At 72.9% G+C, this 93523-nt stretch carries 68 protein-coding genes and 2 pseudogenes (1 of these 70 running past the window's edge); 43 read left to right on the forward strand and 27 right to left on the reverse strand.

Features of this window, described 5'->3' with window-relative positions; translation table 11 throughout:
* A protein-coding gene (locus LUZ64_RS32005; protein WP_095580970.1) for a ferredoxin crosses the window boundary here: on the forward strand, nt 1-16 show its 3' end. The gene continues 512 nt to the left of window position 1, outside the view; 16 of the gene's 528 nt are visible here — the last part of the coding sequence; its start codon lies off the left edge, out of view; it ends in the stop codon at nt 14-16.
* Nucleotides 17-343: 327 nt separating this feature from the next.
* Here the strand turns inward: LUZ64_RS32005 and LUZ64_RS32010 are convergent, their stop codons facing one another.
* Nucleotides 344-1984, reverse strand: coding sequence for an RICIN domain-containing protein (locus LUZ64_RS32010; RefSeq protein ID WP_095580971.1), 1641 nt, complete (start codon nt 1982-1984; stop codon nt 344-346).
* A 414-nt stretch (nt 1985-2398) separates the two neighbouring features.
* On the opposite strand from LUZ64_RS32010, the gene LUZ64_RS32015 reads away from it, so the two are divergent.
* Both LUZ64_RS32015 and LUZ64_RS32020 read left to right on the forward strand, forming a co-directional pair.
* Complete coding sequence (locus LUZ64_RS32015) at nt 2399-4054, forward strand: amidase (protein ID WP_232389695.1); 1656 nt, start codon at nt 2399-2401, stop codon at nt 4052-4054.
* On the forward strand, nt 4051-5658 hold the full coding sequence (locus LUZ64_RS32020; protein ID WP_211304992.1) for a DHA2 family efflux MFS transporter permease subunit: 1608 nt from the start codon (nt 4051-4053) through the stop codon (nt 5656-5658). Before LUZ64_RS32015 ends, LUZ64_RS32020 begins: the two co-directional genes overlap by 4 nt.
* Before the next feature lie 196 nt (nt 5659-5854).
* On the opposite strand, the gene LUZ64_RS32025 is transcribed toward LUZ64_RS32020, so the two are convergent.
* Nucleotides 5855-6277, reverse strand: coding sequence for a helix-turn-helix domain-containing protein (locus tag LUZ64_RS32025; RefSeq protein WP_095580974.1), 423 nt, complete (start codon nt 6275-6277; stop codon nt 5855-5857).
* A 198-nt stretch (nt 6278-6475) separates the two neighbouring features.
* On the opposite strand from LUZ64_RS32025, the gene LUZ64_RS32030 reads away from it, so the two are divergent.
* Nucleotides 6476-7723: a hypothetical protein gene (locus LUZ64_RS32030; protein ID WP_143593088.1), complete on the forward strand. Its 1248-nt coding sequence runs from the start codon at nt 6476-6478 to the stop codon at nt 7721-7723.
* Nucleotides 7724-7832: 109 nt separating this feature from the next.
* Here LUZ64_RS32030 and LUZ64_RS32035 read toward each other — a convergent pair whose 3' ends face one another.
* Nucleotides 7833-8501, reverse strand: coding sequence for a TMEM175 family protein (locus tag LUZ64_RS32035; protein WP_095580976.1), 669 nt, complete (start codon nt 8499-8501; stop codon nt 7833-7835).
* 385 nt (nt 8502-8886) lie between these two features.
* Between LUZ64_RS32035 and penM the strand changes: the two genes are divergently transcribed.
* The 10 genes from penM to fdxA all read left to right on the forward strand — a co-directional run bounded on the left by penM (nt 8887) and on the right by fdxA (nt 20576).
* A complete protein-coding gene (gene penM / locus LUZ64_RS32040) occupies nt 8887-10083 on the forward strand; it encodes a pentalenolactone synthase (RefSeq protein ID WP_095580977.1) in 1197 nt (398 codons plus the stop codon).
* A gap of 310 nt (nt 10084-10393) precedes the next feature.
* Nucleotides 10394-11245, forward strand: a complete 852-nt coding sequence (ptlH, locus tag LUZ64_RS32045) for a 1-deoxypentalenic acid 11-beta-hydroxylase (protein WP_095580978.1) — start codon at nt 10394-10396, stop codon at nt 11243-11245.
* Nucleotides 11246-11304: 59 nt separating this feature from the next.
* On the forward strand, nt 11305-12759 hold the full coding sequence (locus tag LUZ64_RS32050; protein ID WP_095580979.1) for an MFS transporter: 1455 nt from the start codon (nt 11305-11307) through the stop codon (nt 12757-12759).
* Nucleotides 12760-12904: 145 nt separating this feature from the next.
* Complete coding sequence (ptlF, locus tag LUZ64_RS32055; RefSeq protein ID WP_308251399.1) at nt 12905-13681, forward strand: 1-deoxy-11-beta-hydroxypentalenate dehydrogenase; 777 nt, start codon at nt 12905-12907, stop codon at nt 13679-13681.
* Nucleotides 13678-15492, forward strand: coding sequence for a neopentalenolactone/pentalenolactone D synthase (ptlE, locus tag LUZ64_RS32060; RefSeq protein ID WP_170116677.1), 1815 nt, complete (start codon nt 13678-13680; stop codon nt 15490-15492). Before ptlF ends, ptlE begins: the two co-directional genes overlap by 4 nt.
* Before the next feature lie 31 nt (nt 15493-15523).
* Nucleotides 15524-16423 (forward strand): neopentalenolactone/pentalenolactone F synthase, encoded by a 900-nt coding sequence (gene ptlD, locus LUZ64_RS32065; protein WP_095579477.1) that lies wholly within the window; start codon nt 15524-15526, stop codon nt 16421-16423.
* Nucleotides 16420-17439 (forward strand): polyprenyl synthetase family protein, encoded by a 1020-nt coding sequence (locus tag LUZ64_RS32070; RefSeq protein WP_095579476.1) that lies wholly within the window; start codon nt 16420-16422, stop codon nt 17437-17439. Before ptlD ends, LUZ64_RS32070 begins: the two co-directional genes overlap by 4 nt.
* Before the next feature lie 163 nt (nt 17440-17602).
* Nucleotides 17603-18616: a pentalenene synthase gene (gene ptlA, locus LUZ64_RS32075; RefSeq protein WP_095585212.1), complete on the forward strand. Its 1014-nt coding sequence runs from the start codon at nt 17603-17605 to the stop codon at nt 18614-18616.
* A 153-nt stretch (nt 18617-18769) separates the two neighbouring features.
* On the forward strand, nt 18770-20164 hold the full coding sequence (gene ptlI / locus LUZ64_RS32080) for a pentalenene oxygenase (protein WP_095585213.1): 1395 nt from the start codon (nt 18770-18772) through the stop codon (nt 20162-20164).
* 91 nt (nt 20165-20255) lie between these two features.
* Nucleotides 20256-20576, forward strand: coding sequence for a ferredoxin (fdxA, locus tag LUZ64_RS32085; protein ID WP_095585214.1), 321 nt, complete (start codon nt 20256-20258; stop codon nt 20574-20576).
* A 31-nt stretch (nt 20577-20607) separates the two neighbouring features.
* On the opposite strand, the gene LUZ64_RS32090 is transcribed toward fdxA, so the two are convergent.
* Nucleotides 20608-21543 (reverse strand): helix-turn-helix domain-containing protein, encoded by a 936-nt coding sequence (locus tag LUZ64_RS32090; protein WP_095585215.1) that lies wholly within the window; start codon nt 21541-21543, stop codon nt 20608-20610.
* A gap of 245 nt (nt 21544-21788) precedes the next feature.
* Here LUZ64_RS32090 and LUZ64_RS32095 point away from each other — a divergent pair, with 245 nt between their 5' ends.
* Nucleotides 21789-22460: a molybdopterin-dependent oxidoreductase gene (locus LUZ64_RS32095; RefSeq protein WP_095585216.1), complete on the forward strand. Its 672-nt coding sequence runs from the start codon at nt 21789-21791 to the stop codon at nt 22458-22460.
* A 34-nt stretch (nt 22461-22494) separates the two neighbouring features.
* Here LUZ64_RS32095 and LUZ64_RS32100 read toward each other — a convergent pair whose 3' ends face one another.
* A complete protein-coding gene (locus LUZ64_RS32100) occupies nt 22495-23499 on the reverse strand; it encodes a zinc-binding dehydrogenase (protein ID WP_095585230.1) in 1005 nt (334 codons plus the stop codon).
* Here LUZ64_RS32100 and LUZ64_RS32105 point away from each other — a divergent pair.
* The 12 genes from LUZ64_RS32105 to LUZ64_RS32160 all read left to right on the forward strand — a co-directional run bounded on the left by LUZ64_RS32105 (nt 23413) and on the right by LUZ64_RS32160 (nt 44334).
* Nucleotides 23413-24000: a TetR/AcrR family transcriptional regulator gene (locus LUZ64_RS32105; RefSeq protein WP_095585231.1), complete on the forward strand. Its 588-nt coding sequence runs from the start codon at nt 23413-23415 to the stop codon at nt 23998-24000. The two genes, LUZ64_RS32100 and LUZ64_RS32105, sit on opposite strands and share 87 nt — an antisense overlap.
* A gap of 317 nt (nt 24001-24317) precedes the next feature.
* A complete protein-coding gene (locus LUZ64_RS32110) occupies nt 24318-25553 on the forward strand; it encodes a ComEC/Rec2 family competence protein (RefSeq protein ID WP_095585217.1) in 1236 nt (411 codons plus the stop codon).
* An 18-nt stretch (nt 25554-25571) separates the two neighbouring features.
* Nucleotides 25572-30992, forward strand: coding sequence for a YncE family protein (locus tag LUZ64_RS32115; RefSeq protein WP_095585218.1), 5421 nt, complete (start codon nt 25572-25574; stop codon nt 30990-30992).
* The gene (locus tag LUZ64_RS32120; protein WP_095585219.1) at nt 30989-33418 is read left to right on the forward strand and encodes a hypothetical protein; all 2430 of its coding nucleotides are present in this window, start codon (nt 30989-30991) and stop codon (nt 33416-33418) included. Before LUZ64_RS32115 ends, LUZ64_RS32120 begins: the two co-directional genes overlap by 4 nt.
* Nucleotides 33411-37073, forward strand: coding sequence for a hypothetical protein (locus LUZ64_RS32125; protein ID WP_095585220.1), 3663 nt, complete (start codon nt 33411-33413; stop codon nt 37071-37073). Before LUZ64_RS32120 ends, LUZ64_RS32125 begins: the two co-directional genes overlap by 8 nt.
* Before the next feature lie 41 nt (nt 37074-37114).
* On the forward strand, nt 37115-38050 hold the full coding sequence (locus LUZ64_RS32130; protein WP_095585221.1) for a hypothetical protein: 936 nt from the start codon (nt 37115-37117) through the stop codon (nt 38048-38050).
* A complete protein-coding gene (locus LUZ64_RS32135; protein ID WP_170116970.1) occupies nt 38047-39177 on the forward strand; it encodes a hypothetical protein in 1131 nt (376 codons plus the stop codon). The genes LUZ64_RS32130 and LUZ64_RS32135 overlap by 4 nt, the downstream gene beginning before the upstream one ends.
* 148 nt (nt 39178-39325) lie before the next feature.
* Nucleotides 39326-39631 carry a cupin domain-containing protein gene (locus LUZ64_RS32140; protein WP_095585222.1) on the forward strand — a complete coding sequence of 102 codons (306 nt, stop codon included), beginning with the start codon at nt 39326-39328 and terminating at the stop codon, nt 39629-39631.
* A gap of 189 nt (nt 39632-39820) precedes the next feature.
* Nucleotides 39821-41389 (forward strand): FAD-dependent oxidoreductase, encoded by a 1569-nt coding sequence (locus tag LUZ64_RS32145; RefSeq protein WP_095585223.1) that lies wholly within the window; start codon nt 39821-39823, stop codon nt 41387-41389.
* Between the two features lie 123 nt (nt 41390-41512).
* The gene (locus LUZ64_RS32150) at nt 41513-42574 is read left to right on the forward strand and encodes a hypothetical protein (RefSeq protein ID WP_095585224.1); all 1062 of its coding nucleotides are present in this window, start codon (nt 41513-41515) and stop codon (nt 42572-42574) included.
* Between the two features lie 332 nt (nt 42575-42906).
* Nucleotides 42907-43602, forward strand: coding sequence for a transglycosylase SLT domain-containing protein (locus tag LUZ64_RS32155; RefSeq protein ID WP_095585225.1), 696 nt, complete (start codon nt 42907-42909; stop codon nt 43600-43602).
* 186 nt (nt 43603-43788) lie between these two features.
* Nucleotides 43789-44334 carry a DUF4232 domain-containing protein gene (locus LUZ64_RS32160; protein WP_095585226.1) on the forward strand — a complete coding sequence of 182 codons (546 nt, stop codon included), beginning with the start codon at nt 43789-43791 and terminating at the stop codon, nt 44332-44334.
* 21 nt (nt 44335-44355) lie between these two features.
* Here the strand turns inward: LUZ64_RS32160 and LUZ64_RS32165 are convergent, their stop codons facing one another.
* From LUZ64_RS32165 to LUZ64_RS37625, 5 genes and pseudogenes are all read right to left on the reverse strand, one after another.
* Complete coding sequence (locus tag LUZ64_RS32165; RefSeq protein ID WP_143593477.1) at nt 44356-46140, reverse strand: protein-arginine deiminase family protein; 1785 nt, start codon at nt 46138-46140, stop codon at nt 44356-44358.
* Nucleotides 46141-46330: 190 nt separating this feature from the next.
* Nucleotides 46331-46873: a GNAT family N-acetyltransferase gene (locus tag LUZ64_RS32170; RefSeq protein ID WP_095585228.1), complete on the reverse strand. Its 543-nt coding sequence runs from the start codon at nt 46871-46873 to the stop codon at nt 46331-46333.
* Nucleotides 46874-47186: 313 nt separating this feature from the next.
* Entirely contained in the window at nt 47187-49544 is a 2358-nt protein-coding gene (locus tag LUZ64_RS32175; protein ID WP_232389693.1) for a collagenase, read from the reverse strand.
* A 191-nt stretch (nt 49545-49735) separates the two neighbouring features.
* A pseudogene (locus LUZ64_RS32180) lies at nt 49736-49996 on the reverse strand (oligopeptide/dipeptide ABC transporter ATP-binding protein); the annotation flags it as partial.
* A pseudogene (locus tag LUZ64_RS37625) lies at nt 49986-50090 on the reverse strand (ABC transporter ATP-binding protein); the annotation flags it as partial. The pseudogenes LUZ64_RS37625 and LUZ64_RS32180, both read right to left, overlap by 11 nt.
* A 284-nt stretch (nt 50091-50374) precedes the next feature.
* On the opposite strand from LUZ64_RS37625, the gene LUZ64_RS32185 reads away from it, so the two are divergent.
* From LUZ64_RS32185 to LUZ64_RS32220, 8 genes are all read left to right on the forward strand, one after another.
* Nucleotides 50375-51745, forward strand: a complete 1371-nt coding sequence (locus tag LUZ64_RS32185) for an aminopeptidase P family protein (RefSeq protein WP_232389692.1) — start codon at nt 50375-50377, stop codon at nt 51743-51745.
* 74 nt (nt 51746-51819) lie between these two features.
* A complete protein-coding gene (locus LUZ64_RS32190) occupies nt 51820-52965 on the forward strand; it encodes an NAD(P)/FAD-dependent oxidoreductase (protein WP_095585229.1) in 1146 nt (381 codons plus the stop codon).
* Nucleotides 52966-53034: 69 nt separating this feature from the next.
* Nucleotides 53035-53349 carry a (2Fe-2S)-binding protein gene (locus LUZ64_RS32195; RefSeq protein ID WP_095583784.1) on the forward strand — a complete coding sequence of 105 codons (315 nt, stop codon included), beginning with the start codon at nt 53035-53037 and terminating at the stop codon, nt 53347-53349.
* Nucleotides 53330-55051 carry an FAD/NAD(P)-dependent oxidoreductase gene (locus tag LUZ64_RS32200; protein ID WP_143593397.1) on the forward strand — a complete coding sequence of 574 codons (1722 nt, stop codon included), beginning with the start codon at nt 53330-53332 and terminating at the stop codon, nt 55049-55051. Before LUZ64_RS32195 ends, LUZ64_RS32200 begins: the two co-directional genes overlap by 20 nt.
* Nucleotides 55052-55111: 60 nt before the next feature.
* The gene (locus tag LUZ64_RS32205) at nt 55112-56020 is read left to right on the forward strand and encodes a dihydrodipicolinate synthase family protein (protein ID WP_095583783.1); all 909 of its coding nucleotides are present in this window, start codon (nt 55112-55114) and stop codon (nt 56018-56020) included.
* Nucleotides 56021-56080: 60 nt separating this feature from the next.
* Nucleotides 56081-57085 carry a proline racemase family protein gene (locus LUZ64_RS32210; RefSeq protein ID WP_095583782.1) on the forward strand — a complete coding sequence of 335 codons (1005 nt, stop codon included), beginning with the start codon at nt 56081-56083 and terminating at the stop codon, nt 57083-57085.
* Nucleotides 57082-58452, forward strand: a complete 1371-nt coding sequence (locus LUZ64_RS32215) for an aldehyde dehydrogenase family protein (protein WP_095583781.1) — start codon at nt 57082-57084, stop codon at nt 58450-58452. Before LUZ64_RS32210 ends, LUZ64_RS32215 begins: the two co-directional genes overlap by 4 nt.
* A gap of 131 nt (nt 58453-58583) precedes the next feature.
* Nucleotides 58584-59270: a GntR family transcriptional regulator gene (locus LUZ64_RS32220; RefSeq protein WP_095583780.1), complete on the forward strand. Its 687-nt coding sequence runs from the start codon at nt 58584-58586 to the stop codon at nt 59268-59270.
* 13 nt (nt 59271-59283) lie between these two features.
* Here LUZ64_RS32220 and LUZ64_RS32225 read toward each other — a convergent pair whose 3' ends face one another.
* Both LUZ64_RS32225 and LUZ64_RS37630 read right to left on the reverse strand, forming a co-directional pair.
* Nucleotides 59284-59832: a hypothetical protein gene (locus tag LUZ64_RS32225; protein ID WP_095583779.1), complete on the reverse strand. Its 549-nt coding sequence runs from the start codon at nt 59830-59832 to the stop codon at nt 59284-59286.
* Nucleotides 59833-59917: 85 nt separating this feature from the next.
* A complete protein-coding gene (locus tag LUZ64_RS37630; RefSeq protein ID WP_095583786.1) occupies nt 59918-60856 on the reverse strand; it encodes a GDSL-type esterase/lipase family protein in 939 nt (312 codons plus the stop codon).
* A gap of 215 nt (nt 60857-61071) precedes the next feature.
* Between LUZ64_RS37630 and LUZ64_RS32235 the strand changes: the two genes are divergently transcribed.
* The 3 genes from LUZ64_RS32235 (at nt 61072) to LUZ64_RS32245 (ending at nt 63887) form a co-directional block, all read left to right on the forward strand.
* Nucleotides 61072-61521, forward strand: coding sequence for a hypothetical protein (locus tag LUZ64_RS32235; protein ID WP_232389691.1), 450 nt, complete (start codon nt 61072-61074; stop codon nt 61519-61521).
* Between the two features lie 10 nt (nt 61522-61531).
* Complete coding sequence (locus tag LUZ64_RS32240; protein WP_095583777.1) at nt 61532-63325, forward strand: alpha/beta hydrolase; 1794 nt, start codon at nt 61532-61534, stop codon at nt 63323-63325.
* 91 nt (nt 63326-63416) lie between these two features.
* On the forward strand, nt 63417-63887 hold the full coding sequence (locus LUZ64_RS32245; RefSeq protein WP_232389690.1) for a hypothetical protein: 471 nt from the start codon (nt 63417-63419) through the stop codon (nt 63885-63887).
* Between the two features lie 31 nt (nt 63888-63918).
* Here the strand turns inward: LUZ64_RS32245 and LUZ64_RS37635 are convergent, their stop codons facing one another.
* The 11 genes from LUZ64_RS37635 to LUZ64_RS32305 form a co-directional block, all read right to left on the reverse strand.
* Nucleotides 63919-65115: a M48 family metalloprotease gene (locus tag LUZ64_RS37635; RefSeq protein ID WP_170116892.1), complete on the reverse strand. Its 1197-nt coding sequence runs from the start codon at nt 65113-65115 to the stop codon at nt 63919-63921.
* A 492-nt stretch (nt 65116-65607) separates the two neighbouring features.
* A complete protein-coding gene (locus LUZ64_RS32255) occupies nt 65608-66225 on the reverse strand; it encodes a Pycsar system effector family protein (RefSeq protein WP_232398998.1) in 618 nt (205 codons plus the stop codon).
* Nucleotides 66222-67499 carry a PE-PGRS family protein gene (locus LUZ64_RS32260; protein ID WP_095583774.1) on the reverse strand — a complete coding sequence of 426 codons (1278 nt, stop codon included), beginning with the start codon at nt 67497-67499 and terminating at the stop codon, nt 66222-66224. The genes LUZ64_RS32255 and LUZ64_RS32260 overlap by 4 nt, the downstream gene beginning before the upstream one ends.
* Nucleotides 67500-67632: 133 nt before the next feature.
* Entirely contained in the window at nt 67633-70044 is a 2412-nt protein-coding gene (locus LUZ64_RS32265; protein ID WP_095583773.1) for a hypothetical protein, read from the reverse strand.
* On the reverse strand, nt 70041-70988 hold the full coding sequence (locus LUZ64_RS32270) for a hypothetical protein (RefSeq protein ID WP_232389686.1): 948 nt from the start codon (nt 70986-70988) through the stop codon (nt 70041-70043). The genes LUZ64_RS32265 and LUZ64_RS32270 overlap by 4 nt, the downstream gene beginning before the upstream one ends.
* Nucleotides 70989-71160: 172 nt before the next feature.
* Nucleotides 71161-71844 (reverse strand): Crp/Fnr family transcriptional regulator, encoded by a 684-nt coding sequence (locus LUZ64_RS32275; RefSeq protein ID WP_095583772.1) that lies wholly within the window; start codon nt 71842-71844, stop codon nt 71161-71163.
* Nucleotides 71845-72191: 347 nt separating this feature from the next.
* Nucleotides 72192-79550, reverse strand: coding sequence for a laminin G domain-containing protein (locus tag LUZ64_RS32280; protein WP_095583771.1), 7359 nt, complete (start codon nt 79548-79550; stop codon nt 72192-72194).
* Between the two features lie 272 nt (nt 79551-79822).
* On the reverse strand, nt 79823-83140 hold the full coding sequence (locus LUZ64_RS37335; RefSeq protein WP_143593396.1) for an AfsR/SARP family transcriptional regulator: 3318 nt from the start codon (nt 83138-83140) through the stop codon (nt 79823-79825).
* 131 nt (nt 83141-83271) lie between these two features.
* Nucleotides 83272-83766: a hypothetical protein gene (locus LUZ64_RS32295; RefSeq protein ID WP_143593395.1), complete on the reverse strand. Its 495-nt coding sequence runs from the start codon at nt 83764-83766 to the stop codon at nt 83272-83274.
* Nucleotides 83763-84275, reverse strand: a complete 513-nt coding sequence (locus LUZ64_RS32300; protein ID WP_095583768.1) for a hypothetical protein — start codon at nt 84273-84275, stop codon at nt 83763-83765. The genes LUZ64_RS32295 and LUZ64_RS32300 overlap by 4 nt, the downstream gene beginning before the upstream one ends.
* Nucleotides 84276-84340: 65 nt before the next feature.
* Nucleotides 84341-84772: a hypothetical protein gene (locus LUZ64_RS32305; protein WP_143593394.1), complete on the reverse strand. Its 432-nt coding sequence runs from the start codon at nt 84770-84772 to the stop codon at nt 84341-84343.
* Between the two features lie 230 nt (nt 84773-85002).
* Here LUZ64_RS32305 and LUZ64_RS32310 point away from each other — a divergent pair, with 230 nt between their 5' ends.
* The 5 genes from LUZ64_RS32310 to LUZ64_RS32330 all read left to right on the forward strand — a co-directional run bounded on the left by LUZ64_RS32310 (nt 85003) and on the right by LUZ64_RS32330 (nt 89492).
* Entirely contained in the window at nt 85003-86640 is a 1638-nt protein-coding gene (locus LUZ64_RS32310) for an aldehyde dehydrogenase family protein (protein ID WP_232389685.1), read from the forward strand.
* Between the two features lie 145 nt (nt 86641-86785).
* Complete coding sequence (locus LUZ64_RS32315; RefSeq protein WP_232389684.1) at nt 86786-88111, forward strand: aspartate aminotransferase family protein; 1326 nt, start codon at nt 86786-86788, stop codon at nt 88109-88111.
* A gap of 1 nt (nt 88112) precedes the next feature.
* The gene (locus tag LUZ64_RS32320) at nt 88113-88658 is read left to right on the forward strand and encodes an SRPBCC family protein (RefSeq protein ID WP_095581547.1); all 546 of its coding nucleotides are present in this window, start codon (nt 88113-88115) and stop codon (nt 88656-88658) included.
* 3 nt (nt 88659-88661) lie between these two features.
* Nucleotides 88662-89189 carry a hypothetical protein gene (locus tag LUZ64_RS32325; RefSeq protein ID WP_232389683.1) on the forward strand — a complete coding sequence of 176 codons (528 nt, stop codon included), beginning with the start codon at nt 88662-88664 and terminating at the stop codon, nt 89187-89189.
* Nucleotides 89190-89237: 48 nt separating this feature from the next.
* Complete coding sequence (locus LUZ64_RS32330) at nt 89238-89492, forward strand: acyl carrier protein (protein ID WP_308251398.1); 255 nt, start codon at nt 89238-89240, stop codon at nt 89490-89492.
* 49 nt (nt 89493-89541) lie between these two features.
* On the opposite strand, the gene LUZ64_RS32335 is transcribed toward LUZ64_RS32330, so the two are convergent.
* The 4 genes from LUZ64_RS32335 to LUZ64_RS32350 all read right to left on the reverse strand — a co-directional run.
* On the reverse strand, nt 89542-89928 hold the full coding sequence (locus LUZ64_RS32335; RefSeq protein WP_095581546.1) for a peptidoglycan-binding domain-containing protein: 387 nt from the start codon (nt 89926-89928) through the stop codon (nt 89542-89544).
* Nucleotides 89929-90010: 82 nt separating this feature from the next.
* Nucleotides 90011-90484: a hypothetical protein gene (locus LUZ64_RS32340; RefSeq protein ID WP_095581545.1), complete on the reverse strand. Its 474-nt coding sequence runs from the start codon at nt 90482-90484 to the stop codon at nt 90011-90013.
* A gap of 1 nt (nt 90485) precedes the next feature.
* On the reverse strand, nt 90486-90992 hold the full coding sequence (locus tag LUZ64_RS32345) for a hypothetical protein (protein WP_095581544.1): 507 nt from the start codon (nt 90990-90992) through the stop codon (nt 90486-90488).
* Nucleotides 90993-91232: 240 nt separating this feature from the next.
* A partial coding sequence (locus LUZ64_RS32350; RefSeq protein ID WP_095581543.1) for an ATP-binding protein occupies nt 91233-93523 on the reverse strand: 2291 nt, incomplete at its 5' end.

Consider the following 93523-nt stretch of genomic DNA (forward strand, 5'->3'; position numbering starts at 1 on the left):
ACTGCCGCAGCTCTGACCGTGCCTTAGGGGAACATGGAGCCGCCCTTGTCTACGCCAGCGGGTGAGCAGTTCCAGGTCGGGGGTCGGCGGCGTCCGCTCGCCGTACGGTAGCGGACTGGGCGACGGCGAACGTGCGTGTGGCTGCCTGCCCCGCGCACGGTGCGGTTGCTGGGCAGTGGGCGGAGGGCCTCGCCTGATAATGACACGGGGGCTGGAAAGCGCGCGCTCTCCCAGCCCCCGTCACGCGTACGGGCCGGACGGGTCCGGCTCTACGACAGCGTGCGCCGGGGTGTTGCGACGACCGCTGGAACTCAAGATGAAGGGCGAGGGCCCGGCTGTCAGGTCAGAAGCTGCATACGACCATGCCCGCGCCCGCTCCGCCGATCATGCCGATGATGGCGCCCGGGACCGCCCCGACTCCGCCTCCCAACGCTCCGGCGGCGAGACCGGTGATCGCGGTGCCGACGGTCCATTGGGCCACGCACTTGTCCCAGGCGCCGGCCTTCTTCAGCTTGTCCTCGTACGCCTTCTTCTCCGCGTCCGAGCAGGTGTGGCCCTGAGCCCTGGCGCAGGCGTCACCGAGGTCGTCCTTCGCCTGCGTCCGCAGCGTCTTCGCCGTGGCGAGGGAAGCGCGCTGAGGCGTCTTGCCAGGGAACGTACCCGGGCCCACGGTGATCGCGGAGGGGGTCTCGGTTCCTTCGATCGTCGCGCCCGGTGCCCCCTCGATGGTCTGCGTAAGGGTGTTCCCGTCGACGGCCAGCTTGTAGGCGTGCTTGACGCCCTGGGTGTCGGTCACGGTGCCCGGCTGCATCCGCATGACCGGGTTGCCCGCGGCATCGGCGATCTCGGCACCGTTCTCGGTGGTCTTGAGGTGTGTTCCGGCCGGAAGGTCGAGCTTCGCGCTGGCGGTGGTGGCGAAGGTCTGCACGGCGGGTTTCTGTGCCGGGGTGGTGTTGCTGCCGGGTGCGTCCGTGCTGGTGCGGGCGACGTACATCGTGGAGCCGGCCGCTGAGTTGACGACGGGGACGGTCACGGTCGCGTCGGTGGTCCAGGGCTGGTTGTCGGTGTTGAAGGTCCAGGTGCCGGTGACCTTCTTGCCGACGGCGGCGAAGTCGACCCATCCGTAGTTCTTGGCGGGAACGGTGACGACGACGCCGTTGATGGTGGTCGAGTCCGAGGTGTAGGTGACGCCCGCCGTCAGCTGGGCGGAGATCATGGCCTGGACGGGGACGGAGACGCCGACCGAGGTGCCGACGGAGGAGGAATAGGACTGCGACCACCCGGAGTGGTACGCGATGGTGAAGATCTGGCCGGCCTTGGCGGCGGTGTCGTTGTACCAGACCGAGGACGCCATCACGCGGGGCAGGGCCTCGGGCTGTCCTTCGGACTTCTGGGTCCAGGTGCAGGTGGAGGTCTTCTTCGCGCACAGGTCGGCGTAGTAGTCGAGGGCGAGGCTCTTGGCTTCGGCGGCCTTCGACGCGGGGACGGTCCATTCCTGGCTCGCACTGCCGTTGCAGGCGTTGGGCTGGGCGAGGATGCCCCACAGGTGGAGGCCGCCCCGGTTGTCCATGCAGTACTCGGCGCCGGTGGAGTCGTCGCGGCGGACGATGCCGAAGGAGTGGGGCTTGCCGTCCACGGGGCGGAAGTGCCACTGCTCGCCGTCCTTGCCGCAGGACTGCTGCACGGCGGGCTGGGAAGCGTAGACGCACTTCCCCGAGGAGGTGCTCGCGATGTTGAACGTACCGGGGGCGCCGAGCTTGATCAGCCGCCACTCCTTGTAGTTGGTGCCGTCGGGGGTGACGGATATCTGGTTCCCGTCACGGTTGCCGGTCGCGTTGAGGGTGCCGTCGGTGTTGGTGAAGGTGTAGGCGTCCGTCGCGGCGGCCGCGGGCGTCGCGGTCGCCGCGAGGACGGGGAGGAGAAGGGTCAGGGCGGCGGCCGGCGCGGTGAAGAGTCTCGCGGCTCTCTTGATGGTTCTCTTCATGATCACTTTCCGTGGTGAGTCTGCGTCCGTGTCGTTTCCGTGGTGCTCCTGTCGCGTTCGGTGAGCGTAGGGTGACAGAAGTTGAAATGGCGGATTCCTGACAGAATTCGCATCGGTGATCTAGGACACCTCGACTTGCGTAGTGGTGGAAGTCAGCAGGACGCAGAGGCGCCTTATGGGCAGTTCGGGACCAGGCCAAGGACCGGACAAGCGCATGGAGGTCGCGGCCGAGGAGGTTGCGTTCAACCCGGGTTGAGTTGGGAGGGTCACGTCTCACCGGCCGTCCGCGAGAAGGGACGGCGGATGTGGAGGCGAAGCGTGAGTGAAGTGTTGACCATCCCCTTGTCCCCGGTCCCGGCTCCGGCCCCCGTCCTGACCCTGACCGAAGCCGCACAGGCTTTGCGGGAAGGGAGCGTGACCAGCGTCGGGTTGACGGAGGCCGCCGTCGTCGCGGCCGAGCGCGCCGACGGGGCGCTCGGGGTGTACCTGACGCGGTTCGTCGAGCAGGCGCGGGAGGCGGCCCGCCGTGCCGACGAGGAGTTGGCGCGTGGCATCGACCGCGGGCCGCTGCACGGGATCCCGGTCGGGGTCAAGGACACCATCGCGGTGGCGGACGGACCGACCACCGCGCAGAGCCTGGTCCACGACCGGGGCTGGTGGGCCGGGCGGGACGCCCCGGTGGTGGCCCGGCTGCGGGCTGCCGGGGCGGTGATCACCGGTAAGACGACCGCGATGGAGTTCGGCTGCGGGCTGCCGGAAGAGGACAAGCCCTTCCCGTTGCCGCGCAATCCGTGGCGGACCGAGTCCTGGGCCGGGGGCTCCAGTTCGGGCTCGGCCAGCGGCGTCGTGGCGGGGATGTTCCTGGCCGGGCTCGGCAGCGACACCGGGGGCAGCATTCGGATGCCCGCCGCGTTCTGCGGCGTCAGCGGGCTGATGCCGACATACGGGCGGGTGCCCGTGGCCGGGTGCGTGCCGCTGGCCTACAGCCTCGACCGCGTCGGCCCGCTCGCCCGGAGCGCCGCGGACTGCGCGGCGGTGCTAGGCGTCATCGCCGGAGAACACGACGGTGTCGGCGCTACGTCTTGCCAGGCCTTCTTCCACGCTTCCTTCCACGCCTCCTGCTACGACACCGGGTGCGGCGAGGGCCTGGACGGACTGCGGATCGGCGTCGTACGGGAACACCACTTCCCCGCGGACGGCGATCCGTCGCTGCCCGGCGCGTTCGACGAGGCCGTGTCGGTGCTCGCCGGACTCGGCGCCGTCCCGGTGGAGATCCGGCTGCCCTACTGGCAGGAGATGATCACCACGACCTTCGTGACCGCGGCCGGCGAAGGTCTCGCCCACCACCGCACCGCCCTGTCCCGGCACTGGGACGACTACGGCGTGGCCGCGCGCGGCCTGCTTGCCACGGGCGCGCTGATATCGGGCGCCGACTACGTCCAGGCGCAGCGGGTGCGCACGGTGGCGCAGCGGGCCGTGGACGCGCTGTTCGCGGATGTCGACGTGATCGTGTGCCCGACCGCGTCGGTCGGGGCGCCGCCGTTCACCGCCCTGGCCGACGAGGCGGGGCACCAGGACCACGCGGGCGTGTTCGGGAAGATCTACACCCCGTACTGGAATCCGTTGGCCAACCCCGTCCTCGCGGTGCCGATGGGCCGCACGGCGGCGGGCCTTCCCCTGTCCATGCAGATCGCGGGCCCGGTGGCGGGCGAGGCGGCGATCCTGCGGGTCGGGGACGCCTTCCAGCGGCACACCGACTGGCACCGCCGCATCCCCGATCTGTCCGTGACCGTGACCGCGGCACCGCATGCACGCGCCGCCATGGGACGCGGGGAGCACCACCGGGGTGAAGGAATCGCCACGCAGCCCGATGCGGCTGTCACGGTGCGGAGCCTGCTGGCCGCCGCCGGACTGCCCGCAGGCGAGCGGGAGATCACCGGATTTGAGGCGGCATACCTCGCCCAGCGCCCTGCCGTCGACGGCCTGTTCGACGTCCCGGAGGCGGGCGACGTCCGGCCCGTGCTGCGTCCGGACGCCACCGTCCGGCCGGACGGCGAGGAGCTCGTATGAGTGCGCGACCTGAGGTGGAGCCCGCCATGGAAACTCACATGGAAACCGGCATGGGAGCAGGCATGGGAGCGGGAACGGAAGCAGGAACGGGCCGGTCCGCGGAGCGGCGTGAGCAGCTGACCCGCCGTGCCGGCAGTACCCGCCGCGACCGCCGTACCCGCCCCGCCCGCGGAGGCGAACGGCTGGTGACGGGCCTGGCCTGTGCCGGGGCGTTCGTCGTCGTCCTGGACGCCACCATCGTGTCGGTGACGCTGCCGGCCATCCGGGCCGCCCTCGGCTTCTCGCCGGCAGCCCTGCCCTGGGTGGTCAACGCCTACACCCTTGCCTTCGCGGGCTTCCTGCTGCTCGGCGGCCGGTGCGCGGACGTGTTCGGCCACCGGGCGACGCTGCTGACCGGGGCGGCGCTGTTCACCGCCGGGACGGCCGCTTGCGGCTTCGCGGTGACAGCGGATGTGCTGCTGGCCGCGCGTGTGGTGCAGGGACTCGGTGGGGCGCTCCTGATGCCGGTGACGCTGTCGCTGCTGACCACGACGTTCACCGAACCGGACCGGCGCGCACGGGTGCTGAGCACGTGGAGCGCGGTGGGAGCGGTCGGTGCCGCGTCCGGGCCGGTGGTCGGCGGCGTCCTCACCCAGTGGGCGGGGTGGCGCTGGGTGTTCTTCGTGACCGTCCCCATCGGGGTGCTGTGCCTGGTCGGCGCCGCGCGCGGGCTGCCGCGGTACGACCGCGCCGGCCGGCCGTCCCTCGACGTCGTGGGGGCCGCGCTGGCCACGGCCGGGCTGACGGGCGTGGTGTACGCCGTGATGCGTGCCGCCGTCGCGGGATGGACGAGCCCGCAGGTCATGGGCCCGCTGGCCGGCGGGGTCGTGCTGCTGGGGATTCTCGTGCCGCATCAGGCGCGGTGGGCCCGGCAGCCGCTGCTGGCGCTCGACCTCTTCCGGCTTCGCGCGGTGAGCAGCGGCAACGTGGTGATGCTGCTTCTCGGTCTGGGCTTCTTCGCCAGCCCCATCCTGTTGTCGCTGTACCTTCAGGACGTGCACAGCTGGTCGCCGCTGCGCGCCGGGCTCGGCTACCTGCCGGTCGGGGCGGCGATGTTCGCCGGCGCCCGGGCGGCCGGGGCGTTGACGCTACGCTTCGGGCCGCGCCGGACGTCCGTGGCGTGCTGCCTCCTGGGCGCGGCCGGCTTCACGGGGGTGGCGGCGTCGCTGGGCGCGGACAGTTCCTACCCGCTGACGGTGGTGCTCTCCGGCGTGGTGTTCGGGTTCGGAACGGCCGCCGCGTTCACCCCGATCACGGTGGCGGCGACCGGCGGCGTCCCGTCGGCGCGCGGCGGTCTGGCCGCCGGGGTGCTGAACACCGTCCGGCAGACCAGTGGGGCGGTCGGGCTCGCCGTGACCAGCACGGTCTCGGCCGCGGCGGCGGACGCGTGGGCCGACGCGCATCCCGGGCGTGGTGGCGCGCACGGGGCGTCCGCGCTGGCGCACGGTTATGGCGTCGCCTTCCTTGTCTGTGCCGGGTGCGTGGCCGCCGCCGCGCTCGTGGCGGCCCTGGCCATGCCCGGTCCGGTACCTGACTCTCCCGGTACCGCGGCCCGCTCCGGCTGATCACCGGCGCCGCGGGACCGTGCTTGGACGTGGCCGGCGCCGCAGGCCCACGCTCCGTCGTGGCGTGGCGGGCACCACCGGGCCGTGCTTCCGGGCCGTGCTTCCGGGCCATGCCTCGCACCTCGGCCTGAGCCGAGGGCCCGCGCCTCGCCGTGACCGGCACCGCGGACGGGACGACACCTCACCAGGTGAGCGGTCAGGGGGACCCGGGGACGGTCGCCCGGAAGTCCGGGCACTTCTCCAGGTCGTCGCCGTGTGCGCAGGTGAGGAGGTGGCCGAGGTAGGCGCGTGCGGCGTTGAGGCGGGCGATGTGCGCGTCGAGGGCGGTGATACGGCCGTGGACGGTCTCCTGCCAGTCGGCGCCGCCGCCGGTGCCGGAGGCGTCACGGTTCAGGAGGCCGGCGATCTCCTCGATGGACATCAGGCCGGTCTCGCGCCACAACTTGATCAGCGCCACGCGGTAGATCTGCTCGGCGTCGAAGTACCGCCGCCCGGAACGCCGGTGCGGATCCACCAGGCCGCGCCGCTCCCAGTAGTGCAACGTCGAGAGCGGCAGTTCGAACCGGTCCGCGACGTCCCGTATCGGTGTCAGCCCCCGCACCCGCGTCAGGTCGTCCATGCCCCCATGATCTCGCAACCCTGGTGGTGCTTCCCCGGACGGCCCACACCCGGCCGACGGCCGTCCTGCCGCTGACACCCCTGACACCTCCGAAACCCCCGATCCCGCTGATTCGGCAGGACCTGGACAGACCGCCCCGATGGCCACTTGTGTCCCAGCCGTACCGAATGACGGACTCCGCCCCTACGGTGTCCGATCATGAAGATCTCGCGAAGAACGGTCATACGCGGCATGGCGGCGATACCCCTGACCGCAGCCACCGGTGGTCTGCTCATGCCCTCCACGGCACAGGCGGCGGCGTCCGAAGGATTCTTCCTGGCGATGCGGCTCAGCCCCTCGCAGGACCACCGCCACTGGGGCACCGCAGCCGACACCCTGCGCCGCCGCTTGCCCGACGCGGACCTGGTCAAGGACGTGCTGCGTCAGGCGACACGCACCGGTGGCTCCGTGGGCAACTGGCGTGACGGGCCCGGAACGGGTGTGGAGCCGACCGGCTTCGACTACGGCTTCTCCTGGGATCCGGACACCAAGGACCCGCACGGCCAGCTGGACGGCAAGACCGCTCAGTGGTACCCCCAGGGGATCAGTACCAGCGTCGACGGCTACGGCGGCACCGTGGACGGCAGGAAGGTCGTCGCCGTCAGCTGGTACGGCTACGAGAACTACGAGAAGCGTGGCGCCCGGATCAGCTTCATCGACGTGACGGGTGACCCGAAGAAGCCGCGTTACGAGCACGTGCTGCTGGTGGAGCCCATCCAGAAGGAAGGCTCGGACAGCGCCACCTTCCAGCCGGTGATCATGCACGCGGGCGGCGTGGCCTGGGTCGGGAACTTCCTCTACGTCGCCAACCTGCCGGGTCGGCTCGCTCCCTTCAAACAGGGCGGGTTGAGCGCCTTCGACCTCACCCGGATGGTCAAGGTGGAGGGCGCGGACAAGGAAAAGGCCTTCGGCTACGACTACATCCTCCCGCTGCACCACGTGTACGAGAACAAGGGCAGCGGCAAGCTGCGGCATTCACAGCTGTCGCTGGACCGCACCCGCCCCGACGAAGCCCACTCCCTCGTCGTCAGCGAATTCCTGGACAGCGGCGAGAGCGGCAGGGTCGTGCGCTGGGGCCTGGCGCCGACCGGCTATCTGGTCGACGGGCTGTCGGAGGAGGACTGGCTGTCCAAGCCCTACGTCCAAGGCGCGGTCGCCGTGGGCAAGGACGCCTATTACGCCGCCAACGACCGTGGCACGCAAGGCCCCCCGGCCGGCGAAGAGGTCGGGACGCTTGCCCCGAAGGCAGGGCAACTGTGGCTGCACAAGGGCCGCCGCGGCGACCCGAAACCCCACGGCACACTCGCCATCGGACCCGAAGACCTCAGCTACGACGCCGACCGTCTCTGGAGCCTGGCGGAGCACCCCGACCTGCGACGCGTCTACCGGATCCGACTCCGCCGCTGATCGCACTGCCGCGGAGCCCCGCGCACGCACCGCTCGTTCGCGGTTCCGAACGCGTGGCGGCCCGCCGGCCGACCCGGTCCACCCGTTCCGGCCGCTCCCGGACAGACGTTCAGGTCCGCGGCACGTCCCCGTCGTACGGGTCCGGGTGGCTCGCGGGCGCGGTACGCAGGCGGGAAATCAGCGCTCCGCCGTACGTGGCGGCCAGCGGGGCGGCGAACCACAGGACGAAGGCGTACGGGAACAGCCAGGCGACGCCGGCACTGAGGACGAACCAGAGCCCGACTCCCCAGGATTCACCGGCGTGCCGGTGGGTTTCCGCGGGGTCGCCGGTGACCAGGCCGGTGCTGCCGGAGACATCCTTGAGGGCGGCCTCGCAGAAGACCATGGCCGCCATCGTGCCGGCGAACAGGGTCTGCGCCAGCGGATTGCCGATCGATGCGCCGATGACCGCTGTCGGGAACGGAAGGAACGCGACCAGCAGCAGAAACGGCGCGTGCCAGCCCGTGAAGGCCTTCGACAGCCCGCCGATCCGGTCCATCAGCCTGTGGTGACGGCGCCACACCGACCAGAGAAGGACGAACGCCAGCGCGAACGCCAGGTAAGAGCCCCGATGCTCCGCCAGGAAGCTTCCCAGCGCACGAGCCGATGCCAGCTCCTTCTCCTCCGGCCGCTCCAGTTCGACAGCCAGTAGCGTCATCGCGATCGCGAAGATCGCGTCCGTGAAGAAGGCCAGCCTCTCGGGCGAGAACCCTGGCTCCGGCCGAGCAGGCCCGCTCATTCGAACTCCCGGACATCAAGTCGGTGGATGTGGCCATAGGGAGCGCTGGTCGCAAAGAGGGAAGAGGGGGACCGTCAAGGTCGACCCTGGTGTGCGAGGGGCCGACGACTGTGTGTGGGGGGGGAGCGGCCCTCCAGATCTCTCTGGAGCGGTGACCTACTCGTGCGGTGCGTTGGCATCCGAGGCTGCGCGGTCCGGCGGACAATCCAGCCCATTCTTTCCGACGATCCTGGGGGACAACAACCCCGCCCTGGTGGCGACTGCTCATCCGCCGGCTGGTGAATCACCCGGAGAGAAGGCCCTAGGGTGCTGAGACCGGCGTCGGGGCGCGCCGCTTCTGCGGTGACTTATTGACGTATACACCTACGCAGATGATCATGACTGCATGAAGGAGCTGCCGAAGTTACCGTTCGACAACCCAGCCGTGCTCGGCATCGCGCCCCGGATGCGCGCGCTGCAGCAGGAGGGGCCGGTCGCCAGGGTGCGGACCGCCGGTGAGGACGCCTGGCTGGTCACCCGCTATGACGAGGTGAGGGCGCTGCTCGCCGACCGTCGACTCGGTCTCAGCAACCCTTATCCGGAGCGGTCGGTCAAGAGCGCGGCCAGGAGCACCATGATGGCGCTGATGGCCGGGGACGACTACGCCACCGAGGCCACCGACCATCCGCTGATGCGCGAGCTCCTCGTGCCCCGGTTCTCCACGCGCCGGATGCGTCTGATGAAGACCCGGATCGAGCGCCACGTCGACGAACTGCTCGACGAGATGGCCGCCGGTCCCGCACCGGCCGACCTGCACCGCGCGCTGTCGTTCCCGCTGCCGACCATGGTGGTCTGTGATCTCCTCGGCGTGCCGTGGGGCGACCGGGAACGGTTCGGGCAGTGGGCGAGAGGCACCTTCGACCAGAGTGACGGCCGGCACTCGGCGAACACCTTCCAGCAGGTCGTCGACTACATGACGGAGCTGGTGGCGCGCAAGCGGATCGAGCCCGGCGACGACATCCTGTCCGAGCTCATCGCCGAGAAGAACGGCACGCTGTCCGACGCGTACATCGCCCAATTGGGTTGCGCCGTCCTGCTGTTCGGCTACGAGACCACCATCGTGCGCATCGACCTGGGTACCCTTCTCCTGCTGCGCAACCCGGACCAGCGGGCCCTGCTCGCCGAGAAGCCCGAACTCGCACCGGCCGCGGTCGAGGAGATCCTGCGCCTGGCCGTCGGCGGCAAGGGATCCAACGCGCTGATACCCCGCTACGCGCACAGCGACATCACCGTCGGCGACACGGTGATCAGGACCGGGGACGCCGTGCTGCTGGCCATCGGCGCGGGCAACATCGACGGCCGGGCGTTCCCCGACGCCGACCTCTTCGACCTGACCCGGGACAAGCCCAAGTCACACCTGGCGTTCGGGCACGGCACCCGGCACTGCATCGGCCGCGTACTGGCCCGGATCGAGCTGACCGCCGTGTTCGAGCGGCTGTTCCGCAGACTGCCCGACCTGCGGCTCGCGGTATCCGAGGAGTCGCTGCGCTGGCAGGAGCACCGGATCACCGGTGGGTTCGACGAAATCCCCGTCACCTTCTGACCCGTCCCCCCAAGCAAGCGCATCGCACGAGTGAGAACCACAGCCGTGTCACGCGCCGCGCGAACGGGTCGAAGCACACGAACGACGAATCCGATCGTGACGGTCTTCCCCGCACGTCGAGCACTCCACCTGCAGATCACGAACAGGCGCCGCGAAACGCCGCCCTTCGTCGGCGTTTCGAAGGCTCCCGGCCGTCCCCGGCGGTCGTCCCTCGTCACCTCCGCCCCGCCCCGACGCCACCGAAGCCGTCGGCCCGCCCGGAAGCCCGACGCTCCTTCCCCCTGCACAGACGCCACGAGGACAAGGAACCATGACGGAAACTTTCAGCGACTACGTCGACTGCACGCCCCTTCTCGACGACCGCGAGGCCCTCGACCGGTTCTACGACGAGCACGGCTACCTCTATCTGCGCGGCGCCCTGGACCGTGAACTCGTGCGGACCGCCGCCGAGCAGATGCTCGAGGGCCTGATCGCCCTCGGCCACGCCGCCCCCGGCACCACACTCGACACCCTCGCCATCGACTCCTACGAGGCGGTCGACGAGGTGGCGATGCACGACTACGTCAAGTACGACGAACTATGGAACCACCCCTCGACCCTCAAGGTCTGGGAGAAGGCCCTCGGCGAGCCCGTCTTCGTCTTCAAGTCGACGACGATCCGCTACTACCCCTCCGCCCCGGGCACCGCCGCGCCGAGCTTCCTGACCCCGCTGCACCAGGACGGCTTCTACATCGGCCCGAACAAGGACTTCCGCACCGCCTGGATACCGCTCCTCGCGACGACCCCCGGCATAGGCGGCGTCGCCCTCGCCGACGGCAGCCACAAGAAGGGCGCGCGCGAGCACGTCCTCACCGAGGACTTCCGCCGCTTCGGCCACCCCGTGCGCGGTATCCCGGCGGAGGAGTTCGACACGGACGAGCCGCTGCTGTTCTCGCCCATGGAACCGGGCGACGTGCTCCTCTTCCACGCCTTCATGTGCCACAAGTCGATCCCGAACGTCTCGGTGGACCCGGCCGGCATGCGGATGTCGATGGACACCCGTATCCAGCCCGCCTCCTCGCACCGCGGGTTCAACGCCATGACCCCCTGGCCGGAGTCCGCGAAGGACGCCTCCAAGGGAATCATGTCGAAGATCACCGGTACCCCCACCACCACCGAGTGACGTCGTCCCCCCCGCACCCGCCTCGAACGCCCCCCAACGAACGCCTAGGTAGGCAGCGCATGACGCAACGCAAGGGCCTCCCCCCGCTGAACGGGCCCCACGCGACACCGGAGCCCTCGACCGGTGCGGAACCGGCCGCGGCGGGGCTCAGCGGCCTCGCCCTGGTGGTGGTGCTCACCGGATACGCCCTGTCCATCGTGGACGCCTCCATCGTCAATGTGGCGCTGGCCTCGATCAGTGACGACCTGCACGGCGGCCCCGCCGCGCTGGAGCTGGTGGTGTCCGGCTACGGCCTCACCTACGCCCTCGGCCTGGTGCTGGGCGGACGGCTGGGCGACGCCTTCGGCAGACGGCGCCTGTACGCCTACGGGCTCGCGGCGTTCACCGTCACCTCGGCGCTGTGCGGACTCGCCCCGACCATCGAGTTCCTCGTCGTGGCCCGGCTGCTGCAGGGCGCCGCCGCCGCCATGCTCGTACCGCAGGTACTGGCGACGATCCAGGCGGCCACCGAGGGCCCGGCGCGCGCCCGCGCGATCGGCATGTACGGCGCGACCGCGGGCCTCGGCATGGTCACCGGGCAGATCCTGGGCGGGCTGCTGGTCTCGCTGGACGTCGCGGGGATCGGCTGGCGTTCGGTCTTCGCGATCAATGTGCCGATCGGAGTGGCCGCGCTGCTGGCCGTCCGGCGCGTCCCCGCGACCAGGGCCGACACGAAGCCGGGCTTCGACCCGCTGGGCACCCTGTTGTTCGGTGTCACCATGGTCTGTGTCCTGGCCGTGGTCGTGGCGGGCCCCGAGCTGGGCTGGCCGCTGTGGCTGTGGTCGTTGCTCGTGGTCGCCGCGGCGGGGGCCCTGGCGCTGGTGCGGGTCGAACGCGGTCTGGAGGCACGGGGCGGCTCACCTCTGCTGTCCCCGTCGGTGCTGTCCCATCCGGGGATGCGCAGAGGGCTGGCGGCGATGGTGCCGTTCTCGGCCGGCTTCGGCGCCTTCCTGTTCGTCTACGCGCTGATCGCGCAGGGTCACTTCGGCTTCGGCGGGCTCGCCTCCGGCGCGGGGCTGGCGCCGTTCGCCGTGGTGTTCTTCGTGGTGGCGCGGTTCACCCCGAAGATCGCGGCGGCCCTGGGCCGCCGGATCGTCACCCTGGGCGCCCTCGTCCAGGGCGCGGGCCTGCTCCTGCTGGCGCTGGTGATCGGGCTGGGCTGGCCGCACCCCTCCCTGGTGCTCGTGCTCCTCGGGATCGGCGTCTTCGGCGCGGGCGCGGCGCTGATCGGCCCGACGCTGTTCCGGATGATCCTCGCCGACGTGCCTTCCGCGCAGGCCGGCATGGGCAGCGGTGTGCTGGTGACCAGTCAGCAGATGGCGACCGCGCTGGGCGCGACCGTCGGCGGAACCTTCTACCTCTCCCTGGCCGGTTCGCTGTCGACGGCGACGGCGGCCGTGCTCCTCCTCGCCCTGCTGGGGTGCTTCTCGCTGATCGTTCTCGTGATCAGCCTGAAGCTCCCCGACCCCCGCTGAGCCCCGCTGACCCCCGCGCCCCTCGGACGGCGCGATCCGATCCAGACCTTCCCGTCGGCAACGGCGCGCCGTCCTCCGGCGTACCCGCGCGCAGAAGCGGAGAAGCGGAGAAAGCCAAGTGCACTTACAGACAAGGACAGCCGTGGTGACCGGCGCGGCCGGCGGCATCGGCCTCGCCCTCAGCGCCCGCTTCGCGCGGGCCGGCGCCGCCGTGGTCATGGCGGATATCGAAGGCGACGCACTGCGCCGCCGGGCCGCCGAACTCACCGCGCAGGGCGCCCGGGTCACCGCCGTGACCGCCGACCTGACCGACCCGGACGCCGTCGAACGGCTCGCGGACACGGCGTTCGACCTGCTCGGCGACGTCGACGTGGTGTGCAACAACGCCGGGGTCCTCGGCCCCGTGGGACAGCCCCTGTGGGAGGTGCCGCTGGAGCGGATGCGGCAGGTCTTCGAGGTGAACCACTGGGCGCACGTCCTGGTGGCCCGGGCCTTCGTCCCCCGGCTGCTGGAGCGCGGCCGGCCCGCCCACCTGATCCACACCGCCTCGATGTCCGCCTTCGTCGTCGGCGCCGGCAGCGCCGCCTACGCCGCCTCCAAGCACGCCGACCTCGCGGTCGCCCGCAGTCTCCGCGCCGACCTGCGGGGCACCGGGATCAAGGTGTCGGTGCTGTGTCCCGGCCGGGTCGACACCCCCATGGTCCACGGCCTGACGGCCCCGCCCGGCGCCGGCGGCGACACCTCGGTGAGCGCCGAGGAAGTCGCCGGACTCGTCTGGGAAGCCCTCGGCTCCGACCGCTTCTACCTCTTCAGCAACCCCGACGCCCCGCTGCGGCTGCGCGATCAGTTCGACGACGTACGGCGTCATGTCTCCGTCCCGCCCCCCGGCCTTCCGCCCCTTACCCCCGAGGAGGCGCTGTGACCCGCGCCGAAAGCGACGACCGTAGCGCTCAGGCACCGACCATCGATCTGGACGCGGTGAGGGAGAAGTACCGGCAGGAACGCGACAAGCGCACCGCCGGTCGCACCTACCAGTCCGCGCGCGGTGACTTCGGTCGCTACGCGAAGGACCCCTACACCGAGTGGCAGGAGCGCGAGCCGCTCACCGACGAGGTGGACGTCGCCGTCGTCGGCGCCGGCATCGGCGGCCTGCTGACCGGCGCCCGGCTGCGCGAGGAGACCGGCCTGGAGCGCATCCGGCTGATCGACGAGGCCGGCGACGTCGGCGGCACCTGGTACTGGAACCGCTTCCCCGGCGTCCGGTGCGACGTCGAGAGCTACATCTACATGCCGCTGCTCGAAGAGACCGGCACGATACCCACCGAGAAGTACTCCACCGGGCCCGAGATCTTCGCCCACCTCCAGCGGATCGCCCGTAAGTACGACCTCTACCGCGACGCCCTCTTCCAGACCGCCGTCACCGAGCTGCGCTGGGACGAGGCCGCCGGGAAGTGGCTGGTGAGCACCGACCGCGGCGATCTCATCCGGGCCCGCTACGTGGCCATGTCGATCGGTCTCATGCACCGCCCCAAACTCCCCGGGCTGCCCGGCCTGGAGACGTTCGCCGGGCACTCCTTCCACACCAGCCGCTGGGACTTCGACTACACCGGCGGCGACAGCACCGGCGGCCTGACCAAGCTCAAGGACAAGACGGTCGGCGTCATCGGCACCGGCTCGACGACCATCCAGCTCGCCCCGCACCTCGCCGAGTGGGCCGAGCGGCTCGTCCTCTTCCAGCGCACCCCCGCCACGGTCGACGTCCGCGGCAACCGGCCCACGCAGGCCGACTGGGCGGACAGCCTCGAACCGGGCTGGCAGCAGCGCCGGATGGAGAACTTCCACGCGCTGACCTCCGGCATCCCGCAGGACGAGGACCTGGTCCAGGACCGCTGGACCCAGACCACGGCGCAACTGGCCGCCGCGATCCTGCCCACCGGCGACACCGGGGGCGACCCGAAGGAGCGGGCCCTCGCGGCCGAGCGGGCGGACTTCCTCAAGATGGAGGAGCTGCGCGCCCGCATCGACAGCGTCGTCACCGACCCCGCGACCGCCGCCGCCCTCAAGCCGTACTACCGCGTGTACTGCAAGCGGCCCTGCTTCCACGACGGCTACCTCCAGACCTTCAACCGGCCCAACGTGACCCTGGTCGACACCCAGGGACAGGGCGTGGAGCGGCTCACCCCGGCCGGGGTCGTCGCGAACGGCCGGGAGTACCCGGTCGACTGCCTGGTCTTCGCCACCGGCTACGAGCACGAGTTCGCCGTCCCGTACACCGACCGCGCCGGTTACGACATCGTCGGCCGCGGCGGCGTGAAGCTGTCGGAGAAGTGGGCGGACGGCGCGCACACCCTGCACGGGCTCCAGGTCAACGGCTTCCCCAACTGCTTCATCCTGTCCAAGGTCCAGGCCGGCCGGCACGTCAACATCGCCTACATGCTGGGCGAGCAGACCAGACACCTCGCGCACATCGTCAAATCCGTCGAGGAACGCGGCCACCGGGTCGTGGAGGCCTCCGAGACCGGCGAGAAGGAATGGGTCGAGGAGATCCTCCGGCTCGCCACCAACGCCCTCGACTTCCTCGAGAACTGCACGCCCGGCCTCTACAACAACGAGGGCGACCCCAGCGGGCTGCCCCTGCTCAACTCCAGCTACGGCGGCGGCTCGGTGGAATTCGTGAACATCCTCAGGCGCTGGCGCGAGGCGGGCGACCTCGCCGGCCTCGAACTGCGCTGACCACCCCCCTCTGCGAAAGGCGGCAACGCCCATGGACGTAACGCCGATACCCGGCGCCGCTCTCGGCGCCGTCGTGCACGGCGCCCATGTCACCGGCGACATGGACCGGACACGGTTCGAGGCGATCCGGGCAGCGCTCGACGCGCACCTCGTCCTCGTCCTCCGCGGCCACGAGACCCCCTCCCACGAGGAGTTCCTCGCCTTCGGCCGCCGCTTCGGACACATCCCGAAGACCGGTCTGACCAGCGGCGCCCACCCCGACCACAACGAGATCCTGATCGTCTCCAACCTGGTGGAGGACGGCCGCAAGATCGGCGTCGGCGACGCCGGGTGGATGGGCTGGCACACCGACTACTCCTTCCGGCCCCGCGTCTCCCAGGTCGGCTTCCTGGAGGCCGTGGAAGTGCCGTCCTCCGGCGGCGGCGAGACCCTCTTCACCGACATGTACGCCCTGTACGAGTCACTGCCGCCCGAGGAGCGCCGGCGCCTGCACTCCTACCGGGTCCGCCACGCCCTGCGCACCGGCTACGAGGAGACCATCGAGGAGGAGCTCCAGGGCGAGGTGTCCCTCGGCGAGAACACCGCGCGGATCCAGCCCGAGGACGGCACCTCCACCATCCACCCGCTGATCGCCCGCAACCCGCGCACCGGCCGCCGATCGGTGTACGTCAGCACCCTGAACACCAAGCGGATCGTCGACCTCACCCCCGACGAGAGCCGCGAGCTGCTCGACGAACTGCTGGCGCACGCGGGCGACCCCCGGTACACCTACGCCCACACCTGGCGGCCCGGGGACATCGTCATATGGGACCAGCTGGGCACCATCCACGCCAAGCAGGCCTTCGACCCGGCCGAACGGCGCGTCATGCGCCAGGTCGTCAGCATCTTCGACGACCCGACCGCCCCCTGGCGCGCGGAGGCCACCGCATGAGCACCGCCCCCGCCTACCTCGGCCACAGCCGGGTCACCATCGCCCCCGCGCTGCGCGCGGCCGTCGACCGGCTCGACGACCGCTCACGTCACCAGGCGGCCTACCACCTCGGCTGGATCACCGCAGACGGCACGCCCACCAGCGCCGACGCCGGCAAGGCCGTACGCCCGGCGCTCGCACTGCTGTCGGCCGAGGCGGTCGGCGCACCGCCCGGGATCGCGGTGCCCGGTGCCGTCGCCGTGGAACTCGTGCACAACTTCTCCCTGGTGCACGACGATCTGATGGACGGCGACGAGGAGCGCCGCCACCGGCGCACGGTGTGGAAGCTGTGGGGCCCCGACAGCGCCGTCCTGACCGGTGACGCGATGCTGGCCCTCGCCCAGGAGGTGCTGCTGGACACCGGGCTGCCGACCGCGGCGCCCGCCGCCCGGCTGCTGGCGCGCGCCACCCGGCACCTGATCCGCGGCCAGGTCCAGGACCTGTCCTTCGAACAGCGCCCGCACGTCACGGTCGAGGAATGCGTCGACATGGCCGCCGGCAAGACCGGCGCGCTGCTGTCGGCGAGCGCCGCGATCGGCGCCGTCCTCGCCGGGGCACCGGAGGCGACGGTGGACGCGCTGGCGCTCTACGGCGACCAGGTGGGCCTCGCCTTCCAGCTCGTCGACGACGTCCTCGGCATCTGGGGCGACCCCGCCGTCACCGGCAAGCCGGTCCACTCCGATCTGCGCTCCCGCAAGAAGTCCCTGCCGGTCAGCCACGCGCTGAACCAGGACGGCCCGCTCGGCGGCGAGCTCGCCACCTGGCTCGCCACCCCCGGCGAACACGACGAGGACGAGGAGGAACTGCGGCGCGTCGCCGGGCTGCTCGAGGGCGCCGGCGCCCGGGACTGGGCGCTCGCCGAGGCCGCCCGGCGGATGGAACTGGCCGAGGACGCGCTGCGCGGCGTCGAGCTGGACACCGGCGCGCGGGACGAACTCCTCGCGCTCGGACGGTTCGTCGTCGACCGCGAGGTCTGAGACCGGGGCCCCCGGCCCCGTACCCCTACGCCCCTCGCTACCCATGCGCCCCGGTCCCCGTACGCCCTTCCCCGACTCCTGACCCCCCGACCGGCCCGGCACCCCCGCCAGGGCACCACCATGCCCGCTGCCCCCCCCGCAACCTACTCCCAAGGATTCCCTCATGCCTCAGGACGTCGACTTCCACATACCCCTGCCCGCCCGGCAGAGCCCGGATCACCTCCGCGCCGACGCCGAGCAGCTCGCATGGCCGCGCTCGCTCGGGCTGATCAAGTCCGAGGCGGCGGCCGAGCGCCACCTGCGCGGCGGCTACGCCGACCTGGCCTCCCGCTTCTACCCCCACGCCACCGGCGCCGACCTGGACCTGGGCGTCGACCTGATGTCATGGTTCTTCCTCTTCGACGACCTCTTCGACGGGCCGCGCGGCGAGGACCCCGAGGAGACCAGACAGCTCACCGAAGCGGTCGCGGCGGCGCTGGACGGCCCCCTCCCCGACACCGCGCCGCCCATCGCCCACGGCTTCGCCGACATCTGGCGGCGCAGCAGCGAAGGCATGACACCCGGCTGGTGCGCGCGCAGCGCCCGGCACTGGCGCGGCTACTTCGACGGCTACGTCGACGAGGCGGAGAGCCGCTTCCGGAACACGCCGTACAACTCCGCCGCCCAGTACCTGGCCGTCCGCCGGCGGACCATCGGGGTGCAGCCGACCGTCGACCTCGCCGAGCGCGCGGGCCGCTTCGAGGTGCCGCACCGGGTCTTCGACAGCACCGTGGTCTCCGCGCTGCTCCAGATCGCCGCCGACGTCAATCTCCTGCTCAACGACATCGCCTCGCTGGAGAAGGAAGAGGCCCGAGGCGAGCAGAACAACATGGTCATGATCCTGCGCCGGGAGCACGGCTGGTCCAAGGACCGCAGTGTCGCCCACATCCAGAGCGAGGTGCGCGTCCGCCTGGAGCAGTACCTCCTGCTGGAGTCCTGCCTGCCGCGGGTCGGCGACATCTACGGGCTCGACGAGGCCGAGCGCGCGGCCCTGGAGCGCTACCGCGACGACGCGGTGCGCACCGTGATCCGCGGCTCCTACGACTGGCACCGCTCCTCGGGCCGCTACGACGCCGAGTACGCGCTCGCCGCCGGTGCCCAGGGCTACCTGGAGGAACTCGGCAGCACCGCCCGCTAGCGGCACACCCACCGGTACCGCCCATCAGTACCGCTCACCAGCACCCCAGCACCCCCGCACCCCGCGCCCGGCCGTCGCGGCGGCACACCCGCCGACCGGCCGGAACCGGAACAGCTGTCAACAGATCGTCGAAGACGGGAAGCCGAGACCCACATGACCGAGCAGACCACCTTCTCCGCGGGAGCGGCGCCCGGGGCGCTCCCCGTCGTGGGACACGCCCTCCAGATGATGCGTCACCCCGTGAACTTCATGACCTCGCTGTCGGCCCACGGCGACCTGGTCGAGATCAAGATCGGCCCCACCACGGCCTACGTCCCGACCCACCCCGAACTGCTCCGGCACGTCCTGACCAACGACCGCGTCTTCGACAAGGGCGGCGTCTTCTACGACCGCGCCCGGGACATCGCCGGCAACGGCCTGGTCACCTGCCCGTTCTCCGACCACCGCCGCCAGCGCCGACTGATGCAGTCGGCGTTCACCCGCGGCCAGCTCAAGCGGTACGCCGAGGCCATGCGGGCCGAGATCGAGGACACGGCGTCGCGCTGGCAGGACGGCATGGTCGTCGACGCCTTCCAGGAGATGTACGGCATGGCCCTGCGCACGGTCGGCCGCACCCTGTACTCCACCCCCGTCAGCCCCGAGCTGGCGGCCAAGGTGGAACGCTCCTTCGACGTCGTGCTCAACGGCCTGTTCCGGCAGATGTTCCTGCCGGCCACGATCCGCCGGATGCCCCTGCCGTCCCAGCGCCGCTACAAGAGCAACCTGGACTTCCTGCACGAGACCACCCAGCAGCTCATCGACGACTACCGCAGCTCCGACACCGAGCGCGACGACCTGCTCGCCGCCCTGATCGCCTCCCGCGACGACGACGGCGGCCGGCTCGGTGACAAGGAGATCCACGACCAGGTCATCACCGTCATGGCGGCCGGCACCGAGACCGTCGCCGGCACCCTCACCTGGGTCTTCTACCTCCTCTCGCAGCACCCGGAGATCGAGGCCGCGCTCTACGACGAGATCGACACCGTCCTCGGCGGCCGCGCCCCGGAGTGGGACGACCTGCCGAAGCTCTCCCTGGCCGACCGGATCATCTCCGAGACGCTGCGACTGCACCCGCCGGCCTGGCTGTTCACCCGCCTCACCACCGCCCCGACCGAACTCGCGGGACGCCGGCTGCCCGCCGGCTCCACCGTCGTCTTCAGCCCCGCCGCGGTCGCCCAGTACGAGGACGCCTTCGACAACCCCGCGAAGTTCGACCCCGACCGCTGGCTCCCGGACCGCGTCGCGCCGGCCGCCCGCCACGCCTTCGTGCCGTTCGGCACCGGCGCCCGCAAGTGCATCGGCGACCTCTACGCGCGCACCGAGGCCACCCTGGGGCTCGCCACCATCCTCGGCCGCTGGCGGGTCGGCTGCGAGCCCGGCATGGACATCCGCCCGGTCCCGCTGGCCACCGTCTACCACCCGCGACGGCTGCGCCTGAGGCTGGACGCGCGCACCCCGCGCCGGACGGCCTCCGCCGTCCCCGCACCGGCCGGGGGCGACGCGACGTGAGCGAAGGGAACCTCGGTCGCTCCCCGCACCTCACCGGCACACCCACCGTCGGCGCCGTCGCCGGTCACGACACCAGCAGAAGGGAACACCCATGACCTACGTCATCGCCCAGCCCTGTGTGGACGTCAAGGACAAGGCATGCATCGAGGAATGCCCCGTCGACTGCATCTATGAGGGGCAGCGGTCCCTGTACATCCACCCGGACGAATGCGTCGACTGCGGCGCCTGCGAACCGGTCTGCCCCGTCGAGGCGATCTTCTACGAGGACGACGTGCCCGGGGAGTGGACGGACTACCAGAAGGCGAACGCCGAGTTCTTCGACGCCCTCGGCTCGCCCGGCGGCGCCAGTGGCCACGGCCCGGTCGAGCGCGACCACCCACTCGTCGCCGGACAGCCGGTCCGCACGGCATGAGCCGGCTCGGAGGGGGACCGCCGGGCGGGGATCACCGTCCGGGCGCCGGCGGGCGCCCGTTCACCGCGCCCGGGCTCGCGGGGCCGTGCTCGGCGATGACCCCCTCCACGAGCCAGCAGTGCGTCCTTCCCAGACTCGGCCCGGGGGCGCTGGTGAGGGTGTCCAGACGCTGCCAGTAGCGGCGGAACAAGGGAACGGTCGTCTGCATGTCCGTGGCCATGAACGCGCGGAAGCCGGAGGTGTCCTTGGTGTCGTGGGCACGGGCACAGGCGCGGCATAAGGCGTCCATGGCCTCGCACCCGTGCGGTGCCCGCCCGGCGGCGACGGCGGGCGCGGCACCGTCCGAGGCGTCGAGGAGCGCCGCGTACAGCGATGCCTTGTCCCGCACGTGGGACGCTGCCCAGTAGTCCAGGAACGCGGGTTCCGCCACGAGGAAATGGAGCTCGGCGTAGGCCAGTACGGCATCGGGTGTGGGATCGCGCGGCGGCTCGGGAACGGCCTGCGCGGTGATGGCGTCGGCCAGACGCGCCGGCAGCCCCGGGGGCAGGACGCGCTCCCACGCCCGGGCGAGGTCCGTGGTGGCCTGGGGCCGGCACCGGACCTGGGCCAGCACGCGCAGCCGGCGCAGCCGCTCCGGGCCGGAGCACTCCTCCAGCGCCTGCAACGCCGCCTCACGCCACCGCAGTTCGGCCAACCGCGCCCGGGTGCCCGCCAGCTGCTCGGCCACCAGGTCGCCGAGGCGTTGCCCTCCGGTCGCGACACCGGTGATGGCCGCGATCGGCACATCCAGCGCACGCAACTGCCGCACCAGCCGTAACTGTTCCAGCGCCTGTGGCGGGTAGCGGCGATGGCCTCCCTCGCTGCGCGGGGCCGTCGGCAGCAGTCCGATGTCGGTGTAGTAGCGGATGGCCTTCACCGACAGGCCCGCGCGCGCGGCGAGTTCCCCGATCGACAAAGTGACGTCCATCTCATCCCCCTTGAATCTCCCGTGCGGTGGAGGTCCTAGCGTATGGAGCACCGGCCCGACGGCACGAGGCACGGGCCGGACGCCCGGCTCCGGTGAAGGACGGGGGAGTCCACCGGAGCCGGGCAGGACGGGTCGTACCGGCGTGGTCGGCCGTGCCGGCGTGGTCGGCACGGCCGGCAGGGCCGAAGCTCAGCACCCGATCACCGATCTCCCCTCGGACCGAGCCGCACCCATGGAGGACCGGCATGACGCTTCCCCCGGGTCAACGTGCCGTCGACGGATTCCCGCGCTTCGGCAAGCATCTCCATCACCCGCCCCCGCCCGCCCCCGCCGACCCGGTGATCGAGATCGGCGGAGCCCTGACCGAGGCCCTCACCCTGTCCGCGACCGACCTCGCGGAGCTGCCACGACGAGAGATCCGAGCCGACTTCCACTGTGTCGCCGGATGGTCGGCGACCGGCCTGCTGTGGGAGGGAGCCCCGTTCCGGACCCTCTACCGCACGCGGGTCGAACCGCTCCTGGAACCGGGCGCGCCGATCAGCCATGTCGTCTTCGAAGGTCTCGACGGCTACCGGTCGATCGCGTTACTCGAGGACGCCTTGGCCGACGACGTGCTCATCGCCGACCACCTCGACGGGCGGCCGCTCGACAGCGACCACGGCGCTCCCTTACGGCTGGTCAGCCCCGGCCAGTACGGCTTCGTCAGTACGAAGCACCTCTGCCGCGTCGAGTTCCACACCACCGAACCCCCGGATCCCGACCGGTGGTCGCCCATCGCGTCGCACCGCAGGGCGAGGGTCTGGCACGAGGAACGTCACCGCCGTCTTCCCGGCCGTGCGGTGCGGCCGGTCTACCGGGCGCTGATCGGGCCGATCCGCGCGCTGAGCGCACGGGGGAGCCGCGTACGGCCGAGGTGAGGGAGCGCCGGCCGGTGTTCGGGGTCTCAGGGGCTCAGGGCTTGATCACAATGCGGACCGGGTTGCCTTCCTTGCTCTCCAGACGCCGGATGCCTTCGGCGATGTCCTCCAGCGGCAGTACGGCGCTGACGGAACGGGAGACGTCGAGACGCCCGAGGGACACCAGGCGGACGAGTTCCTGGAGGTGGCTCTTCCGGTAGCCCAGATGCCCGATCGTGGTGTGCCGCGACACCGCGTACGCCGCCTCCGGCCCCAGGTCCAGCGGGTCGGGCGAGACCCCGACCAGCACCAGCCGGCCCCGGTGGCCCAGCGCGGCGTGGGCCTGGGTCATCGTGCCGCTCCGGGCCACGATGTCGAAGGCGACGTCCAGCCCGGCGTCCTCGGTCAGTTCGGCGATCCGGTCCGGCACGTCCTCGGCGGTGGGGTCCAGGGCGTGGTCGGCGCCGAGCTCCAGCGCCCGCTCGCGGGCGGCGGGCAGCGGGTCGAGCGCGATGATCGGTGCGGCCCCGACCAGCCGGGCGGCCTGCACCAGGTGGGTTCCCACGCCGCCCAGTCCCCATACGCCCACGGACTCGGCGGGACGTACCCGGCCGGACTCGACGACCGCGGCGTACGGGGTGGAGACGGCGTCGGCCAGCACGGCCGCCTCTTCCAGCGGCATGTCCTCCGGGACGCGGCACAGCGCGGCGACCGGCACGACCACGTACTCGGCCCAGGCCCCGTCGTAGTCGAAGGCCATCACCCGCTGGTCCAGGCAGTCGTCCAGCCCACCACCGGCGACGCACGCCCGGCACGTGCCGCACGCCTTCCCGGCGGCCAGTACCACTCGGTCGCCGACGTGCCATCCCGGGGTCGGCGAGCCGAGCCCGTCGATCTCGCCCGCGGCCTCGTGCCCGGGAGTGATCACCGGCACCCGGGACGGGGCCAGGCCGTGCAGCAGGCTCGGATCCGCATGTCCTCCGCCCGACCCCGCCGCCTCGCTCCCGAAGAGCGCCGGCGGCAGCTGGTGAAGACCGGGCTGGAGCTGCTGGCCGAGCACCCCCTGGACGCCCTGTCCACCGACGAGGTCGCCCGCCGTGCCGGCATCTCCCGGGGCCTGCTCTTCCACTACTTCGCGTCCAAGCGCGACTACCACCAGGCGGTGGTGCGCGCGGCCTGCACCGAGCTGCTCGACCGGACCGCCCCGCCGCCCGGAGCCGGTGCGCGGGCCTCGCTGCATGCGATGACCAGCGGTTTCGTGGATTACGTACGGGAGCACCGGCAGCTGTACCTGACCCTGGTGCGCGGCGCCTCGGCCGGCGACCCGGCCGTCCAGGAGGTCGTCGACGAGACCCGGCAGGAGCTGGCCGAGCGCGTCCTGGCGTTCCATCGCCACACCGGCCACCCCGCCCCGCCCCGGCTGGCCCTCACCGCCCGGGCCTGGACCGCCTTCGCCGAAGAGGCCGTCGTCAGCTGGCCCACCGACGAACCGGGCGCGCGCGAGGAACTCCTGGACTACCTGGAGTCCCACCTGCTGAAACTCATCGGGCCGGCGGACTGACCGCGTCGGCCGACGGTCGGGGCCGACGGCCCGTCGATCTTCGGACAGGTTTTTCGTTTCCCGCACCCGTGTGCGACTCGGCGTGCACTGTCATGACCATGAGTAGCCGCGGTGTGGTTGTTGTGTGACCGCGTGGTGACCGGGCGTCCGGCGCCCGGTCGTCCCGTCGTTGCCGGGCCGCAGGGCATGGCCGGAAAACGGCGTGGGCGTCCGGGAGGCGTCTCCCGCCGAGTGATCATTCTGCGTCGGCCTGACTCCGGGGGGTGAGGGGGAGGCCGGGAGGTCTCGTATTCCCCCGTGGCGCGGAGAGGTTGTTCATGCCGGTCGAAGTCGTCTTCTTCAACGTCGGTCAAGGCGATTGCACGTTTCTTTGGTTCTACGACAAGCCGGGTGACACGGTCGGGACGCACGCGGTGCTGATCGACTGCGGTTCGAGCCAGCAGGTCGCTCCGCTGAATCCCTTCCAGGGGAAGACCGGAATGGTCGACCGGCTGGACAGCCGAATCGGCGACTACATGGCACGCCTGCGGAACCCTGATGTGCTGGACTGCCTGATCATCACGCACCCCGACAAGGACCACTTCAATCTTCTTCGACATGTCCTGCAGGACCAGCAGAGTCCACCTCGCCTGAAATACCAGATACGTGCGATCAGGTACGGACTGACCGTCGATGACTACAAGGAGGGAAACCAGAGCTTTGTGCACGACCTGATCGAGCTCTGGACGACCTTTGTCGATCGACGCGGAAGGCGTGGTGTGGTGACGAAACCGGACTTCGTCACCATGCCCGTGGATCCGGAGGCGTTGGTGACCGGGACCCGTGGTGCGGAGCTGCTCATGGTCGGGGCCGCGGTCGGTGTGGATCCGAGGAGCAGGAGGAAGTACCCGAAGAACCCGGGGAAGGGAAAGCAGACCCCGGAGGAAAAGGATGAGGAGAAGCGTACAGAAGGCGAGAAGGAGAAAATCGCCAACGAGTCGAGCCTGGTGACCCTGCTCCAGGGAGACCCTGAAGGGAACGGCGACCGGCAGCGGGTGCTGCTGATGGCCGATGCGGTGAAGCTCAACGAGGACTACCTGGGCCTGGGCTTCGCGGGAGGGCGGCTCAAGCGTCAGAGCAAGTTGTGGCTCAAACTCGGCCACCATGGGAGCCGGACCTCCAACACCGATGAATGGCTCAACTACACCACCCCCGACGGGCTGTTCGTCAGTACCGGAGTCCTGGTGTTCTCGGGAGGGTCCGGGACGTTCACGGACAGCAACGTCAATGGTCGGCTGCTCAAGACGTGGAAGAAGGTGCTGAAGAACAACAACATACCTCCCGTGAATGTGAGTTCCGGTCAGCAGTGGGGATACGTCGTTCACGACGACTCCAATAGGAGGGGTGAATTCATATACGCGCCGACGACCGACGGGCTGTTCAGCTCCATGGCAATGCCTCCGGTCCGGGGCGGAACGAAGGCCAGGGGCGATGCCGCCAACTGGCGCGGCGTCGACTGGCATCTGAGGCTGGACGACCCCCGACCCGGCTCCTACGAGATCTGGTACGAGTAGGCAGGAAGAGGCCCAGCCATGCCCTTGAACGTTTCCGACCTGATCGCCGCCCTGGAACAGGCCCGCAAGGACGCCCGTCTGCGCGTCGACGCGCAGACGCTCGGCCTCGCCCCGGCCGGTGACCTGTTCGCCGCCTTCCTGCCGGGCGCCGTCCTCGACATCCGCGACGTGACGGCCGTCGACAGCGACCACCTCCGTGTCAGCGGCACGGTCACGCTCCTGAACCGGCCGCCGTCCGCCGCCGACGTCCAGTTCCTCGCCGACGACAACGACGAGACCGTGGCCGGTATCCGCGTCGACGTCGTGCTCGCGCCGGACGGTCCGGGACTTCCCGACGAGCTGAAGGCGATCCCTGCCGCGCTGGAGCGGATCGGGCTCGGCCCGGTGCACCTCGTCTTCGGCGTCGAACCCGGCATCGGGGACGACGATCCGACGGCCGAGACCGGCTGCGGTGTCGAGCTGCTGTTCCCGGACGCGAAGGCGTCCCCCCGGCCGTACGTCTGGGGCTACCCGCCTCAGAACGAGTTCCAGAGCTGGCAGCTCGCGGGCGTGTTCCCCGGCGTACCGCTGTCCGGTCTCGACGCCCTGCTGCCCTGGGCCGGGCTGCCCGGCGGCAGCTTCGACCTGCTGCCCGCCGAGGCGACCGGTGGTGCCTCCCTCGAACTGACCCACGTCTCCGTCAACTTCGACCCCAGAGGGCCGCGGTGGCTCGCCGCCGGCATCGGGCTCGAACTGCGCACTTCCTGGGAGCCGCTGCCCGGCCTGCTCAAGCTCGACAAGCTGGCCGTCGACTTCGCCGTGGTGAACCCGCACACCACCCGTCCCGCCGTGACGGCGGTGCTCAGCGGCATCGTCACGCTCGCCGAGGAAGTGTCCCTGGGCGTCGGAGTGAGCTTCCCCGACCGCTCCCTGTCCGGCACCCTGCTCACCCCGCTGCCGCTGGGCCGCCTGCTCACCGACCGTTTCCCCGGCGTACCCGTACCCGCCGAACTGACCGTCAGCCGCCTGGAGCTGGGCGCCGACCTCGCCCGGAACGCTTCCTGGGGTTACGGCGTCGAACTGGAGATCCAGGACGTCTGGAAGGCCGGCGACGACTTCGCCCTCTCCGACGTGACGCTGGTCCTCAGGCATCAGGACGACGCGACGGCCGCCGAGGCGACCGCCACCTGGAAACTGGGCGACGCCACTCTGGACGTGTACGGATCGTGGGCCACCGGCGCCGGGTGGAAGTTCTCCGCCGAGGCGTCCCACCTCGAACCCGCCGACGTGTTCGCCCCCTTCGGGATCGCGCCGCCCCCGGTGCTCAAGGACGTCGTCATCGAGCACCTCGGTGTCGACTACGACAGCGCGTCGAAGCACTTCGCCCTCCAGGCGCACGCCAGGTTCCCGCTCGGCACCGCCGAGGCGGACCTCGACCTGAGCGTGGCGCTGACGAAGCGGGACGGTACGACCGGCTACGACCAGGAGTACGCCGCCACCCTTTCCGTCACGATCCCCCAGAGGCAGGGGGACCCCCGCGTCCTGACGTTCGCGGTCAAGGACGCGCAGCTCGCCGAGTTCACCGCCTCCTGCCAGGACACGCAGGGCGTCTCGCTCGGCGACGTCGCCGCGGCGCTCGGGGTGAACGGCGACGAGTCCGTCACCGCGCTGCTGGACAAGCTGGGCACGGTCACCGCGCTGACGGTCGCGTACTCGGGCCCGCGCAAGTCCGTCGTGTTCGCCGCGAAGGAGAAGAACGGCGGCTCGCTGCTGTTCGTCACGGACAAGCAGGCGACCGGCGACCGTGTCTGGGCCGTCCGCGCCGGACTGGGCCTGCACGCCCGGCTTTCGGGGATCCCGCTGCTGCACGGCCAGATCCCCGACGGCGAGGACGTGGGGGTGGACGGCCTCGGCGTGCTGATCGCCTCCCACGACCTGCCGGCCGCCCGGGTGGCCGGCCTCAACCACGCGGTGGCCGCCGCCGACGCGTCCCTGCCCGCGCTGCCCGGTGACGGCCTCGCCAAGGGCCTCGCCTTCGTCGTCGATCTGCGGCTGCCCGGCCGGACCACGGCGACGTCGGTCGTCGTCCGCGGCGGCGGGAGCGGCGGCAGCAGCCGCAAGCGTCCCGAGCTCGCGAAGCAGGTGCCGGAGGCGCCCGAAACCCACTCGGTCACCTCTGCCCCGATCACCTCGACCCCGGCCGCCCCGGCCCCCGCCGTCCCGGCCTCCGCCCCCATGGTCGCCTGGATCGGCGTGCAGCGCGCCGTCGGCCCGCTGCGTCTGCGCCGCGTGGGTGTCGGCTTCGCCGACGGCACCGTATGGATGCTGTTCGACGCCTCGCTCGGCATGGCCGGGCTCGACATCGGCGTCGAGGGCCTCGGTCTGGGCATCCCGCTCGCCGACCCGGGCAACCCGCGCTTCCGCCTGGACGGCATGAGCGTCGGCTACTCGCGGCCCCCGCTCGCCATCAAGGGCGCACTGGTCGACCGGACCGACGACCCCGCGTACGACACCCTGGTCGAGGGCGCGCTCGCGGTCTCCGCCGAGCAGTTCGGGCTGACGGCCCTGGGCGCGTACGCCCGGCCGCACGCGAGCCCCGACGGGCCGTCGATGTTCCTGTTCGGCAAGGTGAGCGGGCAGTTCGGCGGGCCGCCGCCCGTCGAGGTCACCGAGATCATGGCCGGCTTCGGCTTCCACACCGACCTCCGCCTGCCCGACGGCGACAAGGTGCTGGACTTCCCGTTCCTCCAGGACCTGACCGCCACCGACCCCCTGGACGTGCTCCAGAAGCTGATGGGCGGCGGCAAGGACGCGTGGGTGCGGCCGGCCGCCGGGCAGCTGTGGTTCGCCGCCGGACTCGGCTTCCGCGTCTTCGAGTTCCTCGACGGGCAGGCGCTGCTCGTGCTGGAGGTCGGAGAGGACTTCGCCGTCGCCGTGCTCGGCACCGCGGAGGCGCGCTTCCCCAAGGCAGGCCCGCAGACGTACGCCCGCGTGCGGATGGGCCTGTCGGCCAAGTACCGGGCCAGTGAGCAGGTCCTGAAGGTCACCGCACAGCTCGCGCCCGGCTCGTACCTCCTCGACGAGGCGTGCGTGCTCACCGGCGGCTTCGCCCTGTACACATGGTTCGACGAGGCGCACGCGGGTGACTTCGTGCTGACGCTGGGCGGCTACCACCCCCGGTTCCGGGTACCGGCCCACTATCCGCGGGTGCCGAAGCTCGGCTTCTCCTGGCCGGTCACCTCCGAGCTGACGATCAGCGGCGGCTCGTACTTCGCCCTCACCCCCGGCGCGATCATGGCCGGTGGTGGCCTCGACGTGAACTACCGTTCGGGCGACCTGCACGCGTGGCTGACCGCGCAGGCCGACATGCTCATCGAATGGGCACCGTTCCACTTCGAGGCGGACATCGACGTCAGCATCGGCGTCAGCTTCGTCCTCGACCTGTGGCTGGTCCGCGAGACGATCCGGGTCGAGGTCGGCGCCTCGCTGCGGCTGTGGGGCCCGCCCACGGCCGGCGAGGTCACCGTCCACCTCTGGTTCATCTCGTTCACCATCGCCTTCGGCGAGGGCAGCGCCCACGCCGACGACCCGGCCCCCTGGTCGGACGTCGTCAAACAACTGCCGGCCCGGGAGAACGCCGTCCGGCTCGCCCCCATGGACGGGCTGCTGCCGGTGCGGTCCCAGGCCGAGCCCGCGCTGTGGGTCGTCGCGCCCGGCGCGTTCTCCTTCGCCGTCCGCACGGCCGTGCCCGTCAGCACACTGGCCTTCGGCGGCTCCCAGAAGGAGCTCACCGGTCACGAGGTCGACATCCGCCCCCGCCATGACGCGGGCACGGGCCTCACCTCCGTCCTCACGGTCACCCTGACCAAGGGCACGGACGTACAGGACCTCGGCGCCTGGTACACCGGCACGTCGGCCGAGAACCGGGCGAGTCTGCCCGGCGCGCTGTGGAGCGCGTACGACGGCAAGAAGCTCCACGCCGACAGCACACAGCGGGTGCCCGACCAGCTCATGGGTGTCGACCTGCGGATCCCCGCCCCCGCCGAACAGGGCGCCGGGGACCTGGTGGTCCAGGCCGGTGTGATCGCCCACGACGAACGGAAGCCCGACGGCGCACTGCCGCTGCGGCAGCCCGTCACGGCCGCGCCGGTCTCCCTGGAGCTGATCGCGGAAACGGAAACGGAAGCGGACACCGGGACAAAGTCCGCGACCCCCGGCACACCGCCGGTAGTGGAAACGGTCCAGGACGCCGCCCCCGCCCTCGCCGCCGTCACCTCCGCCTCCGCCGGCACGACCGTCGGCCAGTCCCGCGACCGGCTGTTCGCCGCCATGGCGTACCTCGACGTCAGCCCCGGCACCAACGACCCGCTCAAGGCCGACGACGCACTGGTGGCCGGCGACATCGACGCGAAGCCCGCGGACACCGTGCCCGGCACCCCGACCGCCAGCGAGCGGCTGTACGTGCTGGGCGCCGGCCGGACCGTCACGCCCGTCGACGCCCAGAGCCTCACCGCGTACCCGGCCCTCGCCCTGGGCCTCGACGCGCCCACCCTGCTGGCCGCGAGCCCCGACGGCACCCGGCTGTGCGCGGTCAACGACGACCAGGGCATCGACGTGCGCGACATCTCCGCGAACCCGCCGGGCGAAGCGCGCTCGCTGTTCTCCGACACGCTCTGGGGGTACAAGAAGACTCGCGGCGCGTCCGTCTCCCCCGACAGCAAGTGGGCGTACGTCACCGCCGCCGAGTCCCGGCAGATGCTGATCCTCGATCTGACGACCGCGCCGCCCGGCAAGCGGGACTACGCCGCGGAGGCGACCCCCGGCGACGCCGTGCCCGCCGCCGAGAAGCAGTGGAACGCGGGCCCCCAGCTGGTGTACCTCGCCAAGACCGACCAGGACGCCGTCGCACGGGTCGACGTCACCCCCGGCAAGTGGCCCGCCGAACTGGCCCCCGCCCTGGACGCCGGGCCGTCACCGACCCGGCTGGCCGTCGACCCGCGGGGCCGCTGGGTGTACGCGCTCAACGCGGGACGGTCCACCGTCACGGTCACCGGCACCGACCCCGCCACGGGCGTCGTCGCGACCCTGCGCACCGGCACCGACCCCAGCGCCCTCGTCGCCTCCCCGGACGGAAAGCGGCTCTACGTCGCCAACGCCACCTCCGGCACCGTCTCGGTCTTCGACACCACCGGCGCCCTGCCGTGCGAGACGGGCGAACCCGTATGGACCGGCCCGGACATCGTCGGACTCGCCGTCTCGTCCACCAGTGACCGGCTGTACGTCATCCGGTCGCGGACACGGGCCGTCCGGATCGTCGACACCACCGTCACACCGCCGGCCGTGCTGCCCAAGGCCGTCGAGCTCACCGACGACCCCGTGGCGCTCGCGGTCACCGCACCCGCCCCCGTCACCGCACCGGCCCCCGTCACCACAGGAACCAAGGAAGGCGGTGCGGCATGAACAGGCCCGACAACGCACCCGGGAACACCCCTGAACCGGACCCCTCGATGAACACGCAGTTCCTCGACGCTCTCGTACCCCGTCTCACCGCCGGCCGGTACACCCTCACCGCGCACCAGTCCCTCACCAAGGGCGGCGACCACGTCGACGAGGGGTACCTGCCGACCCCCGACGCCCCCGTCACCCAGCACATCGAGGTCCGCGCACCGCGCTTCACCGTCGAACCCGAGTGGATCCACGGCGCGTACCCGCCGCCCGGCGCCACCGGCACGTACGACGACGTCCTGCCGCACCTCACCCTGGAGCGGCCCACCCTGCCCTGGGAGCGGCAGGAAGGGAAGGACGGCAAGGGAGGGGTCCTGCCCTGGCTGGCCCTCCTCGTCTTCGGCGAGGGCGAACTGCCCGGCGACCCGCACTGCCTCGGCCACACCGACCAGCGCACCGTCGCCGAACTGTCCGACCCCGCCGCCCGCAGCGCCGACGACCCGGCCGACGTCGTCCTGCCCGCCCTCGACCAGGGGACGGACCCGATCGGCGACGACGAGAAGAAGCAGGTGTGCCGCACCGTCCTGGTGCCCGCCGCCGTCTTCCACGCCGTCGTGCCCGCCGAGGACGAACTGCCGCTGCTCACCCACGTCCGCCGGGTCGACAAGCGGCACCAGGGCGTCACCCTCACCGAGGACCGGATCGAGGCCGGTGACTACGCGGTCGCCGTCGCCAACCGGCTGCCCGGCGCGGCCGGCGGCCGGTACGTAGCCCACCTGGTGTCCCTGGAGGGCTGGCGGTCGCGGCTGCCCGACGGGACCGAGGCGGCCGAGACCTACACCGGGCCGGCGGAGCGGCTGCGCCTGGTGTCCCTATGGTCGTGGGCGTTCGAGTCGCTCGCCGACCACGCGCCCGGATTCGCCGCCCTCACCGAGCACTTCGTCGACACCCAGGGCGCCCAGGGCACCGATCTGCTGCTGCGCGTCCCCGTGGGCGACCGCCCGCTGTCCGGCGCCGAGCAGCGGGAGGTCGCCGACCGGCTTCGCGCCGGCTATCTGCCGCTGTCCTGCCGCACCGAGTCCGGCCGGGCCACCTTCGGCTGGTACCGGGGGCCCCTCGTCGCCGCGCCCGTCCCGGCGCGGACCGACCGCGAGCGGCGCCGCTGCGCCGCCGAGGCCCTGATCCACCTGGAGGAGTACGGCGTCTTCGACGTCAGCCTCGCCACCGCCTTCACCGCCGGCCGGGGCGTCGCCTTCGCCGACCACCAATTCGCCGCGACACTGCTTCGCCTGCGCGGCAAGGTACGCGAGCTCGCCGAGCGGGCACTGAACGAGCCCGCGCACCCGGTCGCCCCGGTCGCACTGGGCGTCCCGGACGACGGGACGGCCACCGGGGCGCGGGCACGCCTCGCCCACCTCGTCACCAACGGCCTCGGCGAGCAGCTCCACGAGATCCACCGTCGGCCCGTCCGGCCCGCGCCCGGCACCTCCCGTACCGTCGCCGCGACCGAGACCGTGTCGGCGCCCGTCACCCCCGTACCGGCCGCCACCCGGCTGCCCGGGACCGCCGGTATCACCGCGCGGCAACTACGCACGGACACCCCCCTGCGCGAGCGCCTGAGCGCCGCACTCGACACCCTCGCCGGCGCCGATCAGGACGAGGACCTCACCGCCGTCCAGGAATGGCTGACCCGGCTGCGGAGCCTGGAAGGCGTCCCGTTCGCCCACCTCGTCCCCGACGCCCGGATGCTCCCGGCGGAGAGCCTGCGCTTCTTCCACGTCGACGACGACTGGACGGCCACCCTCCTGGAGGGCGCGCTCAGCGTCGGGCTCGCCCACTCCTTCGACCTCGCCGCCGACGACCTGCTGTTCGGCCCGCGGGGCAGGGCCCCGCTGCCCGGTCCCCAGGGGCCCGTCACCGGGCTGCTGCTGCGCTCCCAACTGGTCAGCGGCTGGCCCGCCCTGGAGATCCGCCCGTACGCCGCCCCACGGACGACCGGCGGCGAGAGCGCGCTGCCCGTGCTGCGCAGGGCCGCACTCGCCGAGGACGTGCTGCTCGTCGTCGTCGACGGCGTCCCCGGGCGCGTCGAGATCGCCGAACCGCAGCAAGGCGTCCACTTCGGCATCGACGAGCCGGACGACGGCGGGGGAGACGACCCCGTCGACGACGGCGTCATCCGCCTGCGGTCCCTGACCGGACGGATCGGAGAAGAACTCCCGGGCAAGCTGTTCCCGGCCACCCCCGGACTGCGCCCCTATCTCCGCGCACCGGGGGACAACGGACCCGACCGGGTCCTGCGGACCGCGAAGCTCGCGAACGGCCTCCAGGGCGCGCTCGGGCTGGAAAAGCCCCTGACGCCCGGCCAGTTCGCCCTTCAGATGATCAACGCGGCGCAGCGCCGCACCTTCACCACCACGACAGGAGACCACGCCAATGGCTGACCGCGACGAGACCCTCGTCGTCCCGGTGGACGTGGACGCCCTGGTGGTCAACGAGAAACTCCGCGGGCTCGACGGCCGGGGCTTCCGCCGCTGGCAGCCCGACTTCAACCTGCTGCGCCACAACCGCACGCCCGAGCCGGACCCGTTCACCAACGACGACGCGTGGAACACCACGCCCACCGACGGGGACGACCGGCACCGCGAGCGCGACGGCGTCTACGTGCGCTGGGAGCTGCCGGAGGGACTGCGCCGGGGCAGCGCCGGGCAGGACGGCGGGCGCACCGGTTTCCCGCTCGTACCCAACCGGTGGCTGGTCGTCCGCAACGTCGACGGCCATCCGGAGCTGTTGACCGGCTGGGTGGTGGAGAGCGACTTCCTCGACGCGGACAAGGGCACCTCGCCGTTCATCCACCCCGTCAGGAAGGGGGCGGGCGACCCGTCGGCCGGCCCGCACCGGGCGACGGTCATCCCGACCCGCATCGGCCGGGCCGTCGGCATCGGCCGGGACGCCACGGTCTGGCAGGAGCCCGCACCCGGCGGCCCCGCCCACGACGACCTGTTCCTCACCGCCGTCGGCCCCGGCCTGATGACCTTCCACGCCTACCAGCCGTACCACGAGAACGTCTTCTCGCTCCACGACCCGCTGGACGGCGTCGCCGCCACGGCCACCCTCGACTACCAGGTCGTGGGCTGGTACTCGGACCCCGTCCAGGAGGAGCTGAACCGGAGGCTGGGCGCCGCGGGCACCACCGTCGAGCAGGTGCTGGCCGGTCTGGGCTGGGAGGTGAAGGGCCCGCCCCAGGGCTGGCGGCCCGGCCGGACCGTCTACTGCGGCCGGGCCGTCGGCGTGGCCTGGAACCGCGACGAACTGCCCACGGACTGGGACCGCCCCGACAAGAACACGGTCAAGGACCGGATCGCGGTCGGCAGCAGCGCGGACGAGGCCCACGCCGCCCTGATCGGCGCGGGCCGCGCGGCCCTGCCCGACACCTCCGGCAACGCCCTCGGCCACACCGACCCCGTCCTGCTGCACGCCCTCGGCCGCGGCCTGCTGGACACCCTCGACGGCCCCGACGGTCCCGTCGCCACCGCACAGGCCCTGCACAAGGGCTGGTTCCAGCAGCTGCCCGGCGGCTACGTCTGGCGGCTCGCCGACCCGTCCGACAAGGGCAACCCCGCGGGCGACGCGGCGTCGGTCACCTGGTCCGGCGCGGGCACCGAGCAGGAGGAGTGCCTGGCCCGGCTCAACCGGGACCAGGACGCGTACGACAGGGCCGTACGGGACCTCGCCTCCCTGCAGAAGCGGCTGTACGCGCTGTGGTGGATGCACGGCCTGCCCCTGATCCCCCGGCAGTACGAGCGCGAGCGGTTCCGCGCCGAGATCGACCCGGACAACCCGGCCGGCCTCGCGGCCGAGGTGGCCGGGCGCCGGAAGGCCCTCAAGGGCCTCCAGGACCGCATCCCGCACGGCGCCGACCAGCACGAGCTGGACCTGTCCGTCGACGCCTACCGGGACCGGTACCCGGCGCTCGCCGGGTACGAGCTCCGCCGTGAGGCGCTGCCCCCGTTCCACCACGTGAACGACCCGACGGTGGTGCTCACCGGGTCCAAGGGCCACACGCCGCACGCCGCGCCGTCCGGCACGGACCTCCTCCTCTGCCGGACGGCCGAGCAGATCGTCGGGGGCGTCGCGCCCGGCGGCGCCCTCCCCGCCCCCTTCGACACCCTGAAGGCCGCCGGTCTGCCGGCGGTCGTCCCCGCCCTGCTGGGCGAGTTCACCTATCTGCTCGACCCGGCCCACACGGCGTCCCTCCCGGAGGGCCTCGCCCCGCAGCCCTGGCGGCAGCCGTGGAAGCCGCTGCTGTTCCAGTGGCGGGTCACGCACTGGAACGTCCCCTACCGCGACCGCGGGACCGAGAAGGACAACTGGGAGTTCGACGGCAGCCACTACCGCTGGCGCGACGGCGCCGCCGACGCCCCGCGGTACGTGACCGGGCGGCGCTTCCTCGTACCGCTGCCCCCGCACACCATGAGCGGCGGACTGGAACGGCACGCCGCCGAGCACACCGGCGCGACGCGTGAGGCGTTCGCCGCGGCCGCCGAGCAGGTCAAGGACCTCGACCTGCTCTCCCAGAGCCTCGACGGCCTCACCGACGCGTTCGCCTGCACGGATCCCACACCCAACCTCAGCCCGCCCGGCCGCATCGGCGAGCTCGTCGGCGACGTCCGCGGCCGGCTGCCCGACGCCGGCCCGCTGCCCGTCCCCTTCCAGGGCTGGCAGCCGTCGGGCTTCACCCAGATCCGGGCGGGCCAGTTCGCGCTGAGCGCCCTCAGCGTCGTCGACGAGTTCGGGCAGACCCTCGACGTCCTGCTCGAAGGCGACGCCGGATACCTCGTCCCGCGGGTGGGCGACAGCCTGCGCCCCAACGGGCGGTACGCGGGGACGGACCTGACCGAGCGCTTCGTCCAGCTGCCGCCGCGCCTGCTCCAGCCCGCCCGGCTGCGGTTCGACTTCGTCGGCGAGTCGGCGCCCGACGAACCGGTGGACCTGCGCGCGGGCACCAACCCCGTGTGCGCGTGGATCATCCCCAACTACGTCGACCGCTCCCTGCTCTGCTACGACCCCACCGGCGCCCCGCTGGGCGAACTGCGCCTCGACCTCCAGGAGGACGCGTCGACGGGCGCGCTCTCGACCGTGGTCGGCTGGGGCCCGCTGCCGGACTCGCAGGTCCACACGATCGACGACCTGAGCGCGGAGCGGCCGCACCTGCACGCGTTCGCGAAGGAGCTCGCGGCGAAGGGCCCCGACGCCTTCGCGGAACTGATGTCCACCGTCGACCGCTGCCTGGCGGGCATCGACCCGGGCGACCCGTACGGCGACGAGGTCCTCGGCGCGCTGCTCGGCCGCCCGCTCGCCCTGGTCCGGGCCCGGCTCGGCTTCGAGCTCGACGGCCCGCCCGTCAGCGACCCGGGCTGGCGGTACGCGCTGGACTGGCGGACCCCGGCCGAATGGGACGCCGGCAAACCGGTGCCCGAGGAGATGGACCACCTCACCTACCGCTGGCCGGTCCGGCTCGGCAACGCCGGGCAGCGGGGCGACGGCCTGGTCGGCTACTTCTCCGAGGACGACTACACCGCCTTCCACGCGGTGGCCGGACCGGGGACGGACCACCCGACCGGCTACGTCACCGAGATCTCCGCCGGAAACTGGCCGGCCCTGAAGGCCGATTCCCACGACCGCACGCACCTGACCCTGCTGCTCGACCCCCGGGCCGCCGTCCACGCCACGACGGACGTCCTGCCGGTCACCGACCTGCGGCTGCCGTCCCGCTTCACACGCACGGCGATGGCGGCGATGAAGGTCGCGCTGCGGCTGAGCCCGGTGCTCACCACGGCCCGTAAGGTCCCGGTCAAGAACGAACAGGGCGCCACCACCTTCGTCAACTCCCTCGCCCTGCCCCACCCCACCTCCCCGCAGGGCACCTGGGACTGGTCCGAACTGGTCGTCCCCGACGCGCCGACGGGCCCCGAGCCCGCGCCCCGCTGGACCGGTCAGTCAGTCGTCCAGAACGACCAGACCGCTCGGCTGGACGAGGACGGCCCCGTCGTCCGCACCGGCTTCCTGCGCCTGACCGACGGCCTCGACGGCTCGTGACCCGACAGCACACCGACCCACCCGCGAAAGGAGCCGCGTTCGTGAACGAGCCGGCCAACGACCCCTGTCTGCTCGACTACGCCGTCATCAGCGACCCGTACCCGCTGTACGCGGCCACCGCCGACAGCCCGGCCTCGACCCTGCACCTCGTGGTCTCCAACGGCGGCGGCGACACCGTCTTCTGCCGGGAGATCATCTTCTCGCTGCCGGAGGGCGACCTGGCCCAGAGCCTGGTGGCGACCGGCGGGGGAGACGGCGACGGCAGCGCCGCCGGCTGGACCGTCGAAGAGCTCCAGAAGGGCGCGAGCACCGTCCTGCCGTCCGGCGAGTACGCGAGCTTCCGGGTCAAGCCCCCGGCGGACGGGACGAAGGTGGAGGGCTCCGGCCTCACCATCACGCTGCGGAACCTGCACATCGGCACCCAGCCGGGCACGGCCCGCATCGAGATCCGGGAGACCGCCACGAAGGACACGGCCCAATGGCCGGACAGCCCGCGCTACCGGACCCTGGAGATCACCAAGTTCCCGCGTCCGGAGCTTCCGTCCGTCGGCAACTTCCGGGTCGAGCCGTGCGAGGTCGAGCTCGGCAAGGACAGGGACAGCGACAAGGTCCGCCTGGTATGGGACGGCCCGACGGACATCGATTACACCGTGGTCTACGGCGCCGGCGCGACGAAGGCGGACGGCCAGGCGGACGTGGTCCGGGGCCGCGAATGGTGGGGCACGGTCACCCGCGACACCACCTTCCACCTGACGTACACGGCGGCCGGGTCCACCCACTACCTGACGGCGGGTGTCACGGTCGCCAACCCGCACTTCACCGGACTGACGGTGGACGGCAGCGCGACCGTCACCCAGGACCTGACCGTGGGCCGCGACGCCGACGTCACCGGAACCGTCGAAGCGACCGAGGACATCGCGACACACGGGAAGTTCCTCGACGCCAAGGGCACTCCGCTGCGGGGAGATCTGGCGTGACGGGCAAACTCACCGTCAAGGGCCGGATCACGGCCGGCGGCGACGTGGGCGGCGACGGCGGCCGTCTGACCCTCCTCAACCCGTCCGGCAAGCAGGAGTTCGGCGACGAGGGGGAGCACCCGTTCACCGTCCCGGCCGCGGTCACCCTGCTGGACCTGCATGTGCGGGGCGGCGCGGGGCGGGGCGGCGACGGCGTGGACGGTGGCAGGGGCGCCGACATCCAGGCCCTCGTGTACGTGGAGCCCAACGAAGAGCTGACCGTTCGGATTTCCCATGACGGGGCGGCCGGAGCGTCGGCGCAGGTCCTCCGCGGAGGCACCGTGGTCGTGGGCGCGGGCGGCGGCGGGGACGCCGGTGGGCCCGGCGGCCATGGCGGCGGCGGATCCAACGGCCGGGCCGGCGGCTCCTCCAGCAAGCAGGGAGGGGTGCACGGTTCGGGCAGCGCCGGAGGCGGCGGAGGAGCGGGCGGTGCGGGCGGGAACGCGGGCCTTGTCACGGCCGACGGCGGGACGGTGCCGGGCGAGGTGGGCAAGCAGGGTTCTTCCGGCGCGTCCGGGAGCAGCGGAGGCGTGGGGGGAAACGGTGAGGACGCCCCTTACCTCTTCGACACCCACAAAGGCGGCACCGGTGGCGGTGGCGGCGGCGGTGGGACGGCCGACGCCCCCGGTGGCGGAGGCTACGCGGGCAGCGGCGCCCCCGACGGGAACGGCGGTGGCTCCGGTAGCGGGCGTACGGGCGGCAGCGGGGGACAGGCCCCGGGAGGTGGTGACCCCCACGGCGGTCAGGGCGGTGCGGGAGGCGACGGCGGTGAGGGAGGCTCCGGCGGCCGGGGCGGCGCCGACGGCAGCGCCCCGGGCGCCGCGGCCTCGGGCAGCGCCGGGGCCGCCGGCCAGGGCGGCGGTGGCGGCGGGAGCGGCGGCACCGGCCACGGTGGCGCGGGCTACAACGCCGGCGGCGGTGCCGGTGGTGGCGGCGGTGGTGGCGCAGGCGGCACCGGTGGGCAAGGCGGACGGGGCGGCGACAGCCACCTCGACGCCTCCCGGGCCACACTGAAGGTCCCCAGCACCTACAGCACGGACGCCGCGCACGTCACCATCGCCTGGGGCAACCACAAATTCCCCGCTTGACCCGGCTCGGCGACGGCAGGCGCGCCGAGAGGTTTTACCGAACGGTCGACCAGCCGTCTTTCCCGCTCAGGTACCTTCCGGACATCCACTGATCGCGATGTGCGGATCTCTCCGGCGTAACCGGAGAGATCCGCTCGGGAGGTATGTCATGAGCGTGGTCGATCTGGTCCGGGCGGCGACGGTACTGCCGGACGCCTGGAGTTCCCGGCCGCTGGGAAAGGTGGGGACGGCGTGCGTCAAGGTGCTGCGCATGGACGCGCTGCCCGTGGAGGAGGAGACGCACGGCACCGCCGAGGTGCTGCTCGTGCTCGACGGCAGGCTCGAACTGACCGTGAAGGGTGTCGAGGTGTCGGTCGGGCCGGGCGAGATGTACCTGGTGGAGGCGGGTGCCCGGCACGCGGTCCGGCCGGGCGGCCACGGCACCCTGGTGATCGTGGAAGTGCCCGAGGGGTGAGGTGGTGAGGGCCGCCGGATCGGGGGGCACGGTATTGGTACGCGGTCGGCCGGTACGGCGAATGGACGCGGCGTCCGCACCCTCGTCGGGGCCCGTGACCTGCGGTCGCAAGTGCTGTCGCTGACCCGTTCGACGCCCCCGTGCCGGTCCGCGCGTTAGCCGTGGCGGGTGCCAGGAACATGGAAGTGCATGCCCACACCCCCTGCTACGACGCACGAGTCCTACTGGATGGATTCCACCCCCGCCACGGCGTACGCGGCGCTGGGCCCCGTGGAGACCGAAGCGGAGGTCGCCGTCGTCGGAGGCGGCATCGCCGGTCTGTGCACGGCCTGGGAGCTGGCCCGGGCGGGTGCGGACGTGGTCGTCCTGGAAGCCGACCGGATCGCGGCCGGCGTCACCGGGTACACGACGGCGAAGGTGTCCGCGCTGCAAGGGCTGGTCTACAGCGGGATCCGGTCCGCGCACGGCCCGGAGGCGGCCGCCCTGTACGCGCGTGCGCAGCTGGACGCCGTCGAGCACACGGCCGCGCTCTGCGCCCGTGCGGGCGCGGACGCCGAGCTGGAGCGGGCGGACGCCTTCACGTACGCCGAGACGCCGGAGGGCGCGGAGGCGGTACGGGAGGAGGCCCGGGCGGCGGGGGAGGCCGGGCTCGACGTCGGTACCGTCGGCGACCCGGCGGACCTGCCTTTCCCCGTCGCGGCCGCGGTGCGCCTTCCCGGGCAGCTGCAGTTCCACCCGCGGAAGTTCCTGCTGGCCCTGGCGGAGGGGTTCACGGCCGGGGGCGGGCGTATCCATGAACGCACCCGTGTCACCGCCCTGCGCGAAGGCGCCCACTGCCACCTCACCACGGAGGGTGGCGGCACGGTCCGGGCGCGCGACGTCGTCGTCGCCACGCACTACCCGGTCTTCGACCGGTCGCTGCTGTTCGCCCGGCTCACACCGCGGCGCGAGCTGGTGGTCGCCGCAGCCGTGCCCGCCGGCCCGGCGCCCCGGGGCATGTACCTCACGCCGGAGGGCGGCACGCGCTCGGTGCGCACCGCCCCGTACGGGGACGGGCGCCGCCTCGTGATCGTCACCGGCGAGAAGTTTACCCCCGGGGCGGCCGACGTGGAAGCGCGGTTCGCCCGCCTGCGGCGCTGGGCGGAGGAACGCGTCCCCGGCTTCGGCGACTCCACGGTCCACTACCGGTGGGCCGCCCAGGACAACGACTCCGACGACCACGTCCCCTACATCGGCCCGGCCCATCCCGGCACCCGGCACGTCCACGTGGCCACCGGCTTCGGCGGCTGGGGCATGACCAACGGCGTACTGGCCGGCCGGCTGCTCGCCGCCCGTATCACCGGCGGCCCGCGCCCCGACTGGACGCAGCTGTTCGACCCCCGCAGACTGCCGCCCCTGCGCCGGACGGGCGCGCTGCTGAAGGACCAGATGGAGGTGGCCAAGCACTTCGTCGGCGACCGCCTGCACACCACCCACGTCGACTCCGTCACCGACATCGCACCCGGCCGGGGCGCGGTCGTACGCGTCGACGGCCGCCGGTGCGCCGTCTACCGCGAGCCTTCGGGAGAGGCCCGCGCCGTCTCCGCCAGGTGCACGCACCTGGGCTGCCTCGTCCACTTCAACGACGCCGAACGCACCTGGGACTGCCCCTGCCACGGCTCGCGCTTCGCCACCGACGGCTCGGTCCTGCACGGCCCCGCCGTCCACCCCCTCGAACCGCGCGACCTGCCGGGCCCGGACCGTACCGACGAGGCGTGACACCCGCGCCCAGCGGTGACGGGACCTTCCGGGAGGCCGCCCACTTCCGTGGGAAGCCGTGGCCTCGTCCTCGGGCGGACCACGGGCCGTGCCGTCCCCCGGTGGTCCGCATACCGTGGCCCCATGGGTGAGGAGAGTGACGGCTCCGGCGCGTCCCGGGGCTCTGTTCGCGGGCGGTGCTGGTCGGCGTTCCGGCGGTCGCCCTTCTTTCCCGCCACCGTGCTCGTGCTCATCGTGGCCGCGGCCGCCGGGCTCTTCGCGGGCTCCTACACCTATGCCATGGCCAATCCGACCCCGCACAACATCCCCACCGCCGTCACCGGGGTCCCCGCGTCCGAGGTCAAGCGGGCCGAATTCGTGCAGGGCATGGAGCGGGCGCTGGGGGCCGAGCTCCGGCTCCGGCACTTCGCGACCTACCAGGAGGCCCGGAACGCGGTCGACGACCAGCGGGTCTACGCCATCCTCCAGAGCCGGCACCACGCGGCCGGACTGGACGTCTCCGGGGCCTCCGGGGCCACCGTCGCCCAACTGCTGGCCGAGACCGCGCCGCGGGTCGGCGAGGAGATCGGCGTCCCCGTGGCCGTCCGGGACGTGAATCCTCTCCAGAAAGGCGATCCGCGCGGTCTCGCGCTTTTCTACATCACCCTGGCGGCCGTCATCCTCGGATTCGTCGGCGCCATTCAGATGAGCGTCCACGCGGGCGCGCTCAATCCGGCCGAGCGCATCGCGTTCACCGCCGCCTATTCCGTGCTCGGCGGCTTCACCATCGCCGCGGTCGTGGACTGGGGCCTGGGCGCGGTGCGGCTGCCTTTCGCGGAATCCTGGCTGATTCTGGCGCTGACCCTGTTCACCTCGGGCATGGTTTTCACGATGTTCAACGCCCTCTTCGGGCGGTGGGCCATGCTGCCCACCTGGGGCCTCATGGTCCTGCTGGGCAACCCGTCCTCGGGCGGTGCCGTCTCCTGGCCGCTGCTGCCCTCGCTCCTCGGCGAGATCGGCCGCTGGCTGCCCCCGGGCGCCTCCGTGAACGCTCAGCACACGGCCGTCTACTTCCAGCAGCACCAGCACTTCTTCCCGTTCGCCGTGCTGATCGCCTGGGCCGCGCTGTCCTGCGCGGTCTTCTGGACCCGGCGGCACCGCCACCCCGGCGGACGCGAAACGGCGGCCGCGGCGGCCGCGGGCTGATTCCCTCCCCTTCCGCCGCTCTTCGCGCTGACGCTGTGCTTGCGGATCCTTGCTTTGTGTTGTTTCGGGGGTGTCCCCGTGTGAGGCGCCCCATGCGGCGTGCGTCACTTACGAAGGTGATTAGTGGACAAGGTCGCCGCATTCCGGGGGCGGGCGGGTTTCCGGGTGCCGCTCGATGAATGTCCTTAGTAGGTCACAGTGATTGCCAGGCCTTTTGCCGGCCGCTAACAATTACGGGGTCGCTGGGCGCCGTCGACCGAGAAACGGCGCTTTGCTTTTGCGCCGCTTCAGGGCCGGGCGACATCCCCGCGATCGGAAGGTTCAGCTCACTCATGCGCTCCACCATCTCCGCTTATACCCGTCTGCCCAAGATCCACAAGTTCTCCGTCGCCGGCATCGCCGCGACCGGTGCCGCCGTCGTCGCGGTGGCCGTCGCCCCCCAGGCCTTCGCCGCCGACACGCACACCGCTCCGGCGCCGACGGCCGCCGTGCAGCCCGTGGCCGTCGGTGCCGACACCGTCGACGAGGCGCAGCTGGCCGAGCTGGCGAAGCGCGTCGACGACGCCGCCGAGGCCGGTCAGGCCGCCGCCGCGAAGGCGAAGGCGGACGGCGAGCGGGCCGAGCAGCAGGCCGCCAACCGCTCCACCGAGCGCAAGGCCATCGAGGCCCGGCCCGCCGCCCCCGCCGCCCCGGCGAAGAAGACCTACGCCGACAACCTGGACGGCTGGATCAAGGAGGCCGTGGACATCCTGCAGGCCAAGGGCATCCCGGCCTCGTACGACGGCATCAAGCGCAATGTCATGCGTGAGTCGACCGGTAACCCGCGTGCGATCAACAACTGGGACGTCAACGCCGTCAACGGCATCCCCTCGAAGGGCCTGCTCCAGGTGATCGACCCGACCTTCAAGGCGTACCACGTCGAGGGCACCTCCTGGGACATCTACGACCCGGTCGCCAACATCACCGCCGCGTGCAACTACGCCGCCGACAAGTACGGCTCGATGGACAACGTCAACTCCGCGTACTGACCGGCCCGGCTCGCCCGGCAGCGCCGGCCGACCGCACTCCGCCGAGGGCGGTGGCACCCCTGCGAGGGGCGCCACCGCCCTCGGCGCGTACCCGGGGTAACCGGGGCCCCGGTGAGCCGGGAGGAATGGACGGGCCAAGATGAGGTAGCCGGAAAGACGAAGACGTTCGAACACTGGAGGGACGCGATGTTACGGAGCACCCTGCGCAGGACCGCCGCCACCACCCTGGCGACGGCGGCGACGGTGGCGGCGGTCACCGTCGGCGGCGCGGCCACGGCCTCGGCCGCCCCGGCCGCCGCGCAGACCCCGACCTGCCACGTATCAGGCCTGCGGGCCTCGCTGTCCGACAAGGGCGGCCACCAGAACGGCATGTCCCACGAGGGCACCGTGCTGGCCCTGACCAACACCTCCGGCCGTACCTGCGCGCTGCGCGGCTACCCCGGCCTCCAGCTCGAGGACACCCGTCACCAGGCGGTCGACACGGACACCTCCTGGGGGAGCACCTACTTCGTCCCCGACCCCGGCAAGCGCACGCTCGTCCTGAAGCCCGGCGGTTCCGCCGAGGCGGCCCTGGCGTGGGCGCACGCCGACGCCCCGCGGCTGGTGCAGGCCGGCTACCTGCGCATCACGCCCCCGGCGTCCCGTGACCACCTGACGATCCCGTTCGAGAAGACGGTGACCAACGGCCACCTCTCCGTCACCGCGTTCGCGTACCGCATCGACGTGTCCTGACGCCGGCCGCCACGAGCCCCTCTACGTGATCTCGCGGAGGGCGTTCGTGGCGCAGTGCACTTCGCCGCCGCCGAGGTGTGCCCAGGAGAAGTTCTCCACCCAGCGCACCCGCACCCCGCCGGTGGCCAGGGCGCGCTCGGTCTCGGCGCGGAAGAGGTCGCGGCCGGCGACCCGCGGTCCGTGCGGGGCGGGGGCGGCGAAGTCGCGGGCGGTCAGGGACAGTCCGTTGGCGAGCGCGGGGGAGAGCGCGATGTGGCGCCGAGGCCGGCCCTCGCCCGCTTCGACCCGGTAGTAGAGGACCGGCAGGCGGACGATCTCCCGCGGCTTCAGCCCGGTCTCCCGCAGCAGGACCGCGAGTTGCCCGTCGATGTGCCGGGCCGCGTCCTCGTTGTCGCCGGCCCGCCGCTCATGGCGCAGCAACTCGTCGACGGTCGGCTTGTGCTCCGCGACCGTGTCCGCGAAGAGGCGCTGCCCGCCCTCGCCCGCGGCCCGGGCCTGTTCGAGCAGGGCCAGGGCCCCTCGGGGGTCGGAGACGGCCAGCGTCCAGCCGCGCGCGTTGTCCGCCCGTACGACGTGGACGGTCTCGTCGACGTGGCCGACCAGCAGCCAGGAGGTGTCCAGCACCACCGAGGGCTGCTGTCCCTGGGCGTCCAGCATGCGGACGAACGACGGGTCGGGGCGGCGGTCGGCACTGCTGCCGTAGAGGACCCGGCCCCGCGGGTGCCCGGCGTACGGCGGCAGGGACTCGAAGTTGCCCGTGAAGTTCAGCAGTTCGTCGACGTTCTTCTCGCGCCGGGACGTGGGCGTGTACTGCTGGACCACCCCCACACCGGGACCGCGGAGGTCCTGGTAGAGGAGCCGTCCCGCGCGGCGGAGGCTCGCGGAGCGGCCGTCGGCGGACGTCCAGTGGTTGGGGGAGCGCAGCAGGACGCGCATCGTGTGCCGGCCGTGGGGCGTCTCCCTGGTGACGTAGCCCGGCTCGGCGATGTCCTGGCGCCAGATGTCCTTCCACCACCGCGCGGTGCCGGGCTGGAAGCGCAGGTCACTGTCGGGAAGGCCGGAGCTCCTCGCCGCTTCGCGCAGGGAGTCCGCGAACTCCCGCCACTGGCCGGGAGGCCGGGTCGCGGTGGGGACCTCGACGGGCTGCCCCTCGCCCGGCCCCGGCGCGGCGGCGAAGACGTGCCGCGCGCGCTGGAGGTCGTGTTGCAGCAGGACCGGCGCCACGTGCAGGGCCGCCCGGGCCGCCCGGGTGACTCCGTCCCGTGTGACGGTCAGGGTCACGTCGATCCGGCCGTCCCACCGCTCGCGGTCACGCACGATGTCGCGGGCTTCTACGGCCAGCCGGGCCCCGCGCCGCAGCTCCCGGGCGGTCAACCGCCCGTCGGCGCCCAGCGACACGTACCGCCCGTCGCGCACCACGAAGACGCGCGCGTAGGGGCGCTGGGCGGCGGGCAGCGAGACCTGGCCCTCGGCACGGTCGCCCGCGGCCAGGGGCAGCACGCTCAGCGGGGTGAGGTCCTCGGCGTCGGCGGCCCCGTTGACCACCTCGTCCGCGGCGTCGTGGCACGCGGCGAGCCGTTCGTCGACGGCCACGTCGAGCCGGTCCAGGTCGCCGGGGCGCAGGGCGCAGCGCCGGGCGTCGTCGTCGACGTTCGGCAGTACGGTCGTGCCCTCGGGCGCGCGCAGTTCGAGCCCGGCGACCGTGGCGGAGGCCCGGGCGCCGGCGGGGGAGATCAGCGTGGCTACGACGGCCGCGCAGGCCAGCGCGCCGGCCATGGACGCCCGCCTGGTCAGTGGACTGGTCATGCCCCCACTGTCGCGCGGCCGGGCGGCACGTCACATCGGCCACCCGGCGGATGCCGGGCTGCATCGTTGTGTCCAGTCCGGGGGCGGGCCTCTCCCCTCACGGGTGGAGTCCCGATCGCGCCACCCGAGGGGCGGTCCCGGCCTTCGGGTCAGCCTTCCTGGTTCACGGCCCCCATGCCCGGCCCCCGGGTCAGGGCCTGTAGATGCAAGCCGCCAGCCGGGTGTGCGACTTCCAGCCCAGCGTCTCGTACAGGGCCCGTCCCTCGTCCGTCGCCGCCAGGACGCCGAGGGACGCGCCCTCGGCCACGGCGTGGTCGGCCAGCGCGCGCATCACGAAGGCGCCGAGGCCGCGGCGGCGGTGGGCCTCCTCGGTCACCACCTTGTCGAAGACCGCTTCCTGACCGAGCAGCGCCATCTGCCCCTGGGCGGCGACCTCGCCCCCGGCGTCGCGCACCCGGACGTACGTGACGCCGTCGTCCGTCTCCAGCGAGGCGGTGTACCCGTCGGGTGCGACGGGTCCGGTGGCGGTCAGGTCGACGGCCATGAGATGACCGGCCTCCGCCTCGTCGACCACCCAGCCACGCGGCAGCCACGGCCTGATGTCCTCGGGCTCCACGGGCGCCTTGAGCCAGGTGTGCGCGACGTCCACCGTGGCCGCGGCCGCGCGCACCGCCGGCTCGTCGGCCTCGAAGAGCACATGGCGCCCCATGTGTGTGGGCTGTCCCACCTCCATGTAGGTGCCCCAGGGGTGTTCGGTGGGCGGCGGTGTGTGCCGTGACAGTGCCCATCCCGCAGCCCATACCTTGACAAGTTCCGCTACCACGACGCCTCCTGATGTAACCGTCACTCAGCAGGAGCGCACATTACGCGCTGCCGCGTGTCACGGCACTCCATTTTTCGGTGACGGGAGCGCCCGGGCCTCGTCATCTCCCCTTGCGCGAGCCGAAGTCGGCGGGTCCCCGGGCCGGGCGGGCGTCGCGTGCGGCCCCCGCCCCGGCGCCGTAGGATCCCACGAGTCCAAGGGGGCATGCGGATGCCGGTCGGAATCAGCCCCTCAGCGGCCCTTCGCACGTGAAGTCCGCCGTTCCCGCGGGGCGGTCCGACCAGAGGTCGACCTTGCCGAAGGAGCAGTTCATGTCGGCGAAGTTGTTGGTGCCCTTCTTCGTGCGGTCGAGGATGAAGTAGTCGACCGTCCCGGACATGTCCTTGAAGACCAGGTCGGGGCTGCCCGGGTCGCTCAGGTTGGCGGTGATGCGGCCGGCGCAGGTGAAGCGGGGGCGCTCCGGGGCCTCGTCCGAGCGGCATTCGGGCGTGATGCCGGTGGTGGCGTCGAAGGAGGCGCGGACCGTGGCGGGGTGGCCCGCGTCCAGGCCGTCGACGGGCGTGAACGAGGTGTCCGGCACGTAGAGGTCCTTGACCTTGGCGATCTGCTGGTCGAGGAAGGTGTCGTACGCGCGCTGCAGGCCGCTGTCCCGGCCGAGCCGGTCGCGCCAGGCGTCGAAGCCGGCGACGTCGTTCGCGCGGAGGTGACCGTACATCTCCTTGAGCAGCGCGGGGCGCTCGGTCCACAGGTACTCGAAGAACGTGCCCGCGTAGGAGTAGAAGCGGAAGCCGTCCCGGTCGTACTCCGCGTGCAGCAGCTCGTAGACGCTCATGCGCGGTTTGGTGCCGCCCGCCGTGTCGTTGATGACGCTCTGGACCAGGGACTTGCGGACCTTGACGCCCTCGCCCCGGGTGGCGCCGTCGAAGAACTCGGCCGTGCCCTCGTCCATGGCGGTGGTGCGGTCGCCCTGGTACCACGGGCCCTCGCCGAAGGATCCGGGGACGGCCCAGCGGCCGTTGAGGTAGTGCGTGTACTCGTGCCGGAAGAGCTCCTCCAGCGTGAGCGTGGAGTCCTGGGGGACGCGCCGCTCGTAGGTGTAGAAGGTGGCGCCGTTCTCGATGTAGACGCCGCCGTTGTTCGTGCCCATGCCGGTCAGCAGCGGGTGGTAGACCTCGTAGTCGGCGCGGGAGGCGTACAGCACGATGTTGAGCGTGGTGTTGGTGTCGCCCGCCAGCGGCTGCTCGGTGCCCAGGACCCGGTGGAACTGCGCCTTTACCTGCTTGCTCGCGTAGTAGAGGCGGTCGACGGTGGCGCGGGGCAGGGCGGTGCGGACCTTGATGGCGCCCTTGTCGTACGTGTAGGTGGACGGGAAGACGCGGCGCTCGATGTCGGCCTTGCACACCCCGTACCGCTCGCAGGCGTCGAACTCGATCAGCCAGGTGACGACCTTGGCCCAGGGCTCGCTGCCCTCCCCGAAGTTGCCGGTCGTGGTGGCCAGCAGCCCGCCGAGATCGGCGGTGATCTGCCCCTTGAGCGCGTCGATCTGACCCATCCGCCCGTACTCCCCGACGGCGTCGCGCACCACCCAGGCGTTGGACGTGCCCTTGAGGTGGGTGTAGTCGGCGAAGGCCTTGAAGGCCGCGCGGTAGGAGGCGTCGGCCGTGACGGCGGTGTGGAAGGCGGTGTCGTGGTTGCCCGGGTAGACGCCCAGGTAGTTGAGGGAGAGCGCGGCGAGCGCGGCGCCGGCCCAGGAGGTGTCCTTGGCGGTGTCGGGGTGCGCGGCGTCCATGGTGGCCAGGACGCGCTTGACGAGCGGCAGCTGGTGCTGGCGCAGCCCCGGGGCACTGGCCGCGTAGAGCGCCTCGCGCAGGGTCTCGGCGTTGGTGCGCGTCACGTCGAAGGTGCGCGAGGCGGTGCCGAAGGCGGACACCGCGCGGCGCATCGCCTCGACGGTCGGCGCGTCGGTGAGGTCGATCTCGCCGCGGGAGAAGTCGTGGTAGGCGACGGCGTGGAGGTAGGTGAACATCTCCAGCAGGTGACTGCCGTTCTTGCCGTCGTGCGCCGCGGCCAGGCTCTCGATCCGGCGGGAGACCGCTTGGACGTGCGGCCTCGACATGACCGGGACCAGCCGCTGGTCCCAGGTCCAGATGAGCGTGCGCAGGCAGCCGTCGGCGGTGACGGCCCGGTCGGCGAGGAAGTCGGCGAACTGCTCGGGGGAGAGGCGCGTGATGCCGTCGAGCGTGCACGGCACGGCGGTGCCGCCGAGGGTGGCGCGGGGCGGTACGGCCGTGGGCTTCGGCTCGGCGGTGAGAGCGCCGGGGACGCGGCCGTGCGTGAGGCCGCCGGGGGCGGTGGGGGAGGCGGCGGTCGGCTTGGGCGCGTTCGCCAGCCGGGTGACCTCGTCGAAGGGGTTGGGCGTGGGGGTGTCCTGCCGCACGCCCGCCGTCGGCGCGGAGGCTGACGACCGAGGCGCGGGGGACGGGGAGTCCGCGTGGCCGGGCTGGACGGCGGTGGCGCAGAGCGCCGTCGCTATGGCGGCGGTGAGCAGGGATGCGCGCAGGGATCTGGAACGGGACGACACCGATGACTCCTGTGTGGGAGGTGTGGGTTGCCGTGCGCACGTGAAGTGAGGGCGTGCGCACGGCAACAGTGGAGGAAGTGGCGCAGAGGGTTGTTCAACTGCCGTTCGGCAGAAGGAACGTGGGGGTCTGCTGCTGCGTCATGTCATGTGTAACGTAGTAATGTGAAATGGTACTGACAACCCCTCAGGCATCACGGGTTCTGCGGAACCGCGAAGTGGCAGGCCACCTCACGTGCCTCGCCCGGCAAGGTGATCCGCTCGCGCGTCCGCTCGGCGGCCGGGTCCGGCAGCGGCACCGCCGAGAGCAGGGCCCGCGTGTACGGATGGGCCGGGGCCGCGTACACCCGCTCCTTGTCGCCGACTTCGACGATCCGCCCCGGATACATCACGGCCACACGGTCACACACCCGCTTCACCACCGACAGGTCGTGGGCGATGAAGAGGTAGGCGAGCGTCGTCGCCGTCGTCGAGGCGGGGGAGCGAGTCGAGCGGCCCGCGGGTGTAAGGGTGACCCGGGTCGGCGAAGAGCCCATCGACAGGGGCCTGTTAGGCCGCCCGCCACGTGGCGAAGGAGAACCGCGATCACGAATGCTTCGAGTGCACCCGGTGCGGTTACGGTGATCACGCCGACCGGGTAGGCGCGCTCAATCTGCACTCAGGGCCGGGCCGGCCCGCTGCGCAGCGTCCTAGTCGCTGGCGTAGGAAACCTGTCACTCCGTGAACAGTCGAACAGCTGGACGCTGAAATGTGACCCGTAACATAATAATGTGAAATTGCACTGACAAGGTGTCAATCGGTCCGTTACCCACCTGTGTCCGAGGGGGAGTCCCGTGCACGAACCCGCGGTCGCCGCGATCCGTACGGTCAGTCATGACCTGCCGGTCTCGGCCGAGTTCGAGGCGTTCATGGCGAACGGCTGGGCGGCGACACCACTGCCCGCCGACATCCGGCTGCCCGTGGCCGGCCTCGCCGCGGCGCGCCGCGCGAAGCTGTCGGCGCGCTTTCCCGGCGAGCGGCTGATCGTGCCCGCGGGCGAGTTCAAGGTCCGCTCCAACGACTGCGACCACCGCTTCCGCCCGCACAGCGCCTACGCCTGGCTGACCGGACTGACCGGTGAGGACCAGGCCGGTCACGTGCTGGTCCTGGAGCCCGACGGCCCGCACCGGCACGAGGCGGTGCTGTACGTACGGCCGCGGTCACCGCGCGCCGGCGAGGAGTTCTACCGCGACCGGCGCTACGGCGAGTTCTGGGTCGGCCGTCGCCCCGACCTCGCCGAGGCCGAGCGCATGACCGGCATCCGCTGCGCGCGCCGGGGGGAGTACGACCGGCTGCCGCCGGGCCGCGACGCGTCCGGCGACCGCGAACTCGCCGCGGCCCTCAGCGAACTGCGCCTGGTCAAGGACGCCTGGGAGGTCGAGCAGCTGCGGCTGGCCGTGGACCACACCACCGCCGGCTTCGAGGACGTCGTGCGGGCCCTGCCCCGCGCCCTCGCCCACCCGCGCGGCGAGCGGTGGATCGAGGGCGTCTTCGGCCTGCGCGCCCGCACCGAGGGCAACGGCCCCGGCTACGAGACCATCGCGGCCTCCGGCGCGCACGCGTGCGTCCTGCACTGGATACGCAACGACGGCCGCCTCGACCCCCGCGAACTCCTCCTCTTGGACGCGGGCGTGGAGACGGACACCCTCTACACCGCGGACATCACCCGCACCCTGCCGCTCTCCGGGCGCTTCTCGCCCGTCCAGCGACAGGTCTACGAACTGGTCCTCGCTGCCCAGGACGCGGGCATGGCCGCCCTCAAGCCGGGGGCGAGCTTCCGCGACTTCCACCGGGCCGGCATGCGGGTCATCGCCGAAGGGCTCGCCGAGTGGGGCGTGCTCAAGAGCGCCGAAGGCGACTTCCACCGCCGGTACACGCTGTGCAGCAGCGGCCACATGCTCGGCCTGGACGTCCACGACTGCGCCCAGGCGCGGGCGGACGCCTACCTCGACGGCGTTTTGGAGGAGGGGCAGGTCCTCACCGTCGAGCCCGGCCTCTACCTCCAGCCCGACGACGAGACGCTCCCGGCCGAACTGCGCGGCATCGGCGTGCGGATCGAGGACGACCTGGTGATCACCGCCGGCGGGGCCCGGCTCATGTCGCACGCGCTGCCCCGCACGCCCGACGCCGTCGAGGCGTGGATGGGTGAACTTCTCGAAGGATAGGGAAAGCGTCAACCACGAGGTACGGACGGGCTCTTGGCAGCGACAGTGCAATGTGAAATATTACTGACGTGCTCATGAGCAACTCCTCCTCGGACGTCATCGTCGTCGGAGCGGGTGTCGTCGGCGCCGCCTGCGCCTACTACGCGGCCCGCGCCGGCCTCGCCGTCACCGTGGTCGACCGCGGCCCCGTCGCGGGCGGGACCACGGGCGCCGGCGAGGGAAACCTCCTGGTCTCCGACAAGGAACCCGGCCCCGAGCTCGAACTGGCCCTGCTCTCCACGAGGTTGTGGAGCGATCTGGCGGACGAGCTCCCGGCCCGGATCGAGTACGAGGCCAAGGGCGGCCTCGTCGTCGCCTCCGACGCCTCCGGCCTGGCCGCGCTGCGGAAGCTCGCCGCCGCCCAGGCCGGGGCAGGCGTCACGGCCGAGGAGGTCCCGGCCGACCGGCTGCGCGATCTGGAGCCGCACCTGGCCCCCGGCCTCGGAGGCGGCTTCCGCTATCCGCAGGACGCCCAGGTCCAGCCCGCCCTCGCCGCCGCCCACCTGCTGCGGGCCTCCGGGGCGAGGGTGCGCACCGGAGAGGAGGTCACCGCCGTCCTCACGGGGGCGAACGGCCGGGTGCGGGGCGTCCGTACGGCGGCCGGCGAGCTGCGCGCCCCGTTCGTCGTCAACGCCGCCGGCACCTGGGGCGGCGAAGTGGCCCGGCTCGCCGGCGGACACCTGCCCGTACTGCCCCGGCGGGGCTTCGTCCTCGTCACCGAACCGCTGCCACGCGTGGTGCGGCACAAGGTCTACGCGGCCGACTACGTCGCCGACGTCGCCAGCGGCTCGGCCGCGTTGCAGACCTCCGCCGTGGTCGAGGGCACCCCGGCGGGCCCGGTCCTGATCGGCGCCAGCCGCGAACGGGTCGGCTTCGACCGCGCCCTGTCCGCGGAGGTGCTCCGGCGCCTCGCCGCCCAGGCCACGGCCCTGTTCCCGGTGCTGGCCGGAGTGCGGGTCCTGCGCACGTACGCCGGATTCCGTCCGTACCTGCCCGACCACCTGCCCGCCATCGGCCCCGACCCCCGCGTCCCCGGGCTGCTGCACGCCTGCGGTCACGAGGGCGCGGGGATCGGGCTCGCCCCCGCCACCGGCCTCGCCGTCGCCCGGCAGATGACGGGAGGTCAACCCCCGCTCGACCTCGGCCCCTTCAGCCCCGGCCGCTTCGCACCGGCCGATTGAACCCCCGCCGCCCGACCCCCGTTCCGTGCCCGCCCGCCGGCCCGCACCGTCCCGAGAGGAGGCCCGCACATGGCCCGTACCCCCGCCGACCTGGTCAGGGCGGACCCCGACCCGCCCTTCGAGATCACCTTCGACGGCCGTACGGTCACCGCCCTGCCCGGCCAGTCCGTCGCCGCCGCCCTGTGGGCGGCGGGCATCCTCGCCTGGCGCACCACCCGGCACGGCGGCCGCCCGCGCGGCGCCTTCTGCGGCATCGGGCAGTGCTACGACTGCCTCGCCACCGTCAACGGCGAGCCCAACCGCCGGGCCTGCCTGGTGCCCGCGCGGCCCGGGGACGCGATCACCACCCAGGAGGGACACGGCCGTGCCGGGCTCGCCGTCTGAACCGTACGACCTCGCCGTGATCGGCGCGGGCCCCGCCGGCCTCGCCGGGGCCGCCACCGCCGCCCGGCTCGGCCTGTCCGTCGCCGTCCTGGACGCCGCCGCGCAGGCGGGCGGCCAGTACTTCCGCCACCCCGCCCCGGGCCTGGGCGCCGCCCGCCCGGAGGCCCTCCACCACGACTGGGCCGCCTTCACCGAGCTGCGCCGGCGCTTCGAGGCGAGCGGGGCCGCGCACCTGGCCGGACACCACGTGTGGGCCGTCATGCGGCGGGACGAAGGGCTGTGGAGCGTGCACGCGCTCGTGGGCGAGGACGGCGGCGAGGGCGCCGGTCACGGGGGTGGCACGGCCTTCGGCAGGGGAGGCGGCCTCGCCGATGGAGGCCGGGGCGGCGCGGGTGCCGATGGCGCGACCGCCCCCGGAGCGGGCGGTGGTGGGATGCCGCGCGGGGGCGGCCGGGGAGCCGGTGGCGCTCGTGGCCACGACGGCGCGGGCGCCGGCGTCGGTCCGGTCACCCGTGATGGCCGGGGAGCCGGTGCCCGCGCCGACGCCGTCAGCGGTCGCGAAGGCCCCGCCTCGGCAGGTGCCGGCGACGAGCGCACCGTACGCCTGCACGCCCGCGCCGTCCTCTTCGCCACCGGAGCCTCCGAGCGTCACCTGCCCTTCCCCGGCTGGACCCTGCCCGGCGTCGTCGGCGCAGGCGGCGCCCAGGCCATGCTGAAGTCCGGGCTCGTCCTGCCCGGACGGCGGATCGTCGTCGCGGGCAGCGGGCCGCTCCTCCTCGCCGTCGCCTCCACGCTCGCCGCCGCCGGCGCCCGGGTCCCCGCCGTGGCGGAGGCCGCCGGCTACGTCGGCTACGCCCGCAGCCCGCGCACCCTCGCGGCCAACCCCCACAAGCTCCTCGAAGCCGCCGTCCACGGCACGGCACTCCTGCGCCACCGCGTCCCGCTGCACACCCGCAGCGCGGTCACCGAGGCGCACGGCACCGACCGCGTCGAGGCCGTCACCGTCTCCCGGCTCGACCGTGACTGGCGCCCCGTGCCCGGCACGGGCCGCCGCATCGCCTGCGACGCCCTGGCCGTGGGCCACGGGCTCGCGCCGCAGACCGAGCTGGCCACCGGACTCGGCTGCGCGACCCGCCGTGTGCCCGACGGCACGCACGCCCTCGTCCTGGACGGCCTCCAGGAGACCTCGGTGCCCGGCCTGTGGGCCGCCGGAGAGGCAGGCGGGACCGGCGGCTGGGAACTCGCCCGCGTCGAGGGCGAGCTGGCGGGCATCGCGGTGGCCGCCCGGCTGCGGGCGCTCCCCGCGCTCACCCGCGGCAGACGCGTACGGGACCTGGCCCGGCGCCGCGACCGCACGCGCGCCTTCGCCGACGCCATGGCCACCACCCACGCCCCCGGCCACGGCTGGACCGCGTGGCTCGACGACGACACCGACGTCTGCCGCTGCGAGGAGGTGACCGCCGGGAGCGTCCGCGAGGCCGTCACCGGCCTCGGCGCCCGGGACGCCCGGACCGTCAAGCTCCTCACCCGGGCCGGCATGGGCTGGTGCCAGGGCCGGATGTGCGGCGCGGCCGTGGCCTGCCTCGCGGCGTCCGGTACGGCGCGGGGGACCGTACCGCCGTCCGCCGAGCGCAGGCCGCTCGCCGTGCCCGTACCGCTGGGCTCCCTCGCCGCCGGCCCCGAGGAACCCGGGGACGCCTGAACCACCGCACCGTCCACGATCGCGTACGTCCTGCACAGAGCCATAGAAGGGTTGACCGGTATGACCACCTCCTCCTGGACCCCCGACCGCCCCTGGCGCGGCATCATGGTCGCCACCGCGCTCCCGCTGCGCGCGGACCTCTCCGTCGACCACGACGCCTACGCCGCGCACGTCCGGTGGCTCCTGGACAACGGCTGCGACGGAGTCGTCCCCAACGGCTCCCTGGGCGAGTACCAGACCCTCACCGCCGAGGAACGCTCCCGCGTGGTGCGCACCGCCGTCGAAGCGGCGGGCGACGGGGCACGCGTGATGCCCGGTGTCGCCGCCTACGGCGGCACCGAGGCACGACGCTGGGCCGAGGAGGCCGCCGAGGCCGGCTGCGGCTCCGTGCTGCTGCTGCCGCCCAACGCCTACCGCGCCGACGAACCGGCCGTACGCGCCCATTACGCCGAGGTCGCCCGGGCCGGCCTGCCCGTCGTCGCCTACAACAACCCCGTCGACACCAAGGTCGACCTCACCCCCGCCCTGCTGGCCCGGCTGCACGCCGAAGGCGGTGTCGTGGCCGTCAAGGAGTACAGCGGGGACGTCCGGCGCGCCTACGAGACAGCCGAACTCGCCCCCGAGCTGGACCTGCTGATCGGCGCCGACGACGTCCTGCTCGAACTCGCCGTCGCCGGGGCGGTCGGCTGGATCGCCGGCTACCCCAACGCCTTCCCCGCCACGTGCGCCCGGCTCTACCGCGCCGCCGTCGCCGGTGACCTGGAGACGGCCCTGCCCCTCTACCGCTCGCTGCACCCGCTCCTGCGCTGGGACTCGAAGACCGAGTTCGTACAGGCCATCAAGCTCTCCATGGACATCACCGGACACCACGGCGGCCCCACCCGCCCGCCGCGCCTCCCGCTCACGGGCGAGACCGAGGCCGCGGTGCGCGCCGCCACGGAGAAGGCCGTCGCCGACGGACACCACTGACCTCCGCCCTCACTTTTCCCTCTACCGCATCCTTCCCGCTGTCCGAAGGAAAGGACAACCGTGCGCACCCGTCATGTCTTCCATGCCGTCGACTCGCACACCGAGGGCATGCCCACACGCGTCATCACCGGCGGCGTCGGCGTGATCCCCGGCGCCACCATGGCCGAGCGCCGGCTCCACTTCATCGAGCACATGGACCACCTGCGGACGCTCCTGATGTACGAGCCGCGCGGCCACGCCTCGATGAGCGGCGCGATCCTCCAGCCCCCCACCAGGCCCGACGCCGACTACGGCGTCCTCTACATCGAGGTCTCCGGGGTGCTGCCCATGTGCGGGCACGGCACCATCGGGGTCGCCACCGTGCTCGTCGAGACCGGCATGGTGCCGGTCATCGAACCCGTGACCACGGTGCGCCTCGACACCCCGTCCGGGCTGATCACCGTCGACGTCCGGGTCGAGGACGGGGCGGCCAGGTCCGCCACGCTCACCAACGTGCCCTCCTTCTGCGTCGGCCTCGACCGCAAGGCCGACGTCCCCGGCCACGGGACGGTCACCTACGACCTCGCTTTCGGCGGCAACTTCTACGCCTTCGTCGAACTCGACGCCCTGGGGCTTCCTTTCGACCGGGCCCGCAAGGACGACCTGCTCGCCGCCGGACTCGCCGTCATGGAGGCGGTCAACGCCTCGCCGGACCGGCCCGTCCACCCCGAACACCCCGGGATCAGCGGGCTCAAGCACGTCTACCTCGTCGCGCCCGGTTCGGACGCCCGTCACTCGCGGCACGCCATGGCCATCCACCCCGGCTGGTTCGACCGTTCCCCCTGCGGTACGGGCACCTCCGCCCGGATGGCGCAGCTGCACGCACGGGGCGCGCTCCCGCTCGGCCGCGACTTCGTCAACGAGTCCTTCATCGGCACCCGGCTCACCGGCCGCCTGGTGGGGGAGACGGAGGTCGGCGGAGTGCCGGCCGTCGTGCCCGCCATCACCGGCCGCGCCTGGATCACCGGCACCGCCCAGTACTTCCTCGACCCGGACGACCCCTTCCCCGGAGGTTTCCTCCTGTGACCGCCGCCCCGAACCTCGTCGCCTCGCGCAACCCGGCCGACCCGTCCGACACCGTCTGCGACGTGCCCGCCCACGGTGCCTCCGGCGCCGCCGAGGCCGTCGAGCGGGCCCGTGCCGCCCAGCCCGGCTGGCTCCTGGCCGGTGCCGCCGCCCGCTCCTCCGCGCTGTCCGCCGTCGCCGCGGCGATCGAGGCCGCGGCCGCCGAACTCGCCGCCCTCGCCGTGCGCGAGGCGGGCAAGCCGCTCGCCGAGGCACAGGCCGAGGTGACCCGCACGGCCGCGATCTGGCGGTACTACGCCCAGGCGCCCTACGAGCCCACCGGCGCCGTCCACGAGACGGCCGGCGGCCCCGGCCTGCTGCTGACCCGGCGCCGCCCGCACGGCGTCGCCGGACTCGTCACCCCCTGGAACTTCCCCTTCGCCATCCCCTCCTGGAAGGCCGCGCCCGCGCTCGCCGCCGGTAACACGGTCGTACTCAAGCCCGCGCCCGAGGCCACCGCCTGCGCGCTGCGCCTGGCCGAGCTCGTCCAGGGGGCGGTGCCCGACGCCGTGTTCACGGTCGTGCCCGGCGGCGCGGCGGAGGGACACGCCGTCGTCGCGACCGCCGACGTCGTCTCCTTCACCGGCTCCACCGCCGTCGGCGAGGCGGTCACCCGTGCCGCCACCGCCCGGGGCGTCCCGGTCCAGGCCGAGACGGGCGGGCTCAACGCGGCGATCGTCCTGCCCGACGCCGACATCGGCCGGGCCGCCGCCCACATCGCCGCGGCGATCGCCGGATACGCCGGGCAGAAGTGCACGGCGACCAGCCGGGTGATCGCCGTCGGCGCGGCCCTCGACCCCCTGCGCGAGGCCCTCGCCGAAGCCCTGCGCGCCCTGCCCGTGGGCGACCCGGCGGACCCGGCCACCGTGTGCGGCCCCCTCATCTCGGGCCCGGCGCGGGACCGGTTCGACGCGTCGCTGTCCGGTGCCCCCGTCCTCGCCACCGGCACCGCACCGGACGGGCCCGGCTGGTACGCGGCCCCCACCGTGGTCGAAAAAGCGCCGGCCGGGCACCGGCTGCTCACCGAGGAGGTCTTCGCCCCCGTCGCCGCCCTGCTGCCCGCGGACGACCTGGCGCACGCCGTACGGATCGGCAACTCCGTTCCGTACGGCCTGGTCACCTCGGTTCACACCGGCGGGATCGAAGCGGTGCTGAACGGTCTCGACGGCCTCGACACGGGAATGATCCGCGTCAACGCCCCTTCCACGGGCGTCGACTTCCACCTTCCGTTCGGCGGCACCAAGGCCTCCGGGCACGGCCCGCGCGAGCAGGGGCGGGCGGCGCTGGACTTCTACACGTCCAGCCGGACCTACACCCTCGCTCCCTGAGAAAGATGTGACATTGTACGCTCGTTGGTCCGTCCAGGTACGGACCAGCCGGGAGCGCGGCTGCGCACGTACCGCGGACGCGGCTGCCGGACCTCGGCCGCCGCACCGGCGACGAAGGGACACGGGACACCATGGGCCACCTCAAGCAGCGCACCCTCATCACCGCCACCGAGCGGCTGCGCGACCAGGTCGCCCACGCCCTGCGGGCCGCCCTCATCTCCGGCGAACTCCGTCCCGGCGAGGTCTACTCCGCACCGCAGCTCGCGGAGGACTTCGGCATCTCCGCGACCCCCGTGCGCGAGGCCATGCTCGACCTCGCCCGCGAGGGCCTGGTCGAGCCGGTCCGCAACAAGGGCTTCCGGGTCACCGAGGTCAACGAGCGCGACCTGGACCAGTACACCGAGATCCGCACGCTCATCGAGGTCCCCACCACGGGCCGCGTCACGCGCACCGCGGCCCGCGAGGACCTCGAAGCGCTCCGCCCGGTCGCCGAGGAGATCGTGCGCGCCGCCCGCGACCACGACCTCATCGGCTACCTGGAGGCCGACCGGCGGTTCCACCTCACCCTGCTCGCCCTCTCCGGCAACGAACGCCTCGTCGAGACCGTCGGCGACCTGCGCAAGCGCTCACGTCTGTACGGGCTGACCGCGCTCGACCGGCGCGGCGAACTCATCCCCTCCGCCGAGGAACACCTCGAGATCCTGGACCGGATGCTCGCCGGTGACGCCGAGGGCGCCGAGGAGTGCATGGCGCGGCACCTCGGGCACGTGCGCTCCCTGTGGGCCAAGGGCAGCGACAAGGACCCGGTGCCGTCCTGACCTCGCCGCTGCTTCAGGAGGGGTACTTGCGCGCGGTGACGTAGCTGAACGGCTCGCAGACGCCGGCGCTGTGGTGGCCGGCGGCCGCGAGGGCCAGAGCCAGCCGCTCGCGTGCTTTGAGGCCCAGGCCCGCCGTGGCGTGCAGCGCGCCGAGCGCGAACTCGTCCCCGCACCCGACGGCCGCGTACCCGTCGGCGGACTCGCCTATCTGGTAGTCCTCGTAGACGACGAACAGGCGGTCGTATATCCCGACGAGGAACGTCCCGGCCTTCTCCTGCTCGGAGTCCTTGCGCGACCAGCCGCCGTCCTTGAGGCAGCCGCGCAGCTTGTCGACGAAGACGGTGGTCATGAACCGGTCCAGGTCGCCCTTGGGCTTGGGCGCCTTGAACGCGTGGTGCAGCAGCTGACCCATGCGGAAGCTGGTGGTGAAACCCATGGCGTAAGGGCCGTTGCGGAAGAGCTTCGGATCCCGGCGGACGGTGAGTCTCAGACCGGCGACCCCCGCCGAGTCCCCGCCCAGATGCACCCGCCCGTTGTGCACGAGCCCGACGATCACGGTCATGGCCTCCCCTTCCGCTGCGCCGTCCCCTCGATACTGCGCGCGAGGAGACGGGCGGAAACCGGGCGGGGCCCCTCGGGGCAGGGGTTCAGCGGGCTACGGCGTCCAGGTGCCGGTAGAGCACCTCGTGGCCCTCGGCCTCGGGGTGCAGACCGTCGACGAGCAGATCGGCCCGCTCGCGGAGCGGCTCCCACATGTCGAGGTGGTCGACGTGGTGAGCGTCGCACCAGGTCCGTACGGACTCGCGCACGGCCAGTGCCCGCTCCTCCGTGAAACGCAGACCCCAGCAGTCGCGGGTGCGCGTCTCGTCGAGCCACATCGGGCCCATGACGACGAGCCGCGCGTTGTGGCTCAGCGCCGTGGCCGCGAGGGAGTCGAGACTGTCCGTGACGCGCGGAAGCTCGTCGGAGAGCGCCCCGGGGCCGGAGAGCGGCTGGGCGGAGTCGTTGACGCCCGCGGCGACGAGGAGGGTGTCCGGCAGGCGCGGAGCCAGCAGCGCGGGCGTCTGCTCACTGACCTCGGCCAGGGTGGCGCCGGGGATGGCCAGGTTGAAGACCCGGTGGTCGGCCTCGTTCGCGCCGATGTGCGAGGCGGCCAGCCGGGCCGCCCAGCCGCCCCGCGGATCACAGCGCCCGTAGGCGATGCTGTCGCCCACGATCACGATGCGCGCCGCCGGGCGCAGCGGCTTCGCGTCCAGGTAGGCCCAGGCGCTCTCCCCGGAGGAGAGCAGCACCCGCCGGCGCGCGTAGTCGTCGACCTCATAGGCGTCGGCCGCGGCGAGGTCCTGGTCGGTGAGGTGCAGGACGGCGCCCTTGACCTCGGCGCCGATCCTGCGCTCCAGGGTCAGATGGACGTCGAGACCGCTGGCGGCGATCACGGCCGGGTCGGTGATCGGCTGGGGCCGGGTGGCGTAACCGGCCAGCGAGGCGGGGGTACTGGGCACGGGCCGGCCGAAGAGGGCGGTCTGGACCTGCTCGTCCAGCAGCGTGCCGAAGGAGAAGAGGGTGTGGGGGCGTGAGTCGGACACGGGGAGGGGCACGGCCTTTCGGGAGGGTGTTCGGATCTTGATCGCTCCACCCTATTCGGCCGACTCGGTGCGCCGGCGGGGGTGTGCGCGGGCGGGACTTCGGAGGAGGGGCGGGTATCGAACATGAGTACCTGTACTCATGTTCGCGCATGGATTGCCGGGTAGCGTTCCCGCTGCACGGAGTACAGAGCACGAAGGAAGCAGGGCAAGGAAGAATGGCTTCCTTTGAGACCGAGTGGGCGCAGCTCAAGCAGGGGGACTCGGTCGGCGACGGGATGCGTCTCGCGGGTGCCGGCGGTGCGGCCGGGTGGGGCAAGGGTGCCGCGGGCGGGGTGAAGTCCAGCAAGAACGCGTGGAACACCGCCGCGGACGGTGTCGGGCGGCTCGGCGGGAACGTCAAGCAGGCGCTGACGGCTCTGGAACAGGGCCAGAAGGGCACGGGCGCCCAGGGGGTGCTGAGCGCGGCGGCCCAGCGGGAGGTCTACCGGTCCTGGAAGCAGTATCTGGACGCGATGACCGGCAGGTGCGCCGCGCTCACGGAGCGCCTGGAGAAGGCGGGCAATCACCAGTACAAGGGTGAGCAGCAGATCACGGAAGCCTTCGATCAGATGAAGAAGCAGTACGAGGACACCCAGGCCGTCGGCGGCCGGAACGCGGGCCGGTGATCCGGACCTCATGGATTACGCGGCGCTCAAGGCGTTCAAGAAGTCGCAGTACACCGACGCGGCGGACTCCTACCGCACCACCGGCGACATGGCCGATCAGGCGAAGGCGGGCATAGAGAACCAGATCACCGCCTCGATGCGGAAGACCCTGAGAGGTGAGGCCGCCGACGCGGCACTCTTCCAGCTCAGGGAGCTGGCGAAGAACTTCCACTACGTTCAGGTCGAATGCGGCCTGGTCAGCACCGCACTGAACGCTTTCGCGTCGGATGTCGAGGCGGCGAGGACGAAGCTCGACCGGGCGGTGGAGGACGCGGAGTCCAGGAAGTTCACGGTGGGCGCCGACGGTTCGGTCAGCTACCCGGAAGGTGGCGAGAAGACCGACGGCAAGACGCCGAAGGGCGGCACGGCCAACGGCACCACGGACGCGACCGCCCGCGCCATCAACCGCCAGGCCGCGAACTTCGACCCCAACCCGAACTTCGCCCCCGCCCAGGAATGCGCCGACCGCATAGCCGAGGCCCTCAAGGAAGCCACCGTGGCCGACGAGAAGTGGGCACCGAAGCTGCGCTCCCTACGAGCCGACGACGACCTGACCGTCTCCAGCAGCGACTGGGTGGACGCCCAGGAAGACATGGGCCGCGTCCGCGACGGCGCGAAGTCCTACCTGGACCACATCAAGGCCCCGCCCAAGGGCGGCGACCCGGAAGCCAACGCGGACTGGTGGAAGAAGCTCTCGGAACGGGAGAAGTCCGCCTACCTTGCGGTGCACCCGGCCAGTGTCGGCGCGCTGAACGGCCTGCCCGCGGCGGTGCGTGACGAGGCCAACCGTACGGTGCTGGACGAGAAGAAGGCCGAGTACCGGCAGCGGCTGAAGGCGATACCGGAGGAACCCGAAAGGTTCACGGTCTTCCGCGACAGCGTGAAGCCCAACGCCGACTGGGTGAAGTGGAACAGCAAGTACGGGGACGAGCGCGAGCAGCTGCGCGAGGCGTTGAAGGGGATGGACGCCATCCAGGACCGTCTCGACAGTACCGGCGGCAAGACGAACGTCCCCGAGGCGTACCTGCTGGCCTTCCACCCCGAGAAGGACGGCCGGGTCGTCCTCGCGAACGGCAATCCCGACACCGCCGACCACACGGCCGTCTACGTGCCGGGCACGAAGACACACCTGGGCAGCATCGAGGGCGACCTCAACCGTGGGGTGAAGCTGTGGCGGGCCAGCGACTCCCTTGCCGCCAGTTCCAAGGTCTCGACCATCACCTGGTTCGACTACGACGCCCCGAACCTCCTCGGTAACGCGACAAGCGACGGCTACGCGGAGAAGGGCGGCCCCGATCTGCGGGAATTCCTCGACGGGAACAAGGCCGCCCATCAGTCGGCCACGGGGAGCACCGCGCACACCACGATCATCGGTCACAGCTACGGCAGCACGGTCATCGGTGACGGCGCGAAGTCCGGCCACTGGCCGGACGGTCCGCTGGCCGTCGACGACGTCATCGCGGCGGGAAGCCCCGGCATGCAGGCCCGGCGCGCAGCCGACCTCGGCATCAAGCCGGGCCATATGTGGGCGGAGAAGGCCGACAACTACGACGACTGGTTTGTCCGCGAGGGCGGCCGGAACGTGGGGCTCGGAGGCGACCGTGTCATCCCCACCGACAAGGAGTTCGGCGCACAGGTGATGAAGTCCGACGCCCCTGACCACGGCGGCTACTGGAACATGGACGACGACGGAAATGCCTCCGTCAGCCTGCAGAACCAGGCGCGGGTCATCGTCGGCGAATACAAAGAGGTGACACTTGAGTGAGCTGCGCTCCGGGCCGGTGGTAACGGCCCGATGCTTCTCCCTGCCGATCGCCGCATTGGCGGCCGCATTGATTCTGACGGGATGCTCACTGGTGAACAGCGACAGCGGCAAGCTCGGCTACGAGCCGGAAGTACGCGCGGTCGAGCCGGCCGAGGACGAGGTCAACGCGATCTCCAGTCAGCTGCTCGACTGGATGGGCGTCAAAGGCAAGGTCACCGAATCGGGAGCGATGGCCGGTACCTGTGACGCCGTGGACCCGGACTTCCAGACGCACTATTCCGTGGAGCACCCCTGGTCCGTCTACGACCTGACGTCCGGGACGTTCGAGCAGGCCATGCAGAACCTCCGCGAGAAACTGCCGCAGAACGGCTGGGAGATCACCAGCGACGGCCTGACGAAGTCCCAGGCACGGAATCCCGAGATCGTGGCCGTCAACCGCGAGACCCACCACGGGGTCCGCATCGAGTGGGCCAGGAGCCGGTCCGGGAAACTGCCGAAGCTGATCACGGTCGACGTCGGCTCCCGCTGCTACAAGGCCCCCAAGGGCACCAAACTCGGCTGACCCCGGTCGGCCCGCTCCGGACCGCCGCACACTAGGGCCGTTCGGCCGCCTCGCGTCGCAGGTGCTGGAGGCGCGCCTCGAAGTTGGTGTGGGCCGACCTCGGCGGCTGCGGCACCGGTACCGCCTGCGGCGGCATGGGCGGCGGCATGGGCGGCGCCCCCGGCGGCAGGAAGTGCGGCGGTACCGGTGCGGGAACGTCCGGCGCGGACCACGCCCGGTGCTCCGTGGCGAGCACCGTCATCAGCTCGTCGCCGAACCCCAGCCCCGCCGCGTAGTCGTCCGCGCGGAACTCCGCGCGGCGGTGCAGCCAGGCGATGAGCACCGGGGCGGCGACGAGGGGCAGGACGAGCCACCACATCGACTCCTGGAAGGTGAGGATGTAGAGGAACTGGAGGAGCAGCAGCGTGAGACAGCCGCCGCAGGCCACGTTCGCCTTGCTCTTCGACCGCAGCAGACGGGCCAGACCGGTCCGGATCCACCGCCAGATCGTCCGGGCCGGCAGCGCGTACCAGTCGGCGAGCATGCCCGCCCAGGTGTGGCCGCCCACGTGGTGGCCCAGTTCGTGGGCGAGCACCGCCGCCAGCTGGGAGTTGGGTAAGCGGTCCATCGCGTGGCGGGTCACCGCGACGATGTGGCCGGCCGCGGCGGTCGCGTTCAGTTCGGCGCGTTCCTGCACCCATAGTTCGTAGGTGCTCCGACTCACCCCGGCGCGGCGGGTCACCTCCGCCCACACCGCGCCCAGGCGGTGCGCCTCCTCCGGTGTGGGGCGTCGCATGCCCAGCAGGTACCGGGCGATGGCGGCTTCGGCGGGGCGGTGGAAGACCAGGGGACCGGACAGCAGCCAGGCCGCGGCCATGATCAGCCCGAGGGCGGCGTTGACGAGCGAGAACGCGAAGAAGACCACGGAGAGGCTGATCAGCGCCACCGGGAGGCTCATCACCAACTGGGCGAGGGAGGCGCCGTCCACGCCGCGCTGATGCGCCTTGAGGTGCTTGCGTCCCGATTGCAGGGTCAGGTCGTCGTGGTGCGGATGAGGAGCAGTGGCGGGTGGGGTCGGCGGTGCCTCTGGGTGGGGAGGGGGTGCCGCTGCCGGTGTCCGGGCCGCGGGGGTGTTCGTACCCAGGTCCTCGCCCGGGTAAGGAGGCTCGTCGCCGGGGTAGGCGGGTGGTTCGGTGTCGTTCGGGTAGGGCTGGGGTGCCGTGTCGCCCGGGTACGCCGGTGGTGGCACATCGCCGGGGTAGGAGGGTGGTTCGCCAGGGTCCGGATACGCCGGCGGTACCGTCGCACGTGGATACGCCGGCGGCGCCATCTCGCCCGGGTGCGAGGGCGGTGCCGCTTCCTCCGGGTACGCGGGCGGTCGTACCGTCTCCGGGTACGGCTGAGATGTCGCCGCACCCGGGTACGCCGGGTTCGTCGCCTCGCCCGGGTACGGGGGCGGTGTCCCTTCACCCGGGTACACCGGAGACGCCCCCTCGCCCGGGTACACGGGCGGTGCCTCCACACCCTCCACTCCCGGATACGGGGGCGGTACGCTGCCGTCGACCGCGTACCCGTACGGTGCCGGCTCCGTACGCTCGGGCATCGTCGGATACGGCGGCGGATCCTGCGGCAGGGGAGTCGGCAAGGGCGGCGTGGCAGGCGGGTCGTGGCGGTTCTGGTCGGGCATGGGCGTACTTCTCCTGATCGGGAGTCAATTCCTAAGGCGGGCGGCGGCGGTCGGTCAGCCGACCAGGAGCGCGCCCGGCAGCAGCACCATCGCCGCCGTGAAGCCGGCCATGCCCGTGCGCAGCCACCGGTACTTGTGGGCGACGATCCGGCTGTTCTCCGTGAGTGCCATGAGGAGCGCGGCCACGGGAGCCCGCTCGGTCTCCCGCAGGGCCTCCTCCAGGGCCGTCGGTCCCTGGCGTGCCGCGCCGTGGATGTCGGCGAAGTGGGTGAGGGGCAGGCCGGGGCGCCACCCGCGCGCCCGGTAGCGCGGTATCACCGTCATCAGCAGCGAGAGCAGCGAGCCGACGAAGCAGACCGCGCCCGCCCACCAGAGCACCTCGCCGAGCACCGAGAGGGAGCCCGGCTGCCAGCCCCGTACGGCGAGCACCCCGACGAGCGCGGACGCGGCCATGCCCTGCGCGGCCACCAGCACGGAACCCTTGGTGTCGGCCCGGGCCGCCTCCTGACGCAGCTCCGCGAGGAGCCGTTCGGCCGTGCGCGGCGCGGTGCCGGCGGGCGGTGCCGGATCGGAAGGTCCCGAGTTGGAAGGTCCCGGGTTGGAAGATCCCGGGTTGGTGGGTCCTGGGTTGGAAGGTCCCGGGTTGGTGGGCTCCGGGGCTCCGGTGGTCACCGGTCGGCGGGCGGGGTCGAGGTCCGGTACCCGAAGACGGGGCCCGCGTCGTGCGCGGCGGCACCGTTCGCGGGGGCCCGCGGCGGAGCGGCGGGCCGCGGTGGCACCCCGTCGACCGGGGCCCGCGGCGGAGCGTCCGCCGGTACGGCGCCGTCCTCCGCCGGCTCCGCACGCTCCTCGGGCACCTCGTCCGGCAGCGGGCCCGCCGCACCCTCCACCGACCGCACGCCGTCCGGCGCCGAGAGCGGCAGCTTGGCGCTGAGGACCTCCCGGATCACGTTCGCCGCCAGCCTGCGCGGCTCGTCCAGCTGGTGCTCCTCCAGACCGCCCGGCCCCCCGCCGAGCGCCTGGAGCGCGACCTGGAGCTGGCTCTGCATCGCCCGCAGCTGGTCCTCCCGCAGGTTCTCCATGATCAGACGCGCGTCCTCCGGGTGCTGCGCGAGCTGGAAGGCCATGGCCGTCGGGCCGCCGCGCTCCATGTAGTGCGCGTAGTACCGGACTTTCTGTGCCTCGATCTCCTGGAGCTCCAGCTCCTGCCGGCCCTGGATCATCCGCCGCTCGTGGCCCAGGTTCTGGCCCCGCAGTTCGACGCGGTGCTGGTGCTCGCTCTGGGCGAGCGCCCGCTCCGCCGCCAGTTCGTCCTCCCGCATGAGCAGGGCGTGCCGGGGGTCGAGCTTCCGCCGCGCGAACTCGATGTCGCGCAGCTCCCGCTCGTGGGCGAGGGACGCCTCGTCCCGGCGGATCTGGATGCCGCACCGGACGTGCAGGCCGGCCGCCACGCCCAGCGGCCCGGCGTCGGCGAGCGCCTGCTGCGCGGCCTTCTCCGCCGCCGCGCTGTCCTCCATCGCGTACCCGCGCAGCACGGGACGTACGGCGTCGTCGACGAGGCGCCGCACCAGAGCGGGGACATCGCGCTCTCCACTGGCGACGAACGCCGCGGGCGTCAGCACCTGCCAGCTGCAGCTCACCGACACCTCGAAGAGGAAGGCGTCGTTGCTGCCGGGCAGCGCGAGGACGGTGTCCGCCTCGTGCAGCCCCATGTCCACCTCGTACACGCTGGTCCAGCGGCGGGTGGCCACCTCGGTGCGGCTCGGGCGGTTCGGTGGCAGGTAGGTGTCGAGCCCGCCCTGGGCCGTGGTGAAGACGAGGGCGTAGTCGATGCGCGTGCTGCGCAGCGGCTTGAAGCGCGACAGCTCCTGGATCGTGACGACCGGGTCGACGAGCTGCGTGTGGCGGTTCGCGTCCTGCTGCCACTGGGGCTGCTGGCTCATCATGGTGTTGCTGCTCCTTGGGACGGTTCGGTTCGGTGCGGCGGGGAGCCGTGGAGATCACGGACCGGGACGGGCGGGCACGCGCGGTCGGCCGACGCCCGGGCGACGGAGCCGGTGGGCGTGGGGATCGGCCGGTCTACGGCACGGGACGGGGCGCCGGAGCGGTCCACGCGTACGGCGGGAACAGGGTTCCGCGCAGCCGGAGGGCCACGGCGAGCGGTGCCGGGTCCCCTCCGTCGCGCAGGTTCTCCAGCAGGTAGGCGAGCCGCTTCGTGTCCTCGACCGACACCGTCAGAAGGGGCAGCAGCTCGACGAGGGCGCGCTCGGCCTCCGGGTCGTCCCCGGCCGCCCGGACCCAGCGGCGCATGGCCTCCAGGCCGGACCCGGAGCACAGAGGGTCGTTGAGCACGCTCCGCCACAGGGCGGCGAGCGACTGCCGGAGCAGCCCGCCGGGGGTGCCGGCCGCCGCCTCCGCGCGGCCGAACAGATCGAGGAGGAGAGGGCGGCCGGTGCCGTCGGCGCCGTCCGTGGGGCCGCAGGCGTGGACGACGGCGCGCAGGACGAAGTCCCGGGCCGCGCCGCCGCGCGTCAGGGGTACCAGCGCGGGCCACAGCTCGGTCGCCGCGCCACCGGCCTCGCAGGCGCCCGCGTCCTGCCCGGCCGCGAGCAGCAAGGTGGCCGCGGACTGGGCGAGTTCGTCGAGCTCCTCCGGCCAGGTGCGGACCGGGCCGCCCCGGGCGTCCATGGCGCGCGCCGCCTCCAGGAGCGCCTCGACGGCCTCCCGGGGGAAGGCGTCCCCGACGAGGGCGTACGTGCGCACCGCCGCCCGGCGCAGCCGGTGGTCGTTCGTCGTGCACCAGCTCCGCAGGATGCGCGGGACGTGCGGGGCGCCCAGGTGGTGGGCGAGGGCGAGCGCGTTTGCCGCGGCCAGCCGGGCGCGCGGCCGCCGTTCGAGGGCCCAGGGCCGGATGAGCAGGGCCATGGTCGAGGGCAGGTCGGTCTGCGCCAGTACCGCCGCCGTGGACGCGGCCCGGGTGCGGACGACGGCCCGGGGGTCGTCCGCGAGCCGGCGCAGCCAGGCCACGAGGGCGGGGCGGGACGACGGGTGGCCGGTCCAGACCTCACGGAGCAGGGTGATGGCCGTGAGCGGGTCGCGGAACTGCACCTTCGTCTGGAGCACCGGGCCCCATTCGGTCTCCTCGGCCTCCTGGTAGCGGTCCGCCCGCGCGTGCTCCACGCGCTGGGCGCTGGAGGTGCCGAAGACGGGGATGCGGGCCGGTTCGCCGGGGTTCTCGATGCGCTGGAGGTAGCCGAAGAGGACGTCGCTCAGCTCGGCGGTGAGGGGGTAGGGGGCCTCGTCGAAGGTGGCGAGGGCGATCAGGAACGCCTTGTCGTGGAGGCTCTGTTCCGTGCTGTCGAACCACTCCCGCACCTGTCGTTCGGCCGCGTAGTGGCCGAAGCCGGCGAGGGCCGTCAGGGAGAGGGCCCCCTGGGCGTACTCGGCGATCCGGTCGGCGAAACGGGCCAGTTCCGCCACGGGCCTGCGGTGCCCGAGCACCGACCGCACCTCGGCACGCGCGAGGAGGTCGTCGATGTCGTGGCCGGCCAGGTCCTTGTGGCGCAGGTGGCCGCGGAGCAGGGCGGCGGGCTCCGGGGGCCGCCACGCCACGTGCCCGTCGTCGCCGTGCACGACGGGGTGCGGTCCGACGACGATGACGAGGTGACCGCCGACCGCGTGCAGTCGCTCGCTCAGGGCGCGCAAGTGGTGCTCGCGCAGCGGTCGTTCGGCGGTGGTGGGGAAGTCGGCGACGAGATGTCCGCATCCCTCGCGTAACTCCCCGGTCAGACGGCCGGGGGAGAGGGCCGGGTCCAGGGCGCGGTAGGCGGTCCCGCCCACGGCGCGCAGCAGCATGAGGGCCGCGGCCCGGCGGCCGGTCGTCGCGGGGCCGGAGAGCACGGTCACGCGGTGCTGCCGGAGCCTGGTCAGAGCGACGTCGAACGGGCTGCCGGGCTCCCACTCGCCGTGGGGCGTGCCGGTGCGGGCGGCCGGTTCCCCGGTGACGGCTCCGGCGTCCTCCGCGCGCGGCGGGAACACGAAGCACCGCGCCAGCCGCTCCACCTCCGTGGCGGGGATCTCACCGGACCGCTCCTCGCTGTCCCCGCCCAGGTGGTACTCGACCTTGCTGCCGCCGAGGATCACGTCGCCGGTGACCTGGCCGCCGCTCACCCCGTGCTGGTCACCGCCGACGAGCGAGCCGCCCAGCCGCGCGGCGCGGCCGAGCATGATGGCCGGGCTGTGCCGGTAGAGGTCCTGGCGGGAGTCCCAGGCGTACTCGAACTCGGAGTCGGCACCGGAATCCGTGTCGTCCGGGTCCGGGCCCGGGGCCGCCGCCCCCGGTCCGGCGTGCGCATCGGCGGGCGCCTCCAGGGCCCCGGGGCCGCCGCCCCGCGCCCCGGCGGGCCCGTCCACGGGACCGCCTACCGGTCCGCCGGCGGGCCCGCCCGCCGGCTCGTCCCCCGCCGCCGGCTGCTCGTGAAGCGCGTTCATGGTCGGCCCCCGTTCCCGTTCCCGTCCTGACCGTTCCCGTCCCGGCCGTCGTCGGTCTGTACGTCACCGGTACGCCCGTTCGGCACCGGTTTCGTGACGGACCCGCCGAGTACGACATCACCCGTCACGTCGCCGCCGCTCACCCCGTGCTGATCGCCGCCGACGAGCGAGCCGTGCACCACCGGGGCGCCGTAGAAGTGGAAGACCGCACCGGCGGGCCGCTCCTGTTGCGGCTGCGGTTCGGGACCGGGCCGGGGCGGCGCCTGGGCTCCGTGGCCGGAAGGAGCGGCGGCCGCCGCCCGCTCCCGCCCGGCCGCCGCGCGCGGACCACCGGCCTCCGCCCCCTCCGGGGCCGGGGACGTCTCGTCCCCGTGGAGCCAGGCCGCCAGCACACCGTCCTTGACCTTCACCTCCGTCCGCCGGAACTGCTCGGGCCGGACACCGCGGTGGCCGTGCCGGACGACCCCCTCGTACACCGGTGCGCTCACCGCCAGCACGCAGTGCGAGTCCGTCCGCGCGGCGAGGGCGTCGCGCAGGGCGTCGGAGTCCAGCAGCCGGAAGGCCTGGTTGAGGTCGTGGCCGACCAGGCCGCCGGTGGTGCCCGCCTGCGGATCGTGGGCGACCTCTCCGGCGGCGAGCACGATGCGCAGCCGCATCTGGGCGCTGCCCGAGGCCAGCCGGTTGTGGTCGTGGAGGAGTTCGGGCGTGACCGTGAGCAGCGCGCGCAGGACCGCGGTCTTGGCCACGTCGCCGCTGAGGAGCACGATCAGACCGTCGCCGCGGTCCTCGCGGTACTGCTGGGTGGCCTCGGCGCCGGCCGTCACCAGGGTCTGGTCGACCACCGTGTTCAGGGTGCGCCGGAGTACCGCCTGCACCACGTCGTCGCGGCGGCTGAACCGCTCGATGTCGAGGAGCAGGATGGTCCGGTTGACAGGCTCGCGCATGGCCGCCTTCCGCTGGAGACGTGGGCCGTAAGGGCCCTTCGGGACATCGAAAAGATGCCACCGGTACGGAGTTTGAGGCGACGGAACCTAGCACATTCCCCATGTGACCGCGTACACACAGCGGCCCGGGCGGCGGGCGGCTCCCGGGCGGCCGGGCCGGCTGGGGCTCCCGTCACCGGTTCTCCGGGCGCACCATCTTCCGCAGCACGTCAGGGCGTACGACGACCAGGCCCCGGCGCCCGGTGCGGACGATCCCCCGCTCGCGCAGCCCCTTCAGCAGCCGGGCGACGGCTTCCCGGGAGGCGCCCACCGAGCCGGCCAGCTCGCTCTGGGTGAGCCCGGCCGTCAGCTGCACGCCCTCCTCCGAGTCCTCGCCGTGGCTGTCGATCAGTTCCAGCAGCAACAGGGCCAGCCGCTCCTGGACGTTCAGCGCCGCGTACTGCACGCGCCGGCGGTCGCTGTCGCGCATCCGGTCGGAGGTCAGCGCCAGCAGCTTCCGGGAGATGCCGGGCCGTTCCGCCAGCAGGCCGCTGAACCGGGCGGCGTCCACGGCGAGGGCCTCGACCCGCTTCAGCGCCGTCACGGTCGCTCCCCGCGGGCGCCCGCTGAGCACGGCGCCCTCGCCGATGATGTCGCCGGGGCCCCGCAGCGCCAGGAGCGCCTCGTAGCCGTTGGCGGCGGCCGAGGTCACCTTCGTCCACCCGGAGAGCAGGATCAGCACGTGCGCCGTGGGTTCGTGCTCCCGCAGGAGCACCTGCCGCGCGGGGAAGACGAGGGGCGTCCCGCTCTCGAAGAGCGCCTGCCGGTCCTCGGCCTCCAGCCGGACCACGAACGGAACACCGTCCTCGAACCTCATCCGCCGTCTCTCCCGCCTGCCCGGCCGCGCCCGACACGCGGCACCTCGGGGAGACAGCCTCCACGTGGCCGCGCCAGGAGGCAACGTTCCTGGTGAACGGGGTGGTCGCGGGGGACTGGGCGCCGAAGGGGCAGCGAGAAGACGAACTAGAAGAACTTTCTAGAAAAAGACTTCAATACGAGGGGCCTCGTCGTGCACACTGGGGCCGTTCGGCGAAGGGACGGTGGATTCACGGGGGGATCCACCGTCCCTTCGCCGCGTGGAGTGCCCGGACCGGGGGGCGCGGCGGCCCCGGCGCCGCGCCACGGAATCCCCGGTCCGGGCACCCGGCCGTCAGACCTCGGTCATCAGCCCTCGACGCCGTAGTACTGGGCGAGGAAGCCGATCACATGGTCCGCGTGCGGGCTCAGCTCCGGCAGACGCGTGGCCAGGGCCGCGCGCACGGCCGCGGCGAGCTCGGGCAGCCCGGTGGCCGCGCCCTTGACGTAGGGGTCGAGGCGCCGGACGAGCTCGTAGTTGCTCTCCACGTCGAGCTGCCGCATCGCCCGCTCCAGAGGCGCGGCGTCCTTCGCCGGGACCGGCGGCAGGAGCCGGCTGACGAAGGTGACGCGGTGCATCACCCGCCAGCACGGCGGCTTGCGGTCCGACTGCCGGGCCTGCCGCAGCGCCGCCGCGTTCGGGTCGGTGCCGTTCGCCAGCCAGGCCGGGTCGACGACCTTGTGGAAGAAGGTGTCGAAGTGCTCGGTGTCCTCGCCGAGGTAGAAGCTGAGGAACCGGTACGCGTCCACCTTGCCGGGCGCGTTGACGGGCTTGCCGTCGGCATCGAACACCGGCTTCCGGTTGGCGTCGTACTGCTGGACGTTGCCCGAGGGCGCGCAGGTGACGTTCAGCCCGAAGGAGCGCGTCGCCTCCTTGCCGCGCGCCCTGGTGACGGACATGCCGCCACCGAGGGAGGCGTCGAGCTGCGCGTTGATCCCGATGCCCATCACGTCGAAGGACGTGCCCACGGAGGCGCCCACCGAGCCGGAGAGCGAGTACGAGCCCGAGGTCGTCTCGCTGACGGCGTCCGTCGTCTCCGTCGTCTCGGCGAAGAAGCCGCCGTCCGCCGTCCACACATAGGTGTTGACCAGGTCGCGGCGCGAGAAGCCGTCGCCGGTGGCGCTGCCCGCCGTGTCACGGCCCTTCCCGGGCGCCGTGTCGCCGCCGATCGCGCCGCCGAGGACACGGCCCGCGCGCTCGGCGGTGGGGTCGGGCGCGTGGGTGTCGGTGGAGACCGTCTCGTAGTAACCGCGCATCCGCTGCTGCTCACGCTGGATGCGCCGCTTGATGGCGTACGCCTCGCGCGGCTTGTAGTAGCTGTACTCGCCCTGGTCGCGGGCGCCCGCGTAATCGGGGTCGAGGACCTTGCCGCGCTCGTCGAAGCCGACCGTGCCGTCCAGGGTGCCCTGCTTGGTGTAGCGGGGGTTGAGCGGGAAGGGAACGACGTTCCAGTCCTTGGGGATGTCCGGGTTGGGCTGGATGCGGTAGGCGACCAGGGCGCCGCTGTGCGCCAGCCGCAGCGCGAACACGTCGGCGGTCTGGGACTGGACCACCGCGAAGCCCGTGTTGACGGGGACGTAGCGGCGGCCGACGGCGGGGTTGAGCGGCTTCAGCGGGTCCTCCCAGCTGCCCGACAGGTCGACCTTCATGGCCCGGGCGGTGTTCTCGCCCTGCGACACGGCCGTCTCGTCCGCCCAGCTGTTGGAGAACTCCAGGCTGCCGCGCACGCCCACCGACACCTTGGCCTTCGCCATGGACTTGGCGACACCGAAGCCCAGCGGCGCGGCGATCATCCACATGTCGACGTCGACCTCGTTGGAGAGCGCGAAGCCGAACGCCGCGTCCACGCTGCGCTCCTTGGCGGACGACAGCGAGTGGACGACCTGCTCGGCCTGCGTGAACTCCACGGACGACGCCGAGTCGTAGGTGGCGCTGTCGGGGTCGACGGTGTTGGGCGTGAGGTTCTCCGAGGGCACCGGCGGCGCGCCCTCCACGTAACCGACCAGCTGCGGGTCGAACTGCACCTGGCTGACCCACTCGCTGACCAGGTCGCCGACCTTGTAGCCGGTGACCAGGTGCCAGCGGCCGTCGCGCAGATAGCCGTACGCCCGCTTGAGCACGCCGAACGCCTCGCCCTTGACGGTGTACTGCATGTCCGCGTACTCGGCGACGGCGGGGGCGCCCGAGACCGTCTCGTGGAACGGCGTGCGCATCGCGGCGAGCGCGGAGCGGACCTGGGCGGTGTCGCTGGAGACGGGGGCGGTGGACAGGACGGCGGCGGGGCGGCGGGGGGCGGCCGCGAGCATGAGGTCGTTGCCGCGCAGGCCCTCGTCCCGGACCAGGTCCGCGCTCCCGTCGGTGGAGGCCCGGTCGAAGGACCAGTAGGCGATCAGGTCCTCCTTCTCGCCCCGGAGACGGGTGAAGAGGTTGTCCAGGACCTGCTCCTGGGTGCGGGCGGTCCGCCAGATCCGCACCTCCTCCAGGACGCCGTGGAACGGCTGGCCGGCCTCGCCGTCCTTGAGCCGGGCGCCGAGGGAGAGCTGGGCGTCGCCGTGGTCGGTGAAGTCCTCGCCGTCGAGGGGGTCGCAGGCCACGGGGACGCCGTTGCGGTAGACGCGGAAGACACTGCCCCGCGGGTCGGGATTGCGGGTCCAGCGTGCCCCGCGCAGCCGTGCCGGATGGGAACCCGTGGTGTCCGCCGCGGTGTTGCCCGCGTTCTCCTCGAACCGCCAGTGCGCCGTCAGCCCGCGGTCGCGCGCCGATACAGGCGTGCCCAGCTGGGCCGCGTCGCGGGCCGTGCCCCACAGCCGGGCCTCGGAGACGACACCGGTGAACGGGTGCGTCTCCAGACCGTCGCGGGCCCGGCCGATGTCGAGCGTGCCGGTGTTGCCCTTGGCTCCCGGCCCCTCGTAGCGGGCGGTGCCGGCCTCGCGGCCGTCGACGAAGAAGCGGATGTCCTGCCACTCCTGGACGTCGACGGACTCGACGAGCTCCACGGTCTGCTTGACGGGCTTGCCGTCGGCGCCCGCCGCAGTGATCTCCTTGGAGCCCTTGCGCTCCCGCATCGACCGGCCGCTCTTGCGGACGACGGCGATCCGGTGGAACGCCCCCGCGGTGAGGGCCTCGGTGGAGGCGAACCGCACCAGCTTCCCGTCCGGCTCCTCGAAGCCGAACTCCAGCCGTCCGTCGGGCAGGACGAGCAGCCGGTACGGGACGCTGCCGCCGGAGCCGTCGGCGGTACGGCCCTTGGAGAGCAGGCCCTGCGTCGTGCCCAGGGCGGCGACGCGGCAGAAGACCTCGACGGTGAGGTCGTCGGCGATGTCGAGCGCGTCGTTGTCCGGCACCTCCAGGTACGTGCCGCCGGTCAGCTCGACCGCCCACGACTGCTCGTAGGCGGCCGCGAGGTGGGACCACTCGCGCAGGGGGAACGCGGCGCGGGTGGCGGTGAGGCGGTTGCCGACGCCGGCGACGATGCGGTAGCCGGCGTCCTCGCCCCGCGTGAGCGCCTCGGGGGCGGTGGCGGTGGTGACCGTGCCCCGCAGGGTGACGGTGCGGCGCTGCGGCGAGCGGTCGGTGACGACGGGCTTGCCGTCGGCCCCGGTGGCCGGGCCGGCACAGGGCCAGTAGCCCTGCAGGCCCGCCTCGTCGCCCTTGAGCCGCTTCGTCATCCGGTCGCGGATCTCGAGGGCGGTGCGGGCGGTGCCCCACAGCCGGACCTCGTCCATCTCGATGCGCGCGTAGTCGGGGATCCAGCCGGCGTGCGAGCTGCCGAAGCTGAAGGGACCGGCCCCCCGGTAGTCGCGCGTCGCCGTGCGCCGGGCGACCTCCGTGCCGTCCCGGTAGACCACCTGCTCGCGGGAGGCCGTGGTGTAGACACAAGCCCAGTGGTGCCAGGCGGTGTCGGTGTACTTCCGCTTCGTGTCGAGGTCGTCGCCGTAGAAGGCGAAGGTGAAGGTGCCGTCCGCGCGGAAGCCGATGTGCAGGGAGGAGTTGTCGGCGGCGTGGGACGTTCCGTGGCCGACCACGATCTGCGGGCGGCCGTCGGGGGCCGAGGGCCGCCGCGCCCAGAACTCGACCGTGAAGTCGGCCCCGGACAGCGGCACCTGGTCGTCCGTGACGGCGACGCCGCTCTTGCCGTCGAAGAACAGGGCGGGCGTCGCGGGCGGGGCCGGCGGCGCGAGCAGGCCGAGGGTGAACGGGTCGTCACCGGTGTTCGCGTGGACGACGCGGGACGTGCCCGCCACCCGCTGGGGGTTGACCCAGGCCTCGACGGTCAGATCGCCGCTGACGGCGACGCGGTCCAGACCGGCCTGGGTGACCAGGACGTTCCGCTGCCCGTCGAAGGCGTAGGCGCGGCCGGGCTTGTCGGCGCGCCAGCGCCCGCCGTGGCCGGGCACATGGTCGGGGACGGTGCCCAGCGGCACCTCCCGCACCTGCCCGGGGTCGACGACGAGGAGCCGGGAGCCGGACGACAGGGGTACCCCCGGTCGGTTGCTCTCCGCCAGTCGCGCGTAGTCGTACGCCTGGCCGGGCGCGCCGTTGACGACGGCGGCGAAGTCGGCCGCGCGGCGCGGCAGCTTCCGCCAGATCTCGCTCTCCTCGCCGCGCTCGATCGTCAGCTCGCACAGACCGGCGTCGCCGACGTCCATGATCCGGATGTTGACGCCGCCCAGGTCGGTGCCCGCGTCGCGGGCGGCGAAGGTGAACGCCGTGCCGTCGGGACCGGCGAGCTGCCGGGAGGAGCGGGAGACGAGCGTGTCGTAGTAGGTGGCGAAGAACTGCCCGTCGGCGCCCCGGAAGTACAGCACGACGCTGCCGGTGGCGCTGTCGAGCAGGTACGGGCGGTCGGCGCCGCGGGCGAACTCCAGCAGGGCGCCGGAGGTGCTGAGGCCGGTGCGGTCGACGGAGAGCTGCGGCATGGGCAGGGCGATGTCGTCGGCGCCCTTGAGGCCGCCGGTGAGCCGGGCGAGCTCCTCGCGCTTGGCGGTCCCCTCGGCCTGCAGGGCCTCGATCTCGCGCTGCAGGAGGGCGAGCCGGTCGCGCTGGGGGCGCAGCTCCTCCAGGCGGGCCTCGTCCGCGGCGATCAGCTTCACGAAGTCCTGCACGTTGGCCTGGGGCGCGGGACGGACCTTCTCGAAGGTCACCAGCCCCTCGCCGTTCCCCGCCACCGTCTCGATGTCGTGCTGGACGACGGCGTCGCCCTTGCGGTCGGTGGCGCAGACGGCGAGCCGGCTCCAGAGGTTGACCAGGACGGAGTAGCCGTCGCCCTGTTCCACGGGGGTGAAGTAGGTGTTGTGGTGGCCTTCGAGGTGCCGGTAGCCGATGAGCGGGGCGTCGCGGTCCTTGCTTTCGCCGGAGACGTTGAGGTCCTTGGCGACGTGGGCGTTGCGCACGTACCAGCACGGCCGGCCCTCGTACGTGCCGACCGTCGCGTCGAAGTACCAGAGTGCCGTCGGGGCGTCCTTGTCGGAGGTGCGGACGGCGGCGGGCCAGTCACCGGCTCCGTCGTCCTTGAGCGCGAGGTACTGGTCCTTGCCGTCGCGCTGCCGCTTGAAGCGGACGCGGAAGCACCAGGCGCCGAGCGTGCCGTCCAGCTCGGCCCTGCGCTCGGCCACGCGCTTCTCCAGCGCGGCGATCTCGTCCTTGCCCCGGGCCAGCCGGGCCGCCTCGGTCTCCTTGGCGGCGACGTCCCGGGTGATCTCCTGGACGCGCCGGTCCAGCTCGCTGATCGCCTCCACGTCCCCGCTGGCCTCGGGCGCCGCCAGCACCGGCAGGGTCAGCTCGTCGGGTATCCGGGCGAGGCGCCCGTCGCGGCCGACGCCGAGGTCGACGGTGGCGAGGTAGGCGTCGTCGGTGGCCGTGCCGGTCCTCGGGTCGGGGCCGGACGTGGCGTACGAGAGCAGGACCCGGGCCTGGCGCTTGGCCGGCTTGGGCTCCTGGCCGTAGCCGACGGCCGTGTCCTCCTGCTGGTGGTAGAGGACGGCCGACAGGCCGGAGACGACGCGGCGGCCGGCCACGGCGAAGCTGTCGCGGCGGACACCCGGGTGGTCGCCCACGGGGGCCTCGGACGTCACCCACTCCGGGCCGCCCACCAGTTCGCCGTGGCGGGCGTGGTCGGTCTGGTCGAAGAGCCGGGTGCCGGAGCCCTCGTCGAAGCGGTAGTAGGCGACGAGGCCGGGGTCGTCGCCGATGAGGCGGACGCCCTTGTCGCGCTTGAGCTCGTCGGCGGTGCGGGCGCGGTCCCAGACACGGACCTCGTCGAGTTCGGCGCGGGCGCCCTGGGCGAGGGCGCGGCCCAGCAGGAGCGGACCGGTGCCGGCGTAGTCGCCGCCGGTGGTGCGGCCGCCCGCCTCCTCACCGTCGCGGTAGACGGTCTGCCGGCGGGCCGTGTGATCGTAGACGCAGGCCCAGTGGTGCCAGGAGGTGTCCGTGACCGGGCCGTCGGCGTTGAGGTCCTCGGCGTAGAAGGCGAAGGTGAAGCGGTCGTCCTCGCGGAAGCCGATGTGCAGGGACTTGAGCGGGCTGCCTGCCTCGTCCCCGTGGCCGATCAGGAACTCCTGGCGGCCGTGCGCGGTGCGGCGGGCCCAGAACTCGACGGTGAAGTCGCGGCCGGCCAGCTCCGGCCCCTCCGGGACGCGCACATGGGCGTCACCCCCGCCGAACGCCAGCGCGGTCTCCGCGTGCCCCTCCGTGCTCACCACGGGGACCAGCGGCTGCCCGGTGAACGGGCAGGTGCCGGGCCCGCTCTCGTAGACCGCGTCGCGGTACGCGGGGTCGGGGCTGGTCCACGCCCGGGTGCCCTGGAGGTTGAACAGGCCGTCGCGGCCCTGCTCCACGCTGAAGGAGTCGACGCGGCCGGTGGCGTCGTTGTGCGCGAAGACCTGCCAGCGCTGCCGTCCGTGGACGGCGGTGGGGACGAGCAGGGCGGCGAAGCGCCCGCCGGAGAGGTTGCGGACGAACGACAGCTCCTGGGTCGGCTCGTGGAAGGGGCGGCCCTCCATGTCCGTGGTGCCCAGGCTGTCCTTGGCCGAGTCGGGGCGGCTCCGGTGTCTGCTGCGGCGGTAGCGGGCCTCCAGGACGGGCTTGAGCTCACCGCCCACGAGCAGGAAGCGGTCGAAGAGGAGGGTGTCCGCGACCAAGGGCACCTTGGCGCCGGCCCGGTCCTCGGCGTAGTCCGTGCGGCCCGGGTCGCCGGAGGAGCCGCCGCCGGTCAGCTTGTGGACCGCGTCGGGGTGCGCCGACCCCACGGACTGGCGCAGGACGACGATGTGCGTGCCGTCGGACAGCGCGTGGAAGGGGGCGAGCGCGGTGAGCCGGGCGGTCGTGGACAGGAACGGGTCCACCTCGTCCTCGTCCAGCCGCTCGGCCGGCTCGGCCTCGACCCGGCCGCCGCGCTTGACGACCGGCATCCGGGTGGCGCCGGCGACCGCGTAGCCCACGTCGGTCGTCTCGGAGGGGAAACGCAGGGGGAGCGGGTTCTCCGACCAGTAGGCGGCGTCGAGTTCGCCCTTGGCCTCGTCGTGCCGGCTCAGGTCGAGCACGGTGTACACGAGCCGCCGCTGGTCGTCCATGGCCAGCGCCACCGTGGTGCCCTGATGGCGCACCGTGGTGGTGTGGACGTAGGAGCGGTCGCTGTAGACCTTGGACAGGTGTTGTTCGCCGGACAAGGCGTCTCCTCGGAAATCACATACGGGAAAGGCGGGTTACCCGAACGCCGGGTAGCCACGCTGACCTGCGCCGCTTCCCCCTTCGCGCGCAGCGTCCCACCATTTACCGGCGTGAATTACGCGTCAAGGAAGGGATTTCGCCAAGACGTCCGAATGCGGGGGGTGGTGAGTGTGTCACCCCCGGTACGGCAGGAGTGAGGCGCGTCGCCGTGCCGGGCGGTGCGCTCGGTCCTCGCGTGGCCGGCCGGGGCGACGCCCTCGCGCGTCCGCGCTCAGGCCGCGACGAGCTCGCCCAGCAGCCTGCGCTCAGGGACGCCGAGCTCCTCGAAGACCGCGAGGGCGGCCCGCCAGTGCGGGAGGGCGGCTTCCGGTCCGTGCAGGGCCCGTCGCGTCAGGCCGTACACGTAGAGGGCCCTGGCCATGACGAGCCGCTGGCCGTGCCGGCGCGCCAGCTCCAGTGCCCGCTCGGCGTAGCGGACCGCGCGCGGCTCGTCGCCGAGGTCGAGGTGGGCGTGGGCGATGCCCGCGAAGGCCCGGGTGCGGGAGAGGAGCAGCCCGGTCGCCCTGATCCTGCCCAGGGCCTGCCGACCGTAGTGCAGGGCCCGGGCGGGCCGGCCATCCGCCCGGTACGCCTCGATCAGGCTGGTGAGCACCCTGACCTCGCCGTAGCCGAAGTGGATCTCGCGGGCCAGGCCCAGGGCCCGGTGGTAGTCGGTGAGCGCCGCGGCGGTGTCCCCGGTGCACCGCCGGACCGTGGCGAGGGCCTCCAGCGCCGCGGCCTCGTGGACCCTCTCCCTCGTCCAGCGGCTGAGGCCGATCGCCTGGCCGGCGTCGGTGGCGGCCTGTTCGTAGTCACCCGCGTCGCAGCGCGTGCCCGAGAGATGCGACAGGGCGTTGTTCTCCAGGTGCGGGTTCCCGATGCGCCGGGCCAGCTCCAGGCACTCCGAGAAGGCCGCCAGCGCCGCGGCGAGGTCCCCCTGGAACCACGCCACGATGCCGGTGCCGGCCAGCGCCTGGCACAGCGTGGCGCCGTTGCCCGTGCGCCGGCTGAGGGCGAGGGCCCGCTCCTGCCGGCGGAGCCCGAGGCCGGGGCGGGTCGACAGCAGCTCGGCGATCCCGATGTGGTGCAGCGACAGGGCCTGCGCGTCGACGTCGCCCGCCCGCCGGGCCAGCGCCAGGGCCTCCTCCTGGTAGCGGATGCTGTGCCCGGGGCGGCCCAGGTGGACGTTGGCCAGCCCGAGGTTGAAGAGGCTGCCGGCCTGCCCGGGGACGTCACCGGTCCGGCGGCTGATCTCCAGCGACCCGCTGTGGCACCTGTCGGCCTCCTCGTAGCGGCTCAGCAGGAAGTGGATGTCGCCCATGAGGCCGAGTACGGACGCCTCGGCGCGCTCGTCGCCCGCCCGGCGGGCGGCGGCCAGCGCCGCGTCGCACACCGCGAGCCCCTCGGCGCCGTGGCCCCGGGAAGTGAAGTAGCCGCGCAGGGCGTCCGCGAGGCGCCAGGCGTGGGCGGGGTGGCCCGTGTCGAGCGCGCGGCGCGCGGAGGCCACCAGGTTCGGCAGCTCGCTGTCCAGCCAGTCCAGCGCCTCCGCCTCGTCCACCGGCGGCACGGGCCCGGCACCGGCGACGGGAGGGGGCGGCGGTCTGCGGGCCCGGGGGTGGAGGAGCTCCGTGGCGGCGCGGGCGGTTCCCAGATAGAAGTCGAAGAGCCGGGCACGGGCCGCGGGAGCGCCCGAGTCGCCCTCGGCCCGCGCCGCCGCGTACTCGCCGAGCAGGTCGTGGATCCGGTAGCGGCCACCGCTGCCGGCGGCCACCAGGTTCGCCGAGACCAGTGTGTCCAGCAGCGGCCCCGCCCCGGCGGGGGAGCGGTTCATCAGCACCCCGGCCGCGGGACCGGCGAAGTCCGGGCCGGGCACCAGGCTCAGCCGTGCGAAGAGGGTCGCGGCCGGCTCCGACAGCCTCCGGTAGGACAGGTCGAAGGCCGCCCGCACGGCCGCCTCCTCGTCACCGGGTGACACGAGATGGGCCAGCCGGCCCCGGGAGCGCAGGACGCCGACGTAGTGGGCCACCCGCGTCTGCGGCAGGGCGTCGACGTTCGCCGCCGCGATCCGCAGTGCCAGGGGGAGCCGTGCGCACTCGGCCGCCAGGGCCCGGACGGCCCCGGGCTCGGCGTCCGCCCGGGCAGGCCCGAGCAGACCGGTGAGCAGGGCCACCGACTCCTCGTCGGTCATCGGGGCGAGCCGCAGCCGGTGCCCGCCCTCGATGGCGGCCAGCCCGCGCAGATCGTCCCGGCTCGTCACCAGCACCGCGCAGCCCGGGTCGCCGGGGAGCAGCGGCCGCACCTGACGCGGGTCGGCGGCGTCGTCGAGCAGCACCAGCACCCGCCGGTCGGCGAGCAGGCTGCGGTAGAGACCGATCCGCTCCTCCTCGTCGGCGGGGACCTGGTGGCCCGGCAGGCCCAGCGCGCGCAGGCACCGGCCCAGGGCCACGGACGGTGCCAGCGGGGCCGCGCGGCAGTGGCCCTGGAGGTTGACGTAGAGCTGGCCGTCCGGAAAGCGCGCCCGGACCCGGTGGGCGACGTGCAGGGCGAGGGTGGTCTTGCCCACGCCGGGCTGGCCGGTGACGATGCCCACGGGCATGGCCTCGCCCGCCCCGCCGGGCGGGCCCCCGCGCCCGTACGCCCGCGAGGTCAGGAACTCCGTCAGCGACCGGACCGGGCCGGTCCTGCCGACGAAGCAGCGGGGGGCCGGGGGCAGTTGGAAGGGCGCCACCTCCCAGGGCCCGCGGCCGGCTCCCGGAGCCTGGGCGCCCGCCCTGCCGGACACCGGGATCCCGGACGCCGCGCTCCCGGTCAGCACCATCTGATGGACGCGGTTCACGTGTTCGCCGGGGTCGATGCCCATCTCGTCGCGGAACAGCCTGCGCACGCGCCGGTACGCCGCCAGCGCCTCGCCGGTCCGGCCCGACCGGCTCAGGGCGAGCATGAGCGCCGCCCACAGCCGCTCGCGCAAGGGGTGCTCCCGCGTCAGCGCGTCGAGTTCTCCGACGATCTCGGCGTGCCGGCCGAGCCGCAGTTCGACCTCCGCCCAGCGTTCCAGGGCGTGCAGCCGCTCGTCCGCCAGCCGGGGGGCCGCGCCGCGCTGGAGCGACTCGGAGGGGACGTCCAGGAGCGCCGGCCCCTGCCACAGTGCGAGCGCCTCGGTGAGCAGGGCGGACTCCTCCACCGCGTCACCCGTGGTGTGCGCCCTGCGGGCCCGCTCCAGCAACTCGTGGAAGGCCGTCACGTCCAGCCGGTCCGGGGCGACCTCCAGGGCGTAGCCGTTCGGTCTCGTCCGAACGAGCGGGGCGCCGTCCGGGCCGTCGCCGAGGGCCCGGCGCAGGCGCATGGTGTAGACGTGGACCGTGTTGCGTGCCGACGGGGGCGGGTTCTCACCCCACAGCCGCTCGACGAGGGTGTCGAAGGGCACGGTCCGGTTGGCTCCGAGCAGCAGGGAGGCGAGGAGGACGCGGAGCTTTCCGGCCGTGAGCGGCACGGGCGTGGTGCCCCGGAACACCTCCATGTGCCCCAGCAGGCGGAAACGCAACTCCGTCACCACTGCGCCACCCCCCTCCACGGCATCGCGCACGAGGTGTTGGAAGCACAGTAAGTCCGTTTCGCGCGCCGGGGACAGCGCCGTTCGAGCCAGGCGGCCGGGCGGCGACCGTACGCGCCCGGAGGCGCTCGCTACCGCCACGGGCAGCGCGGAAGCCCCGGATACGGGTCCTGGTCGGTCCACAAGTAGTTGGCCGGAATGCTGCCCCAGCCGAGGACCGAGGGGATCTGCACGGTCTCCTGGCCCTGGGTGTAGTACCAGACGCTGTTGCCGCCTTGGTGGGGGTCACCGAGCGTCCAGCACACGAACCAGCTGGTGGTGGTCTTGAGGAGGCCGGTCACCGGGGCGAGGAAGGCGGCCCGGCCGTAGAGCTGCCCGGCAGCGTTCTCGCAATAGAGGTCCTTGGTGAAGAAGTTGCCGAGGGTGTCCGCGTGGGGGCTGCGCTCCCGGATGTAGCAGGTGCGGGCGGCACCGGAAGAAGGAGCGGCGGAGGCGGGACGGGCGGTGTCCCCGGTGGCGCTCGCCGCCGGGGCCGGGGTGACGGACAGCGCGGCGGTCGCGGCGAGGGCGGCGGCCACCGCCCCGGCCCGGGCCCGGCGCGGGGCCCCGTTCCGTGCCGCCCTCACCGGTGGCCCCCCTTCACGGCCGGCGCGGCCTTCATGGACGGCACACAGGGCGGCAGACCGGGGAACGGGTCGACCGTGGTGGTCAGGCGGTACGCCGGGACGTACCCCCAGCCCTTGCGCATCGGCCAGTTGAGGATGCGGTCGCCCTGTGTGTAGTACCAGACGCGGTTCTTCCCGGCGTGGAGCTCACCGGTCTCCCAGCACACGAACCAGCTCAGCGTCGTGACGAGCTTGCCGACCACCGTGGCGTAGTTCTCGGACTTCGCGTACACATCGGCGACGACGTTCTCGCAGTACAGGTCGGTGGTGAAGGTCTTGCCCGCGTAATCGGTGTGGGAGACGCCGTTGCGGATCTGGCAGATGCCCCGCGGGCCGGGTGCGCCCAGGGCGTCGTCCCCCGCCGTGGCGGCCGCCACGGGAACCGCGCCGGCGAGGGCCGCGACGCTGACGGCGGACAGGGCGAGGGCCGTCCAGCCCCGCCGGCCGGGTCCGATCGCTGTCGGTTTCACGTGCGTGCCTCTTTCCCCTGGTTCCTGCCGCTGCCCGCCGCTGCCCACTGCTTTCTGCGGCCCGGTCAGGCCCACCGGCACTTGGGCACGCCGGGCGCCGGGTGACCGTCCACGTGCAGCAGATGGCCGGGCAGATAGCCCCAGCCCTTCGCCCCCGGCCGGTCGACGATCACATCGCCCTGTGTGTAGTAGTAGAAGTTGTTGCCGCCCGGCGGCGGATCACCGGTCTTCCAGCAGACGAACCAGCTCCGCCTGGACAGCAGCATCGACACCACAGGGCTCGTGGGATACGTCTGCAAACGCAGCTCACCGGGGGTGTTGTCGCACACCACGTCGTGGTCGAACCACATGCCCGTCCAGTCGACGTGCTCGGAGCCCTCCCGCGTCACGCACGGCGCGCTCGCCGCCCGGGGCCCGGCCGACGCGGGCGGCGCGGCGCACAGGACCAGCGCCGCGGCCGACACCGCGACCGCCGTCCGGGTCCGTGACCTGCTCATGGTCGTCACTCCCACGCCCCTTTCCCCTCGCGGGCCGTACCGGGGCCGCACCGGGCCCGGCGACGACCCGGCCAGTGTGGCCCGTACGGCTGACATCCCCCTGACGGCCTTGTCAGCCGCGTGTCAGATGACCGTGTAAGGATCCGGACACGGGCAGCGAGCCGCAGGTCTGGGGGCGTCGACGGATGGTTTTCACTGGAACGCAAGCCGACGGGTCCCGCAACCGGCCGGTGCCGGACCCACCCTCACCACCGGCCGCCCGGGACCATCCGTTACGCAGCTACCTCTCCTACCTCGCGGGAGAGGACGTCCCGGGCACCGGCTGGGTCTACACCCTCACCTCCCGTTCCCTCCTGGAGGACGTCTTCGCCAGCGTCTCCCTCAAGCGCGAGCTGGAACGCGACCCCCACTCCACGGCGGCGGGCCACCCGTACGTGGTGGGCCGCGTCGCCGTGGCCTCCGCCCGGGACAACGCCCGCGCCCTGGAGGCCGCCGCCGAGGCCGCCCCCGCCTGGGCCGCCGTCCCCCTGGAACGCCGCATGGAACTGGGCGCCGCCTTCCGAAGACAACTCCTCCGGCACCGGGACGAGTTCCTGCGGCTGCTGACCGCCGAGGCACACCCCCTGCGACTGGCGCGCTGGGAGCTGAGCTGCCTCCTGGCGGTCTACGCGGAGGAGAGCCTCGACTGGTACCGCCGGCAGATGCACACCGAGTTCCGGCACGGCGGCAGACGGCTGATCGTCCGCCGTGTCCCCGACGGCGTCGTCTGCCTCAACCCGCCGCAGAACGCCCCCGCCCCCAGCGCCGCGCTCGCCGTCCTGGCGCTCATGGCGGGCAACGCCGTCGTCGTGCGCGCGCCGCGCAGCATCGCACTGAGCACGATGTACGTCATGCGCGAGCTCGTCGCCCCGCTCCTGGAGGACATGGGCGCCCCGCCGGGCGCGCTCGGGGTCGTCTGCGGCAACCCCGGCTCGACGCTCGACCTCTGGGTCGACAGCCCCCTGGTGGACGACATCTTCTACATCGGCGGCTGCGAGGAGGGCCTGCGCCTGGAGCGGCGGTGCGTCGCCAAGGGCAAGAAGCCCGTCCTGGAACTGGCAGGCAACGACACGATCACCGTCTGGAAGGACGCGGACCTCGACCTGGCCGCCCGGGCCGCCTGCGAGGCGTTCTACGGCTCCGGCCAGATCTGCATGGCGCCCAACCGCGTCCTGGCCCACGCGGCCGTCGCCGACGAGCTGACCCGGCGCATCGCCCGGGAGGCCGCCCGTATCCGGCCGGGACACCCCGAGGACGAAGGGGTCCTGCTCTCCCCGGTGCGGCGCAGCGAGCGCTTCTTCGCCCTGCTCGACCAGGCCCGGGGAGCCGGCGCCACACTGGTGTGCGGCGGCCACCGCACCGAGCTGGACGGCACCCGCTCGGACACCGGGGTCTTCCTGGAACCGACCGTCCTGCGCGTCGACGGCCTGGCGGACGCCCGGCGGATCGACGCCGTCCAGCAGGAGACGTTCTTCCCGCTGCTCCCCGTCGTCTCCGTCGGGCCGGGCGACGACGGCCCGCTCCTCGACGAGATGCTGGCGTTCGTCGACGCCGGGGCGCACGGGCTGCGCAACTCCCTGTGGACCCGCTCGGACGAGGTCGTCGACACCTTCCTGCGCCGGGTCCGCAACGGCGGGCTGCTCAAGGTGAACGACTCCCACATCGGCTTCCTGCCCTACCTGCCCAGCCATGGCGGCACCGGTCTGACCGGCGGTGTCTTCGGCGAGGCCAACTACCCGATGCTCAAGACCTCGCACCTGCAAGGGGTCAGCGTCAGCGCCGGCGCCGACCCGCGCCGCGCCGCCTTCGGGGACCTGTGGGGCGGCTGAGCGGCGCGCGCTCCCCGGCGGCCCGTACGACTGAGGCCCGTACGACTGCCCGTACGACCGAGGCCCGTACGGCCGCGGCCCGTGCGGAGGCGGCCCGTACGTACGGGAGCGGTCCACCCCTCCAGTACCCGAAGGGAACCCGTCAGTGACCGAAGCCCACCCCCGGACCCCCACCCCCGACGGAGCGCGGACCGAGGCCCCGGACCGGGCCGGGACCGAGCAGGACGTCCTCCGCCTCTACCGCGCCCACCTCAGCAAGGGCCGGGCCACCCTGGCCGAACTCTTCGGCGGGCACATGGAAGTGGCCTCCGAAGGGGCCTGGCTGCGCACCGCCGACGGCGCGAGCTTCCTCAACTGCGGCGGCTACGGCGTCTTCATCACCGGCGCCCGCCACCCCCTGGTGACGGAGGCCGTGCTCCGCCAGCTGCGCACGCACCCCACGGCCACCCGCATCCTGCTCGAACCCACCGTGGCGCGCGCCGCCGAGGCCCTCGTCTCGGTGGCACCGGCCGGGCTGGACCGTGTGCACTTCAGCCTCTCCGGCGCCGAGGCCGTCGAGACCGCCCTCAAGCTGGCCCGCGCCGGAGGGCGCAGGCGGACGGTGGCCATGACCGGCGGCTACCACGGCAAGACCCTGGGCGCGCTGTCGGCGACGGCGAAGGAGGTCTACCAGGCGCCCTTCCGCCCCCTGCTCGCCGATGTCACGCACGTGCCCTACGGTGACGCCGACGCCCTGGAGAAGGAGCTGGCCGGCCACCCCGGCGAGGTGTGCGTCCTCGTGGAGCCGGTGCAGGGGGAGGGCGGCGTCGTGGTCCCGCCGGACGGCTATCTGCGCCGCGTCGGGACACTGGTGCGGCAGTACGGCGGGCTGCTGGTCCTCGACGAGGTCCAGACCGGTCTGGGCCGCCTCGGCCACTGGTGGGGCGCCGACATCGAGGGCGTCAGGCCCGACATCCTGCTGGCGGGCAAGGCCCTCGGCGGCGGGATCGTCCCCGTCTCGGCGGCCGTCGCCACCCGCGAGACCTTCCGGCCCTTCGACAAGGACCCCTACATCCACACCTCGACCTTCTCCGGCCAGCCGGTGCTGATGGCCGCCGTCCAGGGCGTCATCCGGGCCATCCGTGAGGAGGACCTCATCACCCGGGCGCGGGAACTCGGCGAACGCCTCCTGCCGGGCGTCAAGGAGGTCGTGGAGGCCACCCTGGGCGACGGGCTCGCCGTGGAGGTACGGGGCCGGGGACTGCTCATCGGCGTCGAGCTCGCCGAGCCCGGCCTCGCCGGCGAGCTGCTCATGGAGCTCTTCAACCGCCGCGTCATCGCCAACCACTCCATGATCGGCAGCTCGGTCGTCCGGTTCACCCCGCCCGCCACGCTCACCGACCGCGAGGCGGACTTCCTGCTCGACTCCCTCGACCAGGCATGCCGCGCGCTGCGCTCCGGCGCGACGACGATGCCGGAAGGCGGTCGCTGACATGCGGCGCGTGGAACTGGAGGCGACCGTGCGGGGCGAGAAGGCCCGGGAGGTCTTCGACGCCCTGCTCGCCTGGGAGCGCTACCCCGAACTCGCGCCGCACGTCCGGGCGACGACCGTGCACCGCAGTGTGCCCGGCGAGGGCGGCAGCTCCAGCTGGGAGCTGTACTTCCGCAGCGGGCTGCTGTCGTGGTCGGAGGAGGAGTTCTTCGACCCCGGGGCGCTGCGGATCCGGTTCGAGCAGACGTACGGCGACTTCGACGAGTTCCGCGGCACGTGGCAGCTGCGGCAGGACGCCGACGACGTGCGCGTGCGCTTCGACGCCGAGTTCGACTTCGGCATCCCCAGCATGGAGGGGATCCTCGACCCCATCGCGGAGCGCGTCATCAAGGAGACGGTCGCCTGGGCGGTGACCGGCCTCTTCCCGGACGTCACGCACCAGGAACGGCTGACACCGCGGACACCACCGGGGAAGAGCGTTTCCCCGGTGGTGTCCGCGACGGCCGAGGACACGGACGAGCACGCCGAGAACACCCCCGAGGGATGAGTCATGGACCAGGCAAACCCTTTCGACACCCCCACCACGGCCAAGCTGCACCGCTCGGAGTACCTCGTCGGCTTCGCCGTCACCACCGGTCTGATCATCGCGCACGCCGGTGAGATCCGCTGGGGCGTGGCCGTCGCGCTGTTCCTCTACATCGACCTCATCGGCTACCTCCCCGGCGCGATCGCCTACCGGCGCAGCCCCGACAAGGAGATCTCAAAGGTCTACTACGTCCTCTACAACACCATGCACAGCCTGGTCACCCAGGGCGCGGTGGCCGCCCTGTGGATCTGGCTGATCGGCCCCGAGTGGGCGCTGTTGCTGCTGCCCTGGCACCTCTTCGGCGACCGGGGGCTGTTCGGCAACTTCTACAAACCCTTCGGCATGCACTTCGAGCCCGTACCCGAACCCGGCTACCGCGAGCTGCTCGGCGGGCTGCGGGGGCCGCTGCTGGCCCGAGCCGTCCCCCAGCACGGCAAGAAGGACAAGAAGGACCCGAAGGGGCGGCGGCCGGCGGTCGGCGCCAATCCGTGACCGCTCCTCCTGCCTCTCTCCCCTCCTCTCCTCTCGAAAGGACGCCGGATGCGCTACGAGGCGCTGTACGAACGGCTCAGGGACATCCTGGCCGGCAAGCTGCACGTGGACCCGGACCGCATCACGTACGACGCCACCCCCGAGGACATCGAGCTCGACTCGCTCGCGCTCGTCGAGCTGTCCCTCGTCCTGGAGACCGAGCTCGGCATCCGGATCAGCGAGGACGACCTGGCCGAGGCCCCGACCGTCGGAGCCGTCGCACGACTGATGGCGGAACGAAGCGCCGCCGCCGGGCCCTCGTGAGGGGGAGCGCCACGGGCCCCGAGTGGCCCCGCACCCCCGCCACCACGGGTCAGGGGTGCAGGGCGGCCCAGGTGTTGGGGCCGACGAACCCGTCGGCCGTCAGCCCGACCGACTGCTGGAAGTCCTTGACGGCGGCCAGGGTGGCCTCGCCGAAGATCTTGTCGGCCGTCACGTTCCGGTAGGCGTAGACCTTGTTGAGGACGCACTGGAGGTGACCGACCGCGTCGTTGGCGTGCCCCTTGCCGAGCTCCGGGTGGGTGCCGGTGTAGGGGCAGAGGCGCCACTCGCCGTTGACACCGTTGTACACCCGCTCCCGCGCGGAGGGAGCGGGCGCGGCGCGCGCGGAGTCGCCGCCGGCCCCGAGGACCGGGCCGAGCGACAGCACACTGCCGAGCAGGGCCGCCGTGACGAGCGCGTGGAGTCGACCTGATGCCATGACGGGATCTCCCGGACTGTGGGGACGGTGGGGTGAGGAGGCCCGGTGCGGGCCCGAGGACCGAGGACGAGGGCCGGGCCGGTCAGACCCAGGCGCAGCGGGGGATACCCGGATAGGGGTGCCGCGGCGTCTGTACGACCCGGGCGGGGACGACCCCCCACGCCTTGAGGCCGGGCTGGGTCACCACCTCGTCCCCCTGCGTGTAGTACCAGATCTTGGTCTGGCCCGGCGGGGCCTCGCCCTCCGTCCAGCACACGAACCAGCTCGGCGAGAGCTTGAGCCTGCCGGTGACCGGCGCGTTGAAGGCGGACCGCCCGAGGACGTCCGTGGCGAGGTTGTCGCAGTACAGGTCCACGGTGAAGGAGTTGCCCAGGTTGTCCTGGTGCCGCTGGTTGCGCAGCCCGCAGGTGGCGGCGCTCCCCGAGCCGCCTGCGGGCTCCGCCACCACGGCGGGGGCGCCGACGGCGAGGATCCCCAGGGACAGCAGGGCGGCCGTCCACGCCTTCCGGCCACACGCCGCACGCGGTGCCGGGCGCCTCTCGGTCTTCGTACCCATCTCAGCCCCCGGCGGCCGTCGACGTCACCGACCAGCTGCACCGCGCCAGCCCCGGTACCGGATGCTTCGTCACCTGCAGCTCCGCCGCCGGGAGGTAGCCCCAGCCCTTCGTGCGCTTGTTGCCGGAGACGCTGTCGGCCTGCGTGTAGTACCAGATGTCACTGCCCTGCTGCGGGGTCCCGGGCTTCCAGCACACGAACCAGCTCGGCGAGAAGGCCATCCGCCCGTTGACGGGGCTCTGGGTCGTGGACTGGACCCGGGTGTTGACGAGGTTGTGCGGGCACACCACGTCCCCGAGGAAGTTCATCGGTGTCCAGTCGGTGTGCCGCATGTCGGGCCGCACCTCGCAGGAGGCGGCGCGCGCGGGCCCGGCGGCGGCTCCTGCGGCCATGGAGGCGGGCGGCACGACCGGCAGCACGGCGCCTCCCGCGACGGCGGCGACGACCGCGGCCCGGCGGATCCTCCGGCCCCGTGCGCGGGGTCCGTGTCTTTCGCGTCTGACAGCCATGTCCGCTCCTGGAGGTTCGGCGACACACGAACGGCTGCCGGGGCGTCGGCCGCGGCCGTCCGGTGGGGACCGATACTCGCAGGGCGGTGTGAAGCCCGCCTGACATCCCGCTGACGGGGCCTTACGCGGCGTCGGCGCCCGGGGCGGGGCCGGATGTGACGGCCCCGCCCGTCCCGGATCCCGCCGCCGCGACGGCGTGCCCGGCGGGACGCGCGGGGAGAGGGCCCGGCCACGCGGCGCTCACCGCGAGGACCGCTCCGCCAGCAGCTCCCGGACCTCCGACCGTTCCGCCGCGCCCAGCCGCTCGTACGCGGCGAGCGCGTCCCGCCAGCACGCCCGGGCCCGCCCCTCCTGCCCGAGGAGCGCGAGCGCGCGGCCGAGCAGCGTCAGGACATGGGCGCTCCGCAGGTCGTCGCCCAGGTCGCGGAGGACGGTCAGGGCGAGTTCGGCGTGCCGGGCCGCCGCGGCCGGGTCACCGGACGCGAGCTGCGCCATGGTGAGGCGCCAGGCCGTCATCCCCTCCCACCAGCGCTGCCGGCCGGCCTGGAAGACCGCGAGCGCGTCGGTGAGTCTCCGCACGGCCTCCTCCGGGCGGCCGCTCTCGGTCAGGGCGATGCCGTAGGCGTAGAGGGCGTTGGCCCGCCGCCAGGACGGGCCCGCGGCCTCGTAGCGCGCGAGCGCCCGCTCGGCGAGTTCCGCCGCGAGGTCCGGGCGGCCCATGTCCAGCTGGGCGCGGGAGAGATTGCTCAGGGCGCTGGCCTCGCCCGGGAGGTTCCCGTCGGCGCGGAAACCGCGCAGCGCCGTCGCGAGGTGCCCCTCCGCCTCCTCGGGGCGCTTGAGCCAGGTGGCGAGCGAGCCCCGGAGGTTCGACGCCTGGCAGAGGGCCAGCGGGTCCGCGGTGGCGGTGCCGAGGAGCACCGCCCGCCGGGCGTGCTCCTCGGCCCGGGCGAAGCGCGCGGCCAGGCCGTGGTGGTACGCCAGGATGGTGTGCGCGCGGCCCTCGGCCCGTGGGTCGCCGGCCTCCCGGGCCGCTTCCAGGACGGCCTCGGCCACCTGACCGTAGAGCCTGCGCCCCATGCCGTTCTCGGCCAGGTCCTTCACCACGAACAGCAGGTCGACGGAGCGCCGCAGCGTGTCGCCGCGGGCCTGCTGCCGGACACAGCCCAGGAGGCAGGAGACCTCGGTGAGGAGCCAGTCGGTGGCCTGGCGGACGCCGGGGAAGGAGAGCCCGGACGCCGGGACCGGTTCCAGGTGGTGGCCGAGCCTGTCGCTCGGCCGGTCGAGGGCGTAGGCCCGCGCGGCGGTCGCCAGGTAGAAGTCGAGGAGCCGGGACATGGCGGCGCCGCGCGCGGCCCGCGGTTCCTCCCGCTCCGCGCGGGCGCGCGCGTAGAGGCGTACGAGGTCGTGGAGGCGGTACCGGCCCGGCGCGGCGGATTCCAGCAGCGAGGTGTCGACGAGGGATTCCAGGACGTCCTCCGCCGCGTCGGTGTCCAGGTCCAGGAGGGCGGCCGCGGCGGGGAGGGAGAGGTCGGGCCCGTCGGGGAGGCCCAGCAGCCGGAAGGCGCGGGCCTGCCCGGGTTCGAGGTGGTGGTACCCCAGGTCGAAGGTGGCCTCGACGGCGAGGTCGCCGGCGTGGAGTTCGTCGAGGCGGCGGCGCTCGTCGGCGAGCCTCCGGGCCAGGTGCGCGACGGTCCACGTGGTGCGGGCGGCCAGCCGGGCGGCGGCGATGCGGATGGCCAGGGGCAGGAAGCCGCAGGCGGCGACGGTGTCCAGGGCGGCCTCGCGCTCCACGCCCGCCCGTTCCGCGCCGACGATGCCGGTGAAGAGGGCGAGCGCCTCGTCGGGGTCCAGCACGTCGAGGTCGACGAGGCGCACGTTCTCCAGGTCGAAGAGGCGGGAGCGGCTGGTGACGATCGCCGCGCACCCCTCCGCCCCGGGCAGCAGGGGCCGGATCTGGGCGGCGTCGCGGGCGTTGTCGAGCAGGACGAGCACACGGCGGTCCGCGAGGAAGGAGCGGTAGAGCGCCGAGCGTTCCCCGGCGTTCCCGGGGATCTCGGAGTCGGCCGCGCCCATGGCGCGCAGGAACGCGCCGAGCACCGCGTCCGGTTCCGCCGGGCCGGGACCCGCGCCCTGGAGGTCGACGTAGAGCTGGCCGTCGGGGAAGTGCGGGCGGACGGCGTGGGCCACGTGGACGGCGAGGCTGGTCTTGCCGACACCGCCGATCCCGGCGATGGCCGAAATCACGGGCGCGCCGCCGCGGGCGGCGGTCAGCTGTGACCGGAGCCCGGCGGTCAGACCGGCGCGTCCGGTGAAGTGCGCGACGCGCGCGGGCAGCTGGGCGGGGCGTACGAACGGGCAGGTGTGGTCCTGGGAGGGGTCCGGTACGGCGGCGAGGCCGGTGTCGGCCTGGAGGATGCGTTGCTGGAGTTCGGAGAGTTCGGGGCAGGGGTCGACGCCGAGTTCGTCGGCGAGGAGGCGGCGGGTGTCGGCGTAGACGGCGAGGGCTTCGGCTTGGCGGCCGCTGCGGTAGA

This window comes from Streptomyces albireticuli (assembly GCF_021228125.1).
Lineage (GTDB): Bacteria > Actinomycetota > Actinomycetes > Streptomycetales > Streptomycetaceae > Streptomyces > Streptomyces albireticuli.

Bases quoted from the DNA above. Each gene is read 5' to 3' on its own strand.
- LUZ64_RS32010 (WP_095580971.1), bottom strand. From the start codon at position 1,984: ATGAAGAGAACCATCAAGAGAGCCGCGAGACTCTTCACCGCGCCGGCC.
- LUZ64_RS32020 (WP_211304992.1), top strand. From the start codon at position 4,051: ATGAGTGCGCGACCTGAGGTGGAGCCCGCCATGGAAACTCACATGGAA.
- LUZ64_RS32025 (WP_095580974.1), bottom strand. From the start codon at position 6,277: ATGGACGACCTGACGCGGGTGCGGGGGCTGACACCGATACGGGACGTC.
- LUZ64_RS32030 (WP_143593088.1), top strand. From the start codon at position 6,476: ATGAAGATCTCGCGAAGAACGGTCATACGCGGCATGGCGGCGATACCC.
- LUZ64_RS32035 (WP_095580976.1), bottom strand. From the start codon at position 8,501: ATGAGCGGGCCTGCTCGGCCGGAGCCAGGGTTCTCGCCCGAGAGGCTG.
- penM (WP_095580977.1), top strand. From the start codon at position 8,887: ATGAAGGAGCTGCCGAAGTTACCGTTCGACAACCCAGCCGTGCTCGGC.
- ptlH (WP_095580978.1), top strand. From the start codon at position 10,394: ATGACGGAAACTTTCAGCGACTACGTCGACTGCACGCCCCTTCTCGAC.
- LUZ64_RS32050 (WP_095580979.1), top strand. From the start codon at position 11,305: ATGACGCAACGCAAGGGCCTCCCCCCGCTGAACGGGCCCCACGCGACA.
- ptlD (WP_095579477.1), top strand. From the start codon at position 15,524: ATGGACGTAACGCCGATACCCGGCGCCGCTCTCGGCGCCGTCGTGCAC.
- LUZ64_RS32070 (WP_095579476.1), top strand. From the start codon at position 16,420: ATGAGCACCGCCCCCGCCTACCTCGGCCACAGCCGGGTCACCATCGCC.
- ptlA (WP_095585212.1), top strand. From the start codon at position 17,603: ATGCCTCAGGACGTCGACTTCCACATACCCCTGCCCGCCCGGCAGAGC.
- ptlI (WP_095585213.1), top strand. From the start codon at position 18,770: ATGACCGAGCAGACCACCTTCTCCGCGGGAGCGGCGCCCGGGGCGCTC.
- fdxA (WP_095585214.1), top strand. From the start codon at position 20,256: ATGACCTACGTCATCGCCCAGCCCTGTGTGGACGTCAAGGACAAGGCA.
- LUZ64_RS32090 (WP_095585215.1), bottom strand. From the start codon at position 21,543: ATGGACGTCACTTTGTCGATCGGGGAACTCGCCGCGCGCGCGGGCCTG.
- LUZ64_RS32095 (WP_095585216.1), top strand. From the start codon at position 21,789: ATGACGCTTCCCCCGGGTCAACGTGCCGTCGACGGATTCCCGCGCTTC.
- LUZ64_RS32105 (WP_095585231.1), top strand. From the start codon at position 23,413: ATGTCCTCCGCCCGACCCCGCCGCCTCGCTCCCGAAGAGCGCCGGCGG.
- LUZ64_RS32110 (WP_095585217.1), top strand. From the start codon at position 24,318: ATGCCGGTCGAAGTCGTCTTCTTCAACGTCGGTCAAGGCGATTGCACG.
- LUZ64_RS32115 (WP_095585218.1), top strand. From the start codon at position 25,572: ATGCCCTTGAACGTTTCCGACCTGATCGCCGCCCTGGAACAGGCCCGC.
- LUZ64_RS32120 (WP_095585219.1), top strand. From the start codon at position 30,989: ATGAACAGGCCCGACAACGCACCCGGGAACACCCCTGAACCGGACCCC.
- LUZ64_RS32125 (WP_095585220.1), top strand. From the start codon at position 33,411: ATGGCTGACCGCGACGAGACCCTCGTCGTCCCGGTGGACGTGGACGCC.
- LUZ64_RS32140 (WP_095585222.1), top strand. From the start codon at position 39,326: ATGAGCGTGGTCGATCTGGTCCGGGCGGCGACGGTACTGCCGGACGCC.
- LUZ64_RS32145 (WP_095585223.1), top strand. From the start codon at position 39,821: ATGCCCACACCCCCTGCTACGACGCACGAGTCCTACTGGATGGATTCC.
- LUZ64_RS32150 (WP_095585224.1), top strand. From the start codon at position 41,513: ATGGGTGAGGAGAGTGACGGCTCCGGCGCGTCCCGGGGCTCTGTTCGC.
- LUZ64_RS32155 (WP_095585225.1), top strand. From the start codon at position 42,907: ATGCGCTCCACCATCTCCGCTTATACCCGTCTGCCCAAGATCCACAAG.
- LUZ64_RS32160 (WP_095585226.1), top strand. From the start codon at position 43,789: ATGTTACGGAGCACCCTGCGCAGGACCGCCGCCACCACCCTGGCGACG.
- LUZ64_RS32165 (WP_143593477.1), bottom strand. From the start codon at position 46,140: ATGACCAGTCCACTGACCAGGCGGGCGTCCATGGCCGGCGCGCTGGCC.
- LUZ64_RS32170 (WP_095585228.1), bottom strand. From the start codon at position 46,873: ATGGAGGTGGGACAGCCCACACACATGGGGCGCCATGTGCTCTTCGAG.
- LUZ64_RS32190 (WP_095585229.1), top strand. From the start codon at position 51,820: ATGAGCAACTCCTCCTCGGACGTCATCGTCGTCGGAGCGGGTGTCGTC.
- LUZ64_RS32195 (WP_095583784.1), top strand. From the start codon at position 53,035: ATGGCCCGTACCCCCGCCGACCTGGTCAGGGCGGACCCCGACCCGCCC.
- LUZ64_RS32205 (WP_095583783.1), top strand. From the start codon at position 55,112: ATGACCACCTCCTCCTGGACCCCCGACCGCCCCTGGCGCGGCATCATG.
- LUZ64_RS32220 (WP_095583780.1), top strand. From the start codon at position 58,584: ATGGGCCACCTCAAGCAGCGCACCCTCATCACCGCCACCGAGCGGCTG.
- LUZ64_RS32225 (WP_095583779.1), bottom strand. From the start codon at position 59,832: ATGACCGTGATCGTCGGGCTCGTGCACAACGGGCGGGTGCATCTGGGC.
- LUZ64_RS32235 (WP_232389691.1), top strand. From the start codon at position 61,072: ATGGCTTCCTTTGAGACCGAGTGGGCGCAGCTCAAGCAGGGGGACTCG.
- LUZ64_RS32240 (WP_095583777.1), top strand. From the start codon at position 61,532: ATGGATTACGCGGCGCTCAAGGCGTTCAAGAAGTCGCAGTACACCGAC.
- LUZ64_RS32260 (WP_095583774.1), bottom strand. From the start codon at position 67,499: ATGATGAGCCAGCAGCCCCAGTGGCAGCAGGACGCGAACCGCCACACG.
- LUZ64_RS32265 (WP_095583773.1), bottom strand. From the start codon at position 70,044: ATGAACGCGCTTCACGAGCAGCCGGCGGCGGGGGACGAGCCGGCGGGC.
- LUZ64_RS32270 (WP_232389686.1), bottom strand. From the start codon at position 70,988: ATGCGCGAGCCTGTCAACCGGACCATCCTGCTCCTCGACATCGAGCGG.
- LUZ64_RS32275 (WP_095583772.1), bottom strand. From the start codon at position 71,844: ATGAGGTTCGAGGACGGTGTTCCGTTCGTGGTCCGGCTGGAGGCCGAG.
- LUZ64_RS32305 (WP_143593394.1), bottom strand. From the start codon at position 84,772: ATGAGCAGGTCACGGACCCGGACGGCGGTCGCGGTGTCGGCCGCGGCG.
- LUZ64_RS32320 (WP_095581547.1), top strand. From the start codon at position 88,113: ATGCGGCGCGTGGAACTGGAGGCGACCGTGCGGGGCGAGAAGGCCCGG.
- LUZ64_RS32325 (WP_232389683.1), top strand. From the start codon at position 88,662: ATGGACCAGGCAAACCCTTTCGACACCCCCACCACGGCCAAGCTGCAC.
- LUZ64_RS32330 (WP_308251398.1), top strand. From the start codon at position 89,238: ATGCGCTACGAGGCGCTGTACGAACGGCTCAGGGACATCCTGGCCGGC.
- LUZ64_RS32335 (WP_095581546.1), bottom strand. From the start codon at position 89,928: ATGGCATCAGGTCGACTCCACGCGCTCGTCACGGCGGCCCTGCTCGGC.
- LUZ64_RS32340 (WP_095581545.1), bottom strand. From the start codon at position 90,484: ATGGGTACGAAGACCGAGAGGCGCCCGGCACCGCGTGCGGCGTGTGGC.
- LUZ64_RS32345 (WP_095581544.1), bottom strand. From the start codon at position 90,992: ATGGCTGTCAGACGCGAAAGACACGGACCCCGCGCACGGGGCCGGAGG.